At 70.7% G+C, this 114195-nt stretch carries 104 protein-coding genes, 3 rRNA genes, 3 pseudogenes and 1 riboswitch (2 of these 111 running past the window's edge); of the genes and pseudogenes, 81 read left to right on the top strand and 29 right to left on the bottom strand.

Features of this window, described 5'->3' with window-relative positions; translation table 11 throughout:
* Nucleotides 1-220, top strand: partial view of a BACON domain-containing protein gene (locus D0Z67_RS16325; protein ID WP_031182802.1) — the end only. Its footprint begins 1490 nt before the window's first position; the window shows 220 of its 1710 coding nt (coding positions 1491-1710); the start codon falls outside the window, past its left edge; the stop codon is at nucleotides 218-220.
* Between the two features lie 4 nt (nucleotides 221-224).
* On the opposite strand, the gene D0Z67_RS16330 is transcribed toward D0Z67_RS16325, so the two are convergent.
* Nucleotides 225-1049: a DUF3109 family protein gene (locus D0Z67_RS16330; RefSeq protein WP_031182803.1), complete on the bottom strand. Its 825-nt coding sequence runs from the start codon at nucleotides 1047-1049 to the stop codon at nucleotides 225-227.
* A 71-nt stretch (nucleotides 1050-1120) separates the two neighbouring features.
* On the opposite strand from D0Z67_RS16330, the gene D0Z67_RS16335 reads away from it, so the two are divergent.
* The 4 genes from D0Z67_RS16335 to ilvD all read left to right on the top strand — a co-directional run bounded on the left by D0Z67_RS16335 (nucleotide 1121) and on the right by ilvD (nucleotide 5601).
* Nucleotides 1121-2053 (top strand): Ppx/GppA family phosphatase, encoded by a 933-nt coding sequence (locus D0Z67_RS16335; RefSeq protein WP_031182804.1) that lies wholly within the window; start codon nucleotides 1121-1123, stop codon nucleotides 2051-2053.
* Nucleotides 2054-2130: 77 nt separating this feature from the next.
* Nucleotides 2131-2943: a sugar phosphate isomerase/epimerase family protein gene (locus D0Z67_RS16340; RefSeq protein ID WP_031182805.1), complete on the top strand. Its 813-nt coding sequence runs from the start codon at nucleotides 2131-2133 to the stop codon at nucleotides 2941-2943.
* Entirely contained in the window at nucleotides 2940-3545 is a 606-nt protein-coding gene (locus D0Z67_RS16345; protein WP_031182806.1) for a TetR/AcrR family transcriptional regulator, read from the top strand. The genes D0Z67_RS16340 and D0Z67_RS16345 overlap by 4 nt, the downstream gene beginning before the upstream one ends.
* A 202-nt stretch (nucleotides 3546-3747) precedes the next feature.
* Complete coding sequence (gene ilvD, locus D0Z67_RS16350; RefSeq protein WP_031182807.1) at nucleotides 3748-5601, top strand: dihydroxy-acid dehydratase; 1854 nt, start codon at nucleotides 3748-3750, stop codon at nucleotides 5599-5601.
* Between the two features lie 37 nt (nucleotides 5602-5638).
* Here the strand turns inward: ilvD and D0Z67_RS16355 are convergent, their stop codons facing one another.
* Complete coding sequence (locus D0Z67_RS16355; protein WP_031182808.1) at nucleotides 5639-7747, bottom strand: serine/threonine-protein kinase; 2109 nt, start codon at nucleotides 7745-7747, stop codon at nucleotides 5639-5641.
* Nucleotides 7748-7953: 206 nt separating this feature from the next.
* Here D0Z67_RS16355 and D0Z67_RS16360 point away from each other — a divergent pair, with 206 nt between their 5' ends.
* The 18 genes and pseudogenes from D0Z67_RS16360 (at nucleotide 7954) to D0Z67_RS16450 (ending at nucleotide 25775) form a co-directional block, all read left to right on the top strand.
* Nucleotides 7954-8265: an SH3 domain-containing protein gene (locus D0Z67_RS16360; RefSeq protein WP_031182809.1), complete on the top strand. Its 312-nt coding sequence runs from the start codon at nucleotides 7954-7956 to the stop codon at nucleotides 8263-8265.
* Between the two features lie 45 nt (nucleotides 8266-8310).
* Entirely contained in the window at nucleotides 8311-8823 is a 513-nt protein-coding gene (locus tag D0Z67_RS16365; RefSeq protein ID WP_031182810.1) for a hypothetical protein, read from the top strand.
* Between the two features lie 75 nt (nucleotides 8824-8898).
* Nucleotides 8899-9696 carry a class I SAM-dependent methyltransferase gene (locus D0Z67_RS16370; RefSeq protein ID WP_031182811.1) on the top strand — a complete coding sequence of 266 codons (798 nt, stop codon included), beginning with the start codon at nucleotides 8899-8901 and terminating at the stop codon, nucleotides 9694-9696.
* 115 nt (nucleotides 9697-9811) lie between these two features.
* Nucleotides 9812-10600 (top strand): ABC transporter ATP-binding protein, encoded by a 789-nt coding sequence (locus D0Z67_RS16375; protein WP_131589660.1) that lies wholly within the window; start codon nucleotides 9812-9814, stop codon nucleotides 10598-10600.
* Entirely contained in the window at nucleotides 10597-11370 is a 774-nt protein-coding gene (locus D0Z67_RS16380) for an ABC transporter permease (protein WP_031182813.1), read from the top strand. The genes D0Z67_RS16375 and D0Z67_RS16380 overlap by 4 nt, the downstream gene beginning before the upstream one ends.
* 65 nt (nucleotides 11371-11435) lie before the next feature.
* Nucleotides 11436-12248, top strand: coding sequence for a pyrroline-5-carboxylate reductase (proC, locus tag D0Z67_RS16385; RefSeq protein ID WP_031182814.1), 813 nt, complete (start codon nucleotides 11436-11438; stop codon nucleotides 12246-12248).
* Between the two features lie 640 nt (nucleotides 12249-12888).
* Nucleotides 12889-14414: ribosomal RNA gene (locus D0Z67_RS16395) — 16S ribosomal RNA — on the top strand.
* 294 nt (nucleotides 14415-14708) lie between these two features.
* Nucleotides 14709-17831, top strand: a 23S ribosomal RNA gene (locus D0Z67_RS16400).
* 83 nt (nucleotides 17832-17914) lie between these two features.
* Nucleotides 17915-18031 (top strand): 5S ribosomal RNA (gene rrf, locus D0Z67_RS16405).
* The 16S, 23S and 5S rRNA genes sit together here, the layout of an rRNA operon.
* A 64-nt stretch (nucleotides 18032-18095) precedes the next feature.
* Nucleotides 18096-18740, top strand: coding sequence for an HAD family hydrolase (locus tag D0Z67_RS16410; RefSeq protein WP_031183204.1), 645 nt, complete (start codon nucleotides 18096-18098; stop codon nucleotides 18738-18740).
* Between the two features lie 92 nt (nucleotides 18741-18832).
* Complete coding sequence (locus D0Z67_RS16415; protein ID WP_031183203.1) at nucleotides 18833-19591, top strand: VC0807 family protein; 759 nt, start codon at nucleotides 18833-18835, stop codon at nucleotides 19589-19591.
* Between the two features lie 63 nt (nucleotides 19592-19654).
* Nucleotides 19655-20917 (top strand): annotated as a pseudogene (locus D0Z67_RS16420) (MFS transporter); the annotation flags it as partial.
* Entirely contained in the window at nucleotides 20868-22040 is a 1173-nt protein-coding gene (locus D0Z67_RS16425) for an acetoin utilization protein AcuC (RefSeq protein WP_031183201.1), read from the top strand. The pseudogene D0Z67_RS16420 and the gene D0Z67_RS16425, both read left to right, overlap by 50 nt.
* Before the next feature lie 98 nt (nucleotides 22041-22138).
* Nucleotides 22139-22954 carry a phosphatase gene (locus D0Z67_RS16430; RefSeq protein ID WP_031183200.1) on the top strand — a complete coding sequence of 272 codons (816 nt, stop codon included), beginning with the start codon at nucleotides 22139-22141 and terminating at the stop codon, nucleotides 22952-22954.
* Nucleotides 22955-23083: 129 nt separating this feature from the next.
* Complete coding sequence (locus D0Z67_RS16435; RefSeq protein ID WP_051781202.1) at nucleotides 23084-23296, top strand: helix-turn-helix domain-containing protein; 213 nt, start codon at nucleotides 23084-23086, stop codon at nucleotides 23294-23296.
* Nucleotides 23297-23429: 133 nt separating this feature from the next.
* The gene (locus D0Z67_RS16440) at nucleotides 23430-23528 is read left to right on the top strand and encodes a 30S ribosomal protein bS22 (protein WP_003948845.1); all 99 of its coding nucleotides are present in this window, start codon (nucleotides 23430-23432) and stop codon (nucleotides 23526-23528) included.
* A gap of 154 nt (nucleotides 23529-23682) precedes the next feature.
* Nucleotides 23683-24744 (top strand): NAD-dependent epimerase/dehydratase family protein, encoded by a 1062-nt coding sequence (locus D0Z67_RS16445; RefSeq protein WP_031183198.1) that lies wholly within the window; start codon nucleotides 23683-23685, stop codon nucleotides 24742-24744.
* A gap of 14 nt (nucleotides 24745-24758) precedes the next feature.
* Nucleotides 24759-25775 carry a lysophospholipid acyltransferase family protein gene (locus tag D0Z67_RS16450; RefSeq protein WP_031183197.1) on the top strand — a complete coding sequence of 339 codons (1017 nt, stop codon included), beginning with the start codon at nucleotides 24759-24761 and terminating at the stop codon, nucleotides 25773-25775.
* A gap of 112 nt (nucleotides 25776-25887) precedes the next feature.
* On the opposite strand, the gene D0Z67_RS16455 is transcribed toward D0Z67_RS16450, so the two are convergent.
* From D0Z67_RS16455 to D0Z67_RS16465, 3 genes are all read right to left on the bottom strand, one after another.
* Nucleotides 25888-27135: a DUF5667 domain-containing protein gene (locus tag D0Z67_RS16455; RefSeq protein ID WP_031183196.1), complete on the bottom strand. Its 1248-nt coding sequence runs from the start codon at nucleotides 27133-27135 to the stop codon at nucleotides 25888-25890.
* A gap of 167 nt (nucleotides 27136-27302) precedes the next feature.
* A complete protein-coding gene (locus D0Z67_RS16460) occupies nucleotides 27303-28088 on the bottom strand; it encodes an ECF subfamily RNA polymerase sigma factor, BldN family (RefSeq protein ID WP_031183195.1) in 786 nt (261 codons plus the stop codon).
* Between the two features lie 301 nt (nucleotides 28089-28389).
* Nucleotides 28390-29316, bottom strand: coding sequence for an HAD family hydrolase (locus D0Z67_RS16465; protein ID WP_078873593.1), 927 nt, complete (start codon nucleotides 29314-29316; stop codon nucleotides 28390-28392).
* A 117-nt stretch (nucleotides 29317-29433) separates the two neighbouring features.
* Here D0Z67_RS16465 and D0Z67_RS16470 point away from each other — a divergent pair, with 117 nt between their 5' ends.
* The 9 genes from D0Z67_RS16470 (at nucleotide 29434) to hemB (ending at nucleotide 39154) form a co-directional block, all read left to right on the top strand.
* Entirely contained in the window at nucleotides 29434-29715 is a 282-nt protein-coding gene (locus tag D0Z67_RS16470) for a glutaredoxin family protein (RefSeq protein WP_031183193.1), read from the top strand.
* A 222-nt stretch (nucleotides 29716-29937) separates the two neighbouring features.
* A complete protein-coding gene (locus D0Z67_RS16475; RefSeq protein ID WP_031183192.1) occupies nucleotides 29938-30696 on the top strand; it encodes a redox-sensing transcriptional repressor Rex in 759 nt (252 codons plus the stop codon).
* Nucleotides 30693-32402: a glutamyl-tRNA reductase gene (locus tag D0Z67_RS16480; RefSeq protein ID WP_031183191.1), complete on the top strand. Its 1710-nt coding sequence runs from the start codon at nucleotides 30693-30695 to the stop codon at nucleotides 32400-32402. The genes D0Z67_RS16475 and D0Z67_RS16480 overlap by 4 nt, the downstream gene beginning before the upstream one ends.
* The gene (hemC, locus tag D0Z67_RS16485; protein WP_031183190.1) at nucleotides 32399-33358 is read left to right on the top strand and encodes a hydroxymethylbilane synthase; all 960 of its coding nucleotides are present in this window, start codon (nucleotides 32399-32401) and stop codon (nucleotides 33356-33358) included. Before D0Z67_RS16480 ends, hemC begins: the two co-directional genes overlap by 4 nt.
* Nucleotides 33355-35058, top strand: a complete 1704-nt coding sequence (locus tag D0Z67_RS16490; protein WP_031183189.1) for a bifunctional uroporphyrinogen-III C-methyltransferase/uroporphyrinogen-III synthase — start codon at nucleotides 33355-33357, stop codon at nucleotides 35056-35058. The genes hemC and D0Z67_RS16490 overlap by 4 nt, the downstream gene beginning before the upstream one ends.
* A gap of 353 nt (nucleotides 35059-35411) precedes the next feature.
* Nucleotides 35412-36368, top strand: a complete 957-nt coding sequence (locus tag D0Z67_RS16495; protein WP_031183188.1) for a helix-turn-helix domain-containing protein — start codon at nucleotides 35412-35414, stop codon at nucleotides 36366-36368.
* A gap of 68 nt (nucleotides 36369-36436) precedes the next feature.
* Complete coding sequence (locus D0Z67_RS16500) at nucleotides 36437-37321, top strand: DNA-processing protein DprA (protein WP_031183187.1); 885 nt, start codon at nucleotides 36437-36439, stop codon at nucleotides 37319-37321.
* A gap of 171 nt (nucleotides 37322-37492) precedes the next feature.
* Nucleotides 37493-38083: a hypothetical protein gene (locus D0Z67_RS16505; RefSeq protein ID WP_234312895.1), complete on the top strand. Its 591-nt coding sequence runs from the start codon at nucleotides 37493-37495 to the stop codon at nucleotides 38081-38083.
* Nucleotides 38084-38161: 78 nt separating this feature from the next.
* Nucleotides 38162-39154: a porphobilinogen synthase gene (gene hemB, locus D0Z67_RS16510; protein WP_031183185.1), complete on the top strand. Its 993-nt coding sequence runs from the start codon at nucleotides 38162-38164 to the stop codon at nucleotides 39152-39154.
* Nucleotides 39155-39206: 52 nt separating this feature from the next.
* On the opposite strand, the gene D0Z67_RS16515 is transcribed toward hemB, so the two are convergent.
* From D0Z67_RS16515 to argS, 3 genes are all read right to left on the bottom strand, one after another.
* Entirely contained in the window at nucleotides 39207-40376 is a 1170-nt protein-coding gene (locus D0Z67_RS16515; RefSeq protein WP_031183184.1) for an SPFH domain-containing protein, read from the bottom strand.
* A 13-nt stretch (nucleotides 40377-40389) separates the two neighbouring features.
* Nucleotides 40390-40641: a hypothetical protein gene (locus D0Z67_RS16520; RefSeq protein WP_031183183.1), complete on the bottom strand. Its 252-nt coding sequence runs from the start codon at nucleotides 40639-40641 to the stop codon at nucleotides 40390-40392.
* 160 nt (nucleotides 40642-40801) lie between these two features.
* Nucleotides 40802-42571, bottom strand: coding sequence for an arginine--tRNA ligase (gene argS / locus D0Z67_RS16525; protein ID WP_031183182.1), 1770 nt, complete (start codon nucleotides 42569-42571; stop codon nucleotides 40802-40804).
* Nucleotides 42572-42668: 97 nt separating this feature from the next.
* Here argS and lysS point away from each other — a divergent pair, with 97 nt between their 5' ends.
* Complete coding sequence (lysS, locus tag D0Z67_RS16530) at nucleotides 42669-44465, top strand: lysine--tRNA ligase (protein WP_051888033.1); 1797 nt, start codon at nucleotides 42669-42671, stop codon at nucleotides 44463-44465.
* A gap of 63 nt (nucleotides 44466-44528) precedes the next feature.
* Here the strand turns inward: lysS and D0Z67_RS16535 are convergent, their stop codons facing one another.
* The 3 genes from D0Z67_RS16535 to D0Z67_RS16545 form a co-directional block, all read right to left on the bottom strand.
* Entirely contained in the window at nucleotides 44529-45743 is a 1215-nt protein-coding gene (locus D0Z67_RS16535) for a DUF2637 domain-containing protein (RefSeq protein ID WP_037775842.1), read from the bottom strand.
* 97 nt (nucleotides 45744-45840) lie between these two features.
* Nucleotides 45841-46713 carry a DUF3558 domain-containing protein gene (locus D0Z67_RS16540; RefSeq protein WP_199812233.1) on the bottom strand — a complete coding sequence of 291 codons (873 nt, stop codon included), beginning with the start codon at nucleotides 46711-46713 and terminating at the stop codon, nucleotides 45841-45843.
* A gap of 126 nt (nucleotides 46714-46839) precedes the next feature.
* Nucleotides 46840-47682 (bottom strand): hypothetical protein, encoded by an 843-nt coding sequence (locus D0Z67_RS16545; RefSeq protein ID WP_031183178.1) that lies wholly within the window; start codon nucleotides 47680-47682, stop codon nucleotides 46840-46842.
* Between the two features lie 257 nt (nucleotides 47683-47939).
* Between D0Z67_RS16545 and D0Z67_RS16550 the strand changes: the two genes are divergently transcribed.
* Nucleotides 47940-49133, top strand: coding sequence for an RtcB family protein (locus D0Z67_RS16550; RefSeq protein ID WP_031183177.1), 1194 nt, complete (start codon nucleotides 47940-47942; stop codon nucleotides 49131-49133).
* 6 nt (nucleotides 49134-49139) lie between these two features.
* On the opposite strand, the gene D0Z67_RS16555 is transcribed toward D0Z67_RS16550, so the two are convergent.
* Both D0Z67_RS16555 and D0Z67_RS16560 read right to left on the bottom strand, forming a co-directional pair.
* Nucleotides 49140-49913 carry an SDR family NAD(P)-dependent oxidoreductase gene (locus tag D0Z67_RS16555; RefSeq protein ID WP_031183176.1) on the bottom strand — a complete coding sequence of 258 codons (774 nt, stop codon included), beginning with the start codon at nucleotides 49911-49913 and terminating at the stop codon, nucleotides 49140-49142.
* 52 nt (nucleotides 49914-49965) lie between these two features.
* Entirely contained in the window at nucleotides 49966-50304 is a 339-nt protein-coding gene (locus tag D0Z67_RS16560) for a YnfA family protein (protein WP_031183175.1), read from the bottom strand.
* A gap of 111 nt (nucleotides 50305-50415) precedes the next feature.
* Here D0Z67_RS16560 and D0Z67_RS16565 point away from each other — a divergent pair, with 111 nt between their 5' ends.
* The 4 genes from D0Z67_RS16565 (at nucleotide 50416) to D0Z67_RS16580 (ending at nucleotide 53658) form a co-directional block, all read left to right on the top strand.
* Nucleotides 50416-50889 (top strand): hypothetical protein, encoded by a 474-nt coding sequence (locus D0Z67_RS16565; RefSeq protein ID WP_234312894.1) that lies wholly within the window; start codon nucleotides 50416-50418, stop codon nucleotides 50887-50889.
* 23 nt (nucleotides 50890-50912) lie between these two features.
* The gene (locus tag D0Z67_RS16570) at nucleotides 50913-51407 is read left to right on the top strand and encodes a MarR family winged helix-turn-helix transcriptional regulator (protein WP_031183173.1); all 495 of its coding nucleotides are present in this window, start codon (nucleotides 50913-50915) and stop codon (nucleotides 51405-51407) included.
* A 119-nt stretch (nucleotides 51408-51526) separates the two neighbouring features.
* Entirely contained in the window at nucleotides 51527-52231 is a 705-nt protein-coding gene (locus tag D0Z67_RS16575) for a response regulator transcription factor (RefSeq protein WP_031183172.1), read from the top strand.
* A complete protein-coding gene (locus D0Z67_RS16580; protein ID WP_131589661.1) occupies nucleotides 52231-53658 on the top strand; it encodes a sensor histidine kinase in 1428 nt (475 codons plus the stop codon). The genes D0Z67_RS16575 and D0Z67_RS16580 overlap by 1 nt, the downstream gene beginning before the upstream one ends.
* Before the next feature lie 175 nt (nucleotides 53659-53833).
* Here the strand turns inward: D0Z67_RS16580 and D0Z67_RS16590 are convergent, their stop codons facing one another.
* On the bottom strand, nucleotides 53834-54133 hold the full coding sequence (locus D0Z67_RS16590) for a hypothetical protein (RefSeq protein WP_031183170.1): 300 nt from the start codon (nucleotides 54131-54133) through the stop codon (nucleotides 53834-53836).
* Nucleotides 54134-54340: 207 nt separating this feature from the next.
* Nucleotides 54341-54823 (bottom strand): hypothetical protein, encoded by a 483-nt coding sequence (locus D0Z67_RS16595; RefSeq protein ID WP_031183169.1) that lies wholly within the window; start codon nucleotides 54821-54823, stop codon nucleotides 54341-54343.
* A 174-nt stretch (nucleotides 54824-54997) separates the two neighbouring features.
* Here D0Z67_RS16595 and D0Z67_RS16600 point away from each other — a divergent pair, with 174 nt between their 5' ends.
* The gene (locus D0Z67_RS16600) at nucleotides 54998-56257 is read left to right on the top strand and encodes a hypothetical protein (protein ID WP_031183168.1); all 1260 of its coding nucleotides are present in this window, start codon (nucleotides 54998-55000) and stop codon (nucleotides 56255-56257) included.
* A gap of 107 nt (nucleotides 56258-56364) precedes the next feature.
* Here the strand turns inward: D0Z67_RS16600 and D0Z67_RS30195 are convergent.
* Together D0Z67_RS30195 and D0Z67_RS16615 are read right to left on the bottom strand one after the other, a co-directional pair.
* Nucleotides 56365-56772 (bottom strand): annotated as a pseudogene (locus tag D0Z67_RS30195) (SDR family NAD(P)-dependent oxidoreductase); the annotation flags it as partial.
* Between the two features lie 117 nt (nucleotides 56773-56889).
* Nucleotides 56890-57543, bottom strand: coding sequence for a hypothetical protein (locus tag D0Z67_RS16615; protein WP_199812232.1), 654 nt, complete (start codon nucleotides 57541-57543; stop codon nucleotides 56890-56892).
* A 338-nt stretch (nucleotides 57544-57881) separates the two neighbouring features.
* Between D0Z67_RS16615 and hemL the strand changes: the two genes are divergently transcribed.
* The 8 genes from hemL to D0Z67_RS16660 all read left to right on the top strand — a co-directional run bounded on the left by hemL (nucleotide 57882) and on the right by D0Z67_RS16660 (nucleotide 65983).
* The gene (hemL, locus tag D0Z67_RS16625) at nucleotides 57882-59198 is read left to right on the top strand and encodes a glutamate-1-semialdehyde 2,1-aminomutase (RefSeq protein ID WP_031183167.1); all 1317 of its coding nucleotides are present in this window, start codon (nucleotides 57882-57884) and stop codon (nucleotides 59196-59198) included.
* 50 nt (nucleotides 59199-59248) lie between these two features.
* Complete coding sequence (locus D0Z67_RS16630; RefSeq protein WP_051888035.1) at nucleotides 59249-59905, top strand: histidine phosphatase family protein; 657 nt, start codon at nucleotides 59249-59251, stop codon at nucleotides 59903-59905.
* An 82-nt stretch (nucleotides 59906-59987) separates the two neighbouring features.
* Complete coding sequence (locus D0Z67_RS16635; RefSeq protein ID WP_031183165.1) at nucleotides 59988-61265, top strand: polysaccharide deacetylase family protein; 1278 nt, start codon at nucleotides 59988-59990, stop codon at nucleotides 61263-61265.
* A gap of 103 nt (nucleotides 61266-61368) precedes the next feature.
* Nucleotides 61369-61959 carry a TlpA family protein disulfide reductase gene (locus D0Z67_RS16640; RefSeq protein WP_199812231.1) on the top strand — a complete coding sequence of 197 codons (591 nt, stop codon included), beginning with the start codon at nucleotides 61369-61371 and terminating at the stop codon, nucleotides 61957-61959.
* A 1-nt stretch (nucleotide 61960) separates the two neighbouring features.
* Nucleotides 61961-62734 (top strand): cytochrome c biogenesis CcdA family protein, encoded by a 774-nt coding sequence (locus D0Z67_RS16645; RefSeq protein WP_031183163.1) that lies wholly within the window; start codon nucleotides 61961-61963, stop codon nucleotides 62732-62734.
* 3 nt (nucleotides 62735-62737) lie between these two features.
* Entirely contained in the window at nucleotides 62738-64426 is a 1689-nt protein-coding gene (resB, locus tag D0Z67_RS16650) for a cytochrome c biogenesis protein ResB (RefSeq protein WP_031183162.1), read from the top strand.
* Nucleotides 64423-65523 (top strand): c-type cytochrome biogenesis protein CcsB, encoded by a 1101-nt coding sequence (gene ccsB / locus D0Z67_RS16655; protein ID WP_031183161.1) that lies wholly within the window; start codon nucleotides 64423-64425, stop codon nucleotides 65521-65523. The genes resB and ccsB overlap by 4 nt, the downstream gene beginning before the upstream one ends.
* A gap of 25 nt (nucleotides 65524-65548) precedes the next feature.
* On the top strand, nucleotides 65549-65983 hold the full coding sequence (locus tag D0Z67_RS16660; protein WP_031183160.1) for an SRPBCC family protein: 435 nt from the start codon (nucleotides 65549-65551) through the stop codon (nucleotides 65981-65983).
* Here the strand turns inward: D0Z67_RS16660 and D0Z67_RS16665 are convergent.
* The 3 genes from D0Z67_RS16665 to D0Z67_RS16675 all read right to left on the bottom strand — a co-directional run bounded on the left by D0Z67_RS16665 (nucleotide 65951) and on the right by D0Z67_RS16675 (nucleotide 68224).
* Nucleotides 65951-67345 (bottom strand): condensation domain-containing protein, encoded by a 1395-nt coding sequence (locus D0Z67_RS16665; RefSeq protein ID WP_031183159.1) that lies wholly within the window; start codon nucleotides 67343-67345, stop codon nucleotides 65951-65953. The genes D0Z67_RS16660 and D0Z67_RS16665 overlap by 33 nt on opposite strands.
* A gap of 145 nt (nucleotides 67346-67490) precedes the next feature.
* Nucleotides 67491-67940, bottom strand: a complete 450-nt coding sequence (locus D0Z67_RS16670) for a nucleoside deaminase (protein WP_031183158.1) — start codon at nucleotides 67938-67940, stop codon at nucleotides 67491-67493.
* An 8-nt stretch (nucleotides 67941-67948) separates the two neighbouring features.
* Nucleotides 67949-68224: a PLD nuclease N-terminal domain-containing protein gene (locus D0Z67_RS16675; RefSeq protein ID WP_031183157.1), complete on the bottom strand. Its 276-nt coding sequence runs from the start codon at nucleotides 68222-68224 to the stop codon at nucleotides 67949-67951.
* Nucleotides 68225-68300: 76 nt separating this feature from the next.
* Between D0Z67_RS16675 and D0Z67_RS16680 the strand changes: the two genes are divergently transcribed.
* From D0Z67_RS16680 to D0Z67_RS16715, 8 genes are all read left to right on the top strand, one after another.
* Nucleotides 68301-69758, top strand: coding sequence for a menaquinone biosynthesis decarboxylase (locus D0Z67_RS16680; protein ID WP_031183156.1), 1458 nt, complete (start codon nucleotides 68301-68303; stop codon nucleotides 69756-69758).
* A complete protein-coding gene (gene mqnP / locus D0Z67_RS16685; protein ID WP_031183155.1) occupies nucleotides 69755-70654 on the top strand; it encodes a menaquinone biosynthesis prenyltransferase MqnP in 900 nt (299 codons plus the stop codon). Before D0Z67_RS16680 ends, mqnP begins: the two co-directional genes overlap by 4 nt.
* Nucleotides 70655-70741: 87 nt before the next feature.
* Complete coding sequence (locus tag D0Z67_RS16690) at nucleotides 70742-71407, top strand: UbiX family flavin prenyltransferase (protein ID WP_031183154.1); 666 nt, start codon at nucleotides 70742-70744, stop codon at nucleotides 71405-71407.
* A gap of 67 nt (nucleotides 71408-71474) precedes the next feature.
* Nucleotides 71475-71930, top strand: coding sequence for an Lrp/AsnC family transcriptional regulator (locus D0Z67_RS16695; protein ID WP_018543802.1), 456 nt, complete (start codon nucleotides 71475-71477; stop codon nucleotides 71928-71930).
* A gap of 60 nt (nucleotides 71931-71990) precedes the next feature.
* Nucleotides 71991-73154: an aminofutalosine synthase MqnE gene (gene mqnE, locus D0Z67_RS16700; RefSeq protein WP_031183153.1), complete on the top strand. Its 1164-nt coding sequence runs from the start codon at nucleotides 71991-71993 to the stop codon at nucleotides 73152-73154.
* 60 nt (nucleotides 73155-73214) lie between these two features.
* Nucleotides 73215-73739: a GNAT family N-acetyltransferase gene (locus D0Z67_RS16705; protein ID WP_031183152.1), complete on the top strand. Its 525-nt coding sequence runs from the start codon at nucleotides 73215-73217 to the stop codon at nucleotides 73737-73739.
* Between the two features lie 94 nt (nucleotides 73740-73833).
* Nucleotides 73834-74121: a DUF4229 domain-containing protein gene (locus D0Z67_RS16710; RefSeq protein ID WP_031183151.1), complete on the top strand. Its 288-nt coding sequence runs from the start codon at nucleotides 73834-73836 to the stop codon at nucleotides 74119-74121.
* 244 nt (nucleotides 74122-74365) lie between these two features.
* Nucleotides 74366-76330, top strand: coding sequence for an AMP-dependent synthetase/ligase (locus D0Z67_RS16715; protein ID WP_031183150.1), 1965 nt, complete (start codon nucleotides 74366-74368; stop codon nucleotides 76328-76330).
* On the opposite strand, the gene D0Z67_RS16720 is transcribed toward D0Z67_RS16715, so the two are convergent.
* Nucleotides 76317-76979, bottom strand: coding sequence for a class I SAM-dependent methyltransferase (locus tag D0Z67_RS16720; protein ID WP_031183149.1), 663 nt, complete (start codon nucleotides 76977-76979; stop codon nucleotides 76317-76319). The genes D0Z67_RS16715 and D0Z67_RS16720 overlap by 14 nt on opposite strands.
* A gap of 219 nt (nucleotides 76980-77198) precedes the next feature.
* Nucleotides 77199-77402 carry a cold-shock protein gene (locus D0Z67_RS16725; protein WP_030813734.1) on the bottom strand — a complete coding sequence of 68 codons (204 nt, stop codon included), beginning with the start codon at nucleotides 77400-77402 and terminating at the stop codon, nucleotides 77199-77201.
* Nucleotides 77403-77687: 285 nt separating this feature from the next.
* Here D0Z67_RS16725 and D0Z67_RS16730 point away from each other — a divergent pair, with 285 nt between their 5' ends.
* The 6 genes from D0Z67_RS16730 to D0Z67_RS16755 all read left to right on the top strand — a co-directional run bounded on the left by D0Z67_RS16730 (nucleotide 77688) and on the right by D0Z67_RS16755 (nucleotide 83589).
* The gene (locus D0Z67_RS16730) at nucleotides 77688-78536 is read left to right on the top strand and encodes a menaquinone biosynthetic enzyme MqnA/MqnD family protein (RefSeq protein WP_031183148.1); all 849 of its coding nucleotides are present in this window, start codon (nucleotides 77688-77690) and stop codon (nucleotides 78534-78536) included.
* Between the two features lie 55 nt (nucleotides 78537-78591).
* Nucleotides 78592-80175, top strand: a complete 1584-nt coding sequence (locus D0Z67_RS16735; protein ID WP_031183147.1) for a serine/threonine-protein kinase — start codon at nucleotides 78592-78594, stop codon at nucleotides 80173-80175.
* Entirely contained in the window at nucleotides 80168-80884 is a 717-nt protein-coding gene (locus tag D0Z67_RS16740; RefSeq protein WP_031183146.1) for a prepilin peptidase, read from the top strand. Before D0Z67_RS16735 ends, D0Z67_RS16740 begins: the two co-directional genes overlap by 8 nt.
* 93 nt (nucleotides 80885-80977) lie before the next feature.
* Nucleotides 80978-82192 carry a cyclic dehypoxanthinyl futalosine synthase gene (gene mqnC / locus D0Z67_RS16745; protein WP_031183145.1) on the top strand — a complete coding sequence of 405 codons (1215 nt, stop codon included), beginning with the start codon at nucleotides 80978-80980 and terminating at the stop codon, nucleotides 82190-82192.
* Nucleotides 82193-82199: 7 nt separating this feature from the next.
* Complete coding sequence (locus D0Z67_RS16750) at nucleotides 82200-82799, top strand: hypothetical protein (RefSeq protein WP_031183144.1); 600 nt, start codon at nucleotides 82200-82202, stop codon at nucleotides 82797-82799.
* Between the two features lie 97 nt (nucleotides 82800-82896).
* On the top strand, nucleotides 82897-83589 hold the full coding sequence (locus D0Z67_RS16755; RefSeq protein ID WP_031183143.1) for a demethylmenaquinone methyltransferase: 693 nt from the start codon (nucleotides 82897-82899) through the stop codon (nucleotides 83587-83589).
* Between the two features lie 77 nt (nucleotides 83590-83666).
* On the opposite strand, the gene D0Z67_RS16760 is transcribed toward D0Z67_RS16755, so the two are convergent.
* Entirely contained in the window at nucleotides 83667-83975 is a 309-nt protein-coding gene (locus tag D0Z67_RS16760) for a PASTA domain-containing protein (protein ID WP_078873584.1), read from the bottom strand.
* A 118-nt stretch (nucleotides 83976-84093) separates the two neighbouring features.
* The gene (locus tag D0Z67_RS16765; protein WP_031183141.1) at nucleotides 84094-84600 is read right to left on the bottom strand and encodes a GNAT family N-acetyltransferase; all 507 of its coding nucleotides are present in this window, start codon (nucleotides 84598-84600) and stop codon (nucleotides 84094-84096) included.
* 47 nt (nucleotides 84601-84647) lie between these two features.
* Here D0Z67_RS16765 and D0Z67_RS16770 point away from each other — a divergent pair, with 47 nt between their 5' ends.
* Nucleotides 84648-85982, top strand: a complete 1335-nt coding sequence (locus tag D0Z67_RS16770) for a geranylgeranyl reductase family protein (RefSeq protein ID WP_051888031.1) — start codon at nucleotides 84648-84650, stop codon at nucleotides 85980-85982.
* A gap of 77 nt (nucleotides 85983-86059) precedes the next feature.
* Here the strand turns inward: D0Z67_RS16770 and D0Z67_RS16775 are convergent, their stop codons facing one another.
* The gene (locus tag D0Z67_RS16775; RefSeq protein ID WP_031183140.1) at nucleotides 86060-86884 is read right to left on the bottom strand and encodes a C40 family peptidase; all 825 of its coding nucleotides are present in this window, start codon (nucleotides 86882-86884) and stop codon (nucleotides 86060-86062) included.
* Between the two features lie 764 nt (nucleotides 86885-87648).
* On the opposite strand from D0Z67_RS16775, the gene D0Z67_RS16780 reads away from it, so the two are divergent.
* Genes D0Z67_RS16780 through nuoN form a run of 14 tightly spaced genes read left to right on the top strand, consistent with a single transcriptional unit; the run spans nucleotide 87649 to nucleotide 103595 of the window.
* The gene (locus D0Z67_RS16780) at nucleotides 87649-88008 is read left to right on the top strand and encodes an NADH-quinone oxidoreductase subunit A (protein WP_030813697.1); all 360 of its coding nucleotides are present in this window, start codon (nucleotides 87649-87651) and stop codon (nucleotides 88006-88008) included.
* A 14-nt stretch (nucleotides 88009-88022) separates the two neighbouring features.
* Nucleotides 88023-88577 (top strand): NuoB/complex I 20 kDa subunit family protein, encoded by a 555-nt coding sequence (locus tag D0Z67_RS16785; protein WP_031183139.1) that lies wholly within the window; start codon nucleotides 88023-88025, stop codon nucleotides 88575-88577.
* Complete coding sequence (locus tag D0Z67_RS16790) at nucleotides 88574-89317, top strand: NADH-quinone oxidoreductase subunit C (RefSeq protein ID WP_031183138.1); 744 nt, start codon at nucleotides 88574-88576, stop codon at nucleotides 89315-89317. The genes D0Z67_RS16785 and D0Z67_RS16790 overlap by 4 nt, the downstream gene beginning before the upstream one ends.
* Nucleotides 89314-90636: an NADH-quinone oxidoreductase subunit D gene (locus D0Z67_RS16795; RefSeq protein ID WP_031183137.1), complete on the top strand. Its 1323-nt coding sequence runs from the start codon at nucleotides 89314-89316 to the stop codon at nucleotides 90634-90636. Before D0Z67_RS16790 ends, D0Z67_RS16795 begins: the two co-directional genes overlap by 4 nt.
* Nucleotides 90633-91490, top strand: coding sequence for an NADH-quinone oxidoreductase subunit NuoE (gene nuoE / locus D0Z67_RS16800; RefSeq protein WP_031183136.1), 858 nt, complete (start codon nucleotides 90633-90635; stop codon nucleotides 91488-91490). Before D0Z67_RS16795 ends, nuoE begins: the two co-directional genes overlap by 4 nt.
* On the top strand, nucleotides 91490-92839 hold the full coding sequence (gene nuoF / locus D0Z67_RS16805) for an NADH-quinone oxidoreductase subunit NuoF (RefSeq protein WP_031183135.1): 1350 nt from the start codon (nucleotides 91490-91492) through the stop codon (nucleotides 92837-92839). Before nuoE ends, nuoF begins: the two co-directional genes overlap by 1 nt.
* On the top strand, nucleotides 92836-95340 hold the full coding sequence (locus tag D0Z67_RS16810; protein WP_031183134.1) for an NADH-quinone oxidoreductase subunit G: 2505 nt from the start codon (nucleotides 92836-92838) through the stop codon (nucleotides 95338-95340). Before nuoF ends, D0Z67_RS16810 begins: the two co-directional genes overlap by 4 nt.
* Nucleotides 95337-96698, top strand: coding sequence for an NADH-quinone oxidoreductase subunit NuoH (gene nuoH, locus D0Z67_RS16815; protein WP_031183133.1), 1362 nt, complete (start codon nucleotides 95337-95339; stop codon nucleotides 96696-96698). The genes D0Z67_RS16810 and nuoH overlap by 4 nt, the downstream gene beginning before the upstream one ends.
* Nucleotides 96691-97320 carry an NADH-quinone oxidoreductase subunit NuoI gene (gene nuoI / locus D0Z67_RS16820; RefSeq protein ID WP_031183132.1) on the top strand — a complete coding sequence of 210 codons (630 nt, stop codon included), beginning with the start codon at nucleotides 96691-96693 and terminating at the stop codon, nucleotides 97318-97320. Before nuoH ends, nuoI begins: the two co-directional genes overlap by 8 nt.
* A complete protein-coding gene (locus tag D0Z67_RS16825) occupies nucleotides 97317-98159 on the top strand; it encodes an NADH-quinone oxidoreductase subunit J (RefSeq protein ID WP_031183131.1) in 843 nt (280 codons plus the stop codon). Before nuoI ends, D0Z67_RS16825 begins: the two co-directional genes overlap by 4 nt.
* Nucleotides 98156-98455, top strand: coding sequence for an NADH-quinone oxidoreductase subunit NuoK (nuoK, locus tag D0Z67_RS16830; RefSeq protein ID WP_030742982.1), 300 nt, complete (start codon nucleotides 98156-98158; stop codon nucleotides 98453-98455). Before D0Z67_RS16825 ends, nuoK begins: the two co-directional genes overlap by 4 nt.
* Before the next feature lie 15 nt (nucleotides 98456-98470).
* Nucleotides 98471-100366 (top strand): NADH-quinone oxidoreductase subunit L, encoded by a 1896-nt coding sequence (gene nuoL / locus D0Z67_RS16835; protein ID WP_031183130.1) that lies wholly within the window; start codon nucleotides 98471-98473, stop codon nucleotides 100364-100366.
* An 11-nt stretch (nucleotides 100367-100377) separates the two neighbouring features.
* Nucleotides 100378-101949, top strand: coding sequence for an NADH-quinone oxidoreductase subunit M (locus tag D0Z67_RS16840; protein WP_031183129.1), 1572 nt, complete (start codon nucleotides 100378-100380; stop codon nucleotides 101947-101949).
* Nucleotides 101946-103595, top strand: a complete 1650-nt coding sequence (nuoN, locus tag D0Z67_RS16845) for an NADH-quinone oxidoreductase subunit NuoN (RefSeq protein WP_031183128.1) — start codon at nucleotides 101946-101948, stop codon at nucleotides 103593-103595. Before D0Z67_RS16840 ends, nuoN begins: the two co-directional genes overlap by 4 nt.
* Nucleotides 103596-103661: 66 nt before the next feature.
* Here the strand turns inward: nuoN and D0Z67_RS16850 are convergent.
* Nucleotides 103662-104228 (bottom strand): annotated as a pseudogene (locus D0Z67_RS16850) (Uma2 family endonuclease); the annotation flags it as partial.
* 212 nt (nucleotides 104229-104440) lie between these two features.
* Here D0Z67_RS16850 and recQ point away from each other — a divergent pair.
* Nucleotides 104441-106435: a DNA helicase RecQ gene (recQ, locus tag D0Z67_RS16855; RefSeq protein WP_037775832.1), complete on the top strand. Its 1995-nt coding sequence runs from the start codon at nucleotides 104441-104443 to the stop codon at nucleotides 106433-106435.
* Nucleotides 106436-106446: 11 nt separating this feature from the next.
* On the opposite strand, the gene D0Z67_RS16860 is transcribed toward recQ, so the two are convergent.
* Together D0Z67_RS16860 and fahA are read right to left on the bottom strand one after the other, a co-directional pair.
* The gene (locus D0Z67_RS16860; RefSeq protein WP_031183125.1) at nucleotides 106447-107385 is read right to left on the bottom strand and encodes a M56 family metallopeptidase; all 939 of its coding nucleotides are present in this window, start codon (nucleotides 107383-107385) and stop codon (nucleotides 106447-106449) included.
* A gap of 197 nt (nucleotides 107386-107582) precedes the next feature.
* Nucleotides 107583-108800 carry a fumarylacetoacetase gene (gene fahA, locus D0Z67_RS16865; RefSeq protein WP_031183124.1) on the bottom strand — a complete coding sequence of 406 codons (1218 nt, stop codon included), beginning with the start codon at nucleotides 108798-108800 and terminating at the stop codon, nucleotides 107583-107585.
* A 245-nt stretch (nucleotides 108801-109045) separates the two neighbouring features.
* Here fahA and D0Z67_RS16870 point away from each other — a divergent pair, with 245 nt between their 5' ends.
* The 3 genes from D0Z67_RS16870 (at nucleotide 109046) to D0Z67_RS16880 (ending at nucleotide 112458) form a co-directional block, all read left to right on the top strand.
* Entirely contained in the window at nucleotides 109046-110317 is a 1272-nt protein-coding gene (locus D0Z67_RS16870) for a carboxylate--amine ligase (RefSeq protein WP_037775830.1), read from the top strand.
* Between the two features lie 45 nt (nucleotides 110318-110362).
* A complete protein-coding gene (locus D0Z67_RS16875) occupies nucleotides 110363-111565 on the top strand; it encodes an FAD-dependent oxidoreductase (RefSeq protein WP_037775852.1) in 1203 nt (400 codons plus the stop codon).
* 65 nt (nucleotides 111566-111630) lie between these two features.
* Nucleotides 111631-112458: a Cof-type HAD-IIB family hydrolase gene (locus D0Z67_RS16880; RefSeq protein WP_031183121.1), complete on the top strand. Its 828-nt coding sequence runs from the start codon at nucleotides 111631-111633 to the stop codon at nucleotides 112456-112458.
* Between the two features lie 67 nt (nucleotides 112459-112525).
* Here the strand turns inward: D0Z67_RS16880 and D0Z67_RS16885 are convergent, their stop codons facing one another.
* A complete protein-coding gene (locus D0Z67_RS16885) occupies nucleotides 112526-113008 on the bottom strand; it encodes a transglycosylase SLT domain-containing protein (RefSeq protein ID WP_031183120.1) in 483 nt (160 codons plus the stop codon).
* Nucleotides 113009-113012: 4 nt separating this feature from the next.
* Nucleotides 113013-113212: riboswitch (cyclic di-AMP (ydaO/yuaA leader) on the bottom strand.
* A gap of 505 nt (nucleotides 113213-113717) precedes the next feature.
* On the opposite strand from D0Z67_RS16885, the gene D0Z67_RS16890 reads away from it, so the two are divergent.
* Nucleotides 113718-114195: the beginning of a polyprenyl synthetase family protein gene (locus D0Z67_RS16890; RefSeq protein WP_031183119.1), read on the top strand. It continues 533 nt past the right edge of the window; the window shows 478 of its 1011 coding nt (coding positions 1-478); its start codon is at nucleotides 113718-113720; its stop codon lies beyond the right edge, outside the window.

A 114195-nucleotide genomic window follows, 5' to 3' on the forward strand; every position in this document is an offset into this window, starting at 1 on the left:
TCCCTCGCGCCCGCAGCCCGGCACACCGGACCCGGACCCGACGACGCCGACCCCGCCGCCCTCCTCTTCTCCCCCGCCGAGCCAGTCCCCGCCGCCGTCCAGCAGCTCGCCGAGCCCGGACCCCGATCCCGACCCGTCCGACCCGCCCTCGTCCGACCCGCCGGACTCGTCCCCGCCGCCGGGCGACGACGAGGACACCCCGAGCCCGACCGACGGCTGAGGGGTCAGCTCGGGTCCGCCGGGTGCGGGGCGACCAGGGGCAGCTGGGAGGCCAGCCGCTGCTCGCACAGCTCGACCAGGCGGTCGTAGCCCGCCTTGCCCATCAGCTCGGTCAGCTCGGCCCGGTAGGAGACGTAGACCGGGTCGCCCGCGCCGTGCGCCGAGGTGGCCGAGGTGCACCACCAGTGCAGGTCGTGGCCGCCGGGGCCCCAGCCGCGCCGGTCGTACTCGCCGATGGACACCTGGAGGACGCGGGTGTCGTCGGGGCGGTCGATCCAGTCGTAGGTGCGGCGGATCGGCAGCTGCCAGCACACGTCCGGCTTGGTCTCCAGCGGCTCCCGGCCCTCCTTGAGCGCCAGGATGTGCAGCGAGCAGCCCGCGCCGCCCTCGAAGCCGGGCCGGTTCTGGAAGATGCACGAGCCCTCGAAGGGGCGCGTCTGCCGCGAGCCCTCCTCGTCCTCGGAGATCCAGCCGCCTTCCAGCCCCTCGTCGTGGTGCTGCCAGATGTCCGGGGTGAGCCGGGCCACGTGCTCCGCGACCCGCTTCTCGTCGTCCTCGTCGGAGAAGTGCGCGCCCAGCGTGCAGCAGCCGTCGGCCGCGCGGCCCGCCTGGATGCCCTGGCAGCCCTGGCCGAAGATGCAGGTCCAGCGGGAGGTCAGCCAGGTCAGGTCGCAGCGGAAGATCTGCTCGTCGTCGGCGGGGTCGGGGAACTCCACCCAGGCGCGCGCGAAATCGAGACCCTTCTCGTCGCCCTTGAGAGCCTTGTCGGCTTTGCGTGACCTGGTCGGCTTGTCAGGCTTGTCGACCTTCGCCTTTTTCGTCTTTGGCACCCGTCCAGGGTAAGTCGCGGCAGGGCCGTACGGGCACCGCGGACAGGGCTTCTGGCAGTAGCGTTTCGTCCATGAGACTCGGAGTCCTGGACGTGGGCTCGAACACGGTGCACCTGCTGGTGGTGGACGCCCACCCCGGCGCCCGCCCGCTGCCCGCCCACTCCCACAAGGCCGACCTGCGGCTCGCCCAACTCCTCGACGAAAGCGGCGCGATCGGCGACGAGGGCATCGAGAGCCTCGTCGCCGTCGTACGCGACGCCCTCCAGGCCGCCGAGGACAAGGGCGTCGAGGACCTGCTGCCGTTCGCCACCTCCGCCGTGCGCGACGCCCGCAACGCCGACGAGGTCCTCGCGCGCGTCGCCGACGAGACCGGCGTCCGCCTCCAGGTGCTCACCGGCGCCGAGGAGGCCCGGCTCACCTTCCTCGCCGTCCGCCGCTGGTTCGGCTGGTCCGCGGGCAAGCTGCTCGTCCTCGACATCGGCGGCGGCTCGCTGGAGATCGCCTACGGCATCGACGAGGAGCCCGACGCGGCAGCCTCCCTGCCGCTGGGCGCCGGGCGCCTCACCGCGGGCTGGCTGCGCCAGGACCCGCCGGCCGCCGACGAGGTGCGCGCGCTGCGCCGCCACGCGCGCGCGGAGATCGCCCGTACCGTCGGCGAGTTCAGCCGGTTCGGCGCCCCGGACCATGTCGTCGCCACCTCCAAGACCTTCAAGCAGCTCGCCCGGATCGCGGGCGCCGCGCGGGACGCCGACGGCCTCTACGTCCAGCGCGAGCTGAAGCGGGAGTCGCTGGAGGCGTGGGTGCCCCGGCTCGCCGCGATGACCGCGGCGCAGCGGGCCGAGCTGCCCGGCGTCTCCGAGGGGCGGGCCGGGCAGATCCTCGCCGGCGCGCTGGTGGCCGAGGGTGCGATGGACCTGTTCGGCGTGGAGAGCCTGGAGATCTGCCCGTGGGCGCTGCGCGAGGGCGTGATCCTGCGGCGCCTGGACCACATGGGCTCGGTGTGAGCGGTGCGCGATGGCGAAGCTCACACCGGCCCCGGGACACCCCTCGCCCCCGGTACCCCACCCCGTAAGGTGTGTCCGTGGCTGAACCAAGGGACGTAAAGGTCGCCCTGTCGACGGCCTCGGTCTACCCGGAGTCGACGGCGACGGCCTTCGAGATCGCCGCGCGCCTCGGCTACGACGGCGTCGAGGTCATGGTGTGGACCGACCCCGTCAGCCAGGACATCGAGGCGCTGCGCCGTCTCTCCGACCACCACGGCGTGCCGGTCCTCGCCGTGCACGCGCCCTGCCTGCTGATCACCCAGCGGGTCTGGTCCACCGACCCCTGGACCAAGCTGCGCCGCGCCCAGGCGGCCGCCGAGAAGCTGGGCGCCTCCACCGTCGTCGTCCACCCGCCCTTCCGCTGGCAGCGGCAGTACGCCCGCGAGTTCGTCGACGGCATCTGGCGCATGGCCGACGAGACCGACGTGCGGTTCGCCGTCGAGAACATGTATCCGTGGCGCTACCGCGACCGCGAGATGCTCGCCTACGCCCCCGAGTGGGACGTCACCAAGGACGACTACCGGCACTTCACGATCGACCTCAGCCACACCGCGACCGCCCGCACCGACGCCCTCGGCATGATCGACCGCATGGGCGACCGGCTCGGCCACGTCCACCTCGCCGACGGCCGCGGCTCCGCCAAGGACGAGCACCTGGTGCCGGGGCGCGGCACCCAGCCCTGCGCCGAACTGCTGGACCGCCTCACCCGCACCGGCTTCGACGGCCATGTCGTCATCGAGGTCAACACCCGCCGGGCCATGTCCAGCGCCGAACGCGAGGCCGACCTCGCCGAGGCCCTCGCCTTCACCCGCCACCACCTCGCGGCCGGCGCCGGGGTGTCCCGGCCGTGAGCGAGCCCACCGCACGGCGCCGGGGACGGCCCCCGCGCGCCGAGTCCGGCGACACCCGCGACCGCATCCTGGGCGCCGCCCGCGAGGAGTTCTCCGAACGCGGCTACGAGAAGACCTCCGTACGCGGCATCGCCAAGGCCGCCGGGGTCGACTCCGCGCTGGTCCACCACTACTTCGGCACCAAGGAGCAGGTCTTCGAGGCCGCCGTCGCGGTCGCCTTCGCGCCCGCCCTCGCCGCACCGGACGCGATCGCCGAGGGCCCGCTGGACTCGGTGGGGGAGCGGCTGACCCGGTTCGTGCTGGGCGTGTGGGAGAACCCCGCGACCCGTACGCCGCTGCTGGCCATCGTCCGCTCCGCCGTCAACAACGACACCGCCGCCGCCGTGTTCCGCCGGCTGATCGCCGCGCAGTTGCTGCGCCGGATCGCCGGGCGGCTGGAGGTGCCGGACGCCGAACTGCGGGTCGAGCTGGCCGCCGCGCAACTGGTCGGCACGGCCATGCTCCGCTACGTGATCAAGGTGGAGCCGCTGGCCTCGGCCGACCTGGAGCGGATCGTGGCCCGGCTGGCGCCGGTGGTGCAGGGGCATCTCACGGGGGAGTGAGGGGGGAGCGGGGTTGAGGGGGCGCGCCGGGGAGGCGGTGCGGGACGCGCGGGGAGTGCGGCACGGGGCGCGTGGGAGGCCGGGCGTCAAGACGTCCGTCCCGCATTCCGGACACTTCGTCCCGGCCCGTGGATGACCGGCGTACGCTCGGGAGCAGTCAGAAGTCTCTCTGACCCGTCTTCTCAAGAAGGAGCGAGCGACGATGCCCGAGCTGAGGTCCCGCACAGTCACCCACGGCCGCAACATGGCGGGCGCCCGCGCCCTTATGCGTGCCTCGGGTGTACCCGGTGCGGACATCGGCCGCAAGCCCGTCATCGCGGTCGCCAACTCCTTCACCGAGTTCGTGCCCGGCCACACCCACCTCCAGCCGGTCGGCCGCATCGTCAGCGAGGCGATCACGGCGGCCGGGGGCATCCCGCGCGAGTTCAACACCATCGCCGTGGACGACGGCATCGCGATGGGCCACGGCGGCATGCTCTACTCCCTGCCCTCCCGCGACCTGATCGCGGACTCGGTGGAGTACATGGTGGAGGCCCACTGCGCCGACGCCCTGGTCTGCATCTCCAACTGCGACAAGATCACGCCGGGCATGCTGATGGCCGCGCTGCGCCTGAACATCCCGACCGTGTTCGTCTCCGGCGGGCCCATGGAGTCCGGCCGCGCCACCCTGGTCGACGGCACCGTGCGCACGCTGGACCTGGTCGACGCGATCTCCGACGCGGTCAACGACAAGATCTCCGACGAGGACATCCTCCGCATCGAGGAGAACGCCTGCCCGACCTGCGGCAGCTGTTCCGGCATGTTCACCGCCAACTCGATGAACTGCCTCACCGAGGCCATCGGCCTCTCCCTGCCCGGCAACGGCTCGGTCCTCGCCACCCACACCGCCCGCCGCGCCCTCTACGAGAACGCCGCCCGCACGGTCATGGACATCACCCGCCGGTACTACGAGCAGGACGACGAGACGGTCCTGCCCCGCGCCATCGCCTCCTTCGCGGCCTTCGAGAACGCGATGGCGCTGGACATCGCCATGGGCGGCTCCACCAACACGATCCTGCACCTGCTGGCCGCCGCCCAGGAGGCGGGCGTCCCCTTCGCCCTCCCGGAGATCGACGCCGTCTCCCGCCGCGTCCCGTGCCTGGCCAAGGTCGCGCCCAACGTGGCGAAGAACCGCACGTACTACATGGAGGACGTGCACCGCGCCGGCGGCATCCCCGCCCTCCTCGGCGAACTGCACCGCGCGGGCCTGCTCAACGAGGACGTGACTTCCGTCCACAGCCCGTCCCTGGCCGACTGGCTGAAGACCTGGGACGTGCGCGGCGGCTCCCCGTCCGCCGAGGCCGTCGAGCTGTGGCACGCGGCCCCCGGCTGCGTCCGCTCCGCCGAAGCCTTCTCCCAGTCCGAGCGCTGGGACTCCCTGGACGACGACGCCGAGGGCGGCTGCATCCGCTCCGCCGAGCACGCCTACTCCAAGGACGGCGGCCTCGCCGTCCTCAAGGGCAACCTCGCCGTCGACGGCTGCGTGGTGAAGACCGCCGGCGTCGACGAGTCGGTGTGGACCTTCGAGGGGCCCGCCGTGGTCTGCGAGTCCCAGGAGGAGGCCGTCCAGCGCATCCTGACCCAGGAGGTCAAGGACGGCGACGTGGTCGTCATCCGCTACGAGGGCCCCAAGGGCGGCCCCGGCATGCAGGAGATGCTCTACCCGACCTCGTACCTCAAGGGCCGCGGCCTCGGGAAGACCTGCGCCCTGATCACCGACGGCCGCTTCTCCGGCGGCACCTCGGGCCTCTCCATCGGCCACGCCTCCCCCGAAGCGGCCTCCGGCGGCACCATCGCCCTGGTCCAGGACGGCGACCGCATCCGCATCGACATCCCGAACCGCACCATCGACCTCCTGGTGGACGACGCCGAACTCGCCCGCCGCGAAGCCGGGTTGAACGGCGTCTACGCCCCCGCCGACCGCACCCGCAAGGTCTCCGCGGCCCTGCGCGCCTACGCGGCCATGGCCACCAGCGCCGACAAGGGCGCCGTCCGCGACGTCTCCCTCCTGGGCTGACTTCTCCGCCCGGTCCGGCGGCCGGTGTGCTCCACGCTCACCAGGCCGCCGGATCAGCCGTGTCCACCGCGAACACCGACCCGTCCGGCGCCCCCGCGTACACATGGCCCGACGCCAGCACCGGCGTCGGCAGCCCCGCCGTCACCCGGTCCGCCCGCGCTCCGAGCCGGGGACGGGTCTGGCCCGCGAGGGTGCCCCGGCGGACGTCCACCGCCAGCAGCCTCCCGTCGGCGGCCGAGAAGTAGACCCGCCGCCCGTCCGTCACCGGCGCCGAACCCCGGCTCACCGTCGTCTCCAGGTGCCACACCGGCTTGCCCGCGCCCATGTCCACCGCGTCCAGGCCCCCGTTGGCCGCGAGCAGGTACACCACCCCGTCCCGCACGGTGGCCTGGGCGTCCGGCCGGGGCCCCAGCAGCGGCACCCGGCGCGTGGCGCCCGACTTCACCTCGTACCGCACCAGCCCCTTGGTGTCGCCGTACACCGGGTCGTCGTCGACGAAGTACACGAACCCGCCCTCGGCGCCCACCGGTTCGACCATCCCGGACATCCGCTCGCTCCACCGCACGGCCCCGGACACCGGGTCGAACGCCGTGACCCGGGTACTCCGCCCGTCCGCCGAGGTCGCCGTCGCGTACCCGTCCGCCCCGGCGCCGAAGGTGTCGATCCGCGGCCGGGTACCGTCCGGCAACGGCAGCCGCCACTTCTCCTTCCCCGAACCGCTCTCCGCCCCCATGACCACCCCGTCCGCCCGGGTCGTCACCAGCGTGTCCCCGATGTACCGCGTCCCGGTGTCCCCGGTCAGCTCCCGCTCCCCCCGCGTACGCCCCGTCCCCGGATCGAGCGCCGTCAGCCGCCCGCTCTGGTTCCGCAGCCGCAGCAACCCGTCCGACACCACCGGCGGATCACTCCACAACGCCCCCGCGAACGCCCGCCGCCACACCACGGACCCCTTCACCGGGTCCAGTGCGAAGACCGCCCCCTTCGCCGTGCACAGCAGCCTCCCCGCGCCGAGCACGCACCGGGGAGCGCCGGGCACCCCGGCCACCACCTCGGACCGCCACCCGCCGAACCCGGCCGCCGTCGACACCGCCGGAGCCGCCTGCGGCCGCGCCCCCTGCCCGGCCCCGGCCCACTGCACCGAGCCCACCACCCCGCCGACGGCCAGCACCGCGGCGGTCGCCGCGAGCACCGCCCGCCCACGCCACCGGTGCCGCCTCGGCGCGGCCGACTCAGGCCCCGCATCTTTCGGCGGGGCCGCCCCGTCCCCGTCCGCCGCTCCCTCCCGCTGTGCCGGTATGAACGCCTGCGTGTCGTACGACGCCGCCACCGAACGCAGCGCCAGCATCAGCTCGTCCGGCGTCGGCCGGTCCTCCGGCTCCTTCGCCAGACACCGCCGTACCAGCGGCGCGAGATCCTGCGGCACCCCGGTCAGCTCCGGCTCGTCGTGCACCACCTGATAGGCGACGACATAGGGACTGTCCGAGTCGAACGGCCCCTGCCCGGTCGCCGCGTGCACGATCACCGACCCGAGCGCGAACACGTCCGCCGCCGGTCCCACCTCCCGGGGCCGCCGGAACTGCTCCGGCGCCATGAACGGCGGCGTACCGATCAACTTCCCTGTCTCGGTGCGCAGTTCGCTGTCCTTCGGCCGGGAGATCCCGAAGTCGATCACCTTCGGTCCGTCCTCGGCCAGCAGCACGTTCCCCGGCTTGAGATCCCGGTGCACCACACCGACCCGGTGGATGTCCCGCAGCGCCTCGGCGAGCCCGGCCATCAGCCGCCGCACCTGCGCGGGTTCCAGCGGACCGTTCCGCTTCACCTGCTGTGACAACGTCGGCCCGGGAATGAACAGCGTCGCCATCCACGGCCGCGCCGCCTCCGGGTCCGCGTCCACCACCGGCGCGGTGAACGCACCGCTCACCCGCCGCGCGGCCGCCACCTCCTGCCGGAACCGCCCCCTGAACTCGGGGTCCCGCGCGAACTCCGCGTGCACCACCTTCACCGCCACCCGCATCCCGGAGGCGCTGCGGGCCAGATGCACCACACCCATCCCGCCGGAACCGAGCCGCGACTCCAGCCGGTAGTGGCCGTCGTACTCCGGAAGTTCCGCTTCCGCGCCGGCTCCGGTGCTGTGCCGTGGCGCCATGGACCACCCCCGTGCTCATCGGCCGCGCGCGCGACGAAAAGGAGCCTATTCGATTGCCCGTACGACACCGAGGCGGCTTGCTAACCTCCGCCTGCGAGTCGCGGCGCAGCCGTGGCCCGCCCGCCCGTCCGGCACCGCTGAACGATGCCCGGCGAGCGGTGTCATCACCCCGTGGCCGTCACGGGGTGACACGGGGGAGGTATCTCATGTCCGACGACCACGCACCCACGATCCTGGCCGAACCGGCGGCGGCCACCGCCACCACCACCGCGCCCCGCTTCCCGATCGCACCCGGCTCGGCCCTGAACGTCCGCAGCGGCCCCGGCACCGGCTACGGCGTGGTCCGCACGCTGCCCGCCGGCTCCAGCGTCACTGTCTACTGCCAGACGCCCGGCACCACGGTGACCGGCCCGTACGGCACCACGAAGATCTGGGACAACATCGGCTCCGGCGAGTACGTCTCCGACGCCTATGTGCACACCGGCAGCGACGGCTATGTGACCGGCCGCTGCGGCTGACGCCCCGCCCCGGAGCCCGCCGGACGGCGGAGCCATAATCGACGTGTGAGCGACGAGACCGGCACCGACACCGCCCCGGCGGGCTCCCCGGGCGGCCCCCGCCCCGAACCCCTCCGCTTCTTCGGCACGACCTGGGTGGACCACACCGGCGGCTATGCGGTCCGCCGCGCCGCCGTCGCCCTCGGCGCCCTCGCCGCGGCCGCCGTCTCCTGCCTGATCCTGCGCCTCGCCTACCAGGGCCTCCAGATCGCCGGTACCGGTTCCTTCGTGACCGTCCTGGTCATCGCCATGTTCGCGGTGTGCAGCGCGCTCGCCTTCCGCACCACCTGGGACAACTTCGGCCGCCGCCCCGACCCCGAGCGCCAGGCCCGCCTGCGCGGCCTGCTCGCCGTCGGCTTCGTCGGCACCCTCCTCGCCTGGTCCGCCCGCGCCTGCACCGAGGCCCCCGGCGAGAAACTGCACCGCACCGAGTACGACACGGCGCGCGCCGAGTACGAGCGCATCCACTCCCGGCGCACGGGCAACCCGGCGAAGGCCCGCAAGAAGCGCCGCGCCTGACCTCACGGGCGGCACCGGGGCGAGCGGCACCAATTCACTGTTCCCGCCGCCCCCGCGCCGAGCACCATGGGCGGTATGACCGCACCAGAGGCCCCCACCGCAAGCGCCCGCGCGCATTCCTTCAACGCGGCCGCCGCACAGTACGCCGCGAACCGCCCCTCCTATCCACCCGCGCTCTTCGACACCATCGAGGAACTCACCGGCCGACCCCTGACCGGAGTCCGGGCCGTGGACGTGGGCGCGGGCACCGGCATCGCCAGCGAGCTGCTGCACCGGCGGGGCGCCGACGTGCTCGCCGTCGAGCCGGGCGCGGGCATGGCCGCCGAGTTCCGCCGCCGGAACCCGCACCTCCCGCTGGTCCGGGGCAGCGGCGACGCCCTCCCCGTGGCCGACTCCCAGGCCGACCTCATCACCTACGCCCAGGCATGGCACTGGACCGACACGGCCCGCTCGGTGCCGGAGGCGCTGCGTGTGCTGCGGCCGGGCGGCGCGCTCGCGCTCTGGTGGAACACCGACCCCACGGACGTCGACTGGATCACCGCGGCCGCCACGCGCGCCGCCCGCTTCCTCGGTCTGCCCACGCACACCGAGCGGCGCAAGGCCGCCGACCGCGCCGCCGCAGCCGATCCCAGCGGCCGGCTCGACTTCGTCCGGCGCTCGGTGCGCTGGAGCCGTCACGTGCCGCTCGACACCCACCTGGCCAACATCGGCAGTCATTCCGCTTTCCTCCTCGCCCCCGAGCCCGCCCGCACCGAGTTCTTCGACGCCGAGCGCGCCCACCTGATCAAGGTCTTCCCCGACGGCCTGGTCGAGGAGACGTACGAAGTGGTTCTGCTCGTCGCCACCGCCCCGGAACCCCCGACCCGCCCCTGACCAGCCCCGGAGCCGACCCTGACGCATCCCTGAGCCGAAACGGGCCGACCCTGACACGCGCCGTTGACGGCACCTCTTGACGGCACTACGGCTCGGGCACATTATTCATCACGTGATGAATAATGTGCCCGAGCCACCCCAACAGACGGCACCCGACGCCGTCCACGCCGCCGGCCTCACCGTCGTACGCGGCACCCGCACCGTCCTGCACGACCTCCGCTTCACCGTCCCCCGGGGCCGGATCACCGGCCTGCTCGGCCCCTCCGGCTGCGGCAAGTCCACGCTGATCCGCGCCATCACCGGCACCCAGGCCAAGGTCACCGGCACTCTCGACGTCCTCGGCAGCCCTGCGGGACACCCCACCCTGCGCAGCCGCATCGGCTACGTCACCCAGGCCCCCTCGGTCTACGACGACCTCACCGTCGAGCAGAACCTCGACTACTTCGCCGCGATGCTCGACCCCGGCCGCGCCGCCGCAGACCGCCGCCGCGAACACGTCACCCGCGCCCTCGCCGACGTCGACCTCACCAGCCACGCCGACGCCCTCGCCGGCAACCTCTCCGGCGGACAGCGCAGCCGCGTCTCCCTCGCCGTCGCCCTCCTCGGCACCCCCGACCTGCTCGTCCTCGACGAACCGACCGTCGGCCTCGACCCCGTACTCCGCCGCGACCTCTGGAACCTCTTCCACGGACTCGCCGACCGCGGCACCACCCTCCTCGTCTCCTCCCACGTCATGGACGAGGCGGAGCGCTGCCACCGCCTCCTCCTCATGCGCGAAGGACGCGCCCTCGCCGACGACACCCCCGAGAACCTGCGCACCCGCACCGCCACCGACACCGTGGAGGCCGCCTTCCTGCGCCTCGTCGACGAAGCGGACGACCGCACCAAGGAGCCGACCCGATGAGCACGACGACCCCGGCCGCCCCCACCGCCCTCTTCAGCACCGCCCGCACCACCGCCACCGCGGCCCGCGTCCTGCGCCAGCTCCGCCACGACCCCAGGACCATCGCCCTGATGCTCCTCGTGCCGTGCCTGATGCTGGTCCTGCTGCGCTACGTCTTCGACGCCAGCCCGCGCACCTTCGACAACATCGGCGCCTCACTGCTCGGCATCTTCCCGCTGATCACGATGTTCCTGGTGACCTCCATCGCCACCCTGCGCGAACGCACCTCCGGCACCCTCGAACGACTCCTCGCGATGCCCCTCGGCAAGGCCGACCTCATCGCCGGCTACGCGCTCGCCTTCGGCACCGTCGCCGTCGTCCAGTCCGCCCTCGCCACCGGCCTCGCCGTCTGGCTCCTCGGCCTGGACGTCACCGGCTCGCCCTGGCTGCTCCTGCTGGTCGCCCTCCTGGACGCCCTGCTCGGCACCGCCCTCGGCCTCTTCGTCTCGGCCTTCGCCGCCTCGGAGTTCCAGGCGGTGCAGTTCATGCCGGCGGTGATCTTCCCCCAGCTCCTCCTGTGCGGCCTCTTCACGCCGCGCGCGGACATGCACCCTCTATTGGAGGCCGTTTCCGACGTCCTGCCCATGTCCTATGCCGTCGACGGCATGAACGAGGTCCTCCACCACACCGACTTGACCTCGGCCTTCCTCCGGGACGTACTGATCGTCGCCGGATGCGCGCTCCTGGTCCTCGTCCTCGGCGCGGCCACCCTGCGCCGCCGCACCGACTGAAGGGCCGCGTCCGCCCACCGGACAAACGCCCCACCCGCCGCGGCCCCGGTGCGAGGATGAACCGCATGAGCCAGAAAGTCGCAGTCCTCGGCACCGGAAAGATCGGCGAAGCCCTGCTCAGCGGGATGATCCGGGGCGGCTGGGCACCCGCCGACCTCCTGGTCACCGCCCGCTGCCCGGAGCGCGCCGAAGAACTCCGCACCCGCCATGGCGTCACCCCGGTCAGCAACACCGAGGCCGCCAAGAGCGCCGACACCCTGATCCTCACGGTCAAGCCGCAGGACATGGGCGCCCTCCTGGACGAACTCGCCCCCCATGTCCCCGCCGACCGGCTGATCATCAGCGGCGCCGCGGGCATCCCCACCTCCTTCTTCGAGGAGCGGCTCGCCGAGGGCACCCCGGTCGTCCGGGTCATGACGAACACCCCGGCCCTGGTGGACGAGGCCATGTCCGTCATCTCCCCGGGCAGCCACGCCACCGAGGACCACGTCGCCACCGCCGAGGAGATCTTCGGCGCCGTGGGCCAGACGCTCCGCGTCCCCGAGGGCCAGCAGGACGCCTGCACCGCGCTCTCGGGTTCGGGCCCGGCGTACTTCTTCTATCTGGTCGAGGCCATGACGGACGCGGGCATCCTGCTCGGCCTGCCGCGCGACAAGGCCCACGAGCTGATCGTGCAGTCCGCGATCGGCGCCGCGACGATGCTCCGCGACAGCGGCGAGCACCCGGTCAAGCTCCGCGAGAACGTGACCTCGCCGGCGGGTACGACCATCAGCGCCATCCGCGAGCTGGAGAACCACGGGGTACGGGCCGCGCTCATCGCGGCCCTGGAGGCGGCCCGCGACCGCAGCCGCGAGCTGGCCTCCGGCAAGAAGGACTGACCCCGGCAAGATCTTCGCTGGAGGGGGTTGACACCCCCTCCACGGATGCGTAATGTACTCCGAGCTGTCCGACGTGAGCGCCGACTCCGGTCGGTCCCCGGACAGCCATCTCGCAAGACCACTACTCATCGACACTCAGCTGTCGCATGCTCGTGCGCGCATTTGCGAAATGAGGAATCCGTGTTCGAAAGGACGCGGCCCCCGATTAGCTCGGGAGCCGGGAATCCGCTAAAGTCTCACTCGTCGGAACGGCCCAGCGGGCCGGGAAGACAACCCCCTCTGACTGGGAATCAGACGCCGAAAGGATCTGATAGAGTCGGAACCGCCGGAAAGGGAAACGCGAAAGCGAAGAACTGGAAAGCTACCGAGGAAATCGGATCGGAAAAAGATCTGATAGAGTCGGAAACACCGAAGGGAAGCCCGGAGGAAAGCCCGAGAGGGTGAGTACAAAGGAAGCGACCGTTCCTTGAGAACTCAACAGCGTGCTAAAAGTCAACGCCAGATATGTTGATAACCCCGTCTCCAGTCACTGACTGGGACGAGGTTCCTTTGAAAAAACACAGCGAGGACGCTGTGAACCATCGGACTATTCCTCCGATGGTTCCGCTCTCGTGTGTGTCGACCGGATTACCGGTAAACATTCACGGAGAGTTTGATCCTGGCTCAGGACGAACGCTGGCGGCGTGCTTAACACATGCAAGTCGAACGATGAACCACTTCGGTGGGGATTAGTGGCGAACGGGTGAGTAACACGTGGGCAATCTGCCCTTCACTCTGGGACAAGCCCTGGAAACGGGGTCTAATACCGGATAACACTGCGGATCGCATGGTCTGCGGTTAAAAGCTCCGGCGGTGAAGGATGAGCCCGCGGCCTATCAGCTTGTTGGTGAGGTAATGGCTCACCAAGGCGACGACGGGTAGCCGGCCTGAGAGGGCGACCGGCCACACTGGGACTGAGACACGGCCCAGACTCCTACGGGAGGCAGCAGTGGGGAATATTGCACAATGGGCGAAAGCCTGATGCAGCGACGCCGCGTGAGGGATGACGGCCTTCGGGTTGTAAACCTCTTTCAGCAGGGAAGAAGCGAAAGTGACGGTACCTGCAGAAGAAGCGCCGGCTAACTACGTGCCAGCAGCCGCGGTAATACGTAGGGCGCAAGCGTTGTCCGGAATTATTGGGCGTAAAGAGCTCGTAGGCGGCTTGTCACGTCGATTGTGAAAGCCCGAGGCTTAACCTCGGGTCTGCAGTCGATACGGGCTAGCTAGAGTGTGGTAGGGGAGATCGGAATTCCTGGTGTAGCGGTGAAATGCGCAGATATCAGGAGGAACACCGGTGGCGAAGGCGGATCTCTGGGCCATTACTGACGCTGAGGAGCGAAAGCGTGGGGAGCGAACAGGATTAGATACCCTGGTAGTCCACGCCGTAAACGGTGGGCACTAGGTGTTGGCGACATTCCACGTCGTCGGTGCCGCAGCTAACGCATTAAGTGCCCCGCCTGGGGAGTACGGCCGCAAGGCTAAAACTCAAAGGAATTGACGGGGGCCCGCACAAGCAGCGGAGCATGTGGCTTAATTCGACGCAACGCGAAGAACCTTACCAAGGCTTGACATACACCGGAAAGCATCAGAGATGGTGCCCCCCTTGTGGTCGGTGTACAGGTGGTGCATGGCTGTCGTCAGCTCGTGTCGTGAGATGTTGGGTTAAGTCCCGCAACGAGCGCAACCCTTGTTCTGTGTTGCCAGCATACCCTTCGGGGTGATGGGGACTCACAGGAGACTGCCGGGGTCAACTCGGAGGAAGGTGGGGACGACGTCAAGTCATCATGCCCCTTATGTCTTGGGCTGCACACGTGCTACAATGGCAGGTACAATGAGCTGCGAAACCGTGAGGTGGAGCGAATCTCAAAAAGCCTGTCTCAGTTCGGATTGGGGTCTGCAACTCGACCCCATGAAGTCGGAGTTGCTAGTAATCGCAGATCAGCATTGCTGCGGTGAATACGTTCCCGGGCCTTGTACACACCGCCCGTCACGTCACGAAAGTCGGTAACACCCGAAGCCGGTGGCCCAACCCCTTGTGGGAGGGAGCTGTCGAAGGTGGGACTGGCGATTGGGACGAAGTCGTAACAAGGTAGCCGTACCGGAAGGTGCGGCTGGATCACCTCCTTTCTAAGGAGCACTTCTTACCAACTTCGGTTGGTCAGGGGCCAGTACATCGGCGAATGTTCGATGCTGGTTGCTCATGGGTGGAACGTTGACTATTCGGCACACTTCACTGACTTTCTCCTAGTACTGCTTCGGCGTGGAACGGATGGAAGCGGAGAAGGGTGTCGGGCACGCTGTTGGGTGTCTGAGGGAATGAATCCCCTCTTTCGCCGGCCCCAGTGCACTCGAACCGGTTGGTTCGGGGTGATGGGTGGCTGGTCGTTGTTTGAGAACTGCACAGTGGACGCGAGCATCTGTGGCCAAGTTTTTAAGGGCGCACGGTGGATGCCTTGGCACCAGGAACCGATGAAGGACGTGGGAGGCCACGATAGTCCCCGGGGAGCCGTCAACCAGGCTTTGATCCGGGGGTTTCCGAATGGGGAAACCCGGCAGTCGTCATGGGCTGTCACCCGCTGCTGAACACATAGGCAGTGTGGAGGGAACGAGGGGAAGTGAAACATCTCAGTACCCTCAGGAAGAGAAAACAACCGTGATTCCGGGAGTAGTGGCGAGCGAAACCGGATGAGGCCAAACCGTATACGTGTGAGACCCGGCAGGGGTTGCGTGTGCGGGGTTGTGGGATCTCTCTTCTGTCGTCTGCCGGCGACAGGACGAGTCAGAAACCGTTGATGTAGGCGAAGGACATGCGAAAGGTCCGGCGTAGAGGGTAAGACCCCCGTAGTCGAAACATCAGCGGCTCGTTTGAGAGACACCCAAGTAGCACGGGGCCCGAGAAATCCCGTGTGAATCTGGCGGGACCACCCGCTAAGCCTAAATATTCCCTGGTGACCGATAGCGGATAGTACCGTGAGGGAATGGTGAAAAGTACCGCGGGAGCGGAGTGAAATAGTACCTGAAACCGTGTGCCTACAAGCCGTGGGAGCGTCGCGCATTGAGTTTACTCAGTGCGTCGTGACTGCGTGCCTTTTGAAGAATGAGCCTGCGAGTTTGCGGTGTGTTGCGAGGTTAACCCGTGTGGGGAAGCCGTAGCGAAAGCGAGTCCGAATAGGGCGATTCAGTAGCGCGCTCAAGACCCGAAGCGGAGTGATCTAGCCATGGGCAGGTTGAAGCGGAGGTAAGACTTCGTGGAGGACCGAACCCACCAGGGTTGAAAACCTGGGGGATGACCTGTGGTTAGGGGTGAAAGGCCAATCAAACTCCGTGATAGCTGGTTCTCCCCGAAATGCATTTAGGTGCAGCGTCGTGTGTTTCTTGCCGGAGGTAGAGCACTGGATAGGCGATGGGCCCTACCGGGTTACTGACCTTAGCCAAACTCCGAATGCCGGTAAGTGAGAGCACGGCAGTGAGACTGTGGGGGATAAGCTCCATGGTCGAGAGGGAAACAGCCCAGAGCATCGACTAAGGCCCCTAAGCGTACGCTAAGTGGGAAAGGATGTGGAGTCGCAGAGACAACCAGGAGGTTGGCTTAGAAGCAGCCACCCTTGAAAGAGTGCGTAATAGCTCACTGGTCTAGTGATTCCGCGCCGACAATGTAGCGGGGCTCAAGCGTACCGCCGAAGTCGTGTCATTCATACAATAGGGCCAACGCCTGTATGGATGGGTAGGGGAGCGTCGTGTGCCGGGTGAAGCAGCCGCGGAAGCGAGTTGTGGACGGTTCACGAGTGAGAATGCAGGCATGAGTAGCGATACAAACGTGAGAAACGTTTGCGCCGATTGACTAAGGGTTCCTGGGTCAAGCTGATCTGCCCAGGGTAAGTCGGGACCTAAGGCGAGGCCGACAGGCGTAGTCGATGGATAACCGGTTGATATTCCGGTACCCGCTGTGAAGCGTCAAACATCGAGCATCGTGATGCTAAGGCCGTGAAGCCGTTCCGGACCCTTCGGGGAATGGAAAGTGGTGGAGCCGCCAGCCCAAGCGGTTAGTAGGTGAGTGATGGGGTGACGCAGGAAGGTAGTCCAGCCCAGGCGGTGGTTGTCCTGGGGTAAGGGTGTAGGACGCAAGGTAGGCAAATCCGCCTTGCACATAGTCTGAGACCTGATGCCGAGCCGATTGTGGTGAAGTGGATGATCCTATGCTGTCGAGAAAAGCCTCTAGCGAGTTTCATGGCGGCCCGTACCCTAAACCGACTCAGGTGGTCAGGTAGAGAATACCGAGGCGTTCGGGTGAACTATGGTTAAGGAACTCGGCAAAATGCCCCCGTAACTTCGGGAGAAGGGGGGCCATCACTGGTGATCGGATTTGCTCCGTGAGCTGGGGGTGGCCGCAGAGACCAGCGAGAAGCGACTGTTTACTAAAAACACAGGTCCGTGCGAAGCCGTAAGGCGATGTATACGGACTGACGCCTGCCCGGTGCTGGAACGTTAAGGGGACCGGTTAGTCACTCTTCGGGGTGGCGAAGCTGAGAACTTAAGCGCCAGTAAACGGCGGTGGTAACTATAACCATCCTAAGGTAGCGAAATTCCTTGTCGGGTAAGTTCCGACCTGCACGAATGGCGTAACGACTTCTCGACTGTCTCAACCATAGGCCCGGTGAAATTGCACTACGAGTAAAGATGCTCGTTTCGCGCAGCAGGACGGAAAGACCCCGGGACCTTTACTACAGTTTGATATTGGTGTTCGGTTCGGCTTGTGTAGGATAGCTGGGAGACTTTGAAGCATGCACGCCAGTGTGTGTGGAGTCGTCGTTGAAATACCAGTCTGGTCGTGCTGGATGTCTAACCTGGGTCCGTGATCCGGATCAGGGACAGTGTCTGATGGGTAGTTTAACTGGGGCGGTTGCCTCCTAAAGAGTAACGGAGGCGCCCAAAGGTTCCCTCAGCCTGGTTGGCAATCAGGTGTTGAGTGTAAGTGCACAAGGGAGCTTGACTGTGAGACCGACGGGTCGAGCAGGGACGAAAGTCGGGACTAGTGATCCGGCGGTGGCTTGTGGAAGCGCCGTCGCTCAACGGATAAAAGGTACCCCGGGGATAACAGGCTGATCTTCCCCAAGAGTCCATATCGACGGGATGGTTTGGCACCTCGATGTCGGCTCGTCGCATCCTGGGGCTGGAGTCGGTCCCAAGGGTTGGGCTGTTCGCCCATTAAAGCGGTACGCGAGCTGGGTTTAGAACGTCGTGAGACAGTTCGGTCCCTATCCGCTGTGCGCGTAGGAATATTGAGAAGGGCTGTCCCTAGTACGAGAGGACCGGGACGGACGAACCTCTGGTGTGCCAGTTGTCCTGCCAAGGGCATGGCTGGTTGGCTACGTTCGGGAGGGATAACCGCTGAAAGCATCTAAGCGGGAAGCCTGCTTCGAGATGAGTATTCCCACCTCCTTGAGAGGGTAAGGCTCCCAGTAGACGACTGGGTTGATAGGCCAGATATGGAAGCCTGGTAACGGGTGGAGTTGACTGGTACTAATAGGCCGAGGGCTTGTCCTCAGTTGCTCGCGTCCACTGTGTTGGTTCTGAAACCACGAACAGCCTCATGTGCCACACATGACGGTTTGATTGTTTCATAGTGTTTCGGTGGTCATAGCGTGAGGGAAACGCCCGGTTACATTCCGAACCCGGAAGCTAAGCCTCACAGCGCCGATGGTACTGCAGGGGGGACCCTGTGGGAGAGTAGGACGCCGCCGAACTAATTTTAAGAGAAAACCCCCGCACCTTTTGGTGCGGGGGTTTTCTGCGTTTAGGGTCGGGCGTATGCGTTACGACCTCATCCTTTTCGACAATGACGGCGTCCTGGTGGACAGCGAGCCGATCTCCAATCGGCATCTGGCCGCCTATCTGACCGAGCTGGGCCACCCGACGACATACGACGAGTCGCTTCGGGACTACATGGGCGCCGCCATGCACCGCGTGCACGACACCGTGCTGGAGCGCACCGGGGAGAAGCTGCCCGAGGACTTCGACGACGTCTTCCACGCCAGGGTGTTCGCGGCCTTCGAGGAGGAGCTGCGGCCCGTGGCCGGCGTCGCAGGGGTGCTGGAGAAGCTGACCGCCGACGGGGTGCCGTACTGCGTGGCCTCTTCCGGGAGCCATGAGCGGATTCGGGTCGGGCACCGGGTGACCGGGCTGGACCGGTGGTTCGACGACGACCGTATCTTCAGCTCGCAGGACGTCGGCCGGGGCAAGCCCGCCCCCGACCTGTTCCTGTACGCGGCCGAGCGGATGGGAGTCGCCCCCGAACGATGCCTCGTCGTGGAGGACTCCCCGCTGGGCGTCCAGGCGGCTCGGGCGGCCGGGATGGACGTGTACGGGTTCACCGCGATGACCCCGCCGGAGAAGCTCGCGGACGCCACTCAACTCTTCTCCAGCATGGGCGAGTTGACTGACCTGCTGGTGTGACCGTGGCCATCGCGCGGACCTGACGGATGTCATGCCGACCTCTGGACGTTCGTTTCTGTCGGCCGGGCCTCCTCGGGCGCGAAGCTGAGGGCATGACGAAGAACACGGGGAACCAGAGCCAGGACAGCGGTCGTCGGCCGAGCGTGCTCGAGAACTTCAAGCCTCTGCTCATCGACGTGGCGCTGCCGCTCGGCTCGTACTACGTCTTCAAGGAAGCCTTCGGGATGAGCACGTTCGCCGCGCTCGCCTGGAGCAGTGTCGGGCCCGCGCTGCGGACCGTGTGGAGCCTGGTGCGGGAGCGGACGGCCAACGGTCTCGCGCTGCTGATCCTGACCGTGAACGTGGCCGGGCTGGCGCTGAGCTTCGTCTCCGGGGACCCGCGGCTGATGCTCGCCAAGGACGGGGCGGTCAGCAGCACGGTCGCCATCGGCATCCTGGTCTCCGTGGTTCTCGGGCGGCCGATGATGACCGAGGGGATGAAGCCGTTCCTGGTGAAGGGGGACTCCGCCAGGGAGGGGGCCTGGCAGCGGCTCACCAGCGGGGGCTCGGCGGGGTCGGCCGCCTTCCGGCGCAAGGAGCGGGCGTTCTCCCTGGTGTGGGGGGTGGCGCTGCTGCTGGAGTGCGTGGCGCGTGTGGTGGGGGCGTACACCATTCCCGTCGACACCATGGTGTGGCTCGGTGGGGTGCTGATGGGTGTGGTCATGGTGGTGACCTTCGTGGTGAGCGGCGCGGTCGCGGTCGGGCCGATGGAGTGCCTGCTGAGCGCGGAAGCCGCCGAGAAGCACGACGAGCCGGCCGGCCCGACCGAGTCGGCCCAGGACGGCCACACCGCGCTCGCCGCCGCGGCCTGACGCGACCCGAGTCCGCCCGCATCCGCCCGCAATCTCCCCGCACCGGCCGAAGATGAGCCCAACTCATCTTTGGCCGGATCTGTTCAGCGCACCGCCCGGGGCCCTACGCTCGCCGCCATGACTGACGTGCTGCGGCGGGGCAGGGCCTCGCTGGCGTTCGGTTTCTTCGTGCAGGGTGTCGCCTTCGCCCTGCTGGTGACGCGCATCCCGGCCATGCAGGACCGGTACGGGGTGTCCGACGGGCTGCTGCCGGTGTTCCTGGCGGCCGTGCCGATCCTGGCCGGGGTCGGGAGCGTGACGACCGAGCGGCTGGTGCGCCGGGTGCGGCCCAGCCGGCTGCTGCGCTGGTCCCAGCCGGTGGTGCTGCTGGCGCTGCTCGGTGTCGGTGCCGGGGACCAGGTGGCGGAGCTGGCCGTGGTGCTGGGGGTGTTCGGGCTGTCGGTGGGGATGCTGGACGCCTCCATGAACATGCTCGGGGTGAGTCTCCAGCGGGCGTACGGGCGCAGCATCATGCTCAGTTTCCACGCGGCGTACAGCCTGGGCGGCATCCTCGGGGCCTCGCTCGCCTGGGTGGGTGCGCACGAGGAGTTGACGCTGTGGATGTCGTATCTCCCGGTCGTGGTTGTGCTGTTGCCGGCCGTGCTGGTGGGGAGCCGTTGGTATGTCGACGGCGAGGCGGCGGCACAGGAGGAGACGGGCGAGACCAAGGGTGTCGCCTTCCGGTTGCTGCTGCCGCTGTGTCTGGTGATGACGTTCGCGTACATCGGGGACTCGACGGTCTCCAACTGGAGCGCGAAGTACGTCAAGGACGTGCTGGGCGGGTCGGAGCAGCTGGCGACCGTTCCATACAACGTGTACATGGTGACCACACTGGTGGGGCGGGCCGTCGGGGATCTCGGGGTGCGGCGGTTCGGGGCCGTGGCGGTGGTGCGGCTGGGGGCGCTGGTGGCGGCCTGCGGGTTCGTGGTGGTGGCGGTGGCGCCGGGGGCCTGGGTGGGGATGCTCGGGTTCACCCTGCTGGGGATCGGGCTGTGCGTGCTGGTTCCGCAGACGTTCGCGGCGGCGGGCCGGTTGTTCCCGGGGGCGTCGGACGCGGCGGTGGCGCGGCTCAACATCTTCAACTACGTCGGTTTTCTGGTCGGTTCGCCGTTGGTGGGGGCGCTCGGGGAGGCGTGGAGCTACCGGGGCGCGATGCTCGTACCGATGGCACTCGTGCTGGTGACGACTGTGTACGCCCGGTCGTTCGCGTCCGGGGGCGACCGATACGGTGGCGGGCATGAGCGGCCGCGCACAGTTGATGTGGGACGAGGCAGTAACGGGCTATGACTTCGGCCCGGACCATCCGATGGCTCCGGTGCGGCTGGAGCTGACCCGGAAGCTGGTGGCGGCCCTCGGCCTGGACCGGGAGCTGGAGATCGTGGCGGCCAAGCCGGCCGGGGAGTCGACGCTGCGGCTGGTGCACCGGGAGGACTACATCGACGCGGTGCGGACCGCGTCGGCGGACCCGCGCGCGGCGGACGGGTCGTACGGGCTGGGGACGGTCGACGATCCGGCGTTCGCCGGGATGCACGAGGTGTCCGCGCTGATCGCGGGGCAGTCGGTGGCGGCGGCCGAGGCGGTGTGGCGCGGGGACGCGGACCACGCGGTGAACTTCGCGGGCGGGCTGCACCACGCGATGCCGGGCGGGGCGTCCGGGTTCTGTGTGTACAACGACGCGGCGCTGGCCATCGCCCGGCTGCTGGAGCTGGGCGTGGAGCGGGTCGCCTACGTGGATGTGGACGTGCATCACGGGGACGGGGTGCAGGCGGCGTTCTGGGAGGACCCCCGGGTGCTGACCATTTCGCTGCACGAGCATCCCCGGACGCTGTTCCCTGCGACCGGGTGGCCGCAGGAGACGGGCGCGGGCGCGGGGGAGGGGGCGGCGGTGAACGTGGCCCTGCCCGCCGGGACCGGGGACGCCGGGTGGCTGCGGGCGTTCCACGCGGTGGTGCCGGAGCTGCTGGCGGAGTTCCGGCCGCAGGTGCTGGTGTCGCAGCACGGGGCGGACACGCACTTCGAGGACCCGCTCGCGCATCTCGCGGTCTCGCTGGACGCGCAGCGGGCGGTGCAACTGGCCTGTCACGAGCTGGCGCACGCTCACGCGGACGGCAAGTGGCTGGCGCTGGGCGGCGGCGGGTACGCGGTGGTCGACGTGGTGCCGAGATCGTGGACGCATCTCGTGGGCGTCGCGGCCGGGCGGGAGATCGCGCCGGAGACGGTGATCCCCGAGGGCTGGCGGCAGGAAGTGTACGCACGCACCCGTCAGTTGGGGCCGCAGCGGATGACCGACGGTCGCTGGCCGGTGAGTTGGCCGTCCTGGGAGTCGGGGTACGACCCGGCCGACCGGCTCGACCAGGCGGTGCTGGCCACCCGGCGCTCGGCGTTCCCGCTGCGCGGTCTGCTGGCGTGAAACCGGCTGCCGGGCGCGGCGAGTAATCGTTACGCCAACCGTGCGGTCTTCGCCCGTTCCGCCGCCGTCCGGGCGGCCGATGGGCCACCATCGCACCCGTGTTGGACACCGGTGCCCTGCGCGCGCATCTGCTCGCCGCCCGTCTCGCCGGGGAGGTCGCGACCGCGCGGGAGGACAGCCTCCGCAACTACCGGCTGTTCGCCGCGCGCGACCCCCGCGCGCTGATCGGGATCGATCCCGAACGGTCCTGGGGACAGCGGGAACTGCTCGGCCTGATGGCGGACCGGTGTGGGGTCTCGGCCGATCCGTTGCATACTTCGGGCCAGGACGTGATCGACCCGGAGCGCACCCTCGCCGCGCTGGACGCCTTCGCGCTGGCGATCGCCGGCGCGGTCCGGCGGGGGGTGCCGGTGCTGTTCGGCACCGGGCATCCGCGGCAGCTCCTGGGGTTCTACGCCGCGCTCGCGGACGCGGTGTCGGCGGCGGGATGTGAGATTCTCACTCCTGCGCAGGGTCGCTGTGTCGACATATTGACCCGGTTCGGTCTACGCACGCACCACCTCGACTACGTACGAGGGGTTGCCCTGGTGCGGGAACCGGCGAGCGGGCGCCGGGGTGGTGAGCCGGGTGCGCACAGCCATTCCCCGCTCCCGGTTCGGCTCGCGCTGGCGGCCGCGGCGGAGTCCGGCGGACCCCTGCCCGGTCTGGTGGTCGGAGATCACGGATGGGTCTGCGGCGCAGGTCAGTTGGGGTTCGAGGCGATCGGTCTGGCCGACTCCGACGACCCCGCGCCCTTCGTCGGCGAGGCCCAGGGGACGGTGTCCGTCGTCGTTCCGCTTGATGACGCCGTACGGTCTGGTCACTACCGCCCGCTCACCCGCTACGTACTCAAACGAGCGTGTCTGTCACAGTAGGCCGCCGATGGGGACACCTCTTCCCCATTCGCATCACCCGCCCCTAGTCTGGGGAGTGAGCACGCAACGACGAAGAGTCACCGGAAGGGGAAGCCGGTGGCCGTCGAGTGCGGAAGGTTCAGGTGGGTCATGGCTGGTGCAGGCGAGAGGCCGTTGAACGAGGTCCAGTTCCTCACCGTGGCGGAAGTCGCCTCGGTGATGCGAGTGTCGAAGATGACCGTGTACCGCTTGGTGCACAGCGGTCATCTGCCCGCGATCCGGGTGGGGCGGTCCTTCCGCGTCCCCGAGCAAGCGGTTCACGAGTACCTCCGGGAGAGCTACGTGGGGGTGGAAACGGCCTGACGGCGGTCCGGAAGATCCCGGAACAAGCCCTCGATTACGACCACGGCGCTCGGGCGGGTAGGCTGACCCCTCGTAGGTCGTATGGGCCCATGGCGCCCAGCAACCGAGTCATGAGAAGTGAGCGAGGGTAGTCGTGGGCTCTGTTATCAAGAAGCGGCGTAAGCGGATGGCCAAGAAGAAGCACCGCAAGCTGCTCAAGCGCACGCGCGTTCAGCGCCGCAACAAGAAGTAAGCGGCACCGCGCGAAGACGCGTTCCCGTGTGGCCCCCCGTCCGACAAGGGCGGGGGGCCACCGGCATGTCCGGGTCACCTCTTGGTGACATCCACCCGATAGGTTGGCCGCACACGGGGAACGCGGACGTGGACGCGGAAGAGAGGCGCTGGTCTTGGGAAAGGTCGTGCTCGTCACCGGAGCCGCCCGGCAGCTCGGCGGCCGGTTCGTACGGCGCGTCCAGCGGGACCCGGAGGTCGACCGGGTGATCGCCCTGGACGCCGTACCGCCCGCGCACGACCTCGGCGGGGCGGAGTTCGTCCAGGCGGACATCCAGCAGCCGACCGTCGCCCGGGTGCTCGCGGAGACCGGCGCCGACACGGTCGTCCACATGGACGTGACCGGCACCGCCCTCGGCGGCGGCGGCCGGGCCTCGGTCAAGGAGACCAACGTCATCGGCACCATGCAGCTGCTCGGCGCGTGCCAGAAGTCACCCGGGGTCAAGCGACTGGTGGTGAAGTCCAGCACCAACGTCTACGGCTCCGCCCCGCGCGACCCGGCCGTCTTCACCGAGACCACCCCCGCCAAGTCGCTGCCCAGCGGCGGCTTCGCCAAGGACGCCGTCGAGGTCGAGGGGTACGTACGCGGGTTCGCCCGGCGCCGCCCCGACGTCGCGGTGTGCGTGCTGCGGTTCGCCAACATCCTCGGCCCCACCCCGGACACCCCGCTCGCCTCCTACTTCGCGCTGCCCGTGCTGCCGACCGTGCTGGGCTACGACCCCCGGCTGCAGTTCGTGCACGAGGACGACGTGATCGAGGTGCTGCGGATCGCCGCGCACGAGCCGCGCCGGGGCACCCTCAACAGCGGCACCTTCAACATCGCCGGAGACGGTGTGCTGCTGCTCTCGCAGTGCTCGCGCCGGCTGGGCCGGCCCACCGTGCCGCTGCTGCTGCCCGCGGTCACCTGGGCCGGGTCGCTGGTGCGTACGCTCGGTATGACGGACTTCTCACCCGAGCAGATCCGGCTGCTCACCCACGGCCGGGTGGTCGACACCGGCCAGATGCGCGACACCCTCGGGTTCGTGCCCACGTACACGACGGCGGAGACGTTCGCGGACTTCGCGCGCGGACAGGGTCCCGGGCTGCTGCCGCCCGGGACGCTCGCGGAGGCCGTCGACCGGGTCGCCGTGCTCACCGCCGGGAGCGGCGCACGTGTCCCGCAGCCCGGCGCCAACTGAGGAGAGCGGCAACGATGGCGGACGCCAAGGTCATTCCGTTCGACGACGACCGGTCCCGCGGGGGCGCGGGACAGCGGCCGCAGCGCCGCCGCAGCACGGGCGGCCGGCCCGGCGCGGTCCAGCCGCTGCCCACCAGAGCGGACGCCCCGGAGGAGGAGCCCCCGGCGCTGGAGCGCGCCCCCGAGGCTGCCGACGCCCTGGAGCAGCGGGTCGCGCGCGGCCTCGCCTTCCTGCGCCGCCGGCTCACCGGGGACTACGAGGTCGACGACTTCGGGTACGACGAGGAGCTGACCGACCAGGTCCTGATGTCCCTGCTGCGCCCGGTGTACGAGAAGTACTTCCGGGTCGAGGTGAAGGGCATCGAGAACATCCCGGCCGAGGGCGGCGCGCTGATCGTCGCCAACCACTCCGGGACGCTGCCGCTGGACGGGCTGATGATGCAGGTCGCCGTGCACGACCGGCATCCGGCCGGCCGGCATCTGCGGCTGCTCGCGGCCGACCTGGTGTTCATGCTGCCGGTCGTCAACGAGCTGGCCCGCAAGCTCGGTCACACCCTGGCCTGCGCCGAGGACGCCGAACGGCTGCTGGGCCAGGGCGAGCTGGTCGGGGTGATGCCGGAGGGATTCAAGGGGATCGGCAAGCCGTTCGGGGAGCGGTACAAGCTCCAGCGGTTCGGCCGGGGCGGATTCGTCTCCACCGCGCTGCGGCAGGGGGTGCCGATCATCCCGTGCTCGATCGTCGGCGCCGAGGAGATCTACCCGATGATCGGCAACGCCAAGACGCTGGCGCGGCTGCTGGGCTTCCCGTACTTCCCGCTGACGCCGACCTTTCCCTGGCTCGGGCCGCTCGGGGCGATCCCGCTGCCGACGAAGTGGACCATCCAGTTCGGCGAGCCGATCCCCACGGACGGGTATCCGCCGGAGGCGGCCGAGGACCCGATGCTGATGTTCAACCTCACCGACCAGGTCCGCGAGCAGATCCAGCACACGCTGTACAAGCTGCTGGTGCAGCGGCGTTCGGTGTTCTTCTGAGTTCTTCTGCGTTCTTCTGAGTTCTTCCGGATTCCGGCTGGTACGACGAAAGCGGGGCGCCCCCGCTCGGATGGGGGCGCCCCGTTTTCGTACGCGCTACGGGCTACTCGGGCTACTCGGCGTCCTTGCCGTCGATGCCCAGGCCGGGCAGGAGGCCCGGCAGGAGCGGCGGCAGGGTGACGTCCGGCTTGCCCGACGGGTTGGCCGACTTGCCCGCGGACGGCGAACCGCCCTCGGAGCCGCCGGTCTTCGGCGGGTCCAGCAGGCCGCCGGTGTTGCCGCCCAGCAGGCCGTCGCCGCTGTCGCCGGTGGCGGAGCCGCTCGGGGTGCCGGGGCTGCTGTCCCGGTCCTTGCCCGCGCTCGGGGTGCCACCGGTGCTCGGGGAGCCTGACCGGTGGCCGCCGGCGGAGCCGGACCGGGCCACGCCGGGACGCTTGCCGCTGTGACCGTCGTCGCCCTTGGTGGCGGGCGGCTTGGGCAGCAGGGACTCCAGCGGGGCGACCTCTTCGTCTATGGCGTCGAAGACCGAGGAGACCTCTTCCTTCATGTCGCCGAGCTGCAGCGGGAGCCGGTCGCTCAGCGTGCTCCACACCTCGCGGTGCGAGCGGGAGAAGGTGGAGAGGGCCTGGATCGGGCCGAGGGAGTCGGGGTCCGCCTCGTAGGCCGCGTGCAGCAGGCGGTGGCCCTCGGTGACGTCGTTGCGCATGCCGGAGAGGGTGCGGCGGATCTCGCCGATGGACTCGTGGTCCAGCCGGCCGCCGCGGTCCCGCTCCATCAGCCTGCGGGCCTCGTTCAGCCGGGTGGAGGCGTGGTCCAGGTACGCCTGGCCGCGCTCCCCGTCGCCCTGGCTGAGGTAGTTGAGCTGGAAGTCCTCGATGCCGCGCTTCAGTCCGTACAGCGAATCGCCGGGCAGGGCCTCGGAGCTGGCGGCGGCCACTCCGCCGAAGGCGCCGGCGGCCACGCCCACGCTGAGCCCGCCCGCGGTGAGCCCCTTGGCCAGCCGGGACCTGGGGCGCAGCTTGCTCAGCGGGCCTGCCCGGTGCGCGCCCCGGCCGGGGGAACGCTGGCCGGGCACCGACGCCGGGGCCGCTCCGCCCAGGGTGCCCTCCTGGAGCATGGCCTCCATCGCGGCCACCAACTGGGCCCGCTGGACGACCTTGACCTCCGGGTCGAGCTGGGGCCTGGGCAGCTCACCGAGACCCTCCGCCAGGGCCAGCAGCTCGCCCTGATCGGATCTGTCCTCGGCGGGCGCCGGTCCCGCCCGGTGTGGATGCTCGGCCGCCGTGTCCCGGTCGGACTGTTCCTCCAGGGCCTGGGCGAAGGCGTTCGCCCGCCGGTGCGCCGATACGTTCGCAATCACTGGCGGCACCTCCTCTCGTCATGACGGTCGACTCACAGGGAGCCTGTATCCCGCACAACGAGCGGCTCGGCACTTGGGTTACGCACGAGCGGCCGCCGGATCGCAGAACCAACTCACTTTCACCAAGGGTGAGTTGGGTGTCGCTCTGCGTCGCGGGGCGGCCGGTCTCAGCGGGCGTCTTCCGGGAGGAGCCGGGCGAGGGTGCGCACGGCCCGGTACTGGAGCGTCTTGATGGCGCCCTCGTTCTTGCCCATCACCCGCGCGGTCTCCGCGACCGACAGGCCCTGGAGGAAGCGCAGTGTCACGCACTCCTGCTGCTGGGGGTTGAGCCGGCGCACCGCGTCCAGCAGCGCGGCGTTGGAGAGCGACTCCAGGACGGAGTCCTCCGGGGAGCGCGCGACCTCGTTGGCGTCGAGCATCTCGCCGGTGGTGACCTCCAGCCGGAAGCGGCTGGACTTGAAGTGGTCGGCGACCAGATTGCGGGCGATCGTCACCAGCCAGGCGCCGAAGTCGCGGCCCTGCCAGGTGAAGGTGCCGATCCTGCGCAGGGCGCGCAGGAAGGTCTCGCTGGTCAGGTCCTCGGCCGTGGCCTTGCCGCCGACCCGGTAGTAGATGTACCGGTACACGGTGTCGCTGTACTGGTCGTAGAGGCGGCCGAACGCGTCGGCCTCTCCTGCCTGGGCGCGTTCGACCAGGTCCATCATGCGGGCGCTGTCACTGTCCGCGGCCGGCCGGCGGGCGGCGGGCGCGCCCGTGGAGCGGGCACGTCTGCCGACGGCCGCGCCGCGTTCGGCCAGTGCGTAGCACGGACCGAGGGGTGCGGCACCGGCGCCGGCGAAGGCGGGGACGGTGTGCGCGGTGGGGACGAGGCCGCGCAGCGTCTCTTTGACCGTTGCGACAGTTGCGCGCAGCGTAGCCAGGCCCGAGGCGTCAACCCCGACGTGTGGGTACACGGGACTCCCAGAGGCAGAGCTTCCATCACGTGCAGTACGGGCCCTTTCACCCGTCGTGACGACGGAGGGGTACCGGTTTGCGTCTGAGGAGAATAACGCTTCGTGTAGACCCTGCTACACCCAGTTGCTCAAATCGTCGATTAGGTCGCCTGTGTTAGCGATTGACGACCTTTCAACTTGCTGAATGTGATCGCTTGTTGATCGAAACTGGGCTGATTTCTGTGAAAGCTGAGGCGTGTTCGAAGGCTGGATGCATACTTCGGGCGCGCGGGAGCCGGGTTGCCGGGGAGTCCCGGCCGGCTCAGCGCCGGCGGCGGCTCAGGGCGATCGCCGCGGCCGTGCCGCCCGCCACCGCGCCGACCCCGGCGGCCGCCGGGATGCCGACCTTGGCGGCCTTGCGGCCGGTGCGGTAGTCGCGCAGCCGCCAGTCCTTGTCGCGGGCGTGCCGGCGCAGCTTGGCGTCCGGGTTGATCGCGTAGGGGTGGCCGACCAGGGAGAGCATCGGGATGTCGTTGTGGCTGTCGCTGTACGCGGCGCAGCGGGAGAGGTCGAGCCCCTCCGCGGCGGCCAGTGCCCGTACCGCCTCCGCCTTGGCCGGGCCGTGCAGCGGCTCGCCGACCAGGCGGCCGGTGTAGACGCCGTCGACGGACTCCGCGACCGTGCCCAGCGCGCCGGTGAGGCCGAGGCGGCGGGCGATGACCTGGGCGATCTCCACCGGGGCCGCCGTCACCAGCCAGACCTTCTGGCCCGCGTCCAGGTGGGCCTGGGCGAGCGCGCGGGTGCCGGGCCAGATGCGGTCGGCCATGTACTCGTCGTAGATCTCCTCGCCGATCGTCTCCAGCTCGGCCACGCGGTGGCCCTTGACGATGGAGAGCGCCGAGTCGCGGGCCTCCTGCATGTGCTCGGGGTCCTCGACCCCGGCCAGCCGGAACCACGCCTGCTGCCAGGCGAACCGGGCGAGTTCGCGGGTCTCGAAGAACTTCCGCTTGTACAGACCGCGCCCGAAGTGGAACAGCGCGGCGCCCTGCATCACGGTGTTGTCGAGGTCGAAGAAGGCGGCGGCCCGGTCGTCGCCGAGCACGGGGAACTCCGGTTCCCGCGCGGCGTCGGCGAGTTCCGGGCTTTCCTGCGAGGACTTGCGGGCGGCCTCCGCGGAAGCCTCGCCTGCCAACACGCTCCGCGCCGTGGCGGAGCGCCTACGGGGGGTGAGCCATCCAAGAGCGGCCATGGCGTGAGCATAGCCAGTCCGTATCGCGGTTCCGGAGCCGAGAGGTTCGGAGTCTGTGAACTCCGGGCATACGTATCGCTCCGGGCAGGGGCCGGGACGGGTGCGTGGGGCGGGACAATGACCCGTATGAGTCCCCTCTTCCGGCGGAAGGCCGCCCCCCAGGAGCGGCTGGTCACCCTGATCCGCAAGCCCGGCTGTCATCTGTGCGACGACGCGCAGGCCGTGATCGAGAAGGTCTGCGGCGACCTCGGCGTGCCCTGGCGGGGACGGGACATCACCGAGGACCGCGCGCTGCACGACCAGTACTGGGAGCAGATCCCGGTGGTGCTGGTCGACGGCGAGCAGCACACCTTCTGGCGGGTGGACGAGGGACGGCTGCGCCGCGCGCTGACCGGGTGACGGACGGCGCGAAAGGGGCCTTGAGGGGTGCGAAACGCGGCGAGTGTGTAGCTTTGCCCCCAGGTAGGGCCCCGCAACGGGCATGCGTGACCCCGGTCACGTTGGCCGGGCAAATCGGACACCATCTTTGTGCACACGTTCACAAAGACATAGCCTTCTTGTCGACGGGGCGGTCCGGGGAAGCATGACCGCTCGCAGCCCCGCTCTACCCGCAGGAGCACCGTGGCAACTGGCCGAACTCACCGACCGGCGACCCGCAGCCGAGGGATTCCCGAGGCCACCGTCGCCCGGCTTCCGCTGTACCTCCGTGCGCTGACGGCCCTGTCGGAGCGCTCGGTCCCCACGGTCTCCTCCGAGGAACTGGCCGCGGCGGCGGGCGTCAACTCCGCCAAGCTCCGCAAGGACTTCTCCTACCTGGGCTCCTACGGCACCCGCGGTGTCGGGTACGACGTGGAGTACCTCGTCTACCAGATCTCCCGTGAGCTGGGTCTCACCCAGGACTGGCCCGTAGTCATCGTCGGTATCGGAAACCTGGGCGCGGCCCTCGCCAACTACGGCGGCTTCGCCTCGCGCGGTTTCCGGGTCGCGGCGCTGATAGACGCGGACCCGGCGATGGCCGGCAAGCCGGTCGCTGGCATCCCGGTGCGGCACACCGACGAACTCGAGAAGATCATCGAGGACAACGGCGTCTCCATCGGAGTCATCGCCACCCCCGCCGGTGCCGCCCAGCAGGTCTGCGACCGGCTCGTGGCCGCCGGGGTGACCTCCATCCTGAACTTCGCGCCGACCGTGCTGACCGTCCCGGACGGCGTCGACGTGCGCAAGGTCGACCTCTCCATCGAGCTGCAGATCCTCGCCTTCCACGAGCAGCGCAAGGCCGGCGAGGAGACCGCCTCCGGCGACGGCGCCGTACCCGCCAAGCGCGCGGGCGCCGCGAACCAGGGACCCGACGGGGACGTGCCCGCCGTGATGCCGGCATGAGCCTCCTCGTCGTAGGGCTGAGCCACCGCAGTGCCCCGGTCAGCGTGCTGGAGCGGGCCGCGCTGAACGCGGACGCGCAGGTCAAGCTGCTCCAGGACACCGTCGCCGCCGACCCGGCCACCGAGGCCGCGGTGCTCGCCACCTGCAACCGCATCGAGCTGTACGCCGACGTCGACAAGTTCCACGCCGGTGTCGCCGAGCTGTCCACGCTGCTCGCCCAGCACAGCGGGGTCGGCCTGGAAGAGCTGACGCCGTACCTGTACGTGCACTACGAGGACCGCGCCGTCCACCACCTGTTCTCGGTGGCCTGCGGGCTGGACTCCATGGTCGTCGGCGAGGGGCAGATCCTCGGCCAGATCAAGGACGCCCTCGCCCGCGCCCAGGACCTGCACACCGCCGGGCGGCTGCTGAACGACCTGTTCCAGCAGGCCCTGCGGGTCGGCAAGCGCGCCCACTCCGAGACCGGCATCGACCGCGCCGGTCAGTCCCTGGTCACCTTCGGCCTGGAGCAGCTCGCCGCGAGCACCGACGTGCCGGGCTGGGCGCGCGGCCGTACCGCGCTGGTCATCGGTGCCGGGTCGATGTCGTCGCTGGCCGCCGCCACGCTGGCGCGGGCGGGGGTCGGCGAGATCGTCGTCGCCAACCGCACCTTCGAGCGCGCCGAGCGGCTCGCCGAGATCCTCGCCGACGCCGAGGGCGCCACCGCCCGCGCGGTCCGGATGGACGCGGTGGCGGCGGAACTTACACGTGCCGACGTGGTCGTCTCCTGTACCGGCGCGACCGGTCTGGTGCTGACGGCGGACGCCGTCGCCGAGGCGGTCGCGGGCCGTACCGGGGAGCCGGCGGCCGACGCGGAGGCCACCACCGGGCCCGGCGTCGCCGAGCTGCCGCCGACCAGTGCCGGCACCGAGGAGAACTGCCCGCTGGACCTGGCCTCCGTGCAGGGCACGCCCGGCTTCTCGGTGCACGGCGAGGCCGCCGTCGCCGGGATGGACGCGGCCACCCTGGAGCAGCACGCCGCCTGGGTCGGCGAGGGCACCTCGCTGCTGGAGCAGGGCCGCGAGCACGACGCGGGCGGACGCTTCACCCCCGAGGCCGACGCCGGGCTGATCACCGCGCTCGCCGAGGCCGCCGCCACCGCGGGCCGCGTACCCGAGTACCGCAGGCCCGAGCCGGTCGCCGGCATCCCGCGCCCGGCCCCCGCCGTCTTCCTCCTCGACCTCGCCATGCCCCGCGACATCGACGCGGCCGTGCACCGGCTGGCCGGGGTGCGCCTGGTGGACATCGAGTCGCTCGCCGAGGCGTCCGCCGACGCCCCGATGGCGTCCGACGTGGACCAGGTTCGGCGTATCGTCTCCGACGAGGTCGCGGCGTTCGGCGCGGCACAGCGGGCGGCGCACATCACTCCCACCGTGGTCGCGCTGCGCACCATGGCCGCCGATGTCGTCGCCGCCGAGATCGCGCGGCTCGACGGACGCCTGCCCGGCCTGGACGACCGCCTGCGCGGCGAGATCCGGCAGACCGTGCACCGCGTGGTGGACAAGCTGCTGCACGCGCCGACCGTACGGGTCAAGCAGCTCGCGGCCGAGCCCGGAGGCACCGGGTACGCGGACGCGCTGCGCACCCTGTTCGACCTCGACCCGGAGACGGTCGCCGCCGTCTCGCGGGCCGTGGACAACACAGACGAGAAGGACCGACCGGCATGACTGACAAGGCACTGCGACTGGGGACGAGGCGGAGCAAGCTCGCCATGGCCCAGTCCGGGCAGGTGGCGGACGCCGTGAGCCGGGTGACCGGCCGGCCCGTCGAGCTGGTCGAGATCACCACGTACGGCGACGTCTCCCGGGAGGCGCTGGCGCAGATCGGCGGCACCGGGGTGTTCGTCACGGCGCTGCGGGACGCGCTGGTGCGCGGCGAGGTGGACTTCGCGGTTCATTCGCTCAAGGACCTGCCGACCACGCAGCCCGAGGAGCTCGCGCTGGCCGCCGTGCCGGTGCGGGAGGACCCGCGGGACGTGATCGTGGCCCGCGACGCGCTGAAGTTCACCGACCTGCCGCGCGGCGCGCGCATCGGCACCGGTTCGCCGCGCCGCATGGCCCAGCTCAACGCGTACGCGCGGACCCACGGTCTGGACATCGAGACGGTGGCGATCCGCGGCAACGTGGACACCCGCATCGGGTACGTCCACGAGGGACGGCTGGACGCCGTCGTGCTCGCCGCCGCCGGGCTCAACCGGATCGGCCGGACCGACGAGGTGACCGACTTCCTGTCGGTCGACACGGTCCTGCCCGCCCCCGGCCAGGGGGCCCTGGCGATCGAGTGCGCGGCATCCGACGCGGACCTCGTCGCCGCCCTCGGCGAACTCGACGACCCGCACACGCGGGCCGCCGTCACCGCCGAGCGGTCACTGCTCGCCGCGCTGGAAGCCGGCTGCAGCGCCCCCGTGGGTGCGCTGGCCGACCTTCTGACCGACGGGCCTGTAATCAAGGAAATGCGCCTGCGCGGCGTCGTCGGCACGACCGACGGCTCGCGGATGGTGCAGCAGTCCACCACCGGTTCCGTGCCCCTGACGCACGACGGGGCGATGGCACTCGGGCGCGAACTCGCCACCGAGATGCTCGCCCAGGGCGCGGCCGGTCTGATGGGGGAGCGAGCACATTGAGCCCCACCGCCTTTCCCGCCGGTCCCGAGCACGGGCACGTCACCTTCCTGGGTGCCGGACCCGGAGATCCGGGACTGCTGACTCTGCGCGCCGTGGAGGCGCTGTCCCACGCGGACGTCCTGGTCGCCGAGCACGAGGTGCTCGACGTGATCCGGACGCACGCCCGGCAGGGCGTCTCCGTCGTGCCGACGGAGGCGGCCTCCTCCCCGGACGCGCTCCCGGGCGCACCGCAGCTCACGGTCGTTGACGGTGCGTCAACTCCCGCTGTGGCCCCGGCCGCTGCCCAGGATGCGGCTCATCTTGTCATGGAGGCCGCACGGGGCGGCAGGCGGGTGGTCCGTGCGGTCGCCGGTGATCCGGGACTGGACACCGACGCCGCCGAGGAGATGCTCGCCTGCGCCGCCGCCGGGGTGCCCTTCGAGGTCGTCCCGGGTGTCGCCGCCGCGACCGGCGTGCCCGCGTACGCCGGTGTCCCGCTGCGCGACGCGCACGGCGCCGACGTGCGGTTCGTGGACGCGCGTACCGCCTCCGGCCGGTGCTGGACGGAGGTGGGTGCCTCGGACGGCACGGTGGTCGTCTCCACCTCGCTGGACTCCGTCGCGGCCGCCGCCGCCGAGCTGGTGTCGGCGGGCCGCAAGCCGGACACCCCGCTCACCGTCACGGTCGCCGGTACGACGACCCGCCAGCGCACCTGGGCGGCGACGCTGGGCACGATCGCGCAGACGCTGAAGCAGGCCAAGGTGCTGCCGTCCCCGGACGGCGGCCGCCCGGTCATAGCCGTGGTCGGCGAGCGGTCCGCCGCCGCCCGCCGCGACCAGCTCTCGTGGTTCGAGTCCAAGCCGCTGTTCGGCTGGAAGGTCCTCGTCCCGCGCACCAAGGAGCAGGCCGCCTCGCTCTCCGACCAGCTCCGCTCCTACGGCGCGGTGCCGCACGAGGTCCCGACGATCGCCGTCGAGCCGCCGCGCACCCCGCAGCAGATGGAGCGCGCGGTCAAGGGCCTGGTCACCGGCCGCTACGAGTGGATCGCGTTCACCTCGGTCAACGCCGTCAAGGCGGTCCGGGAGAAGTTCGAGGAGTACGGGCTCGACGCGCGTGCCTTCGCGGGCATCAAGGTGGCCGCGGTGGGCGAGCAGACCGCCGCCGCGCTGATCGCCTTCGGTGTGAAGCCGGACCTGGTGCCGAGCGGCGAGCAGTCGGCCGCGGGCCTGCTGGAGGACTGGCCGCCCTACGACCCGGTCTTCGACCCGATCGACCGTGTCTTCCTGCCGCGTGCCGACATCGCCACCGAGACGCTGGTGGCCGGCCTGATCGAGCTGGGCTGGGAGGTGGACGACGTCACCGCGTACCGCACGGTCCGCGCGTCGCCGCCGCCGCAGGAGACCCGTGAGGCGATCAAGGGCGGCGGCTTCGACGCCGTGCTCTTCACCTCGTCCTCCACGGTCCGCAACCTGGTCGGCATCGCGGGCAAGCCGCACAACGTGACGGTCATCGCCTGCATCGGCCCCGCGACCGCCAAGACGGCCGAGGAACACGGTCTCCGCGTGGACGTGATGGCCCCGGAGCCCTCCGTCCACAAGCTGGCCGAGGCACTGGCCGCGTTCGGCACGAAGCGCCGTACGTCGGCCTTGGAGGCGGGCGACCCGGTCACCCGGCCCAGCGAGCGCCGGCCCGGTGCGCGCAGGCGCCGTACGACGACCTGAGGTCTGCCGAGGTGTGTGTGAGCGGGGTGTCCCTTCCGGGGGCACCCCGCTTCTCTCGTCCCCAGGGCTTCACCGGCGTCCGGGCTCATGTGTTCCGGTGGGATGAGGACCGGGGCCGCGGGACGTAAAAGAACCAAAGAACCGGGTGAAAGAACCTGCCTACCGGCCAAACCCCGAGTCGATCACTCGGCCGGGTGAAAAGGCGTGAACCGGCTGGCGCGGCGCAGCCGTTGGGGTGCACTCTCACACCGAGGCGTTGACGCGCCTCGACAACCCCACACATACTTCGGCCCCCGCCGGGACGGCAATCCCAGTGCGAGGGCCTGACCAAAGAGGAAGAAAGACCCTTCCCCATGGCTGAGATGAAGCCTAACCCCGTCCCGCGCCGGATTCACGAGGTTCGCCGCACGGACACCCCGTCCGGTGTCACTCACGTACGGGCCCAGCAGCCGGACCGGTTCACGGTCGTCGGCAACCACCTCCTCCAGCACCCCGTGCTGTCGCTGACCGCCATCGGGCTGGCCGCGCACATCCTGTCGCTGCCCGAGGGCGCCCCCGTCGACATCCGCAGCCTCGCCGAGCGGTTCCCCGAGGGCCGGGACCGGATCGCCTTCGCCCTGCGGGAGCTGGAGACGCACGGGTATCTGCGCAGGGTGCGGGAGCGTACGGAGTCCGGGCGCATCGTCACCCGTACCTACGCACACCACCTCCCGCACCGGGTGCCCGCCGTGCCCGGCACCGGAGCGGCGCCGCGAGCCCGCAGGCCGGTGCCCCGGCCCTCACGCGACGCCCAGGCCGCGCCGCAGGAGGACGACCGGGGCGAGGGCTGGGCTGACCCCGTGCCCCCGGCACCGCGGGTGCCCGAGGCACCCGCCGCCCCGGCGCGGGCGGACCAGCCCGACCCGCCCGCCGACGAAACCGCACCCCACCCCCGCGACGACCGGGCCGTCACGCTGCTAGCTGGCCTGCGCCGCACCGACGCCCGGCTCACGCTGTCCCGCCGGGACGTGCACCGGCTCGCGCCCGCCGTCACGGCCTGGTTCGACGTCGGCGCGGGCGCCTCCACCGTGATCCACACGCTGACGGCGGGCCTGCCCGCGGTCCTGGAGAGCCCGGCGGCGCTGATCGCCTACCGCCTGCGGAACCAGCTCCCGCCACCCCTGCCCGCGCTCACCGCGCCGCCCGCCCCGTCCGCCACGGCCGCCCATCCCATGCGGAACTGCGACGGCTGCGACCGGGGATTCCGGGCGGCCGAGCCGGGGCGGTGCAGGGACTGCCGGGCCTTCGTCCCGGCGACGTGTGCGGCATGAGCACCTGCCTGTCCGCGCGGATGCCCCATGCCGCCCGGCTGCCGGGGCGGCATTCCTATACTTGCGGCATGGACCGGGAACTGGAGCGTGCCTCCCTCGTCGCCCTGCTGCGACGTGGCGATCGCCCCTGGTCCGAGCTCACCGACCAGATCGAGAGTGTCGGCAGTGCCCGCGAGGTGCTGGAGAACTCACTCGACGGTTCCGGGCAAGGCGCTCTTTTCGATACCGTGCCCTCGGCGGATCTGGACGGCGTCGCCGCTGAGATCGCCGGCTGGGAGCGCGAAGGCATGCGACTGGTCACGATCCTGGACGAGGACTATCCGCTCTTCCTGAGGCTCGTCCACCAGCGCCCACCGTTCCTGTTCCTCCGAGGGAACCCCGTCGACGACGACCTGCGCGTAGCGGTCGTCGGCACCCGTACGCCGACGGCGCAAGGCACCGCCCACGCCCGGGCGATCGCGGGCGGCCTGGCAGAACGGGGTGTCACTGTCGTCAGCGGCCTGGCAGCCGGTGTCGACACGGCCGCGCACGGGGCTGCTCTTGCCGCGGGGGGGCGTACAGTCGCGGTCATCGGCACCGGCCTGCGCCATGCCTACCCCGCGCAGAACGCTCGGCTCCAGAGGGAGATCGCGGAGAAGGGGATGCTGATCTCCCAGTTCTGGCCCGACGCGTCACCGTCGAAGACTGCGTTCCCCATGCGCAACGCCGTGATGAGCGGTTACAGCCTCGCCACGGTCGTGATCGAGGCGGCTTACCGGAGCGGGGCCCGCATGCAGGCCCGTCTCGCTCTGGAACACGGCCGCCGAGTGTTCCTCATGCGCTCACTCATGACTCACGAGTGGGCGCGGGAGTACGCGACCAGACCCAACACCACCATCATCGACGGCCCCGACGACGTGTTCAGCCACCTCGACTCGCTCGTCCCCGCCACGGGCGAGCTGACCTGGACATAGCCGGCGGACTCGGTGACCACTGTTGTCGGGTTGTCCGCCCGGTACGCCAACTTCCTCGTCCATCCCCTGTTGCACGGCCCCGGTGTGTGCCAGGTCTGCCGTGGTCCGGCCAAGGCCGGTTATCCGACCTGCTGGCCCTGCTCCGAGGCCGGCAGGATCCTCGGAACGGGGGTGGCGGACGCCGTCGCCCCCGTGAGCCTCGCCCTCAAGGGCGAGCAGTACGCCAATGAACTCTGGCGCTACAAGAATGCCGTGGGTCCCCAGCAGCAGTATTTCCGTATGGGACTGGCAGCAGTCCTTTGGCGCTTCGTGGCCATGCACGAAGAGTGCATCGCCACCCACTGTGCCGTTCCTGGATTCGACACCGTGACCACGGTACCCAGCACCAGCGGGCGCCCTGATCATCCTCTGCGGACCTTGGTCGCCGACATGGTCGGAGTCACGCGTGACCGATACCGTGAGTTACTCACCCCGACGCCTGCGGCTGCCGCGCTGGGACGCGTGGCGTCATCGGCGCGCTATACATCGTCGGCGATCTGGGGAGAGAACATTCTGCTGATCGACGACACCTGGACCACCGGCAGCCACGCCCAGTCCGCCTCTGCTGCGCTGAAGGCCGCCGGTGCCGGCAGTGTGGCTGTCGTCGTCCTCGGGCGACATCTCAACTCCGATTACGGAGACACCGCGATTCACGTGCAGCAGGCGAGGCTGCGCCGCTTCTCCTGGGAAGCTTGCCCGCTGCGGCCGTGGAACCACTGCTGACGGTGGAGTCGGAGTGATACCCGGGGCCCGACTGCGCGTCGGTAAAGGCACGGGATGAGCGGGCGTAGCGTAGAAGGCATGTCGAAGTACGGTTCCTTTCCCGGTGCGCGGCCGCGGCGGCTGCGGACCTCGCCCGTCATGCGTCGGATGGTCGCGGAGACGCGGCTGCATCCGGCCGACTTCATCCTTCCGGCGTTCGTCCGGGAGGGCGTGAGCGAGCCGGTGCCGATCGGGGCGATGCCCGGTGTCGTGCAGCACACCCGCGACAGCCTGAAGAAGGCAGCGCTGGAGGCCGCCGAGGCGGGCGTCTCCGGGATCATGCTCTTCGGGGTGCCGGAGGAAGCGAAGAAGGACGGGCTCGGCACGCCGGGCACCGACCCCGACGGCATCCTCCAGGTCGCCCTGCGCGACGTGCGCGCCGAGGTCGGCGACGAACTGCTGGTCATGGCCGACCTGTGCCTGGACGAGTTCACCGACCACGGCCACTGCGGTGTGCTGGACGCCGAGGGCCGCGTCGACAACGACGCCACGCTGGAGCGGTACGCCGAGATGGCCCAGGTCCAGGCCGACGCGGGCGCCCATGTGGTGGGCCCGAGCGGCATGATGGACGGCCAGATCGGTGTCGTCCGGGACGCGCTGGACCAGATCGGCCGGGAGGACGTGGCGGTCCTCGCGTACACCGCGAAGTACGCCTCCGCCTTCTTCGGGCCCTTCCGGGAGGCCGTCGGCTCGTCCCTCCAGGGCGACCGCAAGACCTACCAGCAGGACCCGGCCAACCTCCGCGAGTCGCTGCGCGAGCTGGAGCTGGACCTCGCCGAGGGCGCGGACATGGTCATGGTCAAGCCGGCCGGGCCCTACCTGGACATCCTGGCGCGGGTCGCCGACGCGGTGGACGTGCCGGTCGCCGCGTACCAGGTCTCCGGCGAGTACTCGATGATCGAGGCCGCCGCCGAGAAGGGCTGGATCGACCGCGACCGGGCCATCCTGGAGTCCCTGACGGGGATCAAGCGGGCCGGGGCGCGGAACATCCTCACCTACTGGGCCACCGAGGTGGCGCGGAAGCTGCGCTAGCGAGTCGCCGGTCACCGCGCCGCTGGTGGTGCCGCGCGGTGACCGGGGTCCGCTACTTCGCCCCCTCGCCTTCCGCGGTGCGCGGGCCCTGTATCTCCAGCCGGCCGTTGTGCTGCTCGGCGTCGGACGGCTGGTTGCCGTTCTGGCCGCTGAGGTTGTTGCGGACCGAGTCCAGGATCGTCAGGCCCTGGGCGACCAGGCCGGCCGCTATCTCGCCGAGGCCGTCCGCGCCGTTCAGTACGTTGACGTTGGCGCCCTTGAGGCCGCCCGCGGCCTCCTTCACGATCTGCGGAAGCTGGTCGATCAGCATCCGGTCCAGCGCGACCCGGTCGTGCGAGGCCGCCGCCTCCGCCTGGATCTTCATCCGCTCGGCGTCCGCGATGGCGAGCACCCGGACCCGCTCCGCCTCCGCCTCAGCGGGCTTCACGATCTCCGCGACCAGCTCCTGCTGACGCAACTTCGCCTTGCGCAGCGCCAGTTCGGTCTGCGCGGCGAGCACCTCCTGCTGGGCGTGCGCCTGCGCCAGCGGACCGGCCTGCGCGGCCTCGGCCTGGGCGCGGTCCACCTGCGCCGAGTACTCCGCCTGGACCACCGCGGTCTGCCGGGCGTACTCCGCCTGCTTGCGGGCCGCGACCTGCTCCGCCTCGGCGGCGGCCTGGTTGGCCTGGGCCTGGGCGATCTGGGCCTGGCGCCGGATGGCCGCCTTGTGCGGGGCGGACATCGCGTCGATGTAACCGGTGTTGCCGTCGTCGATCGACTGGATCTGGAGCGAGTCCACGATCAGGCCGATCTTGGCCATCTCCATCTTCGAGGTGTCCAGCACCTCGGCCGCGAGCTTCTGCCGCTCGGTGACGATCTCCTCGACCGTCATGGAGCCGATGATCGCGCGCAGGTGGCCCGCGAAGATCCGCCCCGTCAGCACCGACATCTGCTCCTGGTCGGAGAGGAAGCGCTGACCGGCGTTGATGATGCTCTCCGAGTCGTTGCCGACCTTGAACGCGATCACGGCGCGGACGTGCAGGGCGATGCCCTGCTTGGTCACACAGGTCTCGGTGACCTCGGCCTCGCACATCGACAGCGTGAGGAAGCGGACCTTGCGGAAGACGGGGAGCACGAACTTGCCGTGCCCCGTCACCACCCGGAACGGTGCGCCCCCCAGTCCCCGCCGGCCTCCCGAGATCAGCATCGCCTCGTCGGGTGCGGGAACGCGGTAACCGAACATACTGCTCGTCTCCTCAGTCGACGCCGGCGGACAGCCCGCCCAGCGTGTCCAATGGATCGCCCCACGCGATGACATCGACCTCACGGAACCCTCGTGACTCGATCACGAGCACGGTCGCCCCGCGCGGCAGCGGCTCCTGCGACCAGGCGAGGAAGGTCTCGGAGCCGCCTCTGACCCGCACCAGGATCTCGCCGGGACCGGCGGAGCCACGCGTGCCGATGAGCAGTTCCCCCGTGCAGCCGATCACGGCTTCGTCCTGTGCCATCGCCCGGCTGCCTCCCGTCGTTTCTGGTCCCTCGGTCCGACGATAGACCTGCCGATGACGGGCGTACACCAAGGTTTTCTCTGGCTTTTGAAGGGACGCCGGGAATACGAATCGGCCCGGTCCGCACAGGGCGGGCCGGGCCGATCGGTGGTCGTACGGGTCAGAGCTTCCCGGGCGTCCGGATGCCCAGCAGCGCCATGCCCTCGTGCAGGGTGCGCGCGGTCAGGTCGACCAGGAACAGGCGGTTCTCCACCTGCGCCGGGGAGTCGGCCTTCAGCACCGGGCACTGGTCGTAGAACGAGGTCAGCAGCGAGGCGAGCTGGTAGAGGTAGGCGGCCATCTTGTGGGGCTCGCGGGCCGCCGCGACCTCCAGGACCGTCTCCGCGAACTGGTCCAGGTGCAGGCCCAGCGCACGCTCGGCCGGGGCCAGCGCCAGCTCCGGATGGGCGGCGGGGCGGGCCTCGCCGGCCTTGCGGAGGATGGACTGCACCCGGGCGTAGGCGTACTGGAGGTACACCGAGGTGTCGCCGTTGAGCGAGACCATCTGGTCCAGGTCGAACTTGTAGTCCCGCACGGCCGAGGTGGACAGGTCGGCGTACTTCACGGCGCCGACGCCCACATACCGGCCGTTCTCGACGATCTCGTCCTCGGTCAGGCCCACCTTCTCGGCCTTCTCCCGGACCACGGCGGTGGCCCGCTCGACGGCCTCGTCCAGCAGGCCCTCCAGCTTGACCGTCTCGCCCGCACGGGTCTTGAAGGGCTTGCCGTCCTTGCCGAGGACCGTGCCGAAGGCCAGCTGGACCGCGGTCACGTCGTCGTTCAGCCAGCCGGCCCGGCGGGCGGTCTCGAAGACCATCCGGAAGTGCAGGGCCTGCCGCGCGTCCACCACGTACAGCAGGGTGGTCGCCTTGAGGTTGAAGACGCGGTCGCGGATCGCGGAGAGGTCGGTGGCCGCATAGCCGTAGCCGCCGTCGGACTTCTGGACGATCAGCGGGACCGGGTTGCCCTCCGGGCCCTTGATGTCGTCGAAGAACACGCACAGCGCGCCCTCGGAGCGGACCGCGACGCCGGACTCCTCCAGCAGGCGGCAGGTCTCCGCGAGCATGTCGTTGTAGCCGGACTCGCCGACGATGTCGGGGTCGCGGACCTCCATGTCCAGCTTGTCGAAGACGGAGAAGAAGTAGATCTTCGACTCGTCCACGAACTTCTGCCAGATGGCGAGGGTCCTCGGGTCACCGGCCTGGAGGTCGACCACCCGGCGCCGGGCGCGGGTCTTGAACTCCTCGTCGGAGTCGAACAGCTTGCGCGCGGTCTTGTAGAGGCGGTCCAGGTTGGACATCGCCTCCTCGCCGGACACCTCGGACTCCTTGTGGTCCAGCTCGTGCGGGTGCTCGTCCAGGTACTGGATGAGCATGCCGAACTGGGTGCCCCAGTCGCCGATGTGGTGCCGGCGGACCACGTTCTCGCCGGTGAACTCCAGCAGCCGCACCATCGCGTCGCCGATGACCGCCGAGCGCAGGTGGCCGACGTGCATCTCCTTGGCCACGTTCGGCTGCGCGTAGTCGATCACCGTGGTGCCGGGGTGCGCGGCGTACGGCACTCCCAGGCGGCCGGTGTCGTCCGCGTACCGGGCGGCCAGGTTCTCGGTGATCGCCTTGTCCGCGACGGTGATGTTGAGGAAACCGGGGCCGGAGACCTCGACGTCCGCGATCACCTCGCCGGTGACGATCCCGGAGACGACCTGCGTGGCCAGCTCGCGCGGGTTGGCCTTGGCCTTCTTGGCGAGCGCGAGGATGCCGTTGGCCTGGTAGTCGGCCCGGTCACTTCGTCGCAGCAGCGGGTCCGCACCGGCGGCCTCCGGCAGGGCGGCCGAGAGCGCGGAGGACAGGTGCTGCTGGACGGAGTCGCGGAGGGACGTGACCGAGGCCATAGGTAAGGGTGCCGTTCTCCTCGTGGGAATGGATGGTCCCGGCCAGTATCCCACGGGGGGTAAAGCCGTTTTTTCCCGCGCGGGAGTGTCTGGGATTATGGGTGGAGGCCGACGGAGGACAACCGCCGGACCGGCACCCCGAACTGAAGGAGCACCGATCGTGGCTCAGAGCCCCGACACCGCCGACTGGGTCTCCCGTTTCGCGGATGACGTCATCCAGGAGTCGGAGCGTCGGGCTCCGGGCAAACCGGTCGTCGTCGCCTCGGGGCTCTCCCCGTCCGGCCCGATCCACCTGGGCAACCTGCGCGAGGTCATGACCCCGCACCTGGTCGCGGACGAGATCCGGCGGCGCGGGCACCAGGTCCGGCACCTGATCTCCTGGGACGACTACGACCGCTACCGCAAGGTCCCGGCCGGGATCGCGGGCGTCGACGAGTCCTGGGCCGAGCACATCGGCAAGCCGCTGACCTCGGTCCCGGCGCCCGAGGGCTCCGCGTACCCGAACTGGGCCGAGCACTTCAAGGCCGCCATGACCGAGGCGCTCGCCGAGCTGGGTGTCGAGTTCGACGGGATCAGCCAGACCGCGCAGTACACCTCCGGCGTCTACCGCGAGCAGATCCTGCACGCGATGAAGCACCGCGCGGACATCGACGCGATCCTCGCCCAGTACCGCACCAAGAAGGCGCCGGGCAAGAAGCCGCAGCAGAAGGCGGTCGACGAGGCCGAGCTGGAGGCCGAGGAGGGTTCCGGCGCGGCCGCCGAGGACGACGGCAGCTCCGGCTCCGCCGGGTACTTCCCGTACAAGCCGTACTGCGGCGAGTGCGGCAAGGACCTCACCACCGTCACCTCCTACGACGACGACACCACCGAGCTGGTCTACACCTGCACCGCCTGCGGCTTCGGTGAGACGGTCCGGCTGAGCGAGTTCAACCGGGGCAAGCTGGTCTGGAAGGTCGACTGGCCGATGCGCTGGGCCTACGAGGGCGTGATCTTCGAGCCCTCCGGCGTCGACCACTCCTCGCCGGGCTCCTCCTTCCAGGTCGGCGGCCAGATCGTCGGGATCTTCGACGGCAAGCAGCCCATCGGCCCGATGTACGCCTTCGTCGGCATCTCCGGCATGGCCAAGATGTCGTCCTCGCGCGGCGGTGTGCCCACCCCGGGCGACGCGCTGAAGATCATGGAGCCGCAGCTGCTGCGCTGGCTGTACGCCCGCCGCCGCCCCAACCAGTCCTTCAAGATCGCCTTCGACCAGGAGATCCAGCGCCTCTACGACGAGTGGGACAAGCTCGCCGGCAAGGTGGAGGACGGCTCCGCGCTCCCCGGTGACGTCGCCGCGTACACCCGCGCCGTCGGCACCGCCGCCGGTGAGCTGCCGAAGACCGCGCACCCGCTGCCGTACCGCACGCTGGCCTCGGTCGCGGACATCACCGCCGGCCACCAGGACCAGGCGCTGCGCATCCTGTCCGAGCTGGACCCGGCGAACCCCATCACCGACCTCGCCGACGCCCGCCCCCGGTACGACAAGGCCGAGGCGTGGATCAACACCTACGTCCCCGCCGACCAGCGCACCATCGTGCGCGAGGAGCCGGACGCCGAGCTGCTGAAGTCGCTGGACGACGAGGCCCGCCAGTCCCTGCGCCTGCTGGCCGACGGGCTCGCGGACAACTGGTCCCTGGACGGCCTGACCCACCTCGTCTACGGCGTCCCGAAGGTCCGCGCCGGCTTCTCCGCCGACGCCACGCCCAAGGAGCTGCCGCCGGAGATCAAGACGGCTCAGCGGACGTTCTTCGCCCTGCTGTACCACCTGCTCGTCGGCCGGGACACCGGCCCGCGCCTGCCCACGCTGCTGCTGGCGGTCGGTCAGGACCGGGTGAGGGCCCTGCTCGGGGAGTAGGCCGCGCATACGAGGAGGGGGCGCCCGGTGTCGTACCGGGCGCCCCCTCTTCCGTACACGGGGTCAGGCGATGTGATCGTCGAGATGACGCTGCTGGAAGTGCTCCGCGAGTTTCTTGGCGGAGTCCTTGTCCAGTGTGTAGCCGTACTGCGCCTGCACGTTGTCGGCGAAGACCAGGGGGGTGGGATAGCTGCCGTCTATGGACTGGCGGAAGACCGTGTACAGCTCTTCCTCGTCCGGCTCCGCCGGCCCCCCGCCCTCGCCCAGCTCACGGGTGCGATTGGGGCCGACGGGTATCGGGAAGCTGCCGGTCTCCTCGGGGGAGGGCTGCTGGAACTGCTCGGGGGGCTGCTCCTCGTACCAGTCCCCGTACTGCTCCTCGGGGAAGTACTGGGGGTCCGGGCCGGGCTCGAAGGCCGGGTCGTAGCCGCCGTGGTAGTCGATGTCACGCGGGGGCGTGTGGAACCACGGGCTGTTCTCGTCCTCCGGCTCCGGAGGGGGTCCGGCGGGCATCGGCTCGGCCGCGGGCGCCTGCGCGGGCGCCGCCTGGAGCGCGGCCGGGGCCGGCTGGGGGAGCGCGGGGGACGGTTCCGGCGCCGGGGGCAGGAGGACGGGCTCGATGCCCGCCGCCGCGAGGCCCGCCGGGGCGGTCTCCGCGAGCGGGACGCCGTAGCGGGCCAGGCGCAGCGGCATCAGGGACTCCACCGGGGCCTTGCGGCGCCAGGAGCGGCCGAAGCGGGAGCGCAGCCGGGCCTGGTAGACGAGGCGTTCCTGCTCCAGCTTGATGACCTGCTCGTAGGAGCGCAGCTCCCACAGCTTCATCCGCCGCCACAGCAGGAAGGTGGGCAGCGGGGAGAGCATCCAGCGGGTGAGGCGGACGCCCTCCATGTGCTTGTCGGCGGTGATGTCCGCGATCCGGCCGACCGCGTGCCGGGCCGCCTCCACGGAGACCACGAACAGGATCGGGATCACCGCGTGCATGCCGGTGCCCAGCGGGTCGGGCCAGGCGGCGGCGCCGTTGAAGGCGATCGTCGCGGCCGTGAGCAGCCAGGCCGTCTGACGCAGCATCGGGAACGGGATGCGCATCCAGGTCAGCAGCAGGTCGAGGGCGAGCAGTACGCAGATGCCCGCGTCGATGCCGACCGGGAACACGTACGAGAAGTTCCCGAACCCCTTCTTGAGGGCCAGCTCCCGGACGGCCGCGTACGAACCGGCGAAGCCGATACCGGCGATGACCAGCGCGCCGGTGACGACCACGCCGATCAGAACGCGGTGCATCCGAGTCAACTGCATTGGCGCGGCCACTCGTTTCCCCTCCCTTGCGTGTTGTTGCGCGCAACAGAGTGGCACAGGTGTGCGCCGAACGTGGTGTCGGTCAGCCCTTCTTGGGGGCGGCCGAGGACGACGAGCCCTTGGGGGCGGGGGACTTCGAGGTGCCCTTGGAGGGGCTCGCCGAGGGGGAACTGCCCTCCGTGTCACGGCCGTTGGCACTGGCCACCGAGGTGACGGCCTCCTTGGCCGCCTTCTTGGCGTCCGCCGTGAGGTCGTCCGCGTCCGGGGTCTTGTCGCCCGCGAGACCGGCGCCGTTGTAGTCGAGGGTGATCACGACGTTCTCCACGCGCGCGACCACCGTCTGCTGCTTGAAGGCGCCTTCCTTCTTCTTCAGGTCGTAGTGCACGGCCGTCGCCTCGTCGCCGGTGCCGCCGAGCGCCTCGGTCTTGACGTTCTTCGCGCCCGAGGCGGCCTTGGCGTCCTGGACCTGGCGCGTGTAGTACGCGTGCGCCTGGTCGTTGCCGCTGCCCCGCGAGGTGTCGGAGTCGAAGCGGAGCAGGGAGACGTTCAGCCAGCGGAACTGCGAGCCCTTGACGCCGTTGTTGTCCAGGCTGGTCCAGGAGCAGGAGGCGCGGTTCGCGGTGTTGTCGCTCGACCCCTTCTTGCCGTCGGTGTCCGCCTCCGGCACCAGGTCGCCCAGCGTCTTCTTCGGCAGCGTCTTGCACGGCTCGGGCAGCTCGCGGAACACCGACGCCTGCACGGTGGGGGAGGGCTTCGCCGAGGGCTGCCCGGAGCCGTCGCCGGCGGACGGCTTGGCGGAGGCGCCCGCCTTGCCCGGGGCGTCGCCGGAGTCCGAGGAACAGGCCGCGGTGATCAGCACCGCGGGAACGGCTGCCGCGCACACCAGGGCACGGCTCAGACGCGTGGCACGCGGTCCACGCTGGGCTCGGTCGTCTCGCTGGGCTGCTCGCTGCATGGTTCCTTCACTCGTGACGCTCGGTGTTCGTGCGGGTTCCTGCGGGGCCACCGTACGCGGTACGGGCGGCCCGCGGTCGCCGGTCGAGCGCCTCGGGGGAGGGGGCCGGGGGCGGGCGAGGGGGCGTCAGCCGTCCAGTACGTCGGCCAGTTGAGAGGCCAGATCGCGTGCCCTGTCCTGCATTTCCTTGCTGTCCGGGACCGCGCCGACGGCCATCGGCTGCTCCTCGTAGTCGATGGTGACGACCACGTTGGACGTGCGGAACACCACAGTCACCGTCCGGGGTTCGGCGGTCGAACCGGACGAGCCGAGCTGGTCGTCGAGGTACGCCTCGTCACCGAGGTCGGGCAGGAGGCGGGGCTGGAGGTCGGTGGGCGCCGCGCTGCCGGAGCCGCCCGCGGCGGGGTCGGTGGAGGCGTCCGAGGAGGGGCTGCCGGAGGGGTCGGCGGAGGGTCCGCCGGAGGGGGAGGGGCTGCCGCTCGGGCTGGTGCTGGGGGAGGCGGGCGCGGAGAGGGCGGGCACCGGGAGGTGGGCCGCCTTGGCCATGCCCTGGAACAGCTTCTCCGCCTGCGCGTCGTCGCTGACCGTGCCGTCGTACGACACCACGCGCTCGAAGTCGACCGAGAGGCGGTCGGTGGCGAGGGCGGACTCCACCTTCCAGCGGCAGCCCACCTTGCGGTCGGTGTCGTAGGTCAGCGCGGGCACGCCCCGGTACGCCTTGTCGCGCTGGTCGGGGTCGGTGAGCTGCTGGATGCCGGGGAGCAGGGTGCCGAGGGTGTCGTGGCCGACGGCGCCGCAGGGCTCGGGCAGGGTGCGGTACCGGCCGGGCTGGGCGGCGGCCGGGGCGGAGGCCGCGTCGCCGGGGTTGGCGTCGTCGGTGGACGTGCCGCCGCCGGAGCCCGAGCTGCAGCCTGCCAGCAGGGCCGCGAGGAGGGCGGCGGTGCCGGTGATGTACGCCTTCCGCTGCACGGTCGGGCTCTCCTTAGGACGGTGGGCGACCCGACGGCGGTGCCCGGTCGATGTTCCAGTGTCCCCGCTGGTTAATCGCTTGCCGCGGCGGGGCGCCTGCTGGACACAATGTGTATCGCACGCACCGCCGTGGTCGCCGGTCCCCTGTCCCATTTCACCGGCCCTGGCGCCGCTTTTGCGTTCTGCCGGTCCGGGTGACTTCCGTGAGCAATGACACCTGCCCGGCGTTTGTTCCTACTGTGGGGGATTGATCTGTCATGTCGTACGTGGAGATACCGGGCGCCCGCGTCCCGGTGCGGATGTGGACCGACCCGGCCACCGTCGAGGACGGCGCGCTGCGCCAGCTCCAGAACGTGGCCACGCTGCCCTGGATCGAGGGGCTCGCCGTGATGCCGGACGTGCACTACGGCAAGGGCGCGACGGTCGGTTCGGTCATCGCCATGCGAGGCGCGGTCTGTCCGGCGGCGGTGGGCGTCGACATCGGCTGCGGCATGTCCGCCGTCAGGACCTCCCTCACGGCCAACGACCTCCCCGGCGACCTCACCCGCCTCCGCTCCCGCATCGAGCAGGCCATCCCGGTCGGCCGCGGCATGCACACCGACCCCCTCGACCCCTCCCGCTTCCACGCCCTCCCCACCGCAGGCTGGGACACCTTCTGGTCCCGCTTCGACACGGTCGCCGAGCCGGTCCACTTCCGCCGGGACCGGGCGGCGTCGCAGATGGGGACACTGGGCGGCGGCAACCACTACATCGAACTCCTGCTCGACACCGACGGCGCGGTCTGGCTCACCCTGCACTCCGGTTCCCGGAACATCGGCAAGGAGCTGGCCGAGCACCACATCGGGGTCGCGCAGAAGCTCCCGCACAACCAGGGCCTGGTCGACCGTGACCTCGCCGTCTTCGTCGCGGACACCCCGCAGATGGCGGCCTACCGCAACGACCTGTTCTGGGCGCAGGAGTACGCCAAGTACAACCGCACCCTGATGATGGCGCTGCTGAAGGACGTCGTCCGCAAGGAGTTCAAGAAGGCGAAGCCGGTCTTCGAGCCGGAGATCTCCTGCCACCACAACTACGTGGCGGAGGAGCGGTACGACGGCATGGACCTGCTGGTGACCCGCAAGGGCGCGATCCGCGCGGGCGCGGGGGAGTACGGCATCATCCCCGGCTCCATGGGGACGAGTTCGTACATCGTGAAGGGCCTCGGCAACACCGCCGCCTTCAACTCCGCCTCGCACGGCGCCGGCCGGCGCATGAGCCGCGGCGCGGCCAAGCGCCGGTTCAGCACGCGCGACCTGGAGGAGCAGACGCGGGGCGTGGAGTGCCGCAAGGACTCCGGGGTGGTGGACGAGATCCCCGGCGCCTACAAGAACATCGACCGGGTGATGGAGCAGCAGCGCGACCTGGTCGAAGTGGTCGCCAAGCTCAAGCAGTTCGTCTGCGTGAAGGGCTGAGGCGCCTCACAGTTCCCGGTGGACCTTCGTGTTGCTGGCCTGGGCTCGGGGGCGGAGGACCATGAGGTCGATGTTGACGTGGCTGGGGCGGGTGACGGCCCAGGTGATGGAGTCGGCGACGTCGTCGGCGGTGAGGGGGGCCGCGACGCCCTCGTAGACCTTGGCGGCCTTCTCCGAGTCGCCGGCGAAGCGGGTGAGGGCGAACTCGTCGGTCTTGACCATGCCGGGGGCGATCTCCAGGACGCGGACCGGCTTGCCGACGATCTCCAGGCGGAGGGTCTCGGCGAGGACGTGCTCGGCGTGCTTGGCGGCGACATAGCCCGCGCCGCCCTCGTAGGTGGAGAGGCCGGCGGTGGAGGAGACGACGACCACCGTGCCGTCGCCGCTCGCCTCCAGCTTGGGCAGCAGGGCCTGGGTGAGGTTGAGGGTGCCGAGCACGTTCGTCTCGTACATCGTGCGCCAGTGCTCCGGGTCGGCGCTGGCCACCGGGTCCGCGCCGAGCGCGCCGCCCGCGTTGTTGACCAGGACGCCGATGGTGCGGAAGGCCCCGGCGAACTCGTCCACCGCCGCCCGGTCCGTCACGTCCAGCGGGTAGGCGGTGGCCGAGTGGCCCGCCTCGGTCAGCTCCTTCGCCAGCGCCTCGATCCGGTCCGCCCGCCGCGCGGTCAGCACCACCCGGTACCCGGCCTCGGCGAGCCGCCGCGCGGTGGCCGCGCCGATACCGCTGCTCGCGCCCGTGACGACGGCGATACGGGACGCGGCGGAGGGGGCGCTGGCCATGAGCTTCTCCTGGGAACGGGGTCGAGGGACTCGCGTCCAGCCTAGGCGAGCCTCAGCCGCCGTTCCTCGGGGCCCACATGATCACGGCCATGCCCACCAGGCAGATCAGCGCGCCGGAGAGGTCGAAGCGGTCGGGGCGGTAGCCGTCGGCGACCACGCCCCACAGGATCGACCCGGCGACGAAGATGCCGCCGTACGCCGCGAGGATGCGGCCGAAGTGGGCGTCCGGCTGGAAGGTGGCGACGAACCCGTACGCGCCCAGCGCCAGCACCCCTCCCGTCATCCACAGCCAGCCCCGGTGCTCGCGTACGCCCTGCCAGACCAGCCAGGCGCCGCCGATCTCGAAGAGGGCGGCGACGACGAACAGGGCGGCGGAGCGCACGATCAGCATGGGGGAAGCCTGGCACGCGCCCCGCGTTCACCTGTTGGAGGGCGCCTGCGCCCCGGCTCGCGTGGCATACATCGGGTGGGTGGAACGGTGACGGGAACGGGAGTGGTCGGCGTGCGCGTACGGACGAGGGCATGGCTGCTGCTGGCCGGCTGCGCGGGCGGAGTCCTGTGGGCGGGAGGTCCGGCCCAGGCGGCCCCCGCGCCCCGCGCCGACCTCGCCTTCCACGGTCAGGCCGTGATCGACGGCGACCGGATGGAGGTCCGGCTCACCCCGCGTGACCACGGTCCGGCCGCCGTGCCGGAGGCGAGTGTGCGGGTGCGCTGGTCGGTGGGGCCCGCCGGGGCGGTGAGCCTGTCGCCGGGGTGCGCGCGGACCGGGGAGCGGACGGCGGTCTGCGGGACCGGCCCACTGGTCGCCGGCCAGGCGGGGGAGGAGATCCGGCTGGGGGTCCGGCTGCGGGTGCCCGCGCCGGAGGTGACCCTGGAGGTGGAGACCGCGTGGAACGGCGGGGTGACCGACCCCGACCGCTCCAACGACCGGCTGCGGGTGCTGGTGCTGCCCACCGGGGACGCGTACTCGTTCTGACCCGCGACGCGAGGAGGACGGCCATGGCCGGGAACGACAGCGCGCGGCCCCGGCTGCTCGCCGAGCTGGACGCGGTGTCCCGCCGCTACATCGCCTCGTACGCCCTGTTCACCCAGGCCGTCGCCGACCGCATCGGACTGCATCCCACCGACCTCCAGTGCCTGAACCTGCTCACCCTGGAGCCCGAGCCGGTCACCACCGGCCACGTCGCCGCGCTGACCGGCCTCACCACCGGCTCCGCGACCCGCCTGGTGGACCGGCTGGAGCGCGCCGGGTACGTCGTACGGCGCCGGGACGCGGGTGACCGGCGCCGGGTGCTGGTCGTCCCTGTACCGGAGCGGATCGCGGAGTTCCGGCACGCGTGGGAGGAGCTGTCCGGGGACTGGTCGCGCATCTTCGGGGAGCTGGACGACACCGAACTGGCCGTGATCATCGGGCACATGCAGCGCACGGTGGAGTTCACCGGGGAGCGGATCGCCCGGCTGCGGGAGAGTCGGCACACCGAAGACGAGGTGTGAGCCGGGTAAAAAGGGCGCCCCCGGACCCCTGGCCCCGGCCGGAGCCCGGTCGCCCTTGGCAGACTGGGGGCGTGCCCCAGACCACGCCCCACACCCCGTCCCCCGCCACGCCCCCCACCGTGCTCCTCGCCGAGGACGACCGCGCCATCCGCCATGCCCTGGAGCGGGCCCTGACCCTGGAGGGCTACGCGGTGACGGCGGTCGCCGACGGCGTCGAGGCGCTGGCGCAGGCCCACCGCACCCCGCCGGACGTGCTGCTGCTGGACGTGATGATGCCCGGCATCGACGGCCTCCAGGTCTGCCGGGTGCTGCGCGCCGAGGGCGACCGCACCCCGATCCTGATGCTCACCGCGCTGGTGGAGACCGCCGACCGCATCGCGGGCCTGGACGCGGGCGCCGACGACTACGTGGTGAAGCCCTTCGACGTCGAGGAGGTCTTCGCCCGCCTGCGCGCCCTGCTGCGCCGCACCAATCCCGCCCCCCTGGCCGAGCCGGGCCCGGCCCGGGACGCGCAGCTCTCCGACCGGCAGATCGAGGGCGCCGGCATCCGCATGGACCTCCAGGCCCGCCGCGCCTGGCGCGCGGGGCGTGAACTGGAGCTGACCCGCACCGAGTTCGAGCTGCTGGAGCTGCTGGTGCGCAACGCGGGCATCGTGCTCGACCACGCCACCATCTACGACCGCATCTGGGGCTACGACTTCGGCCCCGGCTCCAAGAACCTCGCCGTCTACGTCGGCTATCTGCGCCGCAAGCTGGACGCGCCCGGCGCCCCGCAGCTCATCCACACCGTGCGCGGTGTGGGGTACGTGCTGCGGGAGGAGTAGTGGGCCGCACCTGGCGGCTGCCGGGCGGTTCCCGCACCGGGCTGCGCTCGCTGCGCACCACCTTCGCCGTGTCGTTCGCGGCCGTCACCGCCGCCGTCACGATCCTGGTCGGCATCCTGTCGTACGGCTCGGCCGCGCGGCTGGTCCGGGTGGACCAGCAGTCGGTGTTCACCCAGGTCGTGCGGGATGTGCAGGCCGAGGTGCGGCAGCATCCGATGACCCCGGACGACTTCTCCTCCGCCCGGCCGGGCCACGACGTGGTGCGGCCCGCCCGTACGGACGTGCAGGTGCTCGGGCCGGGCGGCGGGATCGTGGACCACGGTTCCCCCGGCCTGCCCGTCACCGCCCGCGACCGCGAGATGGCCGGTTCGCGCAGCGCGGGGCGGCTGGCCGAGCACAAGGACGTACGGGTCGGTGAGGACCTCTTCCGGGTCGCCACCGTCTCGCTCGGCGGGGCGCGGGGCGCGGTGCAGGTGGCGCAGGAGTTCAGCGACACCGAGGACCTGCTGCGCACCCTCCAGCAGCGCACGCTGATCCTGATGGCGGCCGTGGTGGTGGGCGCGGGGCTGTTCGGCTGGTGGCTGGCCCGCCGGATCACCCGGCGCCTGGTCCTGCTGACCTCCGCCGCCGAGGACGTGGCCCGCACCCGCAGGCTGGGTATCCAGGTGCCGGTGACCGGGCCGGACGAGGTGGGGCGCCTGGGCCGGGCCTTCGACCGGATGCTGGGCCGGCTCGCCCAGTCGGAGGAGGACCAGCGGCGGCTGGTGCAGGACGCGGGCCACGAGCTGCGCACCCCGCTGACCTCGCTGCGGACGAACATCTCGCTGCTGCGCCGGATCGACGAGCTGCCGCCGGAGACGCGGGAGGACCTGGTGGCGGACCTCACGCTGGAGGCGCGGGAGCTGACCGATCTGGTGAACGAGCTGGTGGACCTCGCCGCCGGGCAGTCCGACTCCGAGCCGCCGCAGCGGGTGGACCTCGCGGATGTCGCCGAGGACGTGGTGGGGCTGGCCGGGCGCCGCACCGGGCGGCGGATCGTGCTGGCGGTGAGCGGGGACACGTACGCCCAGGGGCGGCCGGGGCTGCTCCAGCGGGCGCTGTCGAACCTGGTGGAGAACGCGGCCAAGTTCGACCGGGAGGGTACGGAGCCCATCGAGGTGCGGGTGGCCGGGGCGGCGGCGGGGACGGTCCGGGTGGAGGTGCTGGACCGGGGGCCCGGTATCGCCGAGGGCGACCTGCTGCGTATCTTCGACCGCTTCTACCGGGCCGCGGACGCCCGCTCCCGGCCCGGCTCGGGGCTCGGGCTGTCCATCGTCCGCGAGATCGCGATGTCCCACGGCGGGGCGCCCTTCGCCTACCGCAGGGAGGGCGGGGGCGCGGTGATCGGGTTCACGGTGGGCGGGGGCGTGGTCCCGCCCGAGCTCTAGGCCCGCCTCGGCTCTAGGGGGTGTCTTGTCGATCACGCCGGGCTCGCGGCGTCTGGTGCCGCACCTCGCCGCGTTGTCGTCGGTCCCCGATGCTCCGCATCGACTCCCTCCTCCGCCTTGCGATGCACGGCACCAGACGCCGCTCCCTGATCCGGCCTGATCGACTAGACACCCCCTAGGCCCGCTCGTCCTCGGGGTCGCGGCGGGCCGCGGAGAGGGTCCAGGCCAGGTTGCCGACCGCCGCGCCGGCCGCGACCACCGCGACGATGACCCCGCCGGTGGTCAGACCGTCGCTGAACAGGTGCGGGCGCTGGTCGAGGGTGTGCAGGCCGAAGCCGCACAGCTCGTAGACGCCGACGGCCGCGATGGCCAGGCTCACGAAGAGCAGGGTCAGGGTGGGTTTCAGGTCCGGCACATCGCCGACCGGCGTCGACGCGGTCCCCGCCGGTTCGGTCTCGGCTCGTGTCTGGTGCATGTCTCCCCGATGAACTGGCTTGTGGCTGGGGGCGGTTGGAAACCTACGATACGTAGGCACGGCCCGGTGCGGGCGTGATTGCCGTGCGGTTGCTCCCTGGGTGTGGACAACGACGGCCGGCCCCTCCGGGCGACGGCTCTGGCGTCCGGACTGGCGAGCGAGGCCGTATACGGCCCCTTTGCTCATGGCTCCATCATGGCCGACGGCTCAGTGCCGCAGCGCCGTCCCCACGTCGACCCGTATGTCGCCGGACAGCTCGCGATGGCTGCGGGCGGTGGCCCGGCCGGTCGCCCCGGCCGCGACGTCATCGATGTTCACGATCACCGTGTCCTGCAGATCGCCCTTGCCGTCACGGAAGTTGACCTGCACGGTGAAGGACTTCTTCTCGCCGGTGGTGTTCTTCGCCGACACCTCGGCCGTGGGCACGCCGTCCATGCCGGTGGTGACGTTTCCCACCGAAACGTCCTTCTTGGCGTCCACCCCGCCCTTGACCTGATCCAGCTTCCGCCTGGCCTCCGCCGTGGCCGAGGCCACGGTGCCGGAGGCGCGCGAGGCGAGGGAGGAGGCGGCCGAGGCGGCCTTGCTGGCCTGGCCGGAGGGGCTGTTGCCGTCCGAGCAGCCGGTCACCGCGATCCCGAGCGCCACCATCAGCGCCGTACCCGCCGCCCGCCGTGTCCCGCACCCAGCCATGCCAGCCTCCCGAATTCGGCTCCGCTGCCCCCAGTGAAGGGGCGCGCCCCGCCGTCCGCACGCCGGGTGCGGCAGGCGTGGGGCGGGCGCACCTGAACGGCCCACCGCCGCTCGCGTACGCGCGTGGCCCGGGATGTGCTGCTGCCAAGGGAATCGCGACGGAGGTGGATCGGCATGGCGGATCGGGACCCGGACGACGACCTGGCCCGGCTGCGGGAGCGGGTCGACGCGCTGGAGTCCCGCCCGGCGCCGGTACGGCACCGCACCCGCTCGGTGTGCGCGGCCGTGCTGATCGTCCTCGGCTGCCTGCTCGCGCCGCTGGCCCTGGTCGCCACCTGGACGGCCGACCTCGCGGACGACACCGACCGCTATGTCGCCACCGTCGCGCCCCTCGCCCGCGACTCCGCCGTGCAGGACGCCGCCGCCGACCGGATCACCGACGAGCTGATGCGGTACCTGAACCTGTCCGACCTGCTGAAGGACGCCGCCCCCGCCGACCGGCCCGGACTGGAGAAGGCCCTCGGCGCGCTCGGGGGCTCACTCGACGACGCGGTGTCCGGGTTCGTCCGGAAGAAGGCCCGCGAGGTCGTCGCCTCCGAGACCTTCGCCCGCTTCTGGACCGACGCCAACCGGCGGCTCCACACCACGGTGGACAAGGCGCTGACCGGCAGCGGCGGGGGAGCGGTACGGATCGAGGGCGACGCGGTGACGGTCGATCTGGCCCCCGTCATCGAACAGGTCAAGACCCGGCTGGTGGACGCCGGTCTGAAACCCGCGGCGAAGATCCCGGACGTGCACACGGACTTCACGGTCCTGCGCACCGAGAAGGTCGCCGACCTCCAGACGTACTTCCGGCTGCTGCAACTGGCGGGCGTCTGGCTGCCGGTGATCGCCGCCCTGCTCCTCGCGGGCGGGGTCCTGCTCGCCGTACGCCGTCGCCGCGCCCTGGTCGCGGCGGCCCTCGGCTTCGCCGTCACCGCCCTGCTCCTCGGCCTCGGCCTGACTGTCTTCCGCGCCTTCTATCTGGACGCCCTGCCGGCCTCGGTGTCCCAGCCCGCCGCCGGCGCGGTCTACGACACCCTGACCCGCTTCCTGCGCACGGCGGTACGGGCGGTCGTCGCCCTCGGTGTCGTCCTCGCGCTGGCCGCCTGGCTCAGCGGTCCCGGCCGCCGCGCCTCGGCCGTCCGCCAGATCTGGCACGCGGGCATCGGCGCCGCCCGCACCCAGACCGACCGCCTCGGCCTGCGCACCGGCCCGGTGGGCCCCTTCGTCCACCGCCACCGGGTGTGGATCGGCTGGCTCCTGGTGGCGGGGGCGGTGGTGGCGTTCGTGCTGTGGCCGCATCCGACGGGGTGGGTGGTGGTCGGGATCGCGCTGGCGCTGCTCTTCGCGTTGGCGGTGGTGGACTTCGTGGGGGAGGAGCGGGCGGCCTGAGCCGTCAGACGGTGTTGCGGCCGCCGTCCACGTCGAGCGTGGCGCCGGGTGATGCAGCCGGAGCGGTCGGAGGCGAGGAAGCCGACCAGCTCGGCGATCTCCTCGGGCTCCGCGACCCGGCCCAGCGGAGAGGCGGCGGCGATCTGCTCGACCGCCTCCGGGTCGCCCATCGCCGTCCGTACCGGTCCCGGCGCGACAGTGTTCACCCGCACCCCGCGCCCGCCGAACTCGGCGGCTCACGCCCGGGTCAGCGCGTGCAGCGCGGCCTTGCTGGCGCTATAGGCGGCGGCGCCGGACATACCCAGGTCGGCGGCGATGCTGCCGATGTTGACGATCGCGCCGTTCTTGTTCTCCAGCATGGCCGGCACGAAGGCGGCGACCAGCAGGAAGGGGGCGCGCACATTGGTCGCCCAGGTGGCTTCCAGATCCTTTGGCGCATAGGTCTCGGTGGGCGCCCACAGGGCGAACCCGGCGTTGTTGACGAGGATGTCGATGTCCCCGGCCTCCTGGCGCAGCGCGGTCCCCGATGCTCAGCATCGACTCCCTCCTCCGCCTTGCGAGCGCACGCACCAGACGCCGCGAGCCCTGCCCTCCGGGCAGACGGCGCCACTTTCCGGACACGGCCTAGGGGATCAGGGCCAGACGAGGCAGTACGGCTGGTGCCCAGCCTCGTGCAGGCGGTGGCTGAAGTCCTGCCATTCGTGCAGGAGTTGGTAGACGTTGAAGGCGTCGCGGGGGCCGCCGCGGTCCGGGACGGTGGACCAGATGAAGGCGGCGGCGCCGACAGCTTCCTCGCCTATGTCGCGGAGGGGGTCGACGACGGTCATGGGGAGCTTGACGACGGCGTAGTCGGGGTGGAGGACGACGAGTTCGAGCGGCGGGACCTTGTGCAGGGGGACGCCCTCGATGCCGGTCAGCACCATCGCGGCCATCGTCTCCGGCTTGATCTTGGTGAACATGCCGTTCATGCCCAGCTCGTCGCCGCCGAGTTCCTCGGGACGCATCGAGATGGGGACGCGGGCGGCGGTCGCGCCGTCCGGCGCACCGAAGTATTTGTACGTCACCCCCACCCGACCACCATTTCTGCTCCCCGCCCCGAGGCGGGCGGTCCGGTCGCCCGGCTCGGGCTCACTCGGTAGACCCTGTGCCTGTCGTGCGTCGGCCTGTCGTGCGTCGGCCTGTCGTGTCTCGGTCGCTTCCTCCGCCTCGCGCCGGTGCCTTCCCCGCCGGGCTCGCCGAGGACCCAGGTCGTCAGTCCCCTCGCCCAGTCCGCCACCGCGATGCATATCTCCACCCGAGTGCTGTTCTAGGACGCGTGGCCCCCGCCGCGCAACCCGATCATCGTGTCAGTGACCTCCCCCACGGCCGCCCGCCGAAACGTGCGGTGAAACCGAAGTCCGCAGGATCTTCCCGGTCTCAGATCACTACGTGCCGCGGAGGTGTGTGTATCAGGTGTCAGTCTCGCAGATCGTGAAAGACCGGCCAGGAAGGTCGGCCGGATCGGCTCCATGACAGCGCCCGCGCGGGCCCGGACGGGGCACGGCTCCGCCCGCCCGGCCGCTCCGCCTACCCTGAGGGGGTCAGCCGCCCACCGGAGTCCGAGAAGTCGGAGAAGCCGCACGTCATGAGCGAAACGCCCTACCCCTACGAAGCGCCCGCCTCGCAGGCGCTCTTCGACCGCGCCTCCGAGGTCACGCCGGGTGGCGTGAATTCGCCGGTGCGCGCCTTCCGCGCGGTCGGCGGCACGCCCCGGTTCATGGTCTCGGGCAGCGGGCCGTACCTGACCGACGCCGACGGGCGGGAGTACGTCGACCTGGTGTGCTCCTGGGGTCCGATGATCCTGGGTCACTCGCACCCCGAGGTCATCGCCGCCGTCCAGGAGGCGGTCGCGCGCGGCACCTCCTTCGGCACGCCGGGTGAGGGCGAGGTCGCGCTCGCCGAGGAGATCGTCGCCCGTGTCGAGCCGGTCGAGCAGGTCCGGCTGGTCAGCAGCGGCACCGAGGCGACCATGTCGGCGATCCGGCTGGCCCGGGGCTTCACCCGGCGGTCCAAGGTGATCAAGTTCGCCGGCTGCTACCACGGCCACGTCGACTCCCTGCTGGCCGCCGCGGGCTCGGGCCTCGCCACCTTCGCGCTCCCCGACACCCCCGGTGTCACCGGCGCGCAGGCGGGCGACACCATCGTGCTGCCGTACAACGACCTGGAGGCCGTGCAGGAGGCGTTCCACCGGCACCCCGGCGAGATCGCCTGCGTGATCACCGAGGCGTCGCCCGGCAACATGGGCGTGGTCCCGCCGGAGCCCGGTTTCAACCAGGGCCTGAAGGACGCCTGCGCCAAGAACGGCGCGCTGTACATCTCCGACGAGGTGATGACCGGCTTCCGCACGAGCCGCGCCGGCTGGTACGGCGTCGACGGCGTGAAGCCCGACCTGATGACCTTCGGCAAGGTGATGGGCGGCGGCTTCCCCGCGGCCGCGTTCGGCGGGCGCGCCGACGTCATGGCGCACCTCGCCCCGGCGGGCCCGGTCTACCAGGCGGGCACCCTCTCCGGTAACCCGGTCGCCACCGCCGCCGGTCTCGCCCAGCTCCGGCTGCTGGACGACGCGGCGTACGACAAGGTCGACGCGGTCTCCGCGCAGATCCAGGCGCTGGTCACCGAGGCGCTCACCAAGGAGGGCGTGGCGCACCGGCTGCAGCACGCCTCCAACATGTTCTCGGTGTTCTTCACCGACCGGCAGGTGCGCACCTACGAGGACGCCAAGCGGCAGGAGTCGTTCCGCTTCACCGCGTTCTTCCACTCGCTGCTGGCGAACGGCGTGTACCTGCCGCCGTCGTCCTTCGAGTCCTGGTTCGTGTCCACGGCCCACGACGAGCGGGCCATCCAGAAGATCGCCGACGCCCTCCCGGCGGCGGCCCGAGCCGCCGCGGAGGCGACCGCGTGACCACCCCCGAGAACCACACCGGTGAGAAGGACGTCACCGTCGTCCACCTGATGCGCCACGGCGAGGTGCACAACCCCGACGGCCTGCTGTACGGACGGCTGCCCGGCTACCACCTCTCCGAGCTGGGCCGGAAGATGGCCGAGCGGGTCGCCGAGCACCTGGCCCCGCGCGACATCACCCAGGTGATCGCCTCCCCGCTGGAGCGGGCGCAGGAGACGGCCACCCCGATCGCCAAGGCGCACGGGCTCGACCTCGGCACCGACGCCCGGCTGATCGAGGCCGACAACGTCTTCCAGGGCAAGACCTTCGGGGTCGGGGACGGCGCGCTGCGCAACCCGGACAACTGGAAGCACCTGGTCAACCCGTTCCGGCCGTCCTGGGGCGAGCCGTACGTCGACCAGGTGGTGCGGATGATGGGCGCGCTGAACGCGGCCAAGGACGCGGCGCGCGGGCACGAGGCGGTGCTGGTGAGCCATCAGCTCCCGATCTGGATCGTGCGCAGCTACGTCGAGCGCCGCCGGCTCTGGCACGACCCGCGCAAGCGGCAGTGCACCCTGGCCTCGCTGACGTCCTTCACCTACCTCGGTGACAAGATCGTGTCCGTCGGCTACAGCGAGCCCGCGATCGATCTGGTCCCGGCGCACCTGCGCGCGGGCGCCAAGCCGCAGAAGGGCGCCGAGGTACAGGGCAAGGCTTTCGGCGCCTGAACCGGCTGTTTGAGGAACCTCCCCGTTCGTCACATCATCTGACTGGATGAAAACCAGTGAGCGTGACGAATCGGGGAGCTTCATGCAGACCATCACCCGGCGGGGAATACTCGGCCTCGGCGCGGGCGCGGCGGCGGCCGGACTCGTCGGCTGCGGTACTTCCGGCTCCGTGGACGGCGGCAAGCACCCCGGCGGTTCCGGCAAGCCCTCGCCCAGCGGCAGCACCCCCGTCAAGGCCCGCCCCATCGGCGACGGCTCCACCGCCTTCACCGGCAAGCAGCCCCACCAGCCCGCGCGTCCCCAGCCGCTGGAGCCGGGTCAGACCCCGCCGCAGTTCGTGGTGTTCTCCTGGGACGGCGCCGGCGAGGTCGGCAACGGCCTCTTCCCGCGCTTCCTGGACCTGGCCAAGGAGCACGGCGCGAGCATGACCTTCTTCCTCTCCGGGCTGTATCTGCTGCCCGAGTCGAAGAAGCGCCTCTACAACCCGCCGAACAACCCGCGCGGCGCCTCCGACATCGGCTACCTCACCGACGAGCACGTCAAGGCCACGCTGACCAACGTGCGCCGGGCCTGGCTCGAGGGCCACGAGATCGGCACCCACTTCAACGGCCACTTCTGCGGCGGCTCCGGCTCGGTCGGCAACTGGACGCCTTCCCAGTGGCGCAGCGAGATCGACCAGGCGAAGAAGTTCGTCAAGGAGTGGCGCACCAACACCGGCTGGACCGACCTGCCCGCGCTGCCCTTCGACTACGACAAGGAACTCGTCGGCGGCCGCACCCCCTGCCTGCTCGGCCAGGACAACCTGCTGCCCACCGCCCGCGAGCTGGGCTGGCGCTACGACGCCTCCTCGCCCGGCGGCCGCCAGATGTGGCCGGTCAAGCGCAAGGGCGTCTGGGACCTCCCGCTCCAGCAGGTGCCGTTCCCCGGACACTCCTTCGAGGTGCTGTCCATGGACTACAACATGCTGGCCAACCAGTCGGTCAACTCGACCAAGGCCCCCTCCTACAACTACCCGGCCTGGCGCAAGCAGTCGGCGCGGGCGTACATCAGCGGCTTCCAGCGCGCGTACGAGACCAATCGGGCGCCGTTGTTCATCGGCAACCACTTCGAGGAGTGGAACGGCGGGATCTACATGGACTCCGTCGAGGAGGCGTTCAAGCACATCGCGCGCGAGAAGGAGAAGGGCGCCGACGTGCGGCTGGTCTCCTTCCGGCAGTTCACCGACTGGCTGGACGTGCAGCGGCCGGAGGTGCTGGAGAAGCTGCGCACCCTGGAGGTCGGGCAGAAGCCGGCCGGGGGCTGGAAGACGTTCCTGGCCGAGTCGCGGGGCACCAAGAGCGCCAGCCCCGACGCCGCGTGACGATACGTCCGTAATGTCCGGTGTAAATGCCCCCTGAAATGGACATTTCGGCCCGGTAGGGGGGCGGGCGAAACCGCCGGAACCGCCATGCGAAACTTTTCACATGAGTACCCGTAGCCGCGCCGCCCTGCTCGGTGCCGTGGCCGCCGCCGCGGCCCTGACCCTGTCCGCGTGCGGCAGCGGCGGGACCTCCGGCGGTGGCGGCGACACCAACTTCGTCACCGGCCACAACGGCGTCGACACCGCGAAGAAGAGCGAGCGCGCCAAAGCCCCCGCCCTGTCCGGGAAGACGATCGACGGCAAGACCCTCGACGTCGCCGCGTACAAGGGCAAGGTCGTCGTCCTCAACGTCTGGGGCTCCTGGTGCGGACCGTGCCGGGAGGAGGCCAAGTACTTCTCCAAGGTCTCCAAGGCGTACCAGGACAAGGGCGTGCAGTTCGTCGGGATCAACACCCGCGACACCAGCACCACCCCGGCCCTCGCCTTCGAGAAGGCCAACGGGATCACGTACCCGAGCCTGTACGACCCGACCGGCAAGCTGATGCTCCGCTTCCCCAAGGGCACGCTCAACCCGCAGCTCATCCCGTCCACGCTGATCCTGGACCGGGACGGGAAGGTCGCCGCGCGGGCGCTGGAGGCGCTCGACGACACGGCCCTGCTGAAGATGCTCAAGCCGGTCCTCGCGGAGAAGTGACGTGAGCGACCTGCTGACGCTCGCCGCCGTGACGAGCCGGAACGAGACCGTGCTCAACGGCGCCCTGCTGCTCGCCCTGCCCGTCGCGGTGCTGGGCGGTCTTGTCTCGTTCTTCTCACCCTGTGTGCTCCCGCTGGTCCCCGGCTACCTCTCCTACGTGACCGGCGTCACCGGCACCGACCTCGCCGACGCCCGGCGCGGCCGGATGACCGCCGGCGCCTCCCTCTTCGTACTCGGCTTCACCGTGGTGTTCGTCTCCGGCGGCGCCCTGTTCGGGTACTTCGGGCAGACGCTCCAGGGCTACAAGGACGTGCTCACCCATGTCCTCGGCGTCCTGATGATCCTGCTCGGCATCTTCTTCATGGGCCTGATGCCCTGGCTGACCCAGCGCGAGTTCCGCTTCCACAAGCGCCCCGCGACCGGACTGATCGGCGCGCCGCTGCTCGGCGCGCTCTTCGGGATCGGCTGGACGCCCTGCATCGGCCCGACCCTCGCCTCCGTCGTCGCCCTCTCCTCCCAGCAGGCGAGCGCGGGCCGGGGCGCGATACTGACCGTCGCGTACTGCCTCGGGCTCGGCGTGCCCTTCGTGCTCACCGCGATCGCCTTCCGCAAGGCGCTCGGCGCCTTCGGCTGGGTCAAACGCCACTATGTCTGGGTGATGCGCGCCGGCGGCACGATGATGATCGTGACCGGCGTGCTGCTGCTGACCGGTGCCTGGGACAGCCTGGTGCAGGAGATGCAGACCTGGTCCGACGGCTTCTCTGTGGGGATCTGAACGATGAGCGACACCGAAACCGAGCAGAGCCAGGACCAGGAGGGTCTCGGCGCGGCCGGGCAACAGCTCTCCACCGCGCCCCAGGAGGACACCGGTGTCCTGCCGGGCCTCGGCGTCATCGGCTGGGCCCGCTGGTTCTGGCGGCAGCTCACCTCCATGCGGGTCGCGCTGCTGCTGCTCCTGCTGCTCTCCCTCGGTGCGATCCCCGGCTCGCTGATCCCGCAGACCGGCGCGGACGCCAACAAGGTCGACGCGTTCCGGGCGGCCCACACCACGCTGGCGCCCGTCTACGACAAGCTCGGGCTGTTCCACGTGTACAGCTCGGTGTGGTTCTCCGCGATCTACATCCTGCTGTTCGTCTCTCTCATCGGCTGCATCGTCCCGCGCACCTGGCAGTTCATCGGCCAGCTCCGCGGCCGCCCGCCGGGCGCCCCCCGGCGCCTGGACCGGCTGCCCGCGTACACCACCTGGCGCACCACCGCCGACCCCGAGCAGGTACGCGCCGACGCGCTCGCCCTGCTGAAGAAGCGCCGCTTCCGCGCCCACCCGGCCGGTGACGCGGTCGCCGCCGAGAAGGGGTACCTGCGCGAGCTGGGCAACCTGGCCTTCCACATCGCGCTGATCGTGCTGCTGATCGCCTTCGCCTCCGGCCAGCTGTTCAAGTCCGACGGCACCAAGCTGGTGGTCGAGGGCGACGGCTTCTCCAACGCGCTGCCGATGTACGACGACTTCAAGTCCGGCAGCCTGTTCAGCAACGACGACCTCGTGCCGTTCAGCTTCGACCTGAAGGACTTCAAGGGCACCTACGAGCTGTCCGGCCCCAACCGCGGCACCCCGCGCACCTTCGAGGCGAAGATCGACTACAGCGTGGGCGCGGACGGGAAGTCCCGGCCCAGGACCGTCCAGGTCAACCAGCCGCTGAAGATCGACGACTCCAAGGTCTACCTGGTCAGCCACGGCTACGCGCCCGTCATCACCGTCCGCGACGGCAAGGGCAAGGTGGTCTACCAGGACGCCGTACCGCTGCTCCCGCTGGACGGCAACGTCACCTCGCAGGGCGTCGTCAAGGTGCTGGACGGCTACCACGACGCCAAGGGCGTCAAGGAGCAGCTCGGCATCCGGGCCTTCTTCCTGCCGACCTACGGCGGCGGCGCCGACGTCCTCTCCCAGTTCCCCGCGCTGCTCAACCCGGTGCTCAACCTGGAGCCGTACCACGGTGACCTGGGCGTCGACGCGATGCCGCAGAGCGTGTACCAGCTCGACAAGACACACATGAAGGGCTTCAAGGACGCCGACGGCAAGCAGCTGCGGGCCAACCTGAAGCCCGGCCAGACCATGAAGCTGCCCGGCGGTGCGGGCACCGTGACGTTCGGGAAGGACGTCAAGGAATGGGCCGGCTTCGAGATCGTCCAGGAGCCGGGCGGCGCCTGGGCGCTCAGCGGCGCCATCGCCGCGATCCTCGGCCTCGCCGGGTCCCTCTTCATCCAGCGCCGCCGGATCTGGGTGCGGGCCGTGCGCGGCGCCGACGGGGTCACGGTGGTCGAGATGGCCGGGCTCGGCCGCAGCGAGTCCGCCAAGGTCCCCGAGGAACTGGGCGACCTCGCCGGAACCCTCTACGAACGCGCGCCGGGCGCTCCCGACGCCCACCAAGACGCATCCCACGCCGTACCTGCCGAAGGGGCTGAGCAGTGACTCTCGCCGCCGCAACCGACCTCGCCGCCGCGACCAACGAGCATCTGGCGAGCATCAGCAACACGCTCATCTACTCCTCGATGGCCGTGTACACGCTGGCCTTCTTCGCCTACATCGCCGAGTGGCTGTTCGGCAGCCGCAGCAAGGTCGGCCGCACGGCCGCCGCGCTCACCGCCGACGCCGGCGCGGCCAAGAGCGCGCCCGCCGTCACCGTGAAGCAGGCGGGCGGCACCACCGTGCTGGAACGCCCGCAGGTCGTCGTGCGCTCCGCCGCCGGTGCCCGGGACGTGCCGGACGGCCCCGGCGCCCACGGCGGCGACGCCCAGGGCGACATGTACGGCCGGGTCGCGGTCTCCCTCACCGTGCTCGCCTTCCTGGTGGAGCTGGCCGGTGTGGTCGCCCGCGCGGCCTCCGTGCAGCGCGCCCCCTGGGGCAACATGTACGAGTTCAACCTGACCTTCTCCACCGTCGCGGTCGGCGTCTACCTGGGCCTGCTCGCGCTGAAGAAGAACGTCCGCTGGCTCGGCCTGTTCCTGATCACCACGGTCCTGCTGGACCTCGGCCTCGCCGTCACCGTGCTCTACACCGCCAGCGACCAGCTCGTCCCGGCGCTGCACTCGTACTGGCTGTACATCCACGTCTCCACCGCGATCTTCTGCGGCGCGGTGTTCTACGTGGGCGCGGTCGCCACGATCCTGTACCTCTTCAAGGACTCCTACGAGAACAAGCTGGAGAGCGGCGGCACCCCGGGCACCTTCGCCCGCTCGGTGCTGGAGCGGCTGCCCGCCTCGGCCTCGCTGGACAAGTTCGCCTACCGGGTCAACGCGGCCGTCTTCCCGCTGTGGACGTTCACGATCATCGCGGGCGCGATCTGGGCGGGCGACGCCTGGGGCCGGTACTGGAACTGGGACCCCAAGGAGACCTGGTCCTTCATCACCTGGGTCGCCTACGCCTGCTACCTGCACGCCCGCGCCACGGCCGGCTGGAAGGGCCGCAAGGCCGCCTACCTGGCGATGATCGCCTTCGGCTGCTGGCTGTTCAACTACTACGGCGTCAACATCTTCGTCACCGGCAAGCACTCGTACGCGGGCGTGTGAGCGCGAGGTCGTAGACACTGGTGGCATGCGCGGTTCCATCGACCCCATCGAACGCAGCATGAGCCAAACGCACGGCAACACGCACATCCGGCACTTCCTGGTGCGGCTGCCGAAGTCCACGGAGGAGGTCTGGCCCGCGGTGGCCGAGGCCGAGGGCCTGTCCGCCTGGTGCACCCCGGTCGACGTGCTCGAACCCCGCCTCGACGGCACGGTCGCGCTGCGCGACCTGGGCGCCGGGCGGGTCACCGCCTGGGACGTGGACCGGGTCGCGGAGTACACCGTCGAGCGCGGCGGCCGGCTCCGCTTCCACCTCGAACGCGACGGCGAACGGGGCAGCACCCTCCGCTTCACCCACGAGTACCAGGGCGAGGGCACCTCGGAGGCGGAGTGGCGCACCCGCTTCGAACGCCTGATCCGGTACTGGGACTCAGTCGAGCGGGGTGGTGAGCAGGTCCCGTAGCCGCTCCACGTACAGGCCCATGTTCTTCGCCGCCACGTCCGTGTCCGGGTGGCGGCTGGCCAGCCAGAGGCCGTCGTGGAGCCGGTTGACCCAGACGCAGACCTGGTCGCCGTAGGAGACCCGGAGCAGGGCGTGGGCGTTCTGGTCCGCCCAGCGGGCGGCGCCCGGGATGCCCCGGGTGTCGACGAAGGACACGATCGAGTACAGGTCCGGTGACGTGGGCCGGAAGTCCGCGCCGAGCAGGCTCAGCACCCGGGCCAGCGGCATCCGGGCCAGGGCGCGGTTGGCCTGGAGCTGCGCCCGGACCTCGCGCAGGGTGGCGGTCAGGTCGGGGGCGTTCTCCAGCGGCACCTCGATGGGGGCGCCGCCCACGAACCAGCCCACCGAGTCGCTCCACTGCGACTTCACCCGGGTGTGGAACGGCACCACCGTCCGGTACACCGACTGCTCGCCCAGCTCCTGCACGATCAGCGCGGTCGCCGCCAGCAGCCCGACCAGGCTGCCCCCGTACGGCCGGCAGTACGCCTCGAACGCGGCCGCCGCCTCCGCGTCCACCAGCGGCTCGCAGATCATCCGCTGCTGCGGCAGCCGCCCGCCCGGCTCCACGCCCAGCTCCACCGGGAAAGAGGGCAGTGTGCCGTCGCAGCGGCGGATGAACTCCCGCCAGCGGGCCACCGTCTCGTGCTCCCCGTCCAGCCGGTCCGCGTCCGCCCGCTCGATCTCGCAGAAGTCCACGTAACTGGCGGCCGGGGTCCGCACCACCGGCCCGCGCCCCTTGACGCCCGCCGTGTACAGCTCCTCGATCTCGGCCGGGATGCCGTGCAGCGAGTAGGCGTCCACATTGCTGTGGTCGAAGGCGAGGAAGACGGTGGCCGAGTCGTCCCGGACCACGGCCGCGTAGATCAGGTTGGGCCAGCGCAGCGCGTCCGCGACCGTGTCGAACCGGGACTGCAGATGCGCGGTCAGCGCGGCCGCGTCGGTGAACTCGCCCCCCGCCTCCCGGTGCAGGGTGACGTCCTCGGCGTCCAGGGTGAAGCGGCGCAGCTCCTTCCCGTCCTCGCCGGCCCAGCGGAAGCCGCTGCGCAGCGTCTCGTGCCGGACCGTCCAGGCCCGCAGGGACTCCTCGAGCACATCGAGGTCGACCGGTCCGGCGAGGTCGAAGGAGGTGCCGAGCCAGGTCGGCACGAACAGGCCGCCCTCCCGGACGTGCCGGGCCGTGCGGATGTGCGACTCCTGGATGTAGGCGGGCGGGCGGGAGTCCTCCGGCAGGCCGTGCGCCGTGGCGACGGTCGCCGGACTCAGCGTCCACTCGACGAGCCGCCCCGGCCGGACCTCGCAGCGCTGGATATCAGTGATTCGCACGCGTCTCCGATCGCAGAAGAGGACCCCGGTGTGGTGGGGCCCCGTCAAGGGAATGCCGTCGCATGCGCTCCAGACATGCCCGCGCGGGGCTTTTCAGCGGAACGGATGGCGGGCCGAACGCCTGACCGTGCGCCCCTCGCGCCCTTCAGAGCCCGATGTCCTCGTTCCACAGCCCGGGGTTCGCGGCCACGAACTCCCTCATCAGCGCCCCGCATGCGGGATCGTCCAGCAGCACGACCTCCACCCCGTGCGCGGCCAGCCACGCGTGTCCGCCGCTGAAGGTCCCCGCCTCCCCGACGACGACCCGCGAGATCCCGAACTGCCGCACCAGCCCCGAGCAGTACCAGCACGGCGAGAGGGTGGTCACCATGGTCGTCCCCCGGTACGACCGCCGCCGCCCCGCGTCCCGGAAGGCCGCCGTCTCGGCGTGCGTGGCGGGGTCCCCGTCCTGCACCCGCCGGTTGCGGCCCCGCCCGAGCAGTTCCCCGTCCGGCCCGTACAGCGCGGCCCCGATCGGGATGCCGCCCTCCGCCCGCCCGGCCCGCGCCTCCGCGACGGCGGTACGCAGCCAGTCCCGTGCCTGCTCAAGCTCCATGGGGGCCCTCACTCCGTGTCCGGCTCGTCCTTCTTCAGGGAGCGCAGGAAGTCGGGGTTGTCGTCGGGGGCCACCCAGGTCTGGGCGGGACCGGCCGGCCGGCGCACCTTCCCGGCGATCAGCCAGGCCAGCGGGCCGACGAGGACCTCGCCGAAGAGCAGCACGATGAACACCCAGGCCACCTTGGGCAGGTGACGGACCTCGTCCTCGGGGGTGTTCAGGCAGTCCACGAACGCGTAGATCCACAGGGCCAGGACCAGCAGGAACGGCAGATACCTGAGCATGGTCGCGCGAACTCCTCGACGGTGTGGACGGCCCCGGTGACCGGGCCAGCGTAGCCGGTGGCCGATACTGGGACACATGGCTTACGACGATCTTCGCTCCCTGCTGCGGGCGCTGGAGCGCGAGGGAGACCTCAAGCGCATCAAGGCCGAGGTGGACCCCTACCTGGAGGTCGGTGAGATCGTCGACCGGGTGCAGAAGGCCGGCGGACCGGCGCTGCTCTTCGAGAACGTCAAGGGCTCCGCGATGCCCCTGGCGATGAACGTCTTCGGCACCGACCGCCGCCTGCTCAAGGCGCTCGGACTGAAGTCGTACGCGGAGATCTCCGACAAGATCGGCGGGCTGCTGCGGCCCGAGCTGCCGCAGGGCTTCATCGGCGTCCGCGAGGCGTTCGGCAAGCTCGGCGCGATGGCGCACGTCCCGCCGAAGAAGGTCAAGGGCGACCACGCGCCCGTCCAGGAGGTCGTCCTCACCGGTGACGACGTGGACCTGGACATGCTCCCGGCCCTGTTCACCTGGCCCCAGGACGGCGGGTCCTTCTTCAACCTCGGGCTGACCCACACCAAGGACCCCGACACCGGTGTCCGCAACCTCGGTCTGTACCGGCTCCAGCGGCACGACAAGCGCACCATCGGCATGCACTGGCAGATCCACAAGGACAGCCGGAACCACTACGCGGTCGCCGCCCGCCGGGGCGAGCGGCTGCCGGTCGCCATCGCCTTCGGCTGCCCGCCCGCCGTCACCTACGCCTCCACCGCGCCGCTGCCCGGCGACATCGACGAGTACCTGTTCGCCGGGTTCATCGCGGGCAAGCGGATCGAGATGGTCGACTGCAAGACCGTTCCGCTCCAGGTGCCGGCCAACGCCGAGGTCGTCATCGAGGGCTGGCTGGAGCCGGGCGAGATGCTGCCCGAGGGGCCCTTCGGCGACCACACCGGGTTCTACACCCCGCAGGAGCCGTTCCCCGCGCTGAAGATCGACTGCGTGACAATGCGGAAGCGGCCGCTGCTCCAGTCCATCGTGGTCGGCCGGCCGCCCACCGAGGACGGGCCGCTCGGCCGGGCCACGGAGCGGTTCTTCCTGCCGCTGCTGAAGATCATCATCCCGGACATCGTGGACTACCACCTCCCCGAGGCGGGCGGCTTCCACAACTGCGCGATCGTCTCGATCGACAAGAAGTACCCGAAGCACGCGCAGAAGGTGATGTCCGCGATCTGGGGGGCGCACATGATGTCGCTCACCAAGCTGATCGTGGTCGTCGACTCCGACTGCGATGTGCACGACCTGCACGAGGTCGCCTGGCGGGCGCTGGGCAACACCGACTACGCCCGTGACCTGGTGGTCGCCGAGGGCCCGGTCGACCACCTCGACCACGCCTCCTACCAGCAGTTCTGGGGCGGCAAGGCGGGCATCGACGCGACGAAGAAGCTGCCCGAGGAGGGCTACACGAGGGACGGGGGCTGGCCGGAGATGGTCCTGTCCGACCCCGCCACGGCGGCGCTGGTGGACCGGCGCTGGAAGGAGTACGGGCTGTGAGTACCGCTGCCGCCGTCCCGCAGCCGGGGCGTACCAAGGCCTTTCTGCGTCTGGTGATGATCGAGCACTCGGTCTTCGCGCTGCCCTTCGCGTACATCGCCTCGCTCACCGCCATGTACCAGTGGGACAAGAACATCCACTGGGCGCGGCTGCTGCTGGTCACCGTCTGCATGGTGGGTCTGCGGACCTTCGCCATGGCGGTGAACCGGATCATCGACCGCGAGATCGACGCCCGCAACCCCCGCACCGCCCACCGCGAGCTGGTCACCGGCGCGATGTCGGTACGGCACGCGTGGACCGGCGCGCTGGTCGCGCTGGTGGTCTTCCTCGGCTCGGCCGCGCTGCTGAACCCGCTGTGCCTGGCGCTCGCGCCGGTCGCGGTGATCCCGATGGTGGTCTATCCGTACGGCAAGCGGTTCACCAACTTCCCGCAGGCCATCCTCGGTGTCGCGCAGGCGATGGGCCCGGTCGGCGGCTGGCTGGCGATCTCCGGTACCTGGTCCTGGGACGCGGTGATCCTCGGTCTCGCGGTCGGCATCTGGATCGGCGGCTTCGACCTGATCTACGCCTGTCAGGACGTGGAGACCGACCGCGAGGTCGGCGTGAAGTCGGTCCCGGCCCGCTTCGGCGTCCCGGCCGCGATCTGGGGCGCGCGGGCCTGCCACACGCTCACGATGGCCCTCTTCGTCTGGTACGCCGTGCTCACCCACGCGGGTCCGTTCTTCTGGCTGGGCCTGGTCATCGTCGCCTCCGCCTTCGTCTACGAACACCGCATCGTCCGCCCGCACGACCTGTCCCGCCTGAACCGGGCGTTCTTCCAGGTCAACGGGTTCATCGGGATCGCGCTGTTCGTGTGCGCGCTGCTCGATCTGCTCATCCGGGGGCTGACGGTCTGACCGGGGCACCCCCTGGGGCCCACCCGGCCTGAGCACCGTGCGTCACGCCGGTACTCTCAAGGTGTGAACGCAGGACAAACGCAGCGCGTGCCTTGGATCGTGGGGGTTTCCGGAGCTTCCGGGACGCCGTACGCGGCGGCGGTGCTGCGGGCGCTGCTGGACGCCGGGGAGGACGTCGACCTGGTGGTCAGCCGGGCCTCGCGGCTGACGCTGCTGGACGAGACGGGGATCTCGTTCCGGGACGCCCACTGGCGCGACGACCTCGGGGCGTGGCTGGCGCGCGGCGCCGACGGCAAGCCGGACAGCTTCGCGCCGGACCTCGGCCGGGTGCGGTACTGGAACGCGGGCGACCTCGCGGCGGGACCGTCCTCGGGGTCCTACCCGGTCAAGGGCATGCTGATCGTGCCGGCGTCGACCGCGTGCGTCGCGGGCGTGGCCCTCGGCCTGTCCAAGGACCTGCTCCAGCGGGCGGCGAGCGTGACGCTGAAGGAGCGCAGGCCGCTGGTGGTGGCGGTGCGCGAGACCCCGCTGAACGGGCAGACCCTGCGCCAGCTCGTCGCGCTGGACGAGGCCGGGGCGAGCGTGGTCCCCGCCTCGCCGGCCTTCTACGCGGGCGCCACCCACATCCAGGACCTGGTGGACTTCGTCGCCGGCCGGGTGCTGGACGCGGCGGGCGTGGAGCACGGCCTGTACCGGCGCTGGAAGGGCGAGCTGGGCGGCGGCCAGGACGAGCAGGGCGTGCGGGACCAGTAGGCGTGCAGGGCAAGTAGCGGTACCTCACCTCACTACGGCAAATTTCACACCGGAAGGCTTCGATCGCATGGACGCGGTGGACAGGCAGCTCATCCAGGCCCTGAGAGAGAACGGCCGGGCCTCGTACGCGGAGCTGGGGCGCCTCGTCGGCCTGTCGGGACCCAGCGTCACCGACCGCATCAACCGGCTGGAGGCGGCCGGGGTCATCACCGGTTACCGCGCCACGGTGGACGCGGCCTCGCTGGGCCTGGGCGTCACCGCGCTGATCGGCATCTCGCTGTCCGACGCCGCCGACCACGAGGACGTGGCCCGCAGGCTGAAGGACCTCACCGAGATCGAGGACTGCTGGTTCATCGCCGGCGACGACTCCTTCATGCTCAAGGTCCGCTCCTCCGACGTGGACGGTCTGGAGAAGACGATCCGCCGGCTGAGCGGCACCAAGGGCGTCTCCCGCACCCGCACCACCATCGTGCTCTCCACCAAGTGGGAGAACAGGGTCGGGGAGCTGCCCGAAGAGGTGTGACAGCGGGTCAGGGGGGCCGGGGGAGTACGGTTGGGCAGGTTGTCGTGGAAAGGTGTGGGTATGGACGTCGGACTCAAGCGCGAGCTGGAGGACAAGGTCCGCTCCGGTGAGCGGCTGACCCGTGAGGACGGCATCGCGCTCTACGAGTCGGACGACCTGGCGTGGCTCGGCGGCCTCGCCCATGAGGTGCGTACGCGGCTGAACGGCGACGTGGTCCACTTCAACGTCAACCGTCACCTCAACATGACCAACGTGTGCACGGCGTCCTGCGCCTACTGCTCGTTCCAGCGCAAGCCGGGCGAGAAGGACGCGTACACGATGCGCATCGAGGAGGCCGTGAAGCTGGCCACGGCGATGGAGTCGGAGAACCTCACCGAGCTGCACATCGTCAACGGCCTGCACCCCAACCTGCCGTGGCGCTACTACCCGCGCTCGCTGAGGGAACTGAAGGCCGCGCTGCCGAACGTCTCGCTGAAGGCGTTCACGGCCACCGAGATCCACCACTTCGAGACGATCTCCGGGCTGAGCGCGAGCGAGATCCTGGACGAACTGATCGACGCGGGGCTGGAGTCGCTGACCGGCGGCGGCGCCGAGATCTTCGACTGGGAGGTCCGCCAGCACATCGTGGACCACCGCACGCACTGGGAGGACTGGTCCCGTATCCACCGCCTGGCGCACGAGAAGGGTCTGAAGACCCCGTGCACCATGCTGTACGGGCACATCGAGGAGCCCCGGCACCGCGTGGACCACGTGCTGCGGCTGCGTGAACTCCAGGACGAGACCGGCGGTTTCCAGGTCTTCATCCCGCTGCGCTACCAGCACGACTTCGTGGACATGAAGGACGGCAAGGTCCGCAACCGCCTCCAGGCGCGCACCCAGATGGCGACCGGCGCCGAGGCGCTGAAGACGTTCGCCGTCTCCCGGCTGCTGTTCGACAACGTGCCGCACGTGAAGGTGTTCTGGGTGATGCACGGCGTGCAGACCGCCCAGCTCGCCCTCCAGCACGGCGCGGACGACATGGACGGCTCGGTCGTCGAGTACAAGATCACGCACGACGCGGACAACTACGGCACGCCGAACAAGCTGACCCGCGAGGACCTGCTCGACCTGATCCGCGACGCCGGCTTCCGCCCGGTGGAGCGGAACACCCGGTACGAGATCATCCGCGAGTACGAGGGTCCGGACCCGCTGCGCCGGGAGACCCCGCAGGCGATGCGCGTCTGACGTCTCTGACGGCGGGGGCGTTGGTTGAGCCGGGGTCGAGGTAAGGATTACCTTGGCCCCGTGCCTCTTACCTTCACCCTGGACCCCGCCGTCACCCCCGAGCTGCGCGACGGCCTGCTCGACCTGTGGGCGGACGTCACCAACGCGGGCGGCGCCGTCGGCTTCGTGGCGCCCGCCACCCGCGAGGACATACGCCCCGAGCTGGTCCGCTCGCTGGCCCGGCTCGCCCAGGGGCACAGCAGGCTGCTGGTCGGCCATGATGACGAAGGCCGGGTCGCGGCGACCGCGTTCCTCACCTTCAACACCCACCGGCTGACGGGCCACTGGCTCTGGCTCTACACGGTGATGGTCCACCCCAAACACCAGGGCCTCGGCCACGGCCGGGACCTGCTGGCGGCCGCCGCCGAGTCCGCGCGCGGGATCGACGGCATCGACGCGATACGGCTGGGCTGCCGGAGCGGACTGGGCCTGGAGCGCTTCTACACCTCCTGCGGCTACCGCGAGGTGGGCCGGGTGCCGGACGCCATCCGGGTCGCGCCGGACGAGTACCGCGACGACGTCACCATGCTGCTGACCCTGCGCTGAGCCCGCCCACCCCCTGCCAAGATCGGGTAGCGCACGTGCTTCACTGGACAGCGCACGCCTTTGGGGCCGAAACGACACGGAAGAGTGGATTGAGATGCTCCGCTACACGCTGATGCGCCTCGGCGTCTTCGCCGGCTGCCTCGTGGTCGCCTGGGGAGCCGTCTACTCCGGGATCTTCCCGCGCGGCTTCGGCGCCTCCAACCTCTTCTGGATCGTGCTGCTCGCCATGGTCCTCTCGGCCCCCATCAGCTGGGTGGTGCTGCGCAAGGAACGCGAGCGGGCCTCGGTCCAGGTGGCCGGCCGGGTGGAGCGGATGAAGGCCAACCTGGACGCCAACCGCAGCCAGGAGGACGCGGCCGAGGCGCACAGCCAGGCTTCCTGACTCCGGCCACGCTTCCTGACTCCGTCCGCGAAGCGGAACATCCCTCACGAAAACTCCGGGACTGCACACACCCGGCGCCGGACCACCGCCCGGTGTGCACAGGGTCACCACAGGTGCCTCGTACGATCGCCAGCCTGAACGGCGGCGCACCGGTGCGACGGACGGCCGCCCTGAACGCCCCGGTGCGCGGGGCGCGTATGTCATGCAGCAAGCAGTACACCGCTGCACGTCCCAGGAGCCGCCCGTGACCGCCCTGTACCCCAACGCCCCCGTCTCACCCGCCCCGCACGTCTCGGCCCTCGACTACGACGGCCGCCCGGTGCTGGTGGAACCGGAGATCCGGCGCCTGGACGGGGCCGTACGGGAAGTGGCGGTGCCCCCCTTCGCGCCGCCGGTCACGCACGGCTCGCTGGCCGACCTCCCCTTCGACAACGCCGAGGCAGCACCCGGCGCGGTCGTGCTCAGCCGGAAGAACGCCTCCGGCGAGTGGGAGGACGTGACGGCCGGCCAGTTCGCCGCCGAGGTGCTGGCGGTGGCGCGCGGGCTGGTCTCGGAGGGGCTGATGCCGGGCGAGCGGATCGCCGTCATGGCCCGCACCCGGTACGAGTGGACCCTGCTGGACTTCGCCGCCTGGGCGGCCGGCCTGGTCACCGTGCCCGTCTACCCGACCTCCTCGGTCTTCCAGACCCGCTGGATACTCCAGGACTCCGGCGCCGTCGCCCTGATCACCGAGACCACCGCGCAGGGCGCCGCCATCGCGCCCGAACTGTCCCAGCTCCCGGACCTGCGGCACGTGTGGGTCATCGACGAGGGCCATGTGGAGCTGCTCGCCGAGGCGGGCGCGGGCACACCGGACGGCGAGGTCGCCGTACGCCGGGGCATGCTGGGCCCGGACACGCTCGCCACCCTGATCTACACCTCCGGCACCACCGGCCGCCCCAAGGGCTGCGCCCTCTCGCACGGCAACTTCTTCGCCGAGGTCGACAACGCCATCGAACTCCTGCACCCGGTCTTCAAGGCGACAACCGGCGACGAGGCGTCGGTGCTGCTGTTCCTGCCGATGTCCCACGTCTTCGGCCGCATGGTCGCCATCGCCTGCGTCCGGGCCCGGGTACGGCTCGGCCACGCCCCCAGCCTCAAGCCCGAGCACCTGCTGCCGGACCTGGCCGCGTTCAGGCCGACCTGCCTGCTGACCATCCCGTACATGCTGGAGAAGGTGTACAACACCGCCCGCGCCAAGGCCGAGTCGAGCGGCAAGGCCGCCGCCTTCGACCGCGCCGCCGCCACCGCTGTGCGCTACGGCGAGGCGCTGGAGGCCCGCCAGACCGGCACCGGCAACGGTCCGGGCGCGGCGCTGAAGGCCGGCCGTTCGTTCTACGACCCGCTCGCCTACCGCAAGCTGCGCGCCGCCATGGGCGGCAAGGTCCGCTACGCCATCTGCGGCGGCTCCCCGCTCGGCCGCCGGCTGGCCGCCTTCTTCGCGGGCGCCGGCATCGAGATCTTCGAGGGGTACGGCCTCACCGAGTCCACCGCCGCCACCACGGTCACCCCGCCGCTGCGCCCCCGCCTCGGCACCGTCGGCTGGCCACTGCCCGGCACCCGGGTCCGGATCGCGGCCGACGGCGAGATCCTGATCTCCGGCGACCATGTGCTGCGCGGCTACTGGGACCAGCAGGCGGGCGGTGTCGTCCCCGCGACCCGCGACGGCTGGCTGGCCACCGGCGACCTGGGCGAGCTGGACGACGACGGCTACCTCACCATAACCGGCCGCAAGAAGGAACTGCTGATCACGGCGGGCGGCAAGTCGGTCGCCCCGGCCCCGCTGGAGAACTGGCTGCGCCAGCACCCCCTGATCTCCCACTGCCTCCTCGTCGGCGACGGCCGCCCCTACATCGGCGCCCTCATCACCCTGGACCCGGACGGCATCCACCACTGGCGCCAGATGAACGGCAAGCACCCGGTGCCGCCGGAACTCCTCGTCGACGACCCGGACTTGAACGCCGTGCTGTGGGCCGCGGTCGAGCAGGCCAACCAGCTGGTCTCCCGCCCCGAGTCCATCCGCCGCTTCACCGTCCTGCCCGGCGACTTCACCGAGCACACCGGCCACCTCACCCCGTCCATGAAGCTCCGCCGCGCCCGCATCCTCCGGGACCACGCGGACGCGGTGGAGGGGCTCTACTCGGGGTCGGGTCAGGTCACCGGGCCGTAGGGCCCGCTTGAGCCAGCAGGTACGCCTGCGGGACGGGTTCCGTGGGGCCGGGTGCGCGGACCGTACGGGACGTGACGGCGAACCCGGCCTCCTCCAGCAGCGCGGCCATGCGGTCCGGGTCGCGGCGCAGGAAGTCGAGGCAGACCGGGTGGCCCCAGGGCCGGTCGTGGCGCCGGGGCTCCGCACCTGCCTGGAAGGCGAGCAGCAGCTGCCCGCCCGGCGCCAGCACCCGGCGGAACTCGGCGAACAGCGCGGGGAGTTGTCCGTCCGGGGTGTGGATGCTGGAGTACCAGGACACGACACCGGCGAGCTGCCCGTCCGGGAGGTCCAGCTCCAGCATGGAGCCCTGTGCGAAGCGCAGCCCGGGGTTCTCGCGGCGGGCGACGGCCAGCATGGCGGGGGAGAGGTCGAGCCCGGACACGTCCAGCCCCTCGGCGGCGAGGAACCCGGTGACCCGGCCCGGCCCGCACCCCAGGTCGGCCACCTTCGCGCCCGCCCCCACCAGCTCCGCGAACACCCTCAGCAGAGCCCGGTCGAAGGGCTGCGCGAGATGCGCCTCCCGGAAATGATCGGAGTAGTCCTCGGCGATCGCGTCGTAGAACGTCCGGGTCGCGCCGAGGAAGTCGGGGGAGGCGGGGGAGTCCGTCATGGGGAGCGACCCCAGGGGGTCCGGGGAGTTCCGCGCGGCCGTTCGGGTGAGAACTCGGGGACCGGAATGGCGTCACCCCCGGCGATCAATGCGCGGCGGGCGGGACGCGGAATTCGCCCGGAATTCATGGGAACGTCACGGCGAAAAGGCAGGAGCCCCGTCGCCGGAAGGCGTGGGGCTCCTTGGGTACTGCACTCAGGTTCTGCGATCAGGCAGTGATCAGACGGGGGTGACGTTCTCCGCCTGCGGACCCTTCGGGCCCTGCGTCACGTCGAAGTTCACCTGCTGGTTCTCCTCGAGGGAGCGGAAGCCGGTGGCGTTGATCGCGGAGTAGTGAACGAAGACGTCGGGGCCGCCGCCCTCCTGGGCGATGAAGCCAAAGCCCTTTTCGGCGTTGAACCACTTAACGGTTCCGGTAGCCATAAGCCCTCCTTGGGCCCAAAAGGGTTGCCCTGCTCCAGAACCTGCAAGTGCGAACGGTGCTGCACGACTGCATTCATCTGAAAACGACGAGAGCCCGCGGTCACATGCTCCGCAGGCTCTGTACTGCAAGGGAAACCAAACTGCAACTTGCGGCGAGCCTAGCACGCGGCCACCGGAAAGCAATAGAGGTCAAGATCACGTCACCCGAATGTTTGAACCCTCTGCCGGAGGCACACACGACGGGCCGGTCGGGGCTACGTAACGCAAGGGGTCTAGTCTCGCGATGTGGACAATTCTCGCACCCGGCCGCGCGTCGGCCACATCCAGTTCCTCAACTGCCTGCCCCTCTACTGGGGGCTCGCGAGAACCGGCACGCTCCTCGACTTCGAGCTGACCAAGGACACCCCGGAGAAGCTCAGCGAGCAGCTCGTGCGCGGTGATCTCGACATCGGCCCCATCACCCTCGTGGAATTCCTGCGCAACGCCGGTGACCTGGTCGCTTTCCCCGACATCGCGGTGGGCTGCGACGGCCCGGTGATGTCCTGCGTGATCGTCTCGCAGGTGCCCCTCGACGAGCTGGACGGCGCGCGTGTCGCCCTCGGCTCGACCTCGCGGACCTCGGTCCGCCTCGCCCAGCTGCTGCTGGCCGACCGGTACGGGGTGCGGCCGGAGTACTACACCTGCCCGCCCGACCTGAGCCTGATGATGCAGGAGGCGGACGCCGCCGTCCTCATCGGTGACGCGGCCCTGCGCGCCAACCTGCTCGACGCGCCGCGCTACGGCCTCCAGGTGCACGACCTGGGCGCGCTGTGGAAGGAGTGGACGGGTCTGCCGTTCGTCTTCGCGGTGTGGGCCGCCCGGCGCGATTACGCCGAACGCGAGCCGGAGATCACCCGCAAGGTGCACGAGGCGTTCCTCGCCTCCCGCAACGTCTCCCTGGAGGAGGTCGGCAAGGTCGCCGAGCAGGCCGCCCGCTGGGAGGCGTTCGACGAGGCGACCCTGGAGCAGTACTTCACCACCCTCGACTTCTCCTTCGGGCCCCCGCAGCTGGCGGCGGTCGCGGAGTTCGCCCGCCGCGTCGGCCCCACGACCGGCTTCCCGGCCGACGTGAAGGTGGAACTGCTCGGGGCGTAATCACTACGCTGCGAGGGCGCGGCTTTACGGGGGAGCCCGCGGGGGAGGGGTCGCCATGCAGCCGCTCGGAGCGGACGAACCGGCCGCCGTCGGACCGTACCGGCTGCTGGGCCGGCTCGGCTCCGGGGGCATGGGCCGCGTCTACCTGGGCCGCAGCGCGGGCGGCCGGACCGTCGCCGTGAAGATCGTCCACCCGCAGTACGCGCTGGACGAGGAGTTCCGGGCGCGTTTCCGCCGCGAGGTGGCGGCCGCGCGCCGGGTGGGCGGCGCCTGGACCGCGCCCGTGCTGGACGCCGACCCGGACGCCCCGGTCCCCTGGGCCGCCACGGCGTACGCGGCCGGTCCCTCCCTCGCCCAGGCCGTCACCGCCCACGGCCCGCTGCCCGACCGCACCGTGCGGGCGCTGGGCGCGGGCCTCGCCGAGGCGCTGGCCACCGTGCACGCGCTGGACCTCGTCCACCGGGACGTGAAGCCGTCCAACGTGCTGCTCACCCTGGACGGCCCGCTGCTGATCGACTTCGGCATCGCCCGCGCCACCACCTCCGCCGCCTCCCTCACCGCGACCGGCGCCTCGGTCGGCTCCCCCGGCTACATGGCCCCCGAGCAGATCCTCGGCGGCCGCGTCACCGGTGCGGCGGACGTCTTCTCCCTGGGCGCGGTCCTCGCCTACGCGGCGACCGGAACCCCGCCCTTCCCCGGCGACTCCTCGGCCGCCCTGCTGTACAAGGTGGTCCACGAGGAGCCGGAACTCGGCTCGCTGGACGGCGAGTTGCGCGAGATCGCCGCCGACTGCCTGGCCAAGGACCCCGCCCGGCGCCCCGCCCCCGCCGACCTCGCCCGCCGCCTCGCCCCGCAGGGCGCCGCCGCCCTGATCACCGGCGGCTGGCTTCCGGGCCTCCTGGTCGAGCAGGTCAGCAGGAGCGCGGTCCGGATCCTCAACCTGGAGGCGTCCGCCGACGCGCCCTCCGGCCCGCTGGACTTCAGCAGCCCGGCGGTGCCGGGGCAGTTCGGCCCGGCCCCGGTGATGACCCCGGCCCCCGTGATGACCCCGGCCCCGGAGACCGCGCCCGGCAAGGTGAGCGTCAGCCTGGCGGCGACCTCGGCACCGGGGGAGCGGGGGCGCGGGCGCCGGGTGAGCTGCACGGTGGCCCTCGCGGTGGCGGGCGTGCTGGCGGCGGTCTCCCTGGGCGTGACGACCTGGCTGCGCCCCGACGGAGGTGGCGGCAACGACACGGCGGGCGGCGCCCCGACCCACTCCGCCCCGGCCGACCGGGCCGGCGCGATCCCGGCCCGCTACCTGGGCACCTGGGAGGGCAAGGCCACCGCCCTGGACGGCGCGCTCCCCATGGGCACCTTCCGCGTCATCGTCCACCAGGCCACGGCGGGCAAGGAACTGGGCAGGCTCCGCCAGACGGACCAACTGGGCGGAATCTGCGAGGACATCCTCACCCTGAAGCAGGTGGACTCCACCCGCCTGTTGGCCACCTCCACCGGAGCCAAGTCCAACCACAAGGGCTGCGACCCCGCCCCGCACGAGATCCGCCTGACCCCCACCGGAGACGACCTCACCTACACCTCCACCGCGGCGGCGGAGGGCAACCCCGAGGCCCGCCTGTCCAAGGTGACCCCCGATGAATGACGTCCTCCCCGTGGCGCTGGCCGCCCTGTGGGGCGCCCTGACCGGCGCCCTGCTCCCGAGAGCCGCGTACCGCTTCACGACCCCGCAGGGCACCCCTTGGCGCACGGCCTGCGAGGCGGACCACGTACTGCCCGGCTGGCTGGGCACGACACCGTGCCCGAGGTGCCCGCGCGAGAGAGCGGCCGCCCTCCCCCTCTGGACGGCCACGATCTGCGCCCTCCTGGCCCTGGCGACGGGCCCCCGCCCGGAACTGGCGGCCTGGCTGACCCTGACCCCGGTGGCAACCCTCCTGACCACGGTTGACCTCCGCGTACACCGCCTCCCGGACCCCCTGACCCTCCCCCTCACCCCGGCCGTCCTGCTGCTCCTGGCCCTGGCGGCACAGCTCCCGGACCACACCGGCACCTACCGCACCGCCCTCTACGGAGCCCTGGCCCTGGCCGCCGCCTACCTCGCCCTCCACCTCCTCAACCCCTCCGGCATGGGCTTCGGAGACGTGAAACTGGCCCCGGCCCTGGGCGCGGCACTCGGCTGGTACGGCTGGCCGACCCTGCTGCTCGGCACCTTCGCCACCTTCGCCTCCGGCGCGGTCTACGGCCTGATCCTCGTCATCTCCGGCCGCGCGAACCGCAAGTCCGCGATCCCCTTCGGCCCGTTCCTCCTGACGGGCACGCTGCTGGGCGTACTGGCAGGCGCGTACACCTCCTGACCGAGCCCCCCTCACGGCCTGAAGTCGGGTGATCCAGGACGCTGGCGTAGGCTGACTGCGTCCGTCCACAACCCTTGACGAAAGGGACGCCCGGTGACCGAGAAGGCCGAACTCGCTTCTTTGGATGTCGCAGCCGTGCTGGACCGAGCCGCAGCGGGCGGACGCATCACGCCCGAGGAAGCGCTCGTCCTCTACCGCGACGCCCCCCTGCACGCGCTCGGCGCGGCCGCCGACGCCGTGCGCCGCCGCAAGTACGCGGGCACCGAGCACATCGCCACGTACATCATCGAGCGCAACATCAACTACACGAACGTGTGCGTCACGGCGTGCAAGTTCTGCGCCTTCTACGCGGCCCCGAAGGACACCAAGAAGGGCTGGAGCCGCGACTTGGACGACATCCTGCGCCGCTGCGCGGAGACGGTCGAACTGGGCGGCACCCAGATCATGTTCCAGGGCGGCCACCACCCGGACTACGGCGTCGAGTACTACGAGTCGCACTTCAAGGCGATCAAGGACGCGTTCCCCCAGCTGGTCATCCACTCCCTCGGCGCGTCCGAGGTCGAGCACATGGCCAGGATCTCCAAGGTCTCGGTGGAAGAGGCGATCACCCGCATCCACCAGGCGGGCCTGGACTCCTTCGCCGGCGCCGGCGCCGAGCTGCTCCCGGCCCGCCCCCGCAAGGCGATCGCCCCGCTGAAGGAGAGCGGCGAGCGCTGGCTGGAGATCATGGAGACGGCGCACAACCTGGGCGTGGAGTCGACGTCCACGATGCTGATGGGCACGGGCGAGACGAACGCCGAGCGCATCGAGCACCTGCGCATGATCCGGGACGTGCAGGACCGTACGGGCGGCTTCCGGGCCTTCATCCCGTACACCTACCAGCCCGAGAACAACCACCTGAAGGGCCGCACGCAGGCGACGCTCTTCGAGTACCTGCGCATGATCGCGATCGCCCGCCTGTTCATGGACAACGTCCAGCACATCCAGGGCTCGTGGCTGACCACGGGCAAGGAGGTGGGCCAGCTCTCGCTGCACTACGGCGCGGACGACCTGGGCTCGATCATGCTGGAGGAGAACGTGGTCTCCTCGGCCGGCGCCAAGCACCGCAGCAACCGCCTGGAGATCATCGACCTGATCCGCAAGGCGGGCCGCACCCCGGCGCAGCGCGCGACGACGTACGAGCACCTGGTGGTCCACGACGACCCGGCGAACGACCCGGTCGACGACAGGGTCGTCTCCCACATCTCCTCGACGGCCATCGAGGGCGGCACGGCACACCCCGAACTGAAGCTGATCGCCTCCAACTAGCCCCAAAGTGCTGACACTTCATGTAGCCGAGAACTCCCCGGAGACAGCGGTACTGGTCGACGGGGCAACGGTGGCAGCCGTGGCCCCCTACGAAAGGCTGACCGCAGCCGCCCCCCAGGCCAGGGTCCGCCGCTGGCCCGGCATCCTCCTGCCGGGCCTGCTGAACCCGTACGCCCCGGAACTCCTGGAGTCGACCTACCACCCGGACCCGCGAGAAGCGGACGCACTGGGCACGGAGCCGATCACCGGCGAGCGGGCGGCGGAGATCTTCCGCAAGACCCCGGCGGCCCTGGGCGCGAGCGCCCGCAGGGGCGTACAACGCATGCTGGCGCACGGCACGGTGGCAGTGGCCGGAGAGTTCCGCTCAAGGGCGGTGGCGGACGTAGTACGCAGAGCAGGCTTGGCAGTAGGCCAACGCCCACCCCGTCTCCCGGGCCCCCCGTCCCTCTCCCCCCGCCCTTTGATCCTCCTGCCACCACTGGCGTCTTCAGGGGCAGCACGCTTTGCGGTGTTCGATGTCGCGTCCCGCGACGAGCTGGTGAAGCGGGGCGCAAGCACCTGCGTGGCGACGGTGATCGAGGGCCGCATGGTCTACCGCGCCCGCTGACCGAGACGGCGGTACACCCGGCGACGGCGCGGCCCCGCCCCCAAGACGCAGCGCACCCGTACCCGGCCGAACTCGACCGGCCTGCAACAATGACACCGTGACCCGCGCTTCCTTGAACAAGCAGCCCCACGAAGTCGCCGAGATGTTCGACGACGTGGCGGAACGGTACGACCTCACGAACGACGTGCTGTCACTCGGCCAGGACCGCCGCTGGCGCAAGGAGGTGGCGAAGGCGGTCGACGCACGCCCCGCGCAGAAGGTCCTGGACCTGGCGGCGGGGACGGCGACGTCGTCGCTCCCGTTCGCCCGCGCAGGCGCCTACGTGGTCCCCTGCGACTTCTCCCTGGGCATGCTCCAGGTGGGCAAGAAGAAGCACCCGTGGCTCCCGATGACGGCGGGGGACGCGACGAGGCTCCCGTTCAAGGACGACACCTTCGACGCGGTGACGATCAGCTTCGGCCTGCGCAACGTCCAGGACACCGACGCCGCGCTGAGGGAGCTGTACCGGGTGACGAAGCCGGGCGGCAGGGTGGTGATCTGCGAGTTCTCGCACCCCACGTGGACCCCGTTCCGCACGGTGTACACGGAGTACCTGATGCGGGCGCTCCCCCCGGTGGCGAGGTCGGTGTCGTCGAACCCGGACGCGTACGTGTACCTGGCGGAATCCATCAGGGCGTGGCCGGACCAGCCGGCGCTGGCGGAGAAGCTGCAGAAGGCAGGCTGGCAGAACGTGGCGTGGCGCAACCTGACGGGCGGAGTGGTGGCCCTGCACAGGGGCTTCAAGAAATAACGCCCCCCGGCGAGCCCCCCCGCAAGCCCCCCCCCCGCAAGCCCCCCCCCCGCAAGCCCCCCCCCGCGAGGGACACCTCACCGACCGATCATCTCGAACGCGTCCCCGGGCTCCCCGAGTTCCCGCTGAAGCCCTCCCGAGGGCGGCGCCGGCAACCGGGGCTCCCGCACACCCCCACCCCCTTCACCGTCCCCGAAGTCGAACCACACATAGACGACGGAGTCGGGCGGAACCTCAGCACCGGGCGCGGGAAACTGCCGTACGACGTAGTCGACGACGACCCCGGACAGCTCGGGCCGATCCGGCGAGTTGAGAAACAGCCCCCGGGCCGAGGCAGCCGCACGGGCGTCCACGGCCATGAGCCCGACAAACCGAGGCACCCGCACCTCGGACGTTCTGGGTGGAATTCGCACTGATGTCACCCCCAGCGGTACTGGCAGGGTAACTCCGGGAGCGAGCACTCGGAACGGAATCTCTCTTTCTGTGACAATTAACTACCGAGAGTCACAACTCAAGGGAGTAGCAGTGCCCTTGCCGCTCGGACAGCGGAGTCACGAACCGCTCGGAGAGCCGCATCCCGAGCCGCCGAGTGACAGCGATGGACCGCTCGTTCTCGGCGTCGACCATGGCGACCACCCGCCGAACCCCAGCGGAGCGAACCCGCTCCAGACAGTCCTCAGCGGCGACGGACGCGTACCCGAGCCCCCAGTGCGCCCGCCCCAGCCGCCACCCGATCTCGATCTCCCCGGCGGGCCCCCAGGCGTGCGGCCAGGGCTGGGCGCCGGTGAACCCGACGACGTCGCCGGAGGAGTCGAGGACGGACCACAGGCAGAACCCCAGCTCGGCGTCGTGCCGCCGCTGCCGGGCGGTGAGTTCCTCGTACACGGACAGCTCGGCGGGGCGCCCCCCGTGGAACCGCATGACCTCGGGATCGGCGAAGGCACGGTGCCAGGCGAAGGCGTCCTCGTCGGTGGGCACACGCAGCCGTACTACGGGGTGAGTTCGGTTCACGGGGCAGCCCTTCAGCCGGTTGATCAATTCTGCTGAATAGACTGCCCATGTCCAGTGCCCGTCGGCACGAAGATTCACCACCTTGGGGAGAACCCGCCGTGACTGAGCCCCTCTCCGACAACACCGCAGACGTGATCGTCGTGGGCGCGGGGCCGGCCGGCTCCACCACCGCCTACCACCTCGCCAAGGCCGGACTCGACGTCCTGCTGCTGGAGAAGACCGAGTTCCCGAGGGAGAAGGTCTGCGGTGACGGACTGACCCCGCGCGCGGTCAAGCAACTCGTGGCCATGGGCATCGACATCTCCGAGGAGGCGGGCTGGCTGCGCAACAAGGGCCTGCGCATCATCGGCGGTGGCTCCCGGCTCCAGCTGGACTGGCCCGACCTCGCCTCGTACCCGAACTTCGGGCTGGTGCGGAAGCGGGACGACTTCGACGAGCAGCTGGCGAGGCAGGCGCAGAAGGCGGGCGCCCGCCTCTTCGAGCTCTGCAACGTCAGCGGACCGATCATCGACGACCGTACGGGCCGGATCACCGGCGTGACGGCGAAGCTGGGCGACGACAAGCGCCCGGTGACCTTCCACGCACCGCTCGTGGTCGCGGCGGACGGCAACTCCACCCGCCTCTCCCTCGCCATGGGCCTGCACCGCCGCGAGGACCGCCCGATGGGCGTCGCGGTGCGTACGTACTTCGAGTCGCCGCGTCACGAGGACGACTACCTGGAGTCCTGGCTGGAGCTGTGGGACCGCCGGGGCGCCCAGGACCGCCTGCTGCCCGGCTACGGCTGGATCTTCGGTATGGGCGACGGCACGTCCAACGTGGGCCTCGGCGTGCTGAACACCTCGGACTCCTTCAAGGAGCTGGACTGGCGCGAGGTGCTCAAGGCGTGGTGCGCGTCGATGCCGGAGGAGTGGGGCTACACCCCGGAGCACATGACGGGCCCGATCCGGGGCGCGGCCCTGCCGATGGCCTTCAACCGCCAGCCGCACTACACCAAGGGCCTGCTGCTCGTCGGTGACGCCGGCGGCATGGTGAACCCCTTCAACGGCGAGGGCATCGCCTACGCCATGGAGTCCGGCCAGCTCGCCGCGGACGTCATCGTCCAGGCCCACGCCCGCCCGACCCCGGCCACCCGCGAGATCGCCCTCCAGCGCTACCCCCGCGTCCTCAAGGACACCTACGGCGGCTACTACACCCTCGGCCGAGCCTTCGTGAAACTCATCGGCAACCCCAAGGTCATGCAGATCGGCGCCCAGCGCGGCCTCACCCACCCCCTCCTGATGAAGTTCGTCCTGAAGCTCCTCGCCAACCTCACCGACCCCACCGGCGGCGACACCATGGACCGCGTCATCAACGGCCTGACCAAGGTGGCCCCGAAGGCGTGAACACGGACTGAGGCCGCACAGCACGAAGGCCGCTGCCCCCCGAGGGCAGCGGCCTTCGTGTGCGGGTGCGGGGTGGGTCAGAGGACTCGGACCGCGCCGGTGGGCTGGTCGTAGGAGAGGGGACGCTCCACGACGCCGGTGGAGGGGTTCTGGGCGCCGACGAACATGCCGTCGCCGACGTAGACGCCCACGTGGTACGCGCTGCCCGCGCTGCCCCAGTAGAGGATGTCGCCGGGCTGGAGGCTGTCCAGGGAGACCTGGGTGCCGGCCGTGGACTGGTCCTGGGAGACGCGCGGCAGGCTGATGCCGACCTGCTTGAAGGCCGTCTGGACCAGGCCCGAGCAGTCGTAGGCGGAGGGACCGGTGGCGCCGGAGACGTACGCCTTGCCGACCTGGGCCTTCACGAACGACACGATGGACGCGGCCGAACCGGTCGCGCTGGACGAGCCGGTGACCGTGGAGCTGCCCGCGTCGGTGCTCGCGGACGCGGAGAGCACGGTGCGCTCGGCGTTGCGGGTGGCACGGGCGGCGGCCTGCTTACGGGCCTCCTCCTGCGCCTTCTTCTTCGCCTCGGCCTTCTGCTGGGCGTCGGCGAGGTCCGCCTTGGCCTGCTTCGCGGCGCTGGCGGCGGCCGCGTCACGCTCGGCCTGCAGCTCGTAGTTCGCGGCCGCCTGCTGGGTGGCGTCCGCGGACTGCGCGACCTGGGTGGCCACGTCGGCGGTGAGGGTGGGGAGTTCGAGCGTCTGCGTCACGGGCTCGGCCTCGGCCGCGTTCGCGTAGCCGGCCGCTCCGGCGACCGCCAGGGTGCTGAGGACGCCGCCGGCGACACCGGTCCGCACGACGATGGACGACGCGCTGCGGCGGGGCTTCCGGTGGCTGCGTATGTGAGCGGTGTGGGACATGGGAACAACCGGTACCAGGGGCTCCTTCATATCTTCAACAAACGTGTGCTGCGCCACAATTGTTCAATCGGATCTCCGAAACCCGGTCGCGTCACTCTTTATTGACGCCGTAACGGACATAGCGGACGGAGATCATTGGGCCGTTGATCACGGTCTTTGATCATTACGTCCGAATTGCCCCGCGCCTACCATCGGTTGGGGTCGATGGCCAAGCCCGGCTCCGGAACGCCCGCCACCGGTGTGGCGGAGGTCACGGAACGGTCACCGGCGGAGCCGCGTCCGCGACGATCGGCCGCCCGTCGGGACTTCGTGAACGCGCGCACGTGCCCGGACCGCGTCCACACCGTGCCCCGGATCTCCCTCCGAGGTGTGAATGCCCTCCACTAGCAGTCGCATGCGTCCAGCACCAATTTGCATGCACCGGAACCCTCTTGATATTGAGCGACCCCGTCCGCACTCCCTCTGGCCTGCACCGACGAGCGGGAATGTCACTTCTGGTGATCAACTGAACGCTTCGCGTGCGAAGATCACCCATCCTCCGGCTTCATGATCCTTCGTCAGGTGGTGGAGATCACAAAGCTTGTGCAATACCCCGTGTCGCAGATCACAGAGCGTCGGGCATAAGATGCGGAGCAGTTGGGCTTGTGACCTGCTTCACATGTTCTCGATCTTCGCCGGGACAGGTGGGGACGGAGGGACGTACGAGGCAGCTGTGAGCCCGTGATCCGCCACCAGTCAATGCCGACTGAAGGGAGCGAGGAGCGGTGAACGCGTACGCGCCCATCCTCGTACTGGGAGCCCTCGGGGCAGGCTTTGCGATCTTCTCCGTGGTCATGGCCGCGCTGATCGGTCCGAAGCGCTACAACCGCGCGAAGCTCGAAGCCTACGAATGCGGCATCGAGCCGACCCCCACGCCGGCCGGCGGCGGGCGCTTCCCCATCAAGTACTACCTGACGGCGATGCTCTTCATCGTCTTCGACATCGAGATCGTCTTCCTCTACCCCTGGGCCGTCACCTTCGACGCGCTCGGGGTCTTCGGGCTCGTGGAGATGCTGCTCTTCGTGCTCACCGTCTTCGTCGCGTACGCGTACGTATGGCGGCGCGGCGGCCTGGAATGGGACTGAGGGGCCTTTAAGTCATGGGACTCGAAGAAAAGCTGCCGAGCGGCTTCCTGCTGACCACCGTCGAACAGGCCGCGGGCTGGGTGCGCAAGGCGTCCGTCTTCCCGGCCACGTTCGGACTCGCCTGCTGCGCCATCGAGATGATGACCACCGGCGCCGGACGCTACGACCTCGCCCGCTTCGGCATGGAGGTCTTCCGCGGCTCACCGCGCCAGGCCGACCTGATGATCGTCGCGGGCCGGGTCAGCCAGAAGATGGCGCCGGTGCTGCGGCAGGTCTACGACCAGATGCCCAACCCGAAGTGGGTCATCTCCATGGGCGTCTGCGCGTCCTCGGGCGGCATGTTCAACAACTACGCGATCGTCCAGGGCGTCGACCACATCGTGCCGGTCGACATCTATCTCCCCGGCTGCCCGCCCCGCCCCGAGATGCTGCTGGACGCGATCCTCAAGCTCCACCAGAAGATCCAGGGCACCAAGCTCGGCGTCAACGCCGAGGAAGCCGCCCGGGAGGCAGAGGAAGCCGCGCTCCAGGCACTGCCCACGATCGAGATGAAGGGGCTGCTGCGGTGAGCGAGGACAACGGCGCCAACGGCGTGAACCCCGAGAAGGACCTCTCGGCCTCCAACCTCCCGGGCCAGCGCGGTCAGGGCGGCGAGGAGATCCGCGTCCAGCGCGGCATGTTCGGCGCGAACAACGGCGGCGACACCTCCGGCTACGGCGGCCTGGTCCGCTCGATCCGGCTCCCCGGCGCGGCGAGCCGCCCCTACGGCGGCTGGTTCGACGAGGTCGCCGACGAGCTGGAGGGCGCGCTGGAGGAGCAGGGCCTGCTCCCGGAGAACGCGATCGAGCGCACCGTCGTCGACCGCGACGAGCTGACCTTCCACATCGAGCGTGAGCACCTGCTCCGCGTCGCCCGCACCCTGCGCGACGACCCGGCGCTCCGCTTCGAGCTGTGCACCGGCGTCAGCGGGGTGCACTACCCGAGCGACAAGGGCCGCGAGCTGCACGCCGTCTACCACCTGCGCTCGATCACCCACAACCGGCTGATCCGGCTGGAGGTCAGCGCTCCCGACGCCGACCCGCGCATCCCGTCCCTGGTCACGGTCTACCCGACCAACGACTGGCACGAGCGCGAGACGTACGACTTCTTCGGGATCGTCTTCGACGGCCACCCGGCCCTCACCCGGATCATGATGCCGGACGACTGGCAGGGCCACCCGCAGCGCAAGGACTACCCCCTCGGCGGCATCGCCGTCGAGTACAAGGGCGCCCAGATCCCGGCTCCGGACCAGCGGAGGTCCTACTCGTGAGCACTCCCCACGCAACCGGCCGCGCCACCACCGAGGGGACCGTCTACACGGTCACCGGCGGCGATTGGGACGAGGTCGTACAGACCGCGGCCAAGGCGGACGACGAGCGCATCGTCGTCAACATGGGCCCGCAGCACCCGTCCACCCACGGAGTGCTCCGGCTCATCCTGGAGATCGAGGGCGAGACGGTCACCGAGGCCCGCTGCGGCATCGGCTATCTGCACACCGGCATCGAGAAGAACCTCGAGTTCCGCACCTGGACGCAGGGCACCACCTTCGTCACGCGGATGGATTACCTGACGTCCTTCTTCAACGAGACCGCCTACTGCCTCGCCGTCGAGAAGCTGCTCGGCATCGAGGAGCAGATCACCGAGCGGACCGACATCATCCGGGTGCTCCTGATGGAGCTGAACCGGCTGTCGTCGCACCTGGTGTGCATCGCCACCGGCGGCATGGAGCTGGGCTCCACCACGATCATGATCTACGGGTTCCGCGACCGGGAGATGATCCTCGACATCTACGAGCTGATCACCGGCCTGCGCATGAACCACGCGTACATCCGCCCCGGCGGACTCGCGCAGGACCTGCCGCCCGGCGCGGTCGACCAGATCCGCGAGTTCGTCAAGAAGATGCGGAAGAACCTCCCGGAGTACGACAAGCTCGCCACCGGGAACCCCATCTTCAAGGCCCGTATGCAGGACGTCGGCCACCTCGATCTGGCCGGCTGCATGGCGCTCGGCGCCACCGGCCCGATCCTGCGCTCCACCGGCCTGCCGCACGACCTGCGCAAGGCCCAGCCGTACTGCGGTTACGAGAACTACGACTTCGACGTGCCCACCGCCGAGACATGCGACTCCTACGGCCGTTTCCTGATCCGGCTGGAGGAGATGCGCCAGTCGCTGAGGATCATCGAGCAGTGCCTGGACCGGCTCCAGCCGGGACCGGTCATGGTCGCCGACAAGAAGATCGCCTGGCCCGCGCAGCTCGCGCTCGGCCCGGACGGGCTCGGCAACTCGCTGGACCACATCAAGAAGATCATGGGCACCTCCATGGAGGCCCTGATCCACCACTTCAAGCTGGTGACCGAGGGCTTCCGGGTCCCGCCGGGCCAGGCGTACGCGGCCGTCGAGTCGCCCAAGGGCGAACTCGGCGTGCACGCCGTCTCCGACGGCGGCACCCGCCCCTTCCGGGTCCACTTCCGCGACCCGTCCTTCACCAATCTCCAGGCCATGGCGGCGATGTGCGAGGGCGGCCAGGTCGCCGACGTCATCGTGGCCGTGGCGTCCATCGACCCCGTGATGGGAGGCGTCGACCGGTGACCACCTCTTCTTCCGAGCGGGGCGTCGGCCTGGGCATGCCGGAACTGCCCCCGCCCGCCTACCCGGACGACGTCCGGGCCCGGCTGGAGCGGGACGCGCGCGAGGTGATCGCGCGCTACCCCGACTCCCGCTCCGCCCTGCTGCCGCTGCTGCACCTCGTACAGTCCGAGGACGGCTACGTCACCCGCACCGGCATGAAGTTCTGCGCCGACGTGCTGGAGCTGACCACCGCCGAGGTCACCGCGGTCGCCACCTTCTACTCCATGTACCGGCGCCGCCCCTCCGGCGACTACCAGGTGGGCGTCTGCACCAACACCCTGTGCGCGGTCATGGGCGGCGACGCCATCTTCGAGACCCTCCAGGAGCACCTGGGCGTCGGCAACGGCGAGACCACCGGCGACGGCAAGGTCACCCTGGAGCACATCGAGTGCAACGCGGCCTGCGACTACGCGCCGGTGGTGATGGTCAACTGGGAGTTCTTCGACAACCAGACCCCGGCCAGCGCCACCCGCCTCGTCGACGACCTGCGCGCCGGAGCTCCCGTGGAGCCCACGCGCGGCGCCCGGCTGTGCACCTTCAAGGAGACCGCCCGCATCCTGGCCGGCTTCCCCGACGAGCGCCCCGGCGCCGTCGAGGAGGGCGGCAGCGCGGGCCACGCCTCCCTGGTGGGCCTGCGCCTGGCCAAGGGCGAGACCCAGCCCGCCCGCGTGGTCCACCCGCGCGACGCGGCCCCGCGCGAGGAGCAGGTGCACGACCCGTCGCCCACCGAGCGGCTCAGCTCCCACGACCCGGTCGACACCTCGGCCTCCGACCCGGCGCACCCGTCCGGACCGACCGCAGAGGAGGGGGAGTGATGACCGTGGTGACCGACGTCAAGGACGACACCAGCCCCGAGAAACTGCTCGCCCCCGTGCTCTCGGCCTTCTGGGACGAGGACCGCTCCTGGACGCTCGACGTCTACCGGCGGCACGACGGCTACGAGGGCCTGCGCAAGGCGCTCGCCATGTCCCCGGACGACCTGATCGCCTACGTCAAGGAGTCCGGCCTGCGCGGCCGGGGCGGCGCCGGCTTCCCGACCGGCATGAAGTGGCAGTTCATCCCGCAGGGCGACGGCAAGCCGCACTACCTCGTCGTCAACGCCGACGAGTCCGAGCCCGGCACCTGCAAGGACATCCCGCTCCTCTACGCCAACCCGCACAGCCTCATCGAGGGCATCGTGATCGCCTGCTACGCGATCCGCTCCTCGCACGCCTTCATCTACCTGCGCGGCGAGGTCGTCCCCGTGCTGCGCCGGCTGCACGAGGCGGTGCGCGAGGCGTACGAGGCCGGGTTCCTCGGCGAGAACGTCCTCGGCAGCGGACTCGACCTCGAACTCACCGTGCACGCGGGCGCGGGCGCCTACATCTGCGGTGAGGAGACCGCGCTGCTCGACTCGCTGGAAGGGCGCCGGGGCCAGCCGAGGCTGCGGCCCCCGTTCCCCGCCGTCGAGGGCCTGTACGCCTGTCCCACCGTGGTGAACAACGTCGAGTCGATCGCCTCGGTTCCCGCGATCATGCACCAGGGCAAGGACTGGTTCCGCTCGATGGGCAGCGAGAAGTCACCCGGCTTCACGCTCTACTCGCTCAGCGGGCACGTCGCCAGCCCCGGCCAGTACGAGGCGCCGCTCGGCATCACCCTGCGCCAGCTGCTCGACATGAGCGGCGGCATGCGTCCCGGCCACCGGCTGAAGTTCTGGACCCCGGGCGGCTCCTCCACCCCGATGTTCACCGACGAACACCTCGACGTGGCCCTCGACTACGAGGGCGTCGGCGCCGCCGGCTCCATGCTCGGCACCAAGGCGCTCCAGTGCTTCGACGAGACCACCTGCGTGGTGCGGGCGGTCACCCGCTGGACCGAGTTCTACGCCCACGAGTCCTGCGGCAAGTGCACGCCCTGCCGCGAAGGGACGTACTGGCTGGTGCAGTTGCTGCGGGACATCGAGGCCGGGAAGGGGTCGATGTCCGACCTCGACAAGCTCAACGACATCGCCGACAACATCAACGGCAAGTCCTTCTGCGCCCTGGGCGACGGCGCGGCCTCACCGATCTTCTCCTCGCTGAAGTACTTCCGCGAGGAGTACGAGCAGCACATCACGGGCCGGGGCTGCCCCTTCGACCCGGCCAAGTCGACGGCCTGGGCGGACCGCCCGGAGGTGAACGCATGACCGTGACCACCAATGCCCCCTCGGACGGGGGGCAGGCGGCGGTCCCGCCGGAGGACCTCGTCTCGCTGACGATCGACGGCATCGGGATCAGCGTGCCCAAGGGCACCCTGGTCATCCGGGCCGCCGAGCGGCTCGGCATCGAGATCCCGCGCTTCTGCGACCACCCCCTGCTGGACCCGGCCGGCGCCTGCCGCCAGTGCATCGTGGAGGTGGAGGGCCAGCGCAAGCCGATGGCGTCCTGCACCATCACCTGCACCGACGGCATGGTGGTGAAGACCCAGCTCACCTCGCCGGTCGCCGAGAAGGCGCAGCACGGCGTGATGGAGCTGCTGCTCATCAACCATCCGCTGGACTGCCCGGTCTGCGACAAGGGCGGCGAGTGCCCGCTGCAGAACCAGGCCATGTCGCACGGCAACGCCGACACCCGCTTCGAGGGCCGCAAGCGCACCTACGCCAAGCCGGTCCCGATCTCCACCCAGGTGCTGCTGGACCGCGAGCGGTGCGTGCTGTGCGCCCGCTGCACCCGGTTCTCCAACCAGGTCGCGGGCGACCCGATGATCGAGCTGATCGAGCGGGGCGCGCTCCAGCAGGTCGGCACCGGCGAGGGCGACCCGTTCGAGTCGTACTTCTCCGGCAACACCATCCAGATCTGCCCGGTCGGCGCGCTCACCTCGGCCGCCTACCGGTTCCGCTCCCGCCCCTTCGACCTGATCTCCTCGCCGTCGGTGTGCGAGCACTGCTCGGGCGGCTGCGCCACCCGTACCGACCACCGGCGCGGCAAGGTCATGCGGCGGCTCGCCGCCAACGACCCGGAGGTCAACGAGGACTGGGTCTGCGACAAGGGCCGGTTCGCCTTCCGCTACGCCCAGCAGCGCGACCGGCTCGACACCCCGCTGGTCCGCAACGCCGAGGGCGTGCTGGAGCCGGCCTCCTGGCCGGAGGCGCTGGACGCGGCCGCGCGGGGCCTGGGCGCCGCCCGCTCCCGCGCCGGGGTGCTCACCGGGGGCCGGCTGACCGTCGAGGACGCCTACGCGTACAGCAAGTTCGCGCGGGTGGCGCTCGACACCAACGACATCGACTTCCGGGCCCGTGTGCACAGCGGGGAGGAGGCCGACTTCCTCGCCGCGCGGGTGGCCGGCCGGGGCCGCGACCTCGACGGCACCGGGGTCACGTACACCGCGCTGGAGCAGGCGCCCGCCGTGCTGCTGGTCGGGTTCGAGGCCGAGGAGGAGGCGCCCGGCGTCTTCCTGCGGCTGCGCAAGGCGTGGCGCAAGCACGGCCAGAAGGTGTACTCCCTGGCCACGCACGCCACCCGGGGCCTGACCAAGGCGGGCGGCACGCTGCTGCCGGCCGCGCCCGGCACCGAGCCCGAGTGGCTGGACGCGCTGGCCGGCGGGGTCGGTCTGGAGGACGCCGGCACCGGGGCGGCCGAGGCGCTGCGCGCCGAGGGCGCCGTGATCGTGGTCGGCGAGCGGCTCGCGGGTGTCGCGGGCGGCCTGACCGCCGCCACGCGCGCGGCGGCCGCCACCGGCGCCCGGCTGGTGTGGATTCCCCGGCGGGCGGGGGAGCGCGGCGCCGTCGAGGCGGGCGCGCTGCCCACGCTGCTGCCGGGCGGCCGCCCGGCCACCGACCCGCGCGCGCGGGAGGAGGTCGCCGCCGCCTGGGGGCTGGCCGAACTCCCCGCCCGGCACGGCCGCGACACCCAGCAGATCGTGGAGGCCGCCGCCACCGGCGAGCTGTCCGCGCTGCTCGTCGCCGGGGTGGAGGTCGCCGACCTGCCCGACCCGGCACGCGCGCGTGAGGCGCTCGACAGCGTCGGTTTCCTGGTCTCGCTGGAGCTGCGGCCCAGCGAGGTCACCGAACGCGCCGACGTGGTGCTGCCGGTGGCGGCGGTGGTCGAGAAGACCGGCACCTTCCTCAACTGGGAGGGCCGGGTCCGCTTCTTCGAGGCCGCGCTCAAGCCCGACCAGATGACCCGCCGGCTCGCCCCGTCCGACGCCCGCGTCCTGGAGATGCTGGCCGACGCCATGGACGTCCACCTGGGCCTGCCGGACCTGCGCACCACGCGTGCGGAGATCGACCGGCTCGGCGGCTGGACCGGGGGCACCGCGGCCGACCCGGCGCACAGCGGGGCCGCGCTGCCCCGCCCGGCGGCCGGGGAGGCCGTGCTCGCCGGACACCGGCTCCTGCTCGACCTCGGCGTCCTCCAGCAGGGCGACGAGGCGCTGGCCGGCACCCGGCACGCCGCCCACGCGCGCGTGTCCGCGGCCACGGCCGCCGAGGCGGGCGTCCAGGACGGCGACACGCTCGCCGTCACCGGTCCCGCCGGGACGACCGCGTTCCCGCTGGAGATCACCGAGATGCCCGACCGGGTGGTCTGGCTCCCGCTGGACTCGGCCGGCCGGGGCGTCGCCTCCGACACCGGGGCCGGGCCCGGCTCCCTCGTCCGTATCGGCCCGGCGGCGCTCGCCGACGAGGCCCCCAAGGAGGTTCGAGGATGAGCCCGTTCCTCGCCGCTGAAGACCTCTCGCTGTTCGGCCGCGACCCCTGGTGGCTGGTCGTCGTCAAGGCGGTGTTCTGCTTCGCGTTCCTGATGCTGACGGTGCTGCTCTCCATCGTCTGGGAGCGCAAGGTCGTCGCCTGGATGCAGCTGCGCGTCGGCCCCAACCGGCACGGCCCCTGGGGCATGCTCCAGTCGCTCGCCGACGGCGTGAAGCTGATGCTCAAGGAGGACGTCGTCGTCAAGCGCGCGGACAAGGTGATCTACGTCCTCGCGCCGATCGTCGCGGTCATCCCGGCCTGCATGGCGATCGCGGTGATCCCCTTCGGCCCGGCCGGCAACGAGATCTCGATCTTCGGCCACCGCACCACGATGCAGCTCACCGACCTGCCGATCGCGATGCTCTACATCCTCGCGGTCGCCTCGATCGGCATCTACGGCATCGTGCTGGCGGGCTGGAGCTCCGGATCGACCTACCCGCTCCTGGGCGGCCTGCGCTCCTGCGCGCAGATGATCTCGTACGAGATCGCCATGGGCGCCGCGTTCGCCTCGGTGTTCCTCTACTCCGGGTCGATGTCGACCTCCACGATCGTGGAACAGCAGCACGACCGCTGGTACATCCTGCTGCTGCCGGTCTCCTTCATCCTCTACGTGATCACGATGGTGGGCGAGACCAACCGCGCCCCCTTCGACATGCCGGAGTCCGAGGGCGACCTGGTCGGCGGCTTCAACACCGAGTACTCGTCGATCAAGTTCGCGCTGTTCATGCTCGCCGAGTACATGAACATGGTGACGGTGTCGGCGGTGACGGCCACCCTCTTCCTCGGCGGCTGGCGGGCCCCCTGGCCCATCAGCACCTTCTGGGAGGGCGCCAACCACGGCTGGTGGCCGATGCTCTGGTTCGTCATCAAGGTCCAGCTCCTGCTGTTCTTCTTCATCTGGCTGCGCGGCACGCTCCCCCGCGTCCGCTACGACCAGCTCATGAAGCTCGGCTGGAAGGTCCTGATCCCGGTCTCGGTGGTCTGGCTGATGCTGGTGGCGACCGTGCGGGTGCTGCGCAACGAGAACTACGACTTCGCCGACATCGCGCTCTACGTCGGCGGCGGTGTGCTCGCCCTGCTGCTGATCTCCTTCATCGCCGACATGTTCCGCGACAAGGGCAAGGCCGCCGAAGAGCCGGCCCCGCAGCCCGGATTCGATCCGCTGGCGGGCGGTTTCCCCGTACCGCCGCTGCCCGGACAGCAGTTGCCCGCGGTGCCCAGGCGCCGGCCGCGCCAGGAGCGGGAGCTGATTGTCAGTGGTGGAGTGGACACTGTGAGTGACCAGACTCCGGATGGAAAGGAGGCGTCCGATGGCTGAGGAGCCCAAGGAGACCGCACCCGGTTTCCAGAACCCCGTGGCCGGCTTCGCCGTGACCTTCAAGGCCATGTTCAAGAAGCGGCTGACCGAGCAGTACCCGGAGCAGAAGAAGACCACCGCTCCCCGCTTCCACGGACGGCACCAGCTCAACCGCCATCCGGACGGCCTGGAGAAGTGCGTCGGCTGCGAGCTGTGCGCCTGGGCCTGCCCCGCCGACGCCATCTATGTCGAGGGCGCCGACAACACCGACGAGGAGCGCTACTCGCCGGGCGAGCGGTACGGCAGGGTCTACCAGATCAACTACGCCCGCTGCATCCTGTGCGGCCTGTGCATCGAGGCGTGCCCCACCCGCGCGCTGACGATGACCAACGAGTTCGAGCTGGCCGACTCCAGCCGGGCCAACCTCATCTACACCAAGGAGCAGTTGCTCGCCGGTCTGGACGAGGGCATGGTCGACTCCCCGCACTCGATCTTCCCCGGCACCGACGAACAGGACTACTACCGGGGCCTGGTGACCGAGGCCGCCCCCGGCACCGTCCGCCAAGTGGCCGTCTCGAAGGGCGAACTGCATCAATCCGCAAGCCCTTCGGGCGCGGCCGAGGACGAGGGGGTGGAGGCATGAGCGCACAGCTCGCCGCCTATTCCACGTCCACCGGAGAAGCGGTCCAGTTCTGGATTCTCGGCAGCGTCGCGGTGATCGGCGCCCTGTGCACCGTCCTGATGCGGCGCGCGGTGCACAGCGCGCTCTGTCTCGCCGGGACCATGATCGTCCTGGCGGTGTTCTACCTCGCCAACGGCGCCTATTTCCTGGGGGTCGTGCAGATCGTCGTCTACACGGGCGCGATCATGATGCTCTTCCTCTTCGTGGTGATGCTCGTCGGCGTGACCGCCGCGGACTCGCTGAAGGAGACCATCAGGGGCCAGCGCTGGCTGGCCCTGCTCTGCGGGCTCGGCTTCGGCGTCCTGCTGCTGGGCGGCATCGCCAACGCCTCGCTCACCCAGTTCAATGGCACCGGCCAGGCCAACGCGGGCGGCAACGTGCAGGGGTTGGCGACCCTCATCTTCACCAAGTACGTCTTCGCCTTCGAGCTGACCGGCGCCCTGCTGATCACCGCCGCGATCGGCGCCATGGTGCTCACCCACCGCGAGCGCACCGAACGGGCCAAGACCCAGCGCGAGCTGGCCGACCAGCGGGTCCGCGAGGGGAAGCAACTGCCGCCGCTGCCCGCCCCCGGCGTCTACGCCCGGCACAACGCGGTGGACATCGCGGGCCTGCTGCCCGACGGCACCCCCGCCGAGCTGAGCGTCAGCCGGACGCTGCGCGAACGCGGACAGATCCGGGACGTCTCCACCCAGGCCCTGGGCGACCTCAAGGCGCTGGAACAGCGCGCCGAGGACCGCCTGGAGCGCACGGAGAGCACTCCCGCCACCTTCAAGCGGACGGAGGACGCGGCGCAGTGAACCCCGTCAACTACCTCTATCTCGCGGCCCTGTTGTTCACCATCGGCGCCACCGGCGTGCTGATCCGGCGGAACGCGATCGTGGTGTTCATGTGCGTGGAGCTGATGCTCAACGCCTGCAACCTCGCCTTCGTCACCTTCTCCCGGATGCACGGCAACCTCGACGGCCAGATCATCGCGTTCTTCACGATGGTCGTCGCCGCCGCGGAGGTCGTGGTGGGCCTGGCGATCATCGTGTCGCTGTTCCGCACCCGCCACTCGGCCTCGGTCGACGACGCCAGCCTGATGAAGCTGTAAGGGGTCGGAAGAATCGTGGAGAACCTGATCGCGCTGCTCATCGCGGCGCCCCTGCTCGGAGCCGTCGTGCTCCTGCTCGGCGGCCGGCGCCTGGACGCCGTCGGCCACTGGGTCGGCACCCTGCTGTCGACCGCCTCCTTCGCCATCGGCCTGGTCCTCTTCACCGGGCTGCTCGGCAAGGACGCCGAACACCGCACCTGGACCCAGCACCTGTGGAACTGGATCTCGGTCGGAAACTTCCAGGCCGACGTCACCCTGCGGCTCGACCAGCTGTCGATGACGTTCGTGCTGCTGATCACCGGCGTCGGCTCGCTGATCCACCTGTACTCCATCGGGTACATGGAGCACGACGAGCGGCGCCGCCGCTTCTTCGGCTACCTCAACCTGTTCCTCGCGGCGATGCTCCTGCTGGTCCTCGCCGACAACTACCTGCTGCTGTACGTCGGCTGGGAGGGCGTGGGCCTCGCCTCGTACCTGCTGATCGGCTTCTGGCAGCACAAGCCCAGCGCCGCGACCGCCGCGAAGAAGGCGTTCCTGGTCAACCGGGTCGGCGACATGGGCCTGTCCATCGCCATCATGCTGATGTTCACCACCTTCGGCACCTTCGCCTTCGGCCCCGTCCTGGAGCACGCCGGCGACGCGTCGGAGGGGCGGCTCACCGCGATCGGGCTGATGCTGCTGCTCGCCGCGTGCGGCAAGTCCGCCCAGGTGCCGCTCCAGTCCTGGCTCGGGGACGCGATGGAGGGCCCGACCCCGGTCTCGGCCCTGATCCACGCGGCCACCATGGTCACGGCGGGCGTCTACCTGATCGTCCGCTCCGCCGCGATCTTCAACGGCGCCCCGGACGCGCAGCTCGTGGTCACCGTCGTCGGCGGGGTCACGCTGCTGTTCGGTGCGATCGTCGGTTGCGCCAAGGACGACATCAAGAAGGCGCTGGCCGGCTCGACCATGTCGCAGATCGGCTACATGGTCCTCGCGGCCGGCCTCGGCCCGATCGGCTACGTCTTCGCGATCATGCACCTGGTCACCCACGGCTTCTTCAAGGCCGGGCTGTTCCTCGGCGCCGGTTCGGTGATGCACGGCATGAACGATGAGGTCGACATGCGCAAGTACGGCGGCCTGCGCAAGTACATGCCGATCACCTTCGTCACCTTCGGCCTCGGCTACCTCGCGATCATCGGCTTCCCGGGTCTGTCCGGCTTCTTCTCCAAGGACAAGATCATCGAGGCGGCGTTCGCCAAGGGCGGCACCGAGGGCTGGATTCTGGGCGGGGTGGCCCTGCTGGGCGCGGCGATCACCGCGTTCTACATGACCCGCGTGATGCTGATGACGTTCTTCGGCGAGAAGCGCTGGCAGCCTGATGCCGAGGGACATGAACCGCACCCCCACGAGTCCCCGCGCACCATGACGATCCCGATGATCGTGCTGGCCGTCGGCTCGGTGGCGGGCGGTGCCTTCTTCGACATCGGCGACCGCTTCCTGCACTGGCTGGAGCCGGTCACCGGGCACGCCGAGGGCCACTCCCCGCTGAGCGCGCTCACCGTCACCGGCGCCACCATGGTCTGCCTGGTCGTCGGCGTGGGCCTGGCCTGGGCACAGTACGGCCGCAAGCCCGTACCCGCCGTCGCCCCGCGCGGCTCCGTGCTCACCCGCGCCGCCCGGCGCGACCTCTACCAGGACGACTTCAACCATGTCGTGCTGGTGCGCGGCGGCGAGCACCTGACGCGCTCGCTGGTCTATGTCGACCACACCCTGGTCGACGGGGTCGTCAACGGCTCGGCGGCCGGATTCGGCGGCCTGTCCGGCCGGCTGCGCCGGGTCCAGAACGGCTTCGCCCGCTCCTACGCGGTCTCGATGTTCGGCGGCGCGGCCCTCCTGGTCGCCGCGACGCTGCTGATGAGGGCGGTCTGATACCGATGTCGATGTCATTTCCCCTGCTGACCGCGACAGCCGCGCTCCCGGCGCTCGGTGCGGTGGCCACGGCCGCCGTGCCGGCCCGGCAGCGCACCGCCGCCAAGTGGCTGGCGCTGCTGGTCTCCCTGGCCACGCTCGCGCTGGCGATCGTCGTCCTGGTCCGGTTCGACCCGGACGGCGCCCGCTACCAGCTCACCGAGTCCCACTCCTGGATCAGGGACTTCGGGGTGCGCTACGAACTGGGCGTGGACGGCATCGCGGTGGCCCTGATCGGGCTGACCGCGCTGCTGATGCCCTTCATCGTGCTGGCGGGCTGGCACGACGCCGATCCCCTGGAGACGGGCAGCCGGCGCTGGCGGCCCACGCAGGGCTTCTTCGCGCTGATCCTGGCCGTCGAGGCGATGGTGATCATCTCCTTCGAGGCGACCGACGTCTTCGTCTTCTACATCTTCTTCGAAGCCATGCTGATCCCGATGTACTTCCTCATCGGCGGCTTCGGGGACCGGGCGCACAGCCAGGGCGAGGAGGCCGCGTCCACCCAGCGGTCGTACGCGGCGGTGAAGTTCCTCCTCTACAACCTGGCCGGCGGACTGATCATGCTGGCCGCGGTGATCGGGCTGTACGTGGTCGCCGGGAGCTTCAGCCTCCAGGAGATCGTCCAGGCGCGGGCCGACGGCTCGCTGACCATGGCGACCAGCACCGAACGCTGGCTGTTCCTCGGCTTCTTCTTCGCCTTCGCGGTGAAGGCGCCGTTGTGGCCGCTGCACACCTGGCTGCCCAACGCCATGCAGGAGTCCACCGCGCCGGTCGCGGTGCTCATCACGGCGGTGGTCGACAAGGTCGGCACCTTCGCCATGCTCCGCTTCTGCCTCCAGCTCTTCCCGGAGGCGTCGAAGTGGGCGACCCCGGTGATCCTGGTGCTGGCCCTGATCAGCATCGTCTACGGGGCGCTGCTCGCGGTCGGCCAGCGGGACATCAAGCGGCTGGTGGCGTACGCGTCGATCTCGCACTTCGGGTTCATCGTGATGGGCATCTTCGCCATGACGACCCAGGGCCAGTCCGGCGCGACCCTCTACATGGTCAACCACGGCATCTCGACGGCCGCGCTGATGCTGGTCGCCGGGTTCCTGATCTCCCGGCGCGGGTCCCGGCTCATCGCGGACTACGGCGGGGTGCAGAAGGTCGCTCCGGTGCTCGCCGGCACCTTCCTGATCGGTGGCCTGGCGACCCTGTCGCTGCCCGGCCTCGCGCCGTTCGTCAGCGAGTTCCTGGTGCTGGTCGGCACGTTCAGCCGGTACCCGGTGATCGGGATCATCGCCACGGTCGGCATCGTGCTGGCCGCGCTGTACACGCTGGTGCTGTACCAGCGCACGATGACCGGGCCGGTGAAGCCGGAGGTCTCGGCGATGCCCGACCTGAGGATGCGTGAGGTGCTGGTGGTCGCGCCGCTGATCGTGCTGCTGGTCTTCCTGGGCGTCTATCCCAAGCCCCTGACGGACATCGTCAACCCGGCGGTCAAGCAGACCATGTCCGACGTACATCAGAAGGACCCCAAGCCTGCGGTGGAGGCGGCCAAGTGAGCGCAGCAGCCGTCCACAGCCTGTGGACAACGGCGGCCGATCCGATCTCGAAGATCGACGCGCCGAAGATCGAATACGGACAATTGTCGCCGACGCTGATCGTCTTCGGCGCCGCCCTCATCGGGGTGCTCGTCGAGGCGTTCGTGCCGCGCCGCTCCCGCTACTACGCCCAGGTGTTCATCTCCGCCGTCGCGCTGTGCGCCGCCTTCGCGACGGTCGTCGCGCTCGCGGCGGGCGGTTACGGCACCACCAAGGCACACATCGCGGCCATGGGCGCGGTCGCGGTGGACGGCCCGGCGCTGTTCCTGGAGGGCACGATCCTGCTGGCCGCGCTGGTCGGCCTGTTCACCTTCGCCGAGCGGCGGCTCGACCCGGCGGCGCACGGCAACCGGGTCGACTCCTTCGCGGCGCAGGCCGCCTCCGTACCGGGCGGTGAGGGGGAACAGGCGGCGGTGAAGGCCGGGTTCACCACCACCGAGGTGTTCCCGCTGCTGCTCTTCGCGGTCGCGGGCATGCTGGTCTTCCCGGCGGCGAACGACCTGCTGACGCTGTTCGTCGCGCTGGAGGTGCTCTCCCTCCCGCTGTACCTGCTGTGCGCGCTCGCCCGCCGCAAGCGGATGATGTCGCAGGAGGCCGCGGTCAAGTACTTCCTGCTGGGCGCGTTCGCCTCGGCGTTCACCCTGTTCGGCATCGCCCTGCTGTACGGCTACGCGGGCTCGGTGTCCTACGCCCGCATCGCGCAGGTCGTGGACGGCACGGTCAGCGGGGTCGACCCGGCGCTCGCGGACACCATGGGCAACGACGCGCTGCTGCTGATCGGCATGGCGCTGCTGGTGATGGGCCTGTTGTTCAAGGTGGGCGCGGTGCCGTTCCACATGTGGACCCCGGACGTGTACCAGGGCGCCCCGACCCCGGTGACCGGCTTCATGGCGGCCGCGACCAAGGTGGCCGCGTTCGGCGCGCTGCTGCGGCTGCTGTACGTGGTGCTGCCGGGGCTGCGCTGGGACTGGCGGCCGGTGATGTGGGGCGTGGCGATCGTCACCATGCTGGCCGGCGCGATCGTCGCGATCACCCAGACCGACATCAAGCGGCTGCTGGCGTACTCGTCCATCGCCCACGCGGGCTTCATCCTCGCCGGTGTGATCGCGACGACGGAGGACGGGGTCTCGGCGGTCCTCTTCTACCTCGCCGGGTACTCCTTCGTGACGATCGGTGCCTTCGCCGTGGTCACCCTGGTCCGCGACGCGGGCGGCGAGGCGACGCACCTCTCCCAGTGGGCCGGCCTCGGCCGCCGCTCACCCCTGGTGGCCGCGGTCTTCGCCGTCTTCCTGCTCGCCTTCGCCGGCATCCCGCTGACCAGCGGCTTCGCGGGGAAGTTCGCGGTCTTCCGGGCCGCGGCGGAGGGCGGTGCGGCCCCCCTGGTCGTGGTCGGCGTGATCTCCTCGGCCATCGCCGCCTTCTTCTACATCCGCGTCATCGTCCTCATGTTCTTCAGCGACCCCCAGCCGGGCGGCCCCACGGTCGCCGTCCCCTCCCCCCTCACCATGACCGCCATCGCGGTCGGCGTAGCCGTCACGGTCGTCCTGGGCGTGGCGCCCCAGTACTTCCTGGACCTGGCGGGGAGCGCGGGGGTGTTCGTCCGCTGATCCGGCACGACGGCCCGGCACCCTGCGGTTTCGGGTGCCGGGCCGTCGTGCGTGTGCGAGCGGTGGCTACTCGGCTGTGTCCCGGCGGGTCTTGATCCTGGTGAGGTCCAGGTCGACGGGGAACGGCGCCTCGGCCTTCATCCGATCCCGGAAGATGCCCACGCTGGTGTACGTACCGGTGGTCGGCTCCAGCTCGAAGGCGTGGATCACCGGGCGCCCCCGCTCGTTCTCGACGCGCCAGAAGTGCGGGATCTTGGCGCGGGCGTACTTCATCGGCTTGGTCTCGCGGTCGCGGGAGGCGGAGTCCGGGGAGACGACCTCGATAACCAGCACGACCTCAGATGCAGCTACTCGCGTCTGTTCGAATCCCCTCACGGCAGCTTGCCGGACGACGACTACGTCCGGTTCCGGCCTGTTCTGAGGGTCGATGTCAATGGTGAACCGCTGGATCACCTCAAGCTCCGGAGGTGCGGAGCTGCTGAGCCCACGACCGAAAAATCCTGTGGCACGTGAGTGAAACACCGACTGAGGGCAGGGAAAGACCAGGCTCGCGTCGATCAACTGCGTGTGCTGCGGCAGGTCCGGGAGCAAGTCAAGATCGTCGGCCTTCCATCCCCCTTCGGGAGGGACGGGTCATGCAGGCGCCAAAGTGTCAACCGCCACGCTCGTGCTGCTCCTACGGTCGGGATTCTCAACGGTTGCACCAAGTTATCGGCTGGTCACGCTGAAGTGTCAGGGTTGTGGATAACTCCCGGGGCTGTCGGCGGGGGCGCCTATGGTGGAGGCGGTGGTCGAGGGACCGCGTATCGGGCAGGGCGAGCAGCGGGACAGGTGGGATCAGCGGGATGACGACGGTGAGCGAGGGGCCGGCCGTAGCCGGGAGCGGGGCGCTGGCCGCGCTGCACCGGGTGTTCGGGTATGACGCGTTCCGGGGCGAGCAGGAAGCGGTCATCGAGCATGTGGTGGCCGGCGGGGACGCGCTGGTGCTCATGCCGACCGGTGGCGGAAAGTCGCTGTGCTATCAGATTCCGGCGCTGGTCAGGCCGGGTACCGGTGTCGTGGTCTCGCCGCTGATCGCGCTGATGCAGGACCAGGTGGACGCGCTGCGCGCGCTGGGCGTGCGGGCGGGGTTCATCAACTCCACGCAAGGTTTCGACGAGCGCCGGACGGTGGAGGCCGAGTTCCTCGCCGGCGAGCTGGACCTGCTCTACCTGGCCCCGGAGCGGCTGCGCGTGGACGCCACGCTCGACCTCCTCTCCCGAGGCAAGATCTCCGTCTTCGCCATCGACGAGGCGCACTGTGTCTCCCAGTGGGGCCACGACTTCCGCCCCGACTACCTGAACCTCTCGCTGCTCGGCGAGCGCTGGCCGGACGTGCCCCGGATCGCCCTGACCGCCACGGCCACCCGCGCCACCCACGAGGAGATCACCCAGCGGCTGAACCTCCCCGAGGCCCGCCACTTCGTCGCCAGCTTCGACCGCCCCAACATCCAGTACCGCATCGTCCCCAAGGCCGACCCCAGGAAGCAGCTCCTCGCCTTCCTCCGCGAGGAGCACGCCGGCGACGCCGGCATCGTCTACTGCCTCTCCCGCAACTCCGTCGACCGCACCGCCGAGTTCCTCACCGCCAACGGCATCGCGGCCGTCCCGTACCACGCGGGCCTGGACGCGGCCACACGCGCCCGGCACCAGTCCCGCTTCCTGCGCGAGGAGGGCCTGGTGGTCGTCGCCACCATCGCCTTCGGCATGGGCATCGACAAGCCCGACGTCCGCTTCGTCGCCCACCTCGACCTGCCCAAGTCCATCGAGGGCTACTACCAGGAGACCGGCCGCGCGGGCCGCGACGGACTGCCCTCCACGGCCTGGATGGCGTACGGCCTCAACGACGTCGTGCAGCAGCGCAAGCTGATCCAGTCCGGCGAGGGCGACGAGGCGTTCCGCCGCCGCGCCGCCTCCCACCTGGACGCGATGCTGGCGCTGTGCGAGACCGTCCGCTGCCGCCGGGGCCAGCTCCTCGCCTACTTCGGCCAGGACCCCACCGAGGAGGGCTGCGGCAACTGCGACACCTGCCTCACCCCGCCGGAGACCTGGGACGGCACGGTGGCCGCGCAGAAGGTGCTCTCCACCGTGGTCCGGCTCCAGCGCGAGCGCGGCCAGAAGTTCGGCACCGTGCAGATCGTGGACATCCTGCTCGGCAAGCGCACCGCCAAGGTGATCCAGTTCGACCACGACCAGCTCTCCGTCTTCGGCATCGGCGACGACCTCGCCGAAGGCGAATGGCGGGGCGTGGTGCGGCAGTTGCTCGCGCAGGGACTGCTGGCCGTCGAGGGGGAGTACGGCACGCTGGTGCTCACCGAGGCCAGCGGCGAGGTGCTGCGCCGGGAGCGCGAGGTGCCGCTGCGCAAGGAGCCCAAGCGCCCGACCACCGCCCGCTCCGCCGGCCGGGGCGAGCGCAAGGGCAAGACCGCCGCCGCCGAACTGCCCGCCGAGCTGGTCCCCGTCTTCGAGGCGCTGCGCGCCTGGCGCGCGGAGCAGGCGAAGGAGCAGGGCGTCCCGGCGTACGTCATCTTCCACGACGCCACCCTCCGTGAGATCGCCACCAGCCACCCCCGCTCGGTGGCCGAGCTGGGCACGCTGAGCGGGGTCGGCGAGAAGAAGCTCGCCACGTACGGCGAGGGAGTGCTCGCGGTCCTGGAGGGCCGGCCGGCCCCGGCCCCGGCCGGCGCCCCGGAAGCGACCCCGAAGATCCCCGCCCCGGCCCCCGCCAGCACCCTGGCCCCCGCCGGGGATTCCCCCGACCTCCACTGGCCCGACGGTGAGGAGGAGCCCGACTGGTCCTGACCGGCAAAGCCCTACGCCAGCGCCGTCAGCCCCGGTGCGAAGGTGATCAGCAGCGGCAGCAACGGCACCAGCGCGGCCAGCGCCGCGGTCAGCGCCCGGTGTCCGCGCGGCAGCCGGGGTGGCGGCTCCAGCAGCCGGTCGACCCGCTCGCCGAGCAGCCGCCGGGACGAGGCACAGGACAGCACACCCCGGTGCTGGTTCAGCTCGATCAGGGCCAGCGCGGTGGTGACGTGCCCGCAGCGCCGTGAGGCGGTGTCGTCGGCGGCCAGCTCCACCAGCCGGTGCGTCTGGTCGCAGAAGTGGGCGAAGAGCGGGACGCGCGGAAAGCCCGTGGCGAGCGCGCTGGACAGATGCAGCAGCCAGTCGTGGTGGGCGCGGGCGTGCCCCCGCTCATGGGTGAGCACCGCGTCGACCTGATGCCCGGTGAGCCGGTGCAACGCGCCCGTGGTCACCACCAGTTGGGCCGGATGTCCGGGCATCCACCAGGCGTCCGGGTACTCGTCCTCCAGCACCAGCAGCGGACCGCGCGCCGGGGGCAGCCCGCCGGGCAGGTCCGGAGCCCGCTCCCGCAGCTGCGCGCGGGCCACCCCGCGCCGCCGCCGCGCCTCGGTCAGCTCGCGGCCCAGCATCGCCGTGGTCCAGGCGGCGCCGGAGGCCAGCAGCAGGGTGAGGGCGGTGGCCCAGGCGGGCGCGGCCGACAGGTCGTAGGCGGCGGTGACGGCGGGCGGGGCCGGGGCGAAGACATGGTCGCGGACGGTGTGGAAAACGGCCGCCGCGCCCAGGACCAGCGCGGTCAGGCAGCACAGCAGCACCGTGGCGACCAGGCACTGCCACACCCACAGCGCCACCACCGGCTCCCGCTCCGGCCACGCGGCACGGGTCAGCGCCCGGGGCGCCGGTACGGCGGCCGTCAGGGCGAGGACGGTCAGCAGGAGCAGGCAGACGGTCATGCCGGGGCTCCGGTTCCTGTCGGACGTGCCTGGTCGGAAGGGGGTACGGCCCGCTGGAGAGCAGGGCGCGGGCCGCCTGTCGCGTATGCCGTCAGTATGACGGCCCGCGCCCGCCGAAGACAGGCGTACGGCACACCCGCACCCCCCGGCCCCGGCCGCTGCCCGGCCCGCGCCCCCCCCGGACGCGCCCCTCGGCCTCAGCCGCTGACGATCCGCCCCTCGACCTCGCCCAGCCCGATCCGCCCGCCGTCCTTCCCCGGCGCCCAGGCCGTGAAGGTCACCACGTCCCCGTCCTCAAGGAACGCCCGTTTGCCGTCCGGGAGTTCGAGGGGGTCGCGCCCGTTCCAGGTCAGTTCCAGCAGCGAACCGCGCTGTCCCTCGGCGGGTCCGCTGACCGTGCCGGAGGCGTAGAGGTCGCCGGTGCGCAGCGAGGCGCCGTTCACCGTGAGGTGGGCGAGCTGCTGGGCGGCTGTCCAGTACATGGTGGAGAAGGGCGGCTCGGCCACCACCTGGCCGTTGATCGCGACGGAGATCCGCAGGTCGTAGCCGCCGGGTTCGACCCCGGGCGCGGAGTCGTCGAGGTAGGGCAGCAGCGGGTGGGTGCGCTCGGGCGGGGCCACCCGGGCGTCCTCCAGCGCGGCCAGCGGTGTGATCCACGCCGAGACCGAGGTGGCGAAGGACTTGCCGAGGAAGGGCCCGAGGGGCACGTACTCCCACGCCTGGATGTCCCGCGCCGACCAGTCGTTGAGGAGGCACAGCCCGAAGACGTGGTCCCGGAACCCGGTCAGCGGCACCGGGGTGCCCTGCGCGGAGGGCACGCCCACCACGAAGCCGACCTCCGCCTCGATGTCGAGCCGGATCGAGGGTCCGAAGACGGGTGCCGGGTCGGCGGGGGCCTTGCGCTGGCCGGAGGGGCGGACCACGTCGGTGCCGGAGACCACGATGGTGCCCGCGCGGCCGTGGTAACCGATGGGCAGGTGCTTCCAGTTGGGGGTGAGCGGGTCGGGGGAGTCGGGGCGGAAGATCTGGCCGACGTTCCGGGCGTGGTGCTCGGAGGCGTAGAAGTCGACGTAGTCGGCCACCTCGAACGGCAGGTGCAGGGTGACCTGCGCCGGCTCATGGAAGAGAGGCTCGACGGCCGCCCGGTGCGCGGGGTCCGTGACCCACTCGGTGAGCGCCGCGCGCACCTCGGCCCAGACGGCGGGCCCCGCGGCCAGCAGCGGGTTGAGGTTCGGCGCCGCGAGCAGGTCCGCGTGCGGGAAGTCCAGCGCGCGGGCGGCGGCGCCCGCGTCCAGCACATGGTCGCCGAGCCGGACACCGATCCGGCGGTCACTGCTGCCGGAGGGCGAGAACACGCCATAGGGAAGGTTGTGCGGACCGAAGGGGTCGCCCTCGGGAACGTCGAACGGTGGCACGGGGGGCATGGGGTGCTGCCTCACTCTCATCCGCGTCGGCCTGGGTTGATGATCCATAGCGTCGGCCCACACGTTACGGCCGGAACCGGTGTGCTGGGCAGGGTGCGGCGGCTGATGGGGGCCGTGTCTAAAGAGTTCGCAATGTCCGAGTAGTGCTTGTCGGAGGGATGTGTTCCGGCTTAGCGTCCTTCGGGGGACACGGACGGGGTGGGTCCGGTCCAAAGGGGGGACACGTGGGGGGACCCGTGGCCGGAAGACGCTTTGCCGCGCCCGTCGAGGCGGACCGTGAAGTGCCGGGACTGATAGTCAAGTTCGGCGGATATCCACTGCACCACGGCGGAGTCGGCGCCATCCGCAGCCTCGGCCGGCTGGGCGTGCCGATGTACGCCATCACCGAGGACCCGTACACCCCGGCCGCCGCCTCCCGCTATCTGGAGCGGGCGTTCGTCTGGCCGACGACCGGCGCGGAGGAGCCGGAGCACCTCGTGGAGGGGTTACGCCGGATCGGACGCCGCATCGGCCGCCCGACCGTGCTGATCCCGACCGACGAGGAGGCGGCCGTCCTCATCGCCGAGCACCAGGACGAGCTGTCCGGCGCCTTCCTCTTCCCGCCCGTCGACCCGGCCCTGCCGAGGCGGCTGGCGAGCAAGCAGGGGCTGCACGAGCTGTGCGAGGAGCACGGCGTCGCCAGCCCGACGACCGTCTTCCCGACCTCGTACGACCAGGTCGTGGCCTTCGCGGACGAGGCGCTGTTCCCGGTGGTGGCCAAGAACCGGGAGGCGTTCGTCCGGCGCAGCCGCCCCGCCGTGGGCGGCACCACCCGGATCGGCAGCCGCGCCGGACTGCTGGCCCTGGCCCGCGACTGGGGCGACGACCCGGGCGTGATCCTCCAGGAGTACCTGCCGAGGGAGGCGGCCGAGGACTGGATCGTGCACGCCTGCTTCGACGCGGACGCCCACCCGCTCGCCGTCTTCACCGGCGTCAAGGTCCGCTCCTGGCCCCCGCACGCGGGCATGACGGCCCACGCGTACGTCGTCGACAACCCCGAACTCGCCGACCTGGCGACGAGGTTCGTGAAGCAGCTCGGCTTCGCCGGGGTCGTCGACCTCGACCTGCGTTTCGACCGCCGCGACGGCCAGTACAAGCTGCTGGACTTCAACCCCCGGATGGGCGCTCAGTTCCGGCTCTTCGAGAGCGAGTCGGGCGTGGACGTCGTCCGGGCGCTGCATCTGAACCTCACCGGCCGGGCCGTTCCCGAGGGGGAGCAGCGGGCCGGGCGGCGGTTCGTCGTGGAGAACATCGACCTGCCCGCCTGGCTCGCCTACCGGCGCGGCGGCTACACCACGCCCTCCGCCCCCAGGCGGGCCGAGGGCACGGAGCTGGCATGGCTGGCGGGCGACGACCCGATGCCGTTCCTCACGATGCTCGCCCGCTTCGGCCGCCCCGGCGCGAAGCATCTCTACCAGCTCTGGCGGACCAGCCGCCGGGGCGGCGGCACCTCGCACTCCACGAAGTAGGCAAGGCCACGCATGTGGCGCACCGTGTTCCTGGGGAGGGACTTCGTGATCCGACCGGTTGCAGTCATCGGGGCCGGGCCGTACGGCCTGTCCACCGCCGCCCATCTGCGGGCGCGCGGCATCCCCGTACGGGTCTTCGGTGACCCCATGGTGAGCTGGCGCGAGCACATGCCGGAGGGGATGCTGCTGAAATCCACCCCGGCCGCCTCGAACCTCGACTGCCCGCAGCCCGGCCACACGCTCGCCGACTACTGCGACGCGGCGGGCGTCAGGCGCCTGGTCACCGACGAGGACATCATCCCGGCGGAGACCTTCGTCGCCTACGGGGACTGGTTCCGGGAGCGGCTGGTGCCGGACCTGGAGCAGGTCCGGGTGGTGTCGGTGGAGCGGGGCCGGCCCGGCGGGTTCGAGCTGAAGCTGGACTCGGGGGAGCAGTTCGCCGCCCGCGCGGTGGTCGTCGCCACCGGGCTCTCCGGCTTCGCCCATCTGCCGCCCGAGCTGGCCGGTGCCGCGCTCGGCGGGCCCGCGCTGGTCACGCACAGCTCGCTCCACCACGACCTCGGCCGGTTCGCGGGCAAGGAACTGCTGGTCGTCGGCGCCGGCCAGTCCGCGCTGGAGACCGCGGTCCTCGCCGCCGAGGCGGGCGCGACGGTACGGGTCGTCTCGCGCGGCCGGGGGAAGGTCGCCTTCGGCGCGCCGCCCTGGAAGCAGCCGAGGTTCCGGCCCGAGTCACCGTTCGGCCGCGCCTGGTCGCTGTGGGCGCTCAGCCACCACGCCGATCCCTACCGCTTCCTGCCCGAGGGCGCCCGGCACCATCTGGTCCGCCGGGTGCTGGGCCCGCTCGGCGCCTGGTGGCTGCGGGACCGCTTCGAGGGCCGGGTGCAGGTGAAGGAGGTGGCGCGGGTGGTGTCCGCCGAGGCGGTGGACGGCGCACCGGTGCTCACCGTGCGCACCCACGGCGGCCGCGCCGAGCGGCTCACCGCCGACCATGTCATCGCGGCCACCGGCTACCGGGTCGACGTGGCCGCGCTGGACTTCCTCGGCCCCGGCCTGCGCACGGACCTCGCGGTCACCCGGGGCGCCCCGCGCCTGGGCCCCGGCTACGTCTCCTCGCTGCCCGGCCTGTACTTCACCGGCCTGCCCGCGGCCGCGTCGTACGGGCCGGTGATGCGCTTCGTGTGCGGCACCGAGTTCGCCTCCCCGAGGCTGGCGAAACACCTGGCGGCGGCACACGGCGCGCGGAGCTGAGGCACGCGTCAACTCCGGTGTCGACGGGGTGAGTCGGGAGGACCGGTGATCCGTATTCTCTGATCATGGCCGCACCCTCCCCTCGCTCCCCGCTCTCCCGTCCCGCGCTCATCGCCACCGACCTGGACGGGACGCTGCTGCGCGGCGACGACACGGTCTCCGCCCGGTCGCTCGCCGCGCTCGCGGCGGCGGCACGCGCCGGGGCCCGGCACCTCGTGGTGACCGGCCGCCCCGCGCCCCGCGTACGCCCCCTGCTGGCCGCGCTCGGCGGCACCGGGCTCGCGGTGTGCGCGCAGGGCGCCCAGGTGTACGACGCCGCCACCGCCACCCTGCTGTGGTCGGTCCGGCTGGACCGGGAGCTGGCCGAGACCGCGCTCGGCAAGATCGAGGCCGAGGTCGGCCAGGTGCACGCGGCCGCCGACCAGGACGGCGTGGACGGGCTGACCCTGATCGAGGCCGGCTACCGGATGCCGCACCCCACCCTGCCCGCGGTACGGGTGGAGCGGCGCGAGCAGCTCTGGCGGGCGCCGATCAGCAAGGTGCTGCTGCGCCACGACCGGCTGTCCGACGACGAACTGGCGGCCACCGCCCGCTCGGTCGTCGGCTCGCTGGCCACGGTCACCATGTCGGGCCCCGGCACGGTCGAGCTCCAGCCGTGCGGGATCACCAAGGCGACCGGGCTCGCGCTGGCCGCCGAGCACCTGGGCCTGGGCCGCGCGGACACGATCGCCTTCGGCGACATGCCGAACGACATCCCGATGTTCCAGTGGGCGGCCCACGGCGTCGCCATGGCCGGCGCCCACCCGGAACTGAAGGCGGTGGCCGACGAGGTGACCCTCTCCAACGAGGACGACGGGGTGGCCCTCGTCCTGGAGCGCCTGTTCGCCCCCTGAAGCCGACAGCGCCCCCGTCGCACGCGAGAGGCGTGCGACGGGGGCGGGACGCGACGGTCGTACCGGCTTAGTACGGGCCGTTGACGTTGTCGATCGAGCCGTAGCGGTGGTACGCGTAGTTGCAGGCCGCGGTGATGTTGGCGACCGGGTTGTACGGGTCGAAGGACGTGCCGGCGACGTGGTACGTCCGGAAGGTCGGGTCGATCACCTGGAGCAGGCCCTTGGACGGGGTGCCGTTGACGGCGTTGATGTCCCAGTTGTTGATGGCCAGCGGGTTGCCCGAGGACTCGCGCATCACGTTGCGGTGGATGCCGTTGTAGGTGCCCGGGATGCCCTTCTCGGCCATGATCGCCAGGGACTGGCGGATCCAGCCGTCGAGGTTGTTCGGGTACACGGCGGAGGCGGCGGCGGGCTTGGCGGCCGGGGCGGCGGAGGCACTGGTGGCGCCGACGAGGGGGAGCGCGAACATCGCGGCACCGGTACCGGCGACGGCGAGCGTGCGGACGAGGCGGTTGGTGCGGGCACGGCGCGGCTGAGCAGCAGCAGACATGTCGGTGTTTCCTCTCCGTCGCCTGCGAGGTGAGCTGTCGGGTTCGGGCGGGGAGGTGCCCGGCCGCGTCGTCCCCGGTGCCCGTCGGACACCGGGGACGATTTCGGCTTCACCCCTAGCCGTCCCGGCGCGACATGGGTCGCACCGGTCCGGCGGCTTACCTGGGTCCCCCGCTCCTGCCGTACGAATGAGTTCGTGAGTGGGTGTGCCAGGCGCGGCAGGATTCGGCGTTCGCCTGACAGGGCGGGAACGTATGCGACCGCACATGTCCTGAACAAGTACTGGATTCACCCAAAGCGCTAGTTGACCTTGCTCTGTCCCAAATGGCCCACTTGATCCTTTGCGTCAGCCAATCCCCAACTTCCGTGTCCCGCACGGTAAGAAGGGGGTGAGAGGGGGTCTTGCGGGGGTATCCGCGGCCGAGTGGTCCGCGTGAGCCAACTCACGGAATCGCAAAATACGCAAAATCAGACATGGGGGATTATGTGCATTTGGGCCGTCTGTGGGTATTAGGGAGTGTCGGTCCCTCCCAGGCGGAACCTCTGGGACCTTCCCGTTCGTTGGGCCGGTGTGACCGCTACCTCACGAGCTGGACCGGTGGGTGCGATCGGTGATCGAAAGAGGACCGGATACGCTGCCTTGACTGATGGCAGCGACCTATCGACAAGCCGTGAAGTCGCCAGCAGACACCAGCAGACAGGAGAACCTCGTGACCGTCGTCGGGCCGTTCGGGCTGAGCGTGCGGGACCAGGCACTGGAAGCCGATGTCCAGGCCGGACTGGCGGCTGTCGAGGCGGGCCTGCTAGAGGCCACCAAGAGCGATGTCCCCTTCATCACCGGGTCCGCCCAGCACCTGGTGCGGGCCGGCGGCAAGCGGTTCCGTCCGCTGCTCGTGCTGCTGTCCGCCCAGTTCGGCGACCGGCACGCCCCGCGCATCGTCCCCTCGGCCGTCGTCGTCGAGCTGACCCACCTGGCCACGCTCTACCACGACGACGTCATGGACGAGGCGGCCGTGCGGCGCGGCGTGGACAGCGCCAACACCCGCTGGGGCAACTCCGTCGCGGTGCTGACCGGTGACTTCCTCTTCGCCCGCGCCACGCAGATACTCGCCGATCTCGGCCCCGAGGCCGTCCGGGTGCAGGCCCTCGCCTTCGAGCGCCTCGTCACCGGCCAGATAATGGAGACCG

Origin of the sequence: Streptomyces seoulensis (assembly GCF_004328625.1) — a bacterium.
GTDB classification, from domain to species: domain Bacteria; phylum Actinomycetota; class Actinomycetes; order Streptomycetales; family Streptomycetaceae; genus Streptomyces; species Streptomyces seoulensis.

Coding starts and splice junctions, on each gene's coding strand:
- recQ (WP_037775832.1), top strand. CDS start 104,441: ATGACGACGGTGAGCGAGGGGCCGGCCGTAGCCGGGAGCGGGGCGCTG.
- D0Z67_RS16710 (WP_031183151.1), top strand. CDS start 73,834: ATGCTCCGCTACACGCTGATGCGCCTCGGCGTCTTCGCCGGCTGCCTC.
- D0Z67_RS16735 (WP_031183147.1), top strand. CDS start 78,592: ATGCAGCCGCTCGGAGCGGACGAACCGGCCGCCGTCGGACCGTACCGG.
- nuoI (WP_031183132.1), top strand. CDS start 96,691: ATGGCTGAGGAGCCCAAGGAGACCGCACCCGGTTTCCAGAACCCCGTG.
- D0Z67_RS16680 (WP_031183156.1), top strand. CDS start 68,301: ATGGCTTACGACGATCTTCGCTCCCTGCTGCGGGCGCTGGAGCGCGAG.
- nuoF (WP_031183135.1), top strand. CDS start 91,490: ATGACCGTGGTGACCGACGTCAAGGACGACACCAGCCCCGAGAAACTG.
- D0Z67_RS16640 (WP_199812231.1), top strand. CDS start 61,369: ATGAGTACCCGTAGCCGCGCCGCCCTGCTCGGTGCCGTGGCCGCCGCC.
- D0Z67_RS16570 (WP_031183173.1), top strand. CDS start 50,913: ATGGCCGGGAACGACAGCGCGCGGCCCCGGCTGCTCGCCGAGCTGGAC.
- D0Z67_RS16775 (WP_031183140.1), bottom strand. CDS start 86,884: ATGTCCCACACCGCTCACATACGCAGCCACCGGAAGCCCCGCCGCAGC.
- D0Z67_RS16360 (WP_031182809.1), top strand. CDS start 7,954: ATGTCCGACGACCACGCACCCACGATCCTGGCCGAACCGGCGGCGGCC.
- D0Z67_RS16375 (WP_131589660.1), top strand. CDS start 9,812: ATGAATAATGTGCCCGAGCCACCCCAACAGACGGCACCCGACGCCGTC.
- D0Z67_RS16660 (WP_031183160.1), top strand. CDS start 65,549: ATGCGCGGTTCCATCGACCCCATCGAACGCAGCATGAGCCAAACGCAC.
- D0Z67_RS16555 (WP_031183176.1), bottom strand. CDS start 49,913: ATGGCCAGCGCCCCCTCCGCCGCGTCCCGTATCGCCGTCGTCACGGGC.
- D0Z67_RS16425 (WP_031183201.1), top strand. CDS start 20,868: ATGAGCGGCCGCGCACAGTTGATGTGGGACGAGGCAGTAACGGGCTAT.
- ilvD (WP_031182807.1), top strand. CDS start 3,748: ATGCCCGAGCTGAGGTCCCGCACAGTCACCCACGGCCGCAACATGGCG.
- D0Z67_RS16595 (WP_031183169.1), bottom strand. CDS start 54,823: ATGGCTGGGTGCGGGACACGGCGGGCGGCGGGTACGGCGCTGATGGTG.
- D0Z67_RS16535 (WP_037775842.1), bottom strand. CDS start 45,743: ATGCACCGCGTTCTGATCGGCGTGGTCGTCACCGGCGCGCTGGTCATC.
- D0Z67_RS16470 (WP_031183193.1), top strand. CDS start 29,434: ATGACCCGTATGAGTCCCCTCTTCCGGCGGAAGGCCGCCCCCCAGGAG.
- D0Z67_RS16335 (WP_031182804.1), top strand. CDS start 1,121: ATGAGACTCGGAGTCCTGGACGTGGGCTCGAACACGGTGCACCTGCTG.
- D0Z67_RS16810 (WP_031183134.1), top strand. CDS start 92,836: ATGACCGTGACCACCAATGCCCCCTCGGACGGGGGGCAGGCGGCGGTC.
- D0Z67_RS16785 (WP_031183139.1), top strand. CDS start 88,023: ATGGGACTCGAAGAAAAGCTGCCGAGCGGCTTCCTGCTGACCACCGTC.
- D0Z67_RS16880 (WP_031183121.1), top strand. CDS start 111,631: ATGGCCGCACCCTCCCCTCGCTCCCCGCTCTCCCGTCCCGCGCTCATC.
- D0Z67_RS16630 (WP_051888035.1), top strand. CDS start 59,249: ATGCGCCACGGCGAGGTGCACAACCCCGACGGCCTGCTGTACGGACGG.
- resB (WP_031183162.1), top strand. CDS start 62,738: ATGAGCGACACCGAAACCGAGCAGAGCCAGGACCAGGAGGGTCTCGGC.
- proC (WP_031182814.1), top strand. CDS start 11,436: ATGAGCCAGAAAGTCGCAGTCCTCGGCACCGGAAAGATCGGCGAAGCC.
- D0Z67_RS16740 (WP_031183146.1), top strand. CDS start 80,168: ATGAATGACGTCCTCCCCGTGGCGCTGGCCGCCCTGTGGGGCGCCCTG.
- argS (WP_031183182.1), bottom strand. CDS start 42,571: ATGGCCTCGGTCACGTCCCTCCGCGACTCCGTCCAGCAGCACCTGTCC.
- D0Z67_RS16415 (WP_031183203.1), top strand. CDS start 18,833: ATGACGAAGAACACGGGGAACCAGAGCCAGGACAGCGGTCGTCGGCCG.
- D0Z67_RS16495 (WP_031183188.1), top strand. CDS start 35,412: ATGGCTGAGATGAAGCCTAACCCCGTCCCGCGCCGGATTCACGAGGTT.
- D0Z67_RS16840 (WP_031183129.1), top strand. CDS start 100,378: ATGTCATTTCCCCTGCTGACCGCGACAGCCGCGCTCCCGGCGCTCGGT.
- D0Z67_RS16355 (WP_031182808.1), bottom strand. CDS start 7,747: ATGGCGCCACGGCACAGCACCGGAGCCGGCGCGGAAGCGGAACTTCCG.
- hemC (WP_031183190.1), top strand. CDS start 32,399: ATGACTGACAAGGCACTGCGACTGGGGACGAGGCGGAGCAAGCTCGCC.
- D0Z67_RS16380 (WP_031182813.1), top strand. CDS start 10,597: ATGAGCACGACGACCCCGGCCGCCCCCACCGCCCTCTTCAGCACCGCC.
- D0Z67_RS16825 (WP_031183131.1), top strand. CDS start 97,317: ATGAGCGCACAGCTCGCCGCCTATTCCACGTCCACCGGAGAAGCGGTC.
- mqnE (WP_031183153.1), top strand. CDS start 71,991: ATGGACGTCGGACTCAAGCGCGAGCTGGAGGACAAGGTCCGCTCCGGT.
- D0Z67_RS16590 (WP_031183170.1), bottom strand. CDS start 54,133: ATGCACCAGACACGAGCCGAGACCGAACCGGCGGGGACCGCGTCGACG.
- D0Z67_RS16480 (WP_031183191.1), top strand. CDS start 30,693: ATGAGCCTCCTCGTCGTAGGGCTGAGCCACCGCAGTGCCCCGGTCAGC.
- D0Z67_RS16770 (WP_051888031.1), top strand. CDS start 84,648: ATGTCCAGTGCCCGTCGGCACGAAGATTCACCACCTTGGGGAGAACCC.
- D0Z67_RS16695 (WP_018543802.1), top strand. CDS start 71,475: ATGGACGCGGTGGACAGGCAGCTCATCCAGGCCCTGAGAGAGAACGGC.
- hemL (WP_031183167.1), top strand. CDS start 57,882: ATGAGCGAAACGCCCTACCCCTACGAAGCGCCCGCCTCGCAGGCGCTC.
- hemB (WP_031183185.1), top strand. CDS start 38,162: ATGTCGAAGTACGGTTCCTTTCCCGGTGCGCGGCCGCGGCGGCTGCGG.
- D0Z67_RS16725 (WP_030813734.1), bottom strand. CDS start 77,402: ATGGCTACCGGAACCGTTAAGTGGTTCAACGCCGAAAAGGGCTTTGGC.
- nuoH (WP_031183133.1), top strand. CDS start 95,337: ATGAGCCCGTTCCTCGCCGCTGAAGACCTCTCGCTGTTCGGCCGCGAC.
- D0Z67_RS16600 (WP_031183168.1), top strand. CDS start 54,998: ATGGCGGATCGGGACCCGGACGACGACCTGGCCCGGCTGCGGGAGCGG.
- lysS (WP_051888033.1), top strand. CDS start 42,669: ATGGGTGGAGGCCGACGGAGGACAACCGCCGGACCGGCACCCCGAACT.
- D0Z67_RS16670 (WP_031183158.1), bottom strand. CDS start 67,940: ATGGAGCTTGAGCAGGCACGGGACTGGCTGCGTACCGCCGTCGCGGAG.
- D0Z67_RS16720 (WP_031183149.1), bottom strand. CDS start 76,979: ATGACGGACTCCCCCGCCTCCCCCGACTTCCTCGGCGCGACCCGGACG.
- D0Z67_RS16550 (WP_031183177.1), top strand. CDS start 47,940: ATGTCGTACGTGGAGATACCGGGCGCCCGCGTCCCGGTGCGGATGTGG.
- D0Z67_RS16615 (WP_199812232.1), bottom strand. CDS start 57,543: ATGCATCGCGGTGGCGGACTGGGCGAGGGGACTGACGACCTGGGTCCT.
- D0Z67_RS16675 (WP_031183157.1), bottom strand. CDS start 68,224: ATGCTCAGGTATCTGCCGTTCCTGCTGGTCCTGGCCCTGTGGATCTAC.
- D0Z67_RS16860 (WP_031183125.1), bottom strand. CDS start 107,385: ATGACCGTCTGCCTGCTCCTGCTGACCGTCCTCGCCCTGACGGCCGCC.
- D0Z67_RS16435 (WP_051781202.1), top strand. CDS start 23,084: ATGGCTGGTGCAGGCGAGAGGCCGTTGAACGAGGTCCAGTTCCTCACC.
- D0Z67_RS16465 (WP_078873593.1), bottom strand. CDS start 29,316: ATGGCCGCTCTTGGATGGCTCACCCCCCGTAGGCGCTCCGCCACGGCG.
- D0Z67_RS16515 (WP_031183184.1), bottom strand. CDS start 40,376: ATGTTCGGTTACCGCGTTCCCGCACCCGACGAGGCGATGCTGATCTCG.
- D0Z67_RS16410 (WP_031183204.1), top strand. CDS start 18,096: ATGCGTTACGACCTCATCCTTTTCGACAATGACGGCGTCCTGGTGGAC.
- D0Z67_RS16540 (WP_199812233.1), bottom strand. CDS start 46,713: ATGCAGCGAGCAGCCCAGCGAGACGACCGAGCCCAGCGTGGACCGCGT.
- D0Z67_RS16885 (WP_031183120.1), bottom strand. CDS start 113,008: ATGTCTGCTGCTGCTCAGCCGCGCCGTGCCCGCACCAACCGCCTCGTC.
- D0Z67_RS16635 (WP_031183165.1), top strand. CDS start 59,988: ATGCAGACCATCACCCGGCGGGGAATACTCGGCCTCGGCGCGGGCGCG.
- D0Z67_RS16520 (WP_031183183.1), bottom strand. CDS start 40,641: ATGGCACAGGACGAAGCCGTGATCGGCTGCACGGGGGAACTGCTCATC.
- D0Z67_RS16560 (WP_031183175.1), bottom strand. CDS start 50,304: ATGCTGATCGTGCGCTCCGCCGCCCTGTTCGTCGTCGCCGCCCTCTTC.
- D0Z67_RS16370 (WP_031182811.1), top strand. CDS start 8,899: ATGACCGCACCAGAGGCCCCCACCGCAAGCGCCCGCGCGCATTCCTTC.
- D0Z67_RS16450 (WP_031183197.1), top strand. CDS start 24,759: ATGGCGGACGCCAAGGTCATTCCGTTCGACGACGACCGGTCCCGCGGG.
- D0Z67_RS16500 (WP_031183187.1), top strand. CDS start 36,437: ATGGACCGGGAACTGGAGCGTGCCTCCCTCGTCGCCCTGCTGCGACGT.